Annotated in this window: 96 protein-coding genes, 2 tRNA genes and 1 pseudogene (2 of these 99 running past the window's edge); 31 read left to right on the top strand and 68 right to left on the bottom strand. The window is 63.8% G+C overall.

The window, feature by feature from the left end:
* The 10 genes from MYCSP_RS19105 to MYCSP_RS19150 form a co-directional block, all read right to left on the bottom strand.
* Positions 1-791: the 5' portion of a flavin-containing monooxygenase gene (locus MYCSP_RS19105; protein ID WP_088414740.1), read on the bottom strand. Its footprint begins 757 nt before the window's first position; 791 of the gene's 1,548 nt are visible here — the first part of the coding sequence; its start codon is at positions 789-791; its stop codon lies off the left edge, out of view.
* The gene (locus MYCSP_RS19110) at positions 788-1,729 is read right to left on the bottom strand and encodes a reductase (protein ID WP_070909201.1); all 942 of its coding nucleotides are present in this window, start codon (positions 1,727-1,729) and stop codon (positions 788-790) included. Before MYCSP_RS19110 ends, MYCSP_RS19105 begins: the two co-directional genes overlap by 4 nt.
* Before the next feature lie 12 nt (positions 1,730-1,741).
* Complete coding sequence (locus tag MYCSP_RS19115) at positions 1,742-3,763, bottom strand: alpha/beta hydrolase fold domain-containing protein (RefSeq protein ID WP_088414742.1); 2,022 nt, start codon at positions 3,761-3,763, stop codon at positions 1,742-1,744.
* On the bottom strand, positions 3,760-4,644 hold the full coding sequence (locus tag MYCSP_RS19120; RefSeq protein ID WP_088414744.1) for an SDR family NAD(P)-dependent oxidoreductase: 885 nt from the start codon (positions 4,642-4,644) through the stop codon (positions 3,760-3,762). The genes MYCSP_RS19115 and MYCSP_RS19120 overlap by 4 nt, the downstream gene beginning before the upstream one ends.
* A gap of 147 nt (positions 4,645-4,791) precedes the next feature.
* On the bottom strand, positions 4,792-5,346 hold the full coding sequence (locus MYCSP_RS19125) for a pyridoxamine 5'-phosphate oxidase family protein (RefSeq protein WP_070909198.1): 555 nt from the start codon (positions 5,344-5,346) through the stop codon (positions 4,792-4,794).
* A gap of 51 nt (positions 5,347-5,397) precedes the next feature.
* Entirely contained in the window at positions 5,398-6,972 is a 1,575-nt protein-coding gene (locus tag MYCSP_RS19130) for an AMP-binding protein (RefSeq protein ID WP_083014957.1), read from the bottom strand.
* Positions 6,973-7,028: 56 nt separating this feature from the next.
* The gene (locus MYCSP_RS19135; RefSeq protein WP_088414746.1) at positions 7,029-7,532 is read right to left on the bottom strand and encodes a type III secretion system chaperone family protein; all 504 of its coding nucleotides are present in this window, start codon (positions 7,530-7,532) and stop codon (positions 7,029-7,031) included.
* Entirely contained in the window at positions 7,529-8,860 is a 1,332-nt protein-coding gene (mshA, locus tag MYCSP_RS19140; RefSeq protein ID WP_088414748.1) for a D-inositol-3-phosphate glycosyltransferase, read from the bottom strand. Before mshA ends, MYCSP_RS19135 begins: the two co-directional genes overlap by 4 nt.
* 64 nt (positions 8,861-8,924) lie before the next feature.
* Positions 8,925-9,386 (bottom strand): SRPBCC family protein, encoded by a 462-nt coding sequence (locus MYCSP_RS19145; RefSeq protein ID WP_070909194.1) that lies wholly within the window; start codon positions 9,384-9,386, stop codon positions 8,925-8,927.
* A 99-nt stretch (positions 9,387-9,485) separates the two neighbouring features.
* Positions 9,486-10,724 (bottom strand): ROK family transcriptional regulator, encoded by a 1,239-nt coding sequence (locus tag MYCSP_RS19150; protein WP_070909193.1) that lies wholly within the window; start codon positions 10,722-10,724, stop codon positions 9,486-9,488.
* A 301-nt stretch (positions 10,725-11,025) separates the two neighbouring features.
* Here MYCSP_RS19150 and MYCSP_RS19155 point away from each other — a divergent pair, with 301 nt between their 5' ends.
* Positions 11,026-11,775 (top strand): SDR family NAD(P)-dependent oxidoreductase, encoded by a 750-nt coding sequence (locus tag MYCSP_RS19155; RefSeq protein ID WP_070909987.1) that lies wholly within the window; start codon positions 11,026-11,028, stop codon positions 11,773-11,775.
* Positions 11,776-11,851: 76 nt separating this feature from the next.
* Here MYCSP_RS19155 and MYCSP_RS19165 read toward each other — a convergent pair.
* Both MYCSP_RS19165 and MYCSP_RS19170 read right to left on the bottom strand, forming a co-directional pair.
* Positions 11,852-11,922 (bottom strand) — tRNA-His (locus MYCSP_RS19165).
* Positions 11,923-11,946: 24 nt separating this feature from the next.
* Positions 11,947-12,018 (bottom strand) — tRNA-Gln (locus MYCSP_RS19170).
* A gap of 43 nt (positions 12,019-12,061) precedes the next feature.
* On the opposite strand from MYCSP_RS19170, the pseudogene MYCSP_RS19175 reads away from it, so the two are divergent.
* Positions 12,062-12,379: pseudogene (locus MYCSP_RS19175) on the top strand (hypothetical protein); the annotation flags it as partial.
* On the top strand, positions 12,376-12,828 hold the full coding sequence (locus tag MYCSP_RS19180) for a hypothetical protein (RefSeq protein ID WP_235629495.1): 453 nt from the start codon (positions 12,376-12,378) through the stop codon (positions 12,826-12,828). The pseudogene MYCSP_RS19175 and the gene MYCSP_RS19180, both read left to right, overlap by 4 nt.
* A gap of 33 nt (positions 12,829-12,861) precedes the next feature.
* Here MYCSP_RS19180 and MYCSP_RS19185 read toward each other — a convergent pair whose 3' ends face one another.
* The 3 genes from MYCSP_RS19185 to MYCSP_RS19195 all read right to left on the bottom strand — a co-directional run bounded on the left by MYCSP_RS19185 (position 12,862) and on the right by MYCSP_RS19195 (position 15,304).
* Positions 12,862-14,220, bottom strand: a complete 1,359-nt coding sequence (locus MYCSP_RS19185) for a L,D-transpeptidase (protein ID WP_088414750.1) — start codon at positions 14,218-14,220, stop codon at positions 12,862-12,864.
* A 98-nt stretch (positions 14,221-14,318) separates the two neighbouring features.
* The gene (locus MYCSP_RS19190) at positions 14,319-14,762 is read right to left on the bottom strand and encodes a hypothetical protein (RefSeq protein WP_083014946.1); all 444 of its coding nucleotides are present in this window, start codon (positions 14,760-14,762) and stop codon (positions 14,319-14,321) included.
* Positions 14,763-14,854: 92 nt separating this feature from the next.
* On the bottom strand, positions 14,855-15,304 hold the full coding sequence (locus MYCSP_RS19195) for a winged helix-turn-helix transcriptional regulator (RefSeq protein ID WP_088414752.1): 450 nt from the start codon (positions 15,302-15,304) through the stop codon (positions 14,855-14,857).
* Between the two features lie 87 nt (positions 15,305-15,391).
* On the opposite strand from MYCSP_RS19195, the gene MYCSP_RS19200 reads away from it, so the two are divergent.
* Complete coding sequence (locus MYCSP_RS19200; RefSeq protein WP_157886203.1) at positions 15,392-16,636, top strand: MFS transporter; 1,245 nt, start codon at positions 15,392-15,394, stop codon at positions 16,634-16,636.
* On the opposite strand, the gene MYCSP_RS19205 is transcribed toward MYCSP_RS19200, so the two are convergent.
* The 5 genes from MYCSP_RS19205 to MYCSP_RS19225 are packed head-to-tail and all read right to left on the bottom strand — an operon-like array spanning position 16,519 to position 20,793.
* Positions 16,519-18,072: a radical SAM protein gene (locus MYCSP_RS19205; protein WP_088415676.1), complete on the bottom strand. Its 1,554-nt coding sequence runs from the start codon at positions 18,070-18,072 to the stop codon at positions 16,519-16,521. The two genes, MYCSP_RS19200 and MYCSP_RS19205, sit on opposite strands and share 118 nt — an antisense overlap.
* 11 nt (positions 18,073-18,083) lie before the next feature.
* Positions 18,084-18,536: a hypothetical protein gene (locus MYCSP_RS23185; protein WP_157886204.1), complete on the bottom strand. Its 453-nt coding sequence runs from the start codon at positions 18,534-18,536 to the stop codon at positions 18,084-18,086.
* A gap of 1 nt (position 18,537) precedes the next feature.
* Entirely contained in the window at positions 18,538-18,879 is a 342-nt protein-coding gene (locus tag MYCSP_RS19215) for a hypothetical protein (RefSeq protein ID WP_088414754.1), read from the bottom strand.
* The gene (locus MYCSP_RS19220) at positions 18,876-19,652 is read right to left on the bottom strand and encodes a prolipoprotein diacylglyceryl transferase (protein WP_088414756.1); all 777 of its coding nucleotides are present in this window, start codon (positions 19,650-19,652) and stop codon (positions 18,876-18,878) included. The genes MYCSP_RS19215 and MYCSP_RS19220 overlap by 4 nt, the downstream gene beginning before the upstream one ends.
* Positions 19,653-19,701: 49 nt before the next feature.
* Entirely contained in the window at positions 19,702-20,793 is a 1,092-nt protein-coding gene (locus MYCSP_RS19225; RefSeq protein WP_088414758.1) for a UDP-N-acetylmuramate dehydrogenase, read from the bottom strand.
* Positions 20,794-20,819: 26 nt separating this feature from the next.
* Here MYCSP_RS19225 and MYCSP_RS19230 point away from each other — a divergent pair, with 26 nt between their 5' ends.
* Together MYCSP_RS19230 and MYCSP_RS19235 are read left to right on the top strand one after the other, a co-directional pair.
* On the top strand, positions 20,820-21,323 hold the full coding sequence (locus MYCSP_RS19230) for a DUF2505 domain-containing protein (protein ID WP_083014922.1): 504 nt from the start codon (positions 20,820-20,822) through the stop codon (positions 21,321-21,323).
* Between the two features lie 10 nt (positions 21,324-21,333).
* Positions 21,334-21,849: a DUF2505 domain-containing protein gene (locus MYCSP_RS19235; RefSeq protein ID WP_083014920.1), complete on the top strand. Its 516-nt coding sequence runs from the start codon at positions 21,334-21,336 to the stop codon at positions 21,847-21,849.
* 27 nt (positions 21,850-21,876) lie between these two features.
* Here MYCSP_RS19235 and MYCSP_RS19240 read toward each other — a convergent pair whose 3' ends face one another.
* On the bottom strand, positions 21,877-22,956 hold the full coding sequence (locus MYCSP_RS19240; protein ID WP_088414760.1) for a hypothetical protein: 1,080 nt from the start codon (positions 22,954-22,956) through the stop codon (positions 21,877-21,879).
* Positions 22,953-24,281 carry a hypothetical protein gene (locus MYCSP_RS19245; RefSeq protein WP_088414762.1) on the bottom strand — a complete coding sequence of 443 codons (1,329 nt, stop codon included), beginning with the start codon at positions 24,279-24,281 and terminating at the stop codon, positions 22,953-22,955. Before MYCSP_RS19245 ends, MYCSP_RS19240 begins: the two co-directional genes overlap by 4 nt.
* A 68-nt stretch (positions 24,282-24,349) precedes the next feature.
* Between MYCSP_RS19245 and MYCSP_RS19250 the strand changes: the two genes are divergently transcribed.
* A complete protein-coding gene (locus tag MYCSP_RS19250; protein WP_083015021.1) occupies positions 24,350-24,787 on the top strand; it encodes a hypothetical protein in 438 nt (145 codons plus the stop codon).
* A gap of 1 nt (position 24,788) precedes the next feature.
* Here MYCSP_RS19250 and MYCSP_RS19255 read toward each other — a convergent pair whose 3' ends face one another.
* From MYCSP_RS19255 to MYCSP_RS19265, 3 genes are read right to left on the bottom strand one after another with little or no spacing between them, the layout of a single operon-like run.
* Positions 24,789-25,994, bottom strand: a complete 1,206-nt coding sequence (locus tag MYCSP_RS19255; RefSeq protein WP_083014912.1) for a CHAT domain-containing protein — start codon at positions 25,992-25,994, stop codon at positions 24,789-24,791.
* Entirely contained in the window at positions 25,976-27,661 is a 1,686-nt protein-coding gene (locus MYCSP_RS19260) for a hypothetical protein (protein WP_083015018.1), read from the bottom strand. Before MYCSP_RS19260 ends, MYCSP_RS19255 begins: the two co-directional genes overlap by 19 nt.
* A gap of 55 nt (positions 27,662-27,716) precedes the next feature.
* Positions 27,717-28,178 (bottom strand): lipoprotein LpqH, encoded by a 462-nt coding sequence (locus MYCSP_RS19265; RefSeq protein WP_070909983.1) that lies wholly within the window; start codon positions 28,176-28,178, stop codon positions 27,717-27,719.
* 120 nt (positions 28,179-28,298) lie between these two features.
* On the opposite strand from MYCSP_RS19265, the gene MYCSP_RS19270 reads away from it, so the two are divergent.
* Genes MYCSP_RS19270 through MYCSP_RS19280 form a run of 3 tightly spaced genes read left to right on the top strand, consistent with a single transcriptional unit; the run spans position 28,299 to position 30,857 of the window.
* Positions 28,299-29,102, top strand: coding sequence for an SAM-dependent methyltransferase (locus MYCSP_RS19270; RefSeq protein WP_083014909.1), 804 nt, complete (start codon positions 28,299-28,301; stop codon positions 29,100-29,102).
* A 9-nt stretch (positions 29,103-29,111) separates the two neighbouring features.
* Complete coding sequence (locus tag MYCSP_RS19275; protein ID WP_088414768.1) at positions 29,112-29,900, top strand: carbon-nitrogen hydrolase family protein; 789 nt, start codon at positions 29,112-29,114, stop codon at positions 29,898-29,900.
* Between the two features lie 15 nt (positions 29,901-29,915).
* On the top strand, positions 29,916-30,857 hold the full coding sequence (locus MYCSP_RS19280; protein WP_088414770.1) for an LmeA family phospholipid-binding protein: 942 nt from the start codon (positions 29,916-29,918) through the stop codon (positions 30,855-30,857).
* Here the strand turns inward: MYCSP_RS19280 and deoC are convergent.
* Entirely contained in the window at positions 30,854-31,570 is a 717-nt protein-coding gene (gene deoC / locus MYCSP_RS19285) for a deoxyribose-phosphate aldolase (protein WP_083014900.1), read from the bottom strand. The two genes, MYCSP_RS19280 and deoC, sit on opposite strands and share 4 nt — an antisense overlap.
* Before the next feature lie 19 nt (positions 31,571-31,589).
* Here deoC and MYCSP_RS19290 point away from each other — a divergent pair, with 19 nt between their 5' ends.
* Together MYCSP_RS19290 and MYCSP_RS19295 are read left to right on the top strand one after the other, a co-directional pair.
* Entirely contained in the window at positions 31,590-32,408 is an 819-nt protein-coding gene (locus MYCSP_RS19290) for an isocitrate lyase/PEP mutase family protein (protein ID WP_088414774.1), read from the top strand.
* Positions 32,409-32,474: 66 nt separating this feature from the next.
* On the top strand, positions 32,475-33,089 hold the full coding sequence (locus tag MYCSP_RS19295; protein WP_070909172.1) for a GNAT family N-acetyltransferase: 615 nt from the start codon (positions 32,475-32,477) through the stop codon (positions 33,087-33,089).
* Here MYCSP_RS19295 and MYCSP_RS19300 read toward each other — a convergent pair.
* The 9 genes from MYCSP_RS19300 to MYCSP_RS19340 form a co-directional block, all read right to left on the bottom strand.
* On the bottom strand, positions 33,086-34,261 hold the full coding sequence (locus MYCSP_RS19300) for an acyl-CoA dehydrogenase family protein (RefSeq protein ID WP_083014895.1): 1,176 nt from the start codon (positions 34,259-34,261) through the stop codon (positions 33,086-33,088). The two genes, MYCSP_RS19295 and MYCSP_RS19300, sit on opposite strands and share 4 nt — an antisense overlap.
* A complete protein-coding gene (mbtM, locus tag MYCSP_RS19305) occupies positions 34,258-35,907 on the bottom strand; it encodes a long-chain-fatty acid--ACP ligase MbtM (RefSeq protein ID WP_083014891.1) in 1,650 nt (549 codons plus the stop codon). Before mbtM ends, MYCSP_RS19300 begins: the two co-directional genes overlap by 4 nt.
* Positions 35,908-35,938: 31 nt before the next feature.
* A complete protein-coding gene (locus tag MYCSP_RS19310) occupies positions 35,939-36,220 on the bottom strand; it encodes an acyl carrier protein (protein ID WP_070909169.1) in 282 nt (93 codons plus the stop codon).
* A gap of 263 nt (positions 36,221-36,483) precedes the next feature.
* Positions 36,484-36,948 (bottom strand): transglycosylase family protein, encoded by a 465-nt coding sequence (locus tag MYCSP_RS19315; protein WP_070909168.1) that lies wholly within the window; start codon positions 36,946-36,948, stop codon positions 36,484-36,486.
* Positions 36,949-37,293: 345 nt separating this feature from the next.
* Positions 37,294-37,656 carry a DUF2599 domain-containing protein gene (locus MYCSP_RS19320; protein ID WP_070909167.1) on the bottom strand — a complete coding sequence of 121 codons (363 nt, stop codon included), beginning with the start codon at positions 37,654-37,656 and terminating at the stop codon, positions 37,294-37,296.
* 81 nt (positions 37,657-37,737) lie between these two features.
* Complete coding sequence (locus MYCSP_RS19325; protein WP_083014888.1) at positions 37,738-38,016, bottom strand: DUF2516 family protein; 279 nt, start codon at positions 38,014-38,016, stop codon at positions 37,738-37,740.
* Between the two features lie 48 nt (positions 38,017-38,064).
* Positions 38,065-38,715, bottom strand: a complete 651-nt coding sequence (locus tag MYCSP_RS19330; RefSeq protein ID WP_070909165.1) for a heparin-binding hemagglutinin — start codon at positions 38,713-38,715, stop codon at positions 38,065-38,067.
* A gap of 32 nt (positions 38,716-38,747) precedes the next feature.
* Positions 38,748-39,164 (bottom strand): helix-turn-helix domain-containing protein, encoded by a 417-nt coding sequence (locus MYCSP_RS19335; protein WP_070909164.1) that lies wholly within the window; start codon positions 39,162-39,164, stop codon positions 38,748-38,750.
* Positions 39,165-39,263: 99 nt separating this feature from the next.
* The gene (locus MYCSP_RS19340) at positions 39,264-40,607 is read right to left on the bottom strand and encodes a DUF445 domain-containing protein (RefSeq protein WP_088414776.1); all 1,344 of its coding nucleotides are present in this window, start codon (positions 40,605-40,607) and stop codon (positions 39,264-39,266) included.
* A gap of 67 nt (positions 40,608-40,674) precedes the next feature.
* On the opposite strand from MYCSP_RS19340, the gene MYCSP_RS19345 reads away from it, so the two are divergent.
* Together MYCSP_RS19345 and MYCSP_RS19350 are read left to right on the top strand one after the other, a co-directional pair.
* Positions 40,675-41,394: a TetR/AcrR family transcriptional regulator gene (locus tag MYCSP_RS19345; protein WP_070909162.1), complete on the top strand. Its 720-nt coding sequence runs from the start codon at positions 40,675-40,677 to the stop codon at positions 41,392-41,394.
* Positions 41,395-41,419: 25 nt separating this feature from the next.
* The gene (locus MYCSP_RS19350; protein ID WP_088414778.1) at positions 41,420-42,259 is read left to right on the top strand and encodes a polyphosphate kinase 2 family protein; all 840 of its coding nucleotides are present in this window, start codon (positions 41,420-41,422) and stop codon (positions 42,257-42,259) included.
* Positions 42,260-42,284: 25 nt separating this feature from the next.
* Here the strand turns inward: MYCSP_RS19350 and MYCSP_RS19355 are convergent, their stop codons facing one another.
* Positions 42,285-43,154, bottom strand: a complete 870-nt coding sequence (locus tag MYCSP_RS19355) for a cyclopropane mycolic acid synthase family methyltransferase (protein ID WP_083014881.1) — start codon at positions 43,152-43,154, stop codon at positions 42,285-42,287.
* Between the two features lie 73 nt (positions 43,155-43,227).
* Complete coding sequence (locus MYCSP_RS19360; protein WP_088414780.1) at positions 43,228-43,887, bottom strand: TetR/AcrR family transcriptional regulator; 660 nt, start codon at positions 43,885-43,887, stop codon at positions 43,228-43,230.
* 261 nt (positions 43,888-44,148) lie between these two features.
* On the opposite strand from MYCSP_RS19360, the gene MYCSP_RS19365 reads away from it, so the two are divergent.
* Genes MYCSP_RS19365 through MYCSP_RS19380 form a run of 4 tightly spaced genes read left to right on the top strand, consistent with a single transcriptional unit; the run spans position 44,149 to position 49,125 of the window.
* Complete coding sequence (locus tag MYCSP_RS19365; RefSeq protein ID WP_088414782.1) at positions 44,149-45,702, top strand: amino acid permease; 1,554 nt, start codon at positions 44,149-44,151, stop codon at positions 45,700-45,702.
* Positions 45,699-46,532, top strand: coding sequence for an urea amidolyase associated protein UAAP1 (locus tag MYCSP_RS19370; protein ID WP_070909157.1), 834 nt, complete (start codon positions 45,699-45,701; stop codon positions 46,530-46,532). The genes MYCSP_RS19365 and MYCSP_RS19370 overlap by 4 nt, the downstream gene beginning before the upstream one ends.
* Positions 46,529-47,137, top strand: a complete 609-nt coding sequence (locus tag MYCSP_RS19375) for an urea amidolyase associated protein UAAP2 (protein WP_207565764.1) — start codon at positions 46,529-46,531, stop codon at positions 47,135-47,137. The genes MYCSP_RS19370 and MYCSP_RS19375 overlap by 4 nt, the downstream gene beginning before the upstream one ends.
* A 5-nt stretch (positions 47,138-47,142) precedes the next feature.
* Complete coding sequence (locus MYCSP_RS19380; RefSeq protein ID WP_162266384.1) at positions 47,143-49,125, top strand: 5-oxoprolinase/urea amidolyase family protein; 1,983 nt, start codon at positions 47,143-47,145, stop codon at positions 49,123-49,125.
* 212 nt (positions 49,126-49,337) lie between these two features.
* Here the strand turns inward: MYCSP_RS19380 and MYCSP_RS19385 are convergent, their stop codons facing one another.
* The 4 genes from MYCSP_RS19385 to MYCSP_RS19400 form a co-directional block, all read right to left on the bottom strand.
* Positions 49,338-50,207: a 3-hydroxybutyryl-CoA dehydrogenase gene (locus tag MYCSP_RS19385; protein WP_030096387.1), complete on the bottom strand. Its 870-nt coding sequence runs from the start codon at positions 50,205-50,207 to the stop codon at positions 49,338-49,340.
* Between the two features lie 228 nt (positions 50,208-50,435).
* Positions 50,436-51,728: an isocitrate lyase gene (gene aceA / locus MYCSP_RS19390; RefSeq protein WP_030096386.1), complete on the bottom strand. Its 1,293-nt coding sequence runs from the start codon at positions 51,726-51,728 to the stop codon at positions 50,436-50,438.
* 283 nt (positions 51,729-52,011) lie between these two features.
* Positions 52,012-52,776 (bottom strand): acyl-[acyl-carrier-protein] thioesterase, encoded by a 765-nt coding sequence (locus tag MYCSP_RS19395; RefSeq protein WP_162266385.1) that lies wholly within the window; start codon positions 52,774-52,776, stop codon positions 52,012-52,014.
* A 193-nt stretch (positions 52,777-52,969) separates the two neighbouring features.
* On the bottom strand, positions 52,970-54,349 hold the full coding sequence (locus MYCSP_RS19400; protein WP_088414786.1) for an MFS transporter: 1,380 nt from the start codon (positions 54,347-54,349) through the stop codon (positions 52,970-52,972).
* A 28-nt stretch (positions 54,350-54,377) separates the two neighbouring features.
* Between MYCSP_RS19400 and MYCSP_RS19405 the strand changes: the two genes are divergently transcribed.
* Positions 54,378-55,325 (top strand): GlxA family transcriptional regulator, encoded by a 948-nt coding sequence (locus MYCSP_RS19405; protein ID WP_088414788.1) that lies wholly within the window; start codon positions 54,378-54,380, stop codon positions 55,323-55,325.
* An 8-nt stretch (positions 55,326-55,333) separates the two neighbouring features.
* On the opposite strand, the gene MYCSP_RS19410 is transcribed toward MYCSP_RS19405, so the two are convergent.
* From MYCSP_RS19410 to mtf2, 6 genes are all read right to left on the bottom strand, one after another.
* Complete coding sequence (locus MYCSP_RS19410) at positions 55,334-56,131, bottom strand: GAP family protein (protein ID WP_070909154.1); 798 nt, start codon at positions 56,129-56,131, stop codon at positions 55,334-55,336.
* Between the two features lie 165 nt (positions 56,132-56,296).
* Positions 56,297-64,024, bottom strand: a complete 7,728-nt coding sequence (locus tag MYCSP_RS19415; protein ID WP_088414790.1) for a non-ribosomal peptide synthetase — start codon at positions 64,022-64,024, stop codon at positions 56,297-56,299.
* The gene (locus tag MYCSP_RS19420) at positions 64,021-74,325 is read right to left on the bottom strand and encodes an amino acid adenylation domain-containing protein (protein ID WP_407661711.1); all 10,305 of its coding nucleotides are present in this window, start codon (positions 74,323-74,325) and stop codon (positions 64,021-64,023) included. The genes MYCSP_RS19415 and MYCSP_RS19420 overlap by 4 nt, the downstream gene beginning before the upstream one ends.
* Positions 74,326-74,399: 74 nt before the next feature.
* Complete coding sequence (locus tag MYCSP_RS19425) at positions 74,400-74,630, bottom strand: MbtH family protein (protein WP_005062145.1); 231 nt, start codon at positions 74,628-74,630, stop codon at positions 74,400-74,402.
* Between the two features lie 928 nt (positions 74,631-75,558).
* Complete coding sequence (locus MYCSP_RS19435; protein ID WP_070909152.1) at positions 75,559-75,804, bottom strand: hypothetical protein; 246 nt, start codon at positions 75,802-75,804, stop codon at positions 75,559-75,561.
* Between the two features lie 71 nt (positions 75,805-75,875).
* The gene (gene mtf2, locus MYCSP_RS19440; protein WP_083014847.1) at positions 75,876-76,655 is read right to left on the bottom strand and encodes a fatty-acid O-methyltransferase Mtf2; all 780 of its coding nucleotides are present in this window, start codon (positions 76,653-76,655) and stop codon (positions 75,876-75,878) included.
* A 178-nt stretch (positions 76,656-76,833) separates the two neighbouring features.
* Here mtf2 and MYCSP_RS19445 point away from each other — a divergent pair, with 178 nt between their 5' ends.
* Entirely contained in the window at positions 76,834-78,087 is a 1,254-nt protein-coding gene (locus MYCSP_RS19445; RefSeq protein WP_083014844.1) for a glycosyltransferase, read from the top strand.
* An 11-nt stretch (positions 78,088-78,098) separates the two neighbouring features.
* Here MYCSP_RS19445 and MYCSP_RS19450 read toward each other — a convergent pair whose 3' ends face one another.
* From MYCSP_RS19450 to MYCSP_RS19485, 8 genes are all read right to left on the bottom strand, one after another.
* Complete coding sequence (locus tag MYCSP_RS19450; protein WP_083015007.1) at positions 78,099-78,887, bottom strand: TylF/MycF/NovP-related O-methyltransferase; 789 nt, start codon at positions 78,885-78,887, stop codon at positions 78,099-78,101.
* Positions 78,888-79,001: 114 nt separating this feature from the next.
* Positions 79,002-80,126, bottom strand: coding sequence for an acyltransferase family protein (locus MYCSP_RS19455; RefSeq protein ID WP_083014841.1), 1,125 nt, complete (start codon positions 80,124-80,126; stop codon positions 79,002-79,004).
* Entirely contained in the window at positions 80,123-81,391 is a 1,269-nt protein-coding gene (locus MYCSP_RS19460) for a glycosyltransferase (RefSeq protein WP_088414794.1), read from the bottom strand. Before MYCSP_RS19460 ends, MYCSP_RS19455 begins: the two co-directional genes overlap by 4 nt.
* Positions 81,392-81,440: 49 nt before the next feature.
* Positions 81,441-82,241, bottom strand: a complete 801-nt coding sequence (locus MYCSP_RS19465) for a TylF/MycF family methyltransferase (protein WP_070909147.1) — start codon at positions 82,239-82,241, stop codon at positions 81,441-81,443.
* A gap of 217 nt (positions 82,242-82,458) precedes the next feature.
* Positions 82,459-83,193 carry a class I SAM-dependent methyltransferase gene (locus tag MYCSP_RS19470; RefSeq protein ID WP_070909146.1) on the bottom strand — a complete coding sequence of 245 codons (735 nt, stop codon included), beginning with the start codon at positions 83,191-83,193 and terminating at the stop codon, positions 82,459-82,461.
* A gap of 190 nt (positions 83,194-83,383) precedes the next feature.
* Positions 83,384-84,514, bottom strand: coding sequence for an acyltransferase family protein (locus tag MYCSP_RS19475; RefSeq protein WP_088414796.1), 1,131 nt, complete (start codon positions 84,512-84,514; stop codon positions 83,384-83,386).
* 164 nt (positions 84,515-84,678) lie between these two features.
* Positions 84,679-85,740, bottom strand: coding sequence for an NAD-dependent epimerase/dehydratase family protein (locus MYCSP_RS19480; protein ID WP_083014827.1), 1,062 nt, complete (start codon positions 85,738-85,740; stop codon positions 84,679-84,681).
* A 152-nt stretch (positions 85,741-85,892) separates the two neighbouring features.
* Positions 85,893-87,152: a glycosyltransferase gene (locus MYCSP_RS19485; protein WP_083014824.1), complete on the bottom strand. Its 1,260-nt coding sequence runs from the start codon at positions 87,150-87,152 to the stop codon at positions 85,893-85,895.
* A gap of 484 nt (positions 87,153-87,636) precedes the next feature.
* On the opposite strand from MYCSP_RS19485, the gene rfbA reads away from it, so the two are divergent.
* Positions 87,637-88,503: a glucose-1-phosphate thymidylyltransferase RfbA gene (rfbA, locus tag MYCSP_RS19490; RefSeq protein WP_070909142.1), complete on the top strand. Its 867-nt coding sequence runs from the start codon at positions 87,637-87,639 to the stop codon at positions 88,501-88,503.
* 135 nt (positions 88,504-88,638) lie between these two features.
* Positions 88,639-88,977, top strand: a complete 339-nt coding sequence (locus tag MYCSP_RS19495) for a hemophore-related protein (protein WP_070909141.1) — start codon at positions 88,639-88,641, stop codon at positions 88,975-88,977.
* Between the two features lie 107 nt (positions 88,978-89,084).
* Here MYCSP_RS19495 and MYCSP_RS19500 read toward each other — a convergent pair whose 3' ends face one another.
* From MYCSP_RS19500 to MYCSP_RS19510, 3 genes are read right to left on the bottom strand one after another with little or no spacing between them, the layout of a single operon-like run.
* Entirely contained in the window at positions 89,085-92,030 is a 2,946-nt protein-coding gene (locus MYCSP_RS19500; protein ID WP_209435417.1) for an MMPL/RND family transporter, read from the bottom strand.
* Positions 92,031-92,041: 11 nt separating this feature from the next.
* Positions 92,042-94,921: an MMPL/RND family transporter gene (locus tag MYCSP_RS19505; RefSeq protein ID WP_070909140.1), complete on the bottom strand. Its 2,880-nt coding sequence runs from the start codon at positions 94,919-94,921 to the stop codon at positions 92,042-92,044.
* On the bottom strand, positions 94,918-95,334 hold the full coding sequence (locus tag MYCSP_RS19510; RefSeq protein ID WP_083335648.1) for an MmpS family protein: 417 nt from the start codon (positions 95,332-95,334) through the stop codon (positions 94,918-94,920). The genes MYCSP_RS19505 and MYCSP_RS19510 overlap by 4 nt, the downstream gene beginning before the upstream one ends.
* 536 nt (positions 95,335-95,870) lie before the next feature.
* Between MYCSP_RS19510 and ramB the strand changes: the two genes are divergently transcribed.
* Both ramB and MYCSP_RS19520 read left to right on the top strand, forming a co-directional pair.
* Positions 95,871-97,301 carry an acetate metabolism transcriptional regulator RamB gene (gene ramB / locus MYCSP_RS19515; protein ID WP_070909138.1) on the top strand — a complete coding sequence of 477 codons (1,431 nt, stop codon included), beginning with the start codon at positions 95,871-95,873 and terminating at the stop codon, positions 97,299-97,301.
* Positions 97,298-97,831, top strand: a complete 534-nt coding sequence (locus tag MYCSP_RS19520) for a carboxymuconolactone decarboxylase family protein (protein ID WP_088414798.1) — start codon at positions 97,298-97,300, stop codon at positions 97,829-97,831. Before ramB ends, MYCSP_RS19520 begins: the two co-directional genes overlap by 4 nt.
* Positions 97,832-97,849: 18 nt before the next feature.
* Here the strand turns inward: MYCSP_RS19520 and MYCSP_RS19525 are convergent, their stop codons facing one another.
* Entirely contained in the window at positions 97,850-98,839 is a 990-nt protein-coding gene (locus tag MYCSP_RS19525; protein WP_088414800.1) for an aldo/keto reductase, read from the bottom strand.
* Position 98,840: 1 nt separating this feature from the next.
* Entirely contained in the window at positions 98,841-99,260 is a 420-nt protein-coding gene (locus tag MYCSP_RS19530) for a MerR family transcriptional regulator (protein WP_070909135.1), read from the bottom strand.
* A 228-nt stretch (positions 99,261-99,488) separates the two neighbouring features.
* Between MYCSP_RS19530 and MYCSP_RS19535 the strand changes: the two genes are divergently transcribed.
* From MYCSP_RS19535 to MYCSP_RS19550, 4 genes are read left to right on the top strand one after another with little or no spacing between them, the layout of a single operon-like run.
* Positions 99,489-101,024 carry an APC family permease gene (locus MYCSP_RS19535; protein WP_083014813.1) on the top strand — a complete coding sequence of 512 codons (1,536 nt, stop codon included), beginning with the start codon at positions 99,489-99,491 and terminating at the stop codon, positions 101,022-101,024.
* Positions 101,021-102,289 (top strand): acyl-CoA dehydrogenase family protein, encoded by a 1,269-nt coding sequence (locus MYCSP_RS19540; protein ID WP_088414802.1) that lies wholly within the window; start codon positions 101,021-101,023, stop codon positions 102,287-102,289. The genes MYCSP_RS19535 and MYCSP_RS19540 overlap by 4 nt, the downstream gene beginning before the upstream one ends.
* Entirely contained in the window at positions 102,286-103,467 is a 1,182-nt protein-coding gene (locus MYCSP_RS19545) for a GNAT family N-acetyltransferase (protein ID WP_162266269.1), read from the top strand. The genes MYCSP_RS19540 and MYCSP_RS19545 overlap by 4 nt, the downstream gene beginning before the upstream one ends.
* A gap of 10 nt (positions 103,468-103,477) precedes the next feature.
* Positions 103,478-104,806, top strand: a complete 1,329-nt coding sequence (locus MYCSP_RS19550; RefSeq protein WP_088414806.1) for an NtaA/DmoA family FMN-dependent monooxygenase — start codon at positions 103,478-103,480, stop codon at positions 104,804-104,806.
* A 12-nt stretch (positions 104,807-104,818) separates the two neighbouring features.
* Here MYCSP_RS19550 and MYCSP_RS19555 read toward each other — a convergent pair whose 3' ends face one another.
* From MYCSP_RS19555 to MYCSP_RS19575, 5 genes are read right to left on the bottom strand one after another with little or no spacing between them, the layout of a single operon-like run.
* Entirely contained in the window at positions 104,819-105,310 is a 492-nt protein-coding gene (locus MYCSP_RS19555; RefSeq protein ID WP_088414808.1) for a beta-class carbonic anhydrase, read from the bottom strand.
* Positions 105,311-105,341: 31 nt separating this feature from the next.
* Positions 105,342-106,481 (bottom strand): SMI1/KNR4 family protein, encoded by a 1,140-nt coding sequence (locus MYCSP_RS19560; RefSeq protein ID WP_088414810.1) that lies wholly within the window; start codon positions 106,479-106,481, stop codon positions 105,342-105,344.
* Positions 106,482-106,502: 21 nt separating this feature from the next.
* Entirely contained in the window at positions 106,503-107,900 is a 1,398-nt protein-coding gene (gene lpdA, locus MYCSP_RS19565) for a dihydrolipoyl dehydrogenase (protein ID WP_070909977.1), read from the bottom strand.
* A 38-nt stretch (positions 107,901-107,938) separates the two neighbouring features.
* Positions 107,939-108,721 (bottom strand): hypothetical protein, encoded by a 783-nt coding sequence (locus MYCSP_RS19570; protein WP_070909128.1) that lies wholly within the window; start codon positions 108,719-108,721, stop codon positions 107,939-107,941.
* Positions 108,714-108,992: a putative holin gene (locus MYCSP_RS19575; protein WP_088414812.1), complete on the bottom strand. Its 279-nt coding sequence runs from the start codon at positions 108,990-108,992 to the stop codon at positions 108,714-108,716. Before MYCSP_RS19575 ends, MYCSP_RS19570 begins: the two co-directional genes overlap by 8 nt.
* A gap of 78 nt (positions 108,993-109,070) precedes the next feature.
* Between MYCSP_RS19575 and MYCSP_RS19580 the strand changes: the two genes are divergently transcribed.
* The 3 genes from MYCSP_RS19580 (at position 109,071) to MYCSP_RS19590 (ending at position 112,234) form a co-directional block, all read left to right on the top strand.
* A complete protein-coding gene (locus MYCSP_RS19580) occupies positions 109,071-111,098 on the top strand; it encodes a prolyl oligopeptidase family serine peptidase (RefSeq protein WP_088414814.1) in 2,028 nt (675 codons plus the stop codon).
* Positions 111,099-111,157: 59 nt separating this feature from the next.
* Positions 111,158-111,595, top strand: a complete 438-nt coding sequence (locus MYCSP_RS19585; protein ID WP_088414816.1) for a nitroreductase/quinone reductase family protein — start codon at positions 111,158-111,160, stop codon at positions 111,593-111,595.
* Between the two features lie 447 nt (positions 111,596-112,042).
* A complete protein-coding gene (locus tag MYCSP_RS19590; protein WP_070909124.1) occupies positions 112,043-112,234 on the top strand; it encodes a hypothetical protein in 192 nt (63 codons plus the stop codon).
* Here MYCSP_RS19590 and MYCSP_RS19595 read toward each other — a convergent pair.
* The 3 genes in view from MYCSP_RS19595 to MYCSP_RS19605 are tightly spaced (at most 58 nt apart) and all read right to left on the bottom strand, a layout consistent with a single transcriptional unit that may run on beyond the window.
* Positions 112,231-113,067 carry a hypothetical protein gene (locus tag MYCSP_RS19595; RefSeq protein ID WP_083014780.1) on the bottom strand — a complete coding sequence of 279 codons (837 nt, stop codon included), beginning with the start codon at positions 113,065-113,067 and terminating at the stop codon, positions 112,231-112,233. The genes MYCSP_RS19590 and MYCSP_RS19595 overlap by 4 nt on opposite strands.
* A gap of 10 nt (positions 113,068-113,077) precedes the next feature.
* Positions 113,078-113,944, bottom strand: a complete 867-nt coding sequence (gene ppk2 / locus MYCSP_RS19600) for a polyphosphate kinase 2 (RefSeq protein WP_070909122.1) — start codon at positions 113,942-113,944, stop codon at positions 113,078-113,080.
* A 58-nt stretch (positions 113,945-114,002) separates the two neighbouring features.
* Positions 114,003-115,343 carry the 3' portion of an aldehyde dehydrogenase family protein gene (locus tag MYCSP_RS19605; RefSeq protein ID WP_070909121.1) on the bottom strand. It continues 189 nt past the right edge of the window, so 1,341 of the gene's 1,530 nt are visible here — the last part of the coding sequence; its start codon lies beyond the right edge, outside the window — the gene reads right to left on this strand; its stop codon occupies positions 114,003-114,005.

Genomic DNA, 115,343 nt, shown 5'->3' on the forward strand with positions numbered 1-115,343 from the left:
ACCTTGACGTTCGCGTAGTACATGACGCCGTACACCAGCACCCCGGCGTAGACGAGTTCCAACCCTTCCTGCAGGAGCCGCTGCGCGAAGGGCACTCGCCGGAAGAAGGTCTTGACCGCGCCCGGTGTAGTGGGGTCGAACTTGGGAAATATCCAGATCGGGGTGCGCTGGTAAACATCGAGATGGCCTACTTCACCGGCGATCTCGGGAATGATCTGAACCGCGCTGGCCCCGGTCCCGATGATCGCGACACGCTTACCCGACAGGTCGGCGCTCTGATCCCAGGACGCCGATTTCAAGACGGTGCCCGTGAAATCGGCGAGCCCCGGCAGCTCGGCCGGCTTGGGTTCGGGAAACGGTCCGGCCGCCACCACGACAAACCGTGCCGTCACGTCCCTGCCGTTCACCTTCATGCGCCAGAGGTCGGCAGAGTCGTCCCAATGCCTTTCCCCCACTTCGCTGTTGAAACGAATGAGCCCCCGCACACCGAAATCGTCGGCCAGTCGCTCGACGTACGCCAGCACCTCGGGCCCCTTGGCGTAGAACCGGGACCAGTCGGGATTGCACGCATCTCTGAACTGATAGGCCTGGGCCGGAACATCCACCCCGATGCCGGGGTACACATTGTCGCGCCAGGTTCCCCCGACACCCGCGGCCCGTTCGAAGATGGTGATATCGGTGACCCCGGCCCGCAGCAGATCCCGGGCCACACCGATACCGGACAAGCCTGCCCCGATGATCACCACCTGGTGATCGGGTCCCCGCGTGGGCTTGCGCCGTCGCGCGCTCATGCCGTTGCCTCGTAGGTGAGTTCCTTGGCCCAGGACGGCTGCGTGGCCAGCCGCTTGCGCGGGTAGTAATCCGACAGCCGCACCATGGAATTGGCCAACACATGGTAGGGCCGATGGAATCGGTTCTCCGGGTTGGTGATCAATTTGGCCCCACCCTTGAGCACCTGATACACCAACAGCCGCTTGCCGTCGCCGCGGTCACCGACGGTGATGAATCGCTGCATCGCGTCGTACAGGCGCTGTTCCCGCAGACCCATGCCGATCAGATTGCCCTTGATCCGATTGATGAGCGGGATGCCGGTACCCAACCCCAGCAGCAGACCGAGCAAGAGCGACGGGTTGACCACCGTCGCCACGTTCTCGATGACAACCCGGCGCAGATTGCCGTGACCCATCATGTCCAGGACGTGGAAATCGACCGCCAGATGCCGTGATTCGTCGGAGTTGATATGCCGGAACGCTTGGTGACACACCGGGTCCTCGACCTCTTCCAGCAGGAACTTCAGCAGCGCTCCGTCCAGGGCCACCTCCAGCAGCGGAATCACGGTACCCAGCACCGTCAATGAGAGGCCATCGGAGTATTTGTCCAACCACTCGATGGCCAACCGCACGTTGATGTTCGGTTCGGGGATCTCGTCCTTTTCCAGCATGCCCCACCGGCGCATCAGCGCCAGCTCGGCATTGGCGTGCTTTTGTTCCTCAGCATGGAAGTACCGATAGATCTCGGCGAGTGTGGGGTCCGGGGCCTTCTTGGCCAGGGCGGCGAACCCGCGCGCACCGATGTTCTCGATCCACACCAGGTCGGCCATGAAGCTCTTGAGCTTGGGCCACAGCTCCGGGGATATCGTCTCGGCGCCGGGGGCATCCCAGTCGACATCGGCCAGCGCCCACTGCTTGTCCTTGATGGTCTGCAGGGTGTCTTCCAGTACGAGGGCCATTGTTCTTCCTCCTTATGCGGACTGCGCCGCGGTGAGCTCTGCTTGCGTGGCGAATGTCGACGTGATGAAGCGGGCGGCCTCGTCCACCGCGGCAGTGGCCTCGGGGCTGAATCTCGGGAGTGCCTGGAACACGTGGATCTGCCCGGGCCACACCTGCAATGCGCAACTGCCGCCGGCGCGCGTGATCATCAGCTCGAGGTGCTCGGCGTCGGCGACCATCATCTCCCGTCCACCCACCTGAATCAGTGTGGGCGGCACCGCGGTTCCCGGCGCCAGCGAGACACGTAATCGCGGATCGTCCTCCGGCAGTCCCTCCGTGTACTTGTCCACCAGCCGCCGGGCCGCCGCGGCGGAGATGATCGGATCCGGGGCATCTCGTTCGCGTTCGGCAGACAACCCCAGCGTCAGGTCGGCAAGCGGCGAGAACAGCACCATGGCACCGGGCTGTGGCACACCCAGCCGATGGTTCTCGGCGATGAGATCGATCGCGAGATGCCCGCCCGCCGAATCACCGGCGATGACAATATCTTTGGCTACATGCCCCTGGTCCAGAAGCCATTGGTACGCGACACGGACATCGTCGGCAGCCGCGGGGAAGGGGTGCTCCGGCGCGAGTCGATAGTCGAGGCTGAAGGCGGGCATCCCGGTGGCGTCGGACAGCCTGGCCACCAGCCTGCGATGTGTCCGTGGTGAACACACCACGTATCCGCTGCCATGGATATAGAAGAGAATGGGGCCGCCGGAACCACTGTTGGGGGTGTACACCCACTCGCCGCGTAGACCCGGCGCGCTCACCTGGGTGGTGCGCACGTCCGAGGGCATCGGGCTTCCGAGCGCCATCGTCCCGGCGACCACGCGACGCGCCAGGCGGACACCAAACGTGTTGAGACGCACACGGTTGAACACCGGTCGCAAACCCATGGCAGTGAGTGCGGCGGCAAGGTGGGCACGCCGGGAGGCGGGTCGCACGCTCGCGGAAATACCGGGACGCACCACACCTGCGACCCGTGCCGCGACTCGGTTCACCCGGCTGCCCACCTGCCGCACCGCCTCCCGCCCGGGCTGCTGGGCAGGCGGGTCGGCCAGGAACAGGTTGGGGAAGCCCGCGACCGAGACATCGGAGGACGCCGGCAGCAGGCGGCCATCGACTCCGGTCACCGGAATCTGTGACGCTCCCGCGTCATCGGGCGCCGCCGCGAAAACGATGACATCGCAATGGTGTTCGATACCCTCGGCGCTGCGGATGCCCTGGGGGCTGAAACGTGCGATGGGCCAGGTGATGAGTTTGCAGTTCGGAGCCTGCAGCGCGGTGTAAAACTGTTCGGCGATCACCACGTTGGGGCGCCCCGTCAACGGCAGCGGGGTGAGCTGACGGCGCGTCCACGGGTCCTCCACGTGCTGACGCAGATTGTTGCGTGCCAGCAGTTCCAAGATGCCGCCGCGTTGCGGCCTGCGCCCTGCGAACCAGGCCTGCCGGGTCGCATCGCGAACAACCGGCACGCTCTCCAACAGCCGCCCGATTCTCCCGCTGCGGCGCGCCAGCACCCAATCGGGCGAACTCTGAAAGAGCTTGACGGAAGCGGCTTCCAGCACGATATCGGGAAGCAGGGTAGCTGCGGCGGCGCCGTTGCCGACCACAGCTACCCGCTTACCGGCCAGGTCAACGTCCCTGAACTCCTGGCCACGCACGACAGTCCCGGTATAGGCCTCGATACCGGGAACCGTCGGATCTGCTTCTGCCCCAGAGCCGGTGGCCAGCACCACCGATCTGACCGACAAATCCTCTCCCCCCGCGACGGTGATCTCCCACCGCTGCTCGACATCATCGAATGTCAGAGCCGCAGCCTCGTGCCCGAAGCGCAGGTGCTTGGCGAGGCCGAACAACCGGATGGTGTCGTCTCGCCAGGTCCCGGCCGCCGCGGGTGCACGGTCGAGCACCACGAAGTTGTGCACACCGGACTGTTTGAGCGCGGCGGCAACACTCAGCCCGGTGAAACCCGCCCCGACGATCGCGACATCCGTGTGCGTCGTCACCGCACGTCCGCTCCGAGAAGTTCCCTGGCATCGACCGGGGCGGGCATCAGCCGACCGATCAGGCCGGCACCCCATCGATAGGGATTTGGAGTGTGCCGTTTGAGATGCCACACCAGCTTGGCATCGAGCTGCGGGACGACATAGAACCGGCCGCGGTCATGGGCATCGAGGGTGCCTCGCGCGATCCGCTCCGGCGAGACGCCGGTGTACTTCATCACCGAGGCAGCCAGGCCGCTGGCCGAACCGCTGATGCGGCCGTCGTTGACGATGTTGGTCTTGACGAACGTCGGGCACAGCACCGTGACCTTCACGCCCGTGCCGCTCAACTCGGCGGCCAGCGTTTCCGATAGCGCCAGCACGCCAGCCTTGCTGACGTTGTACGCCGCCATGAAGGGGGCGGCGGCAAAACTCGCCGCCGAGGCGACGTTGATGATCCCGCCGAAACGTTGTTCACGCAGCCGTGGAGTGAAGACCTGGCAGCCGTAGATGACACCCCACAAGTTGATGGCCAGGGTGCTCTCCCAATCGGACATCGACATCGCGCCGACCGGCAGCCCACCAGTGCCGATCCCGGCATTGTTGATCACCAGGTCCGCGGGCTGGCGCAGCCAGCTCTCGGAGACCTCGGCGAGCTCGCTGACCTGCTCGTACGAAGTCACGTCGCAGGTCACGGCGCGGGCCTTGCCGCCTCCGATGATGTCGACGGTCTCCTGCGCCCGGGCCAGATCGATGTCAGCGCACACGACTCGACCGCCGCGAGCGGCCAGCGTCTGGGCGAAGGCCCGGCCGATGCCGCTGCCCGCACCGGTCACCACCGCACTCGCCCCGAGACTGATCTTCGGACGTCGGCGCGGGTAGGCTCCCGCGTCGGGTGCCGTCATTGGCATCACCCTTCGCTTGTCGCTTACGCATGACACGCAAACGTAAACCAAGGGTGTGACACGCCTGAGCGCTTTGTCAAGGGTGTGGCGAGATCAATGTCGGGTTAGTCGTCCCACACGACGGCCTCGTCCCGCGCGGCCCCGGGGCTATCGGATCGCGGGAAGACCGTCGATCGACGTGCCGTTCTTCTCCAGCGCGTTCTCGAAGGTGAGTTTTTCCGGCGGGGCCTTCTCCACGTGCTTTTCGTACACATCGCGATGCCCCACGAAGTCCATCAACGGGACCGAATACCCACACGAGTCGGCCACCCGTGTGACATCGACCAAAATGATTGAACGAGTGCCCTTTTCCAGGGTCTTGGAAAAGTTGTTCCGCAATTTCGGATACTCGGCTTCGTTGAACTGCACGACGCGTGCCCGGCCGTGCAGCCGGATGATGCGGCAGCGTTTGTCGAATGAGCAAAACATCAGCACGATGCGCCCGTTGTCGCGCACGTGCGCGATCGTTTCCGCGCCACTACCGAAGTAATCCAGGTAGCCCACCTGCTTCGGCCCCAGCACTGCGAACGTTCCGGCCATACCCTTCGGAGAGACGTTGACGTGCCCGTCCGGGCCGCTCGGTGCGGTACCCACGAAGAACACCGGCTGCTCGGTCAGCCAGTGAGCAAGCTTGTCGTCGATCTCCTCGTACACATGCCCCATGCGATCCAGCGTGCCACTACGGTACGACAAGCCGCCACCGATTTCCGGGTGTCAGATACGTGCGCGCAGGTCCTTGCGCAGAATCTTGCCCGCCGCACTCTTGGGAATCGCGTCGATGAACTCCACCTGTCGAATTCGCTTGTGCGGCGCCACCTTCTGTTCGACAAAGGTCATCACCGCCTCGTCGGTGAGGTCCTGATCGGTGCGCACCACGAAGGCCTTGGGGATCTCGCCACTGGACGGGTCGGGCACCCCGATGACGGCGACGTCGCCGATGCCGGGGTGGGTCAGCAGCAGCGCCTCCAACTCGGCGGGCGGCACCTGGTAGCCCTTGTACTTGATGAGCTCCTTGAGCCGGTCGACGATCGTCACCACCCCGTCGGCACGCACCACCGCGATGTCGCCGGTGTGCAGGAAACCGTCGGGCTCGATCGTCGCGGCGGTGGCCTCTTCGTTGCCGAGGTACCCGGCCATCACATTGGGTCCGCGCACCAGCAGCTCCCCGGGCGCACTCTCGCCCTCGGCAGGAATCTCGATCTCCACACCCGTCTCGGTGTCGATGATCTTGTTCTCGGAGTTAGGGACCGGGATACCCACCGAGTTCAGCGGGATATCCGGACGGCCCGGCGGGATGAGATGACTGACGGGACTCAGCTCGGTCATGCCATACCCCTGGCTGACACGGCAATTGAGGCGTTCGGCAACCGCGTTACCCAGCTGCTCGTCGAGCGGGGCGGCGCCCGAGAACACCGACCGCAGGCAGGAGACGTCGTACTTGTCGACATCGGGGTGCTTGGCCAGCACCACAGCCACCGGAGGGGCCACGAAGACGTGGTCCACCCGGTAGTTGGCGATGGAACCCAGGAAGGTGTCGAGTTCGAACCGCGGCAGGATCACCAACTCGGCGCCCAGCTTGAGCTGGACGTTCAGCAGCACGACCAGCCCGTAGATATGGAAGAACGGGAGAACGGCCAGCACCCGGTCGCCGCGTTCAACGCCATAGAGATGCTTGGCCTGAGCGATGTTGGCGACCAGGTTGTGATGGGTGAGCATGACCCCCTTGGCCTTGCCGGTGGTTCCCGAGGAATACGGAAGTACCGCCAAATGCGTTGCCGGGTCAAAGGTTACCGCAGGCGGCGCAAGGTCGGACCGGACAATATCGGCCAGCGACAGCCGTCCTTCCACGGGGTCGATGGTGATCACGTTGGCAGCATCGAGCCCGGCGATCTCGGCGGCCTCCAGGGCACGCGACAGCAGCGGCGAGACCGTGAAGACGAGCTGCGCCTTGGAGTCGATGAGCTGCTTGGCGAGTTCCTCGGCGGTGTACAGCACGTTGACTGTGCTCGCTGTGCCTCCCGCCCGCAGAATGCCGTGCAGCACAACTGCGAAGGTCGAGCAGTTGGGCAGGAATACCGCCGCGACGTCACCCAGGCCGAATCCGCGCTCGGCCAGGCCCGCCGCCGTCGCGTCGACCTGAGCGCGCAGCTCGCCGAATGTGGTCTGCGCGCCGGAGAGCCCGTCGATCAGCGCGAGGCGACTGTCGTCTCCGCCGGTATCACCGAACACGTACTCATAGACAGAGCACTCGGGAATGGACACATCGGGAAGCGGGCTTCGAAACGTCACGACCGACAGTCTTGCACGCCGCGTCTAATCCCCAACCGAGTTCCCCGGCAGGCCGGTCACTCCTCGATGAGGTGCTCGAATGCCTCCAGATTCTTCAGCGACTCTCCCCGCGAGGTTCGCCAGGCCCATTCCTTCTGGATAGACGTCTTGAATCCCAACTCCAACAGGACATTGAAGTCGTTGTCGACGGCCTCCAGCACCTGTCCGAGCAACCTGTCGACCTCATCGGGAGTGATCGCGGGCAGCGGCAGGCGACCCACCAGGTAGATGTCGCCCATGTTGTCGATCGTGTACGCGACCGCATACAACCGGCGATTGCGCTTGAGCAGGTACCGGTAGACGCCCTCGGTGTTCTCATCGGGCCGGCGACACACGAACACCTCGACGCGCACGGCGTGCTCACCCGGACTGAGCATCGTGGTGATCTTCTGTTTACGCTCGCCGGGGAGCTCCACGATCAGCGCAGGCTTGCCGTCGGGCCCGTGATGCTCGCTGAAGACGATCTCTCGCTCCACGAGCGTCCTCACGATGACGGCGTAGGCCCGCTCGGCGGTCGTCATCGACGCAGCCCCGAGAGCCTACGCGGCCGGAATCGCGAACGGGGCGCCCGCTGCGCCGAAGGGCGTTGCGGTGCACGGTAATCGGAAATAGCTCGGCTATAGCTCGCTAGCAACGAGTCGGCGGTGCTGGACCACGAGAATCCCTCGGCATGTTCGACGGCGGCACCGCTGAGATCAGACCCCGTGCGCGCCAACAAATTCCCGATGGCGCCTGCCCAGTCCTCGGTGCGATGCGACGGAACCAGCAAGCCGGTGCGCTGATCGGCCACCGCGACGGGCAGACCACCCACCGCAGCCGCCACCACGGGGGTACCGCAGGCCTGCGCCTCGATGGCCACTAACCCGAAAGACTCCGAATGACTAGGTACCGCAACGATATCGGCCGCCCGATATACCTGCGCCAGCCTTTGTCGTGACTGTGGCGGCAGGAAGGTGACCCGATCGGCGATCCCCAGCTCCACCGCAAGATCCTGCAGCGCCGTCGGCTCGTCGAGACCGCTGCCGGACGGCCCGCCCACGATCAGCACGCGAACCCCGGGCAGCCGCTCGGCGGCGCGGACCAACAGATCGGGCGCCTTCAGCGGCTGGATACGTCCCACGAATGCGACCACCTGCTCATCGACGCGCAGGCCGAATTCGGCACGGGCAGCGGCCTTGTCGCCCGGCGTGAACACATCCAGATCCACGCCGGGATGCACGATATCGATACGCGCGGGGTCGGCATTGTGTATCGAAACCAACTGCTCGGCTTCGTCTTTGGTGTTGACAATGAGCCGGTCCGCCTCGTCCACCACCTGCTGTTCACCCACGGCGCGCAGCGCAGGCTCCGGGCGATCCCCCGCGGCAAGGGTCTGGTTCTTGACCGCGGCCAGGGTGTGCGCGGTGTGCACCAGCGGCACGCCCCAGCGGTCGCGGGCCAACCAGCCCGCCTGACCGGAAAGCCAGTAGTGCGAGTGAACCAGGTTGTAGTAGCCGGGCTCGTGGACCGCCTCGGCGCGCAGCACTCCCGCGGTGAATGCGCACAACTGCGTCGGCAGGTCGTATTTGTCCAGACCCTCGAATGGGCCGGCGACGATGTTGCGCACCGTCACCCCGTCGGCGACGGCCACCACCGGCTCATCCGACGAGGAGGTAGCACGGGTGAAGATGTCCACGGCGACGCCCCGGCGGGCCAGCTGAAGGGCTGTTTGCAGCACGTAGACATTCATGCCGCCGGCGTCCCCGGTACCCGGCTGGGCCAGCGGCGAGGTGTGTACGGATAGGACGGCGATGCGGCGCGGCTTCAGCGCCGCAACCGCCCGGCGCGCGAACTCATCGCCACTAAGCACACAGCCATCTTGTCACTTGCACACAGACTGTCGACCGGCAGCACCGCTACCAGCGGTTTGGGCGTCAGCGTGAGGCGACTTTCTGGCGGTATCCCTCCTCGAGGATCTTGCGCAGCTTCTCGTCCGAATGGGTGATGGCCAGGGAGATGAACGGCGAGATGACCTTGCCCAGCGCGCGGCCGGCAAGCCCGCCGGGCAGCCGGTAGTCGATGTTGATCTCCAGCTGGGTCTCGTCATCGGAAATGGGCCGGAAACGACATTCGATCTGGTTGTCGATCCCTGAGCGCGACTCGGTGGTGAACAGGACGTCGGGATCCCATCCGGTCACCTCGATCGTCGACCGGAGTGTGGCGCCGAGGTTGATCGCGATGTCGTACTTGGCACCCAACCCCCGCGACACGTCATTGACGAAATGGACGTGCTCGATCCCGAACATCCAGTCGGCCAAATGGTGCGCATCACTGATGTAGTCGAAGGCATATGCCATGGGCACCTTCGCGGAGGACACGTGATGGATGTGCGTCATATGCACATCCCTATCACTTCCGCGTTCGCCGAGTGTGAAACCACTGCGAGAAAATCGGCGAAACCCCGCAATGGATTCACGCTCGACGCACCGGGAACCCTAGGCCAGGGCGGAAGCCTCATTACGCCGGGCGGACGCCCGCCGCATGGCACCCAAGGGATCGGCAAACAGCCCACCCAGCGAGACCACACCCGCACCGGCCTCCTGTACACGGTTGCCGAATGCCGTCACCCGGATATCGCGCTTGGACAACGTCGACCGGTCCAGGAACGCGGTCTCGACATCGTTCATCACCTCGGGGTACTCGGTGAAGGCCTGCCCACCGACGATCACCTCGTCGGGGTTGAGGATGTCCCGCAGCAGCGCCACCGACTGGCCCAGCACCCGACCGCGTTCGGAAAGCAGTTGGCGTGCCGACTCATTGCCACCGCGCGCGGCCTTGTACACCGCGCTCACCGAAACGCCGTCCCCGGCAGGAACAATGCGCAGCTTGCGCGCCGCGGCCAGCACCGCCTCATCGCTGACGGTTGTCTCCAACTTGCCGGTGCCGCCGAGCAATTCGGAATCGACTGGCAGCGCCGCAATGGTTCCCGGGCCACTGGAGGGGCTGTGCACCCGTCCGTCGATAGCGAGAGCGAAACCGACTGTTTCACGGGCATATACGTACAGGCTCGTCAGGGATCGAGCCGCGAAGCGGCGCAGACCCAGCAGCAGCTCGGCACCCGCCATCGCGTCCACGTGCGAGGCCACCGATACCGGCAGGCCGAGGGTATCGGCGAAGACCCGGCCCACCGGAGCCTCGGTCCACCCCAGACGCGGGTGATCGACCGTCCCGGCCGGGCCGTCGACCACACCACCGGTGGCAACTCCGACCCACAAGGGACGACGACGGTGCCACCGGGCGAGATAGCGCTGGGCGCTCCCGGCGAGCGAAGCCAGAGCGGCCCCCTGCGGGCCGTTTGGCGTGGGGGTTTCCACCACATCGAGGGTGCGGCCGAACAGGTCGGTCGCCACGATGCTGGTGGCGCGGGCACCGATGTGGATGCCCAGGGTCAGGAAGGGCTCGTGGTTGAGCTCCACCGGCACTCGCGGGCGGCCGATGGCGCCCGAGACGGCCAGATCGGCTCGTTCACGCAGCAGTCCCGCGTCCAACAGGGCCGTCACCTGTCGGTTAACGGTGGCAATAGAAAGGCCTGTGACCTGGGCAATCGCATCGCGAGCCACGGGTCCGCGCACACGTGCGGCGCGAAATACCGAAGAGGCGGCGCTATCGCCGATGTACAGGGCGGGGGGATGAATCTGGTGGCGAGAAACAGGTCGGCGAACCGGAGCAGTCATGAGATGGGTCCTTTGGCGGAGGTACAGCCTCAGAATAGGGCTGAAACGAGGGCTTTTGGTGTTGTGAACTGGGGCGATACCACGCCCGATACGTCAGGAAGACGTGCAGAAATTAGGCGCAGCGACAGACGCAGCGACAACACAGCTCGCGAGCCAGCGGCAGCCGAGAACCAATACCCGCGATCACGAAAGTGACCCGGGGTTCGGCGGCACGCTTGTTGGACACAGGCGAAATTTAGCATCCCTACGAGGCAATGTCCTAGCAGCGGCCTAATGCCGCTGCCTGACTACAGTGGCGACCATGACCAATCCCTCGTTCGACGGCCGGGTCGCGGTTGTTACCGGCGCCAGCTCTGGAATCGGTGCAGCCACCGCTAAATCCCTTGCAGCCCTTGGGTTTCATGTGGTGGTTGCGGCACGGCGCGAAGACCGCGTCAGGGCCCTGGCCGACGAAATCGGGGGCACCCCGGTTGTGCTCGATGTCACCGACGCCGATTCGGTTGCGGCCCTTGCGCAGAGCCTGGATCGGGTGGATGTGCTGATCAACAACGCCGGCGGGGCCTGGGGCCTGGAGCCGGTGTTGGAGGCGGATCTGGAGCACTGGCGCTGGATGTGGGAGACCAACGTGGTGGGCACCCTGCAGGTGACCCGCGCGCTGCTGCCCAAGCTGATTGCTTCGGGCGACGGGCTCATCGTCACCGTCACCTCCATCGCCGCCCTCGACGTGTACGACGGCGGCAGCGGATACACCTCCGCCAAGCACGCCCAGGCGGCATTGCACCGCACCCTGCGCGGTGAGCTTCTCGGTAAGCCCGTGCGGCTCACCGAGGTCGCGCCCGGTGCGGTGGAGACCGAGTTCTCGGTGGTTCGTTTTGACGGCGACCAAGATCGCGCGGATGCCGTGTACCGCGGCATCACACCGCTGATCGCCGAGGACGTCGCCGAGATCATCGCGTTTGTCGCCTCGCGGCCCGCCCACGTCAACTTGGACCAGATCGTCGTCAAACCGCGAGATCAGGCATCGTCCACCCGCCGGGCGACGCGGGATTGAGCCTCCGGCAGGAATCGAACCGGCACCGCGGTAGGTAGTAACTCGCCGCTCTGTCCGTTGAGCTACAAGGGCTTTGGGCGACCGAAGGGAGTTGAACCCTTGACTGCGGAGTCACAGACCGCCGTGTTTCCACTACACCACGGTCGCCATGGCCGAGTCGGCGGTCTTCCGCTGCCCCGCCAGGACTCGAACCTGAACTCCCGGATTCAAAGTCCGGTGGGCTACCGATTACCCCACAAGGCACTGTTGGCGCGCACGCTCCCCGAGCAGGATTCGAACCTGCAGTCCGGTCGCATTCCAGAGCGACTACACCAGTCTGAAGGCAGACGGCACGCCAGCGCGCCCGGACAAATTCAAGAATCCCGACTGGTGGGCTGCGGTAGGTACTTTCAGCTATCAGACCAGCGGAGTAGCCACCCCGAACGGGAACGGAACCTACAGCGTGAACTCTCAAACCAGCATCTACGACTATTACAACTTCGAAACCACGGACGAACATCCGTGGCCCCAGGCATCTGATCTGAACAAGATGCACCGCGCAGGCTGGGCGCAGAACTTCGATACCACCGGCACCTCCGGCTTCCACACGAGTACCTGGCCATGACCACACGGCTCAATACCCGCACCCAGTTACTGGCCGCGGTAACCGCGCTCGCAGTCCTGTCTGGCTGCACACCAGGAGGGGGCCAGACCGACAGTGACCCCGGCATCGTCGGCGATCTCAAAATCGAGATCCCCAAATCCGCCACAAACATCGTCGGACATACCGATAGCGGCGTTGATTTCCTCATACCCAACGACCAGTGGCGTGACTACGCAACGAAATACTATCCCGGAAAGACACTTTCAGAGCGCCCCTCAAAGGAAGTAGACGGCAGCGTGCCTGCGATGTGCATTCCCGCATTCCGCGCAGGAACCAAACTGTCACACTGGATCGCCGGTGAAAATATCCAATCCCGCGACAACAGGCTCGAGTACCGCTTTATCAGCGTGACGCCAGACTGCGAACCTGGCAAAGCATTCGTGCAATGGCGCCTCTCCGATCCCGAATGAGGCCGTTCGGCAGCTACATTAGATCGCGCCAAGCTATCGACGCGTGGTGGTCGGGGTAGCCGAGGCCGAAGGCACGCTCACGCTGGTCGACGGGGCTGACGTCGGCGTCCCCGAGAGTGTCGGTGCCCCCGACGGGGTCAGCGGAACCGTCGTCGGGATCGACGATGTCATCGACGTGACGGTCCGTTCCTTCGGATTCGGCGGAAGTGCGGACATCGACTGCCAGGTCGGCCAGTCCACCACCCAGTCCCACAGATCGCCGTCGGCATACGACAACTCGATCGAGGTGCCGGTCACCTCGACGGGATCGCCGTAGATGGCGGTACGGAAGTAGGACTCGGCATCACCCAGCGACAAGTTGATGCATCCATTGGTGACATTGGTATTTCCTTGCTGCCCAATGGTGTTCGGATTGGCGTGGATGAATTCGCCGTTGTTCGAGATCCGGACTGCGAAGCGCTCGTGGACGTTGGAGTACCCGGCCGCCGGGTTGGACATCCAGAAATCCTCATACTTCTCGGTCACCACGTGAATCCCGCTGCGGGTGACGTTGCGCGGCAGGTCACCCTCGCCGTAACTGCACGGCAGGTCCAAGATGGTGCCCTCGTCGGTGGTCACCCGAATCCGGTGGCTCTGCGCATCGGCATAGACAATCTGCCTGCGACCCACGGTGAAGTCCAGAGACATGTCCTCATTGCCGAAGGCCCCATCCCCGAAGGGAATGCCATAGAGGTTGGCCTTCACATCGACTTTCGTGCCGGCCTTGAAGTACTCGCGTGAACGCCAATGCACCCGGGAACCCTGTTGCTCGTCGGGCAGCCATGCCCAGCCGCCTTCGGTGGGCGGATCGCACGTGATGCTCAACGACCGCTCCACCGCGGCCTTATCGGCGATATGCGCGTCGAACTGGATGATGACCGGAGCCGCGATACCCACCGTCTGCCCATCGGCGAGTTGGAACTGGCCGTTGACCTTCGCTGTCGGCACCAACGTGGTGAATGCACCGGACACCGCGACGGCCTTACCGTCCAGGCCGACCGCCGAACCCTTCCAGGTGTAGGTCACATCGAACCCCAGTGGCTCGGTGGTGCGGAACCTCGTCTGGTCACGACTGAGGGCTCCCGCGACCACCTTGCCGTCGGCATTGACCAGCTTCACGTCCTGGAACCACCCATTGGCCACGGTCACACTGACCGGTGCTGTCGGGTTGACGTCCTTGGCCTTGTCGTCGGGCAAGTACGTGAGCGAGGCCCCCGGCGACGGAGCCTCTTCGGGCTCATTCGAGCCCACGGTCGTGCAGGCCGCAGCAACGGCGGGCACCGTCAGACCCAATATCGTGAGCGCGCGTCGCCGCGTCAGCGCATCACCGAGATCTGGTCTGGGGTACTTCACGACACCCCACGATACGGCCCGCTGCGGACAGCTTCGCCCAGCCAGACCAGGATCACACCCTGGATCGGGCCGGACGTGCGGTTTTGCCCTGCGATCGGCTAATAGACCGGGATATCGAAGATCGCGGCGGGGGCGCCGTACTGAGCGCTCCAGCCGGCCCACGCGACATCACTCGGGCCCAGGCGCTTATCGACGAGGGCCCAGCCCTGCTCGTCCTGGTGCAGCAGGGCTACGTATTTCTTCGACAGGACGCCGTTGGCCGAGGCTTCGGCAAAGGGAGTTCCGGCGTAGTCGATAGGTTCACCGCCGGGCTCCTTCATGGCCGACCAGAGAAAGGCCCAGCCATCGGCCGCCTTGAGGCTGCGCACATCCAAGCGGACCGGCTTGCCGAGCTGAGCGGTCGCATCCGCGAGCGCGGGCGCCACGAGGACGGCACCGTCCGGGGAGGAGGGGTCCACCGGCGTCGCGACCGGGTCGGCCGCCGCGGCCGGCGCCAGCAGCAGTCCAACCCACATCACAAGCGCCAGGAATCCGATCCGCATGGGTGCTCCTTCGTTGGGCGACCCTCGCACGGTAGACGACCAACATCCGGGATTGCGGGAAGACGAGCCCGAGGATTCTGGCTGGACCAGAACTAGACGCCGTTCTCCCCCGCGCCGATAACGGTCGTATCTTCCGGCCCCAGTACGCGGCCGTCCGCCGCACGGAGCTCGAACTGCCGCAGCGGACGCGATGTCTCGCGATCTACCAGTGAGGCGCGCGGTTCCCCGGAGTGGAAGCAGAACTCGTCGCCCCACTGCCGAAGGGCAACCAAGACCGGAAACAGCCCGTGCCCCTTGGCCGTCAACTGGTATTCGTGCCGCGCTCCGACCGGGACAATCTCCAGGATTCCGTTGTCCACCAACGCCGACAACCGCGACGCCAGGATGTTCTTCGCCAGTCCAAGGCGCTTTTGGAACTCCCCGAATCTGCGCAACCCGTCGAATGCGTCGCGAACGATCAGCAACGACCAACCGTCGCCGATCTCGCCCAGCGGCCTGGCCAGCGTGCAACTGGATTCCGCGTGACCGGCACGTCCCACCATCGACAAACTCCCTTGGTTGCAATATGCAACCATTCATGCCACGCTCAGATGGTTGCGAATTGAAACCAACTCTACCGAGGAGTCGGCGTGCTGACCAGGCCCATCATCGTGTTGTTCTCGTTCGCCTGCGGACTCGCGGTGGCAACCATCTACTTCTCGCAGCCATTGCTCGACACCATCGGCGCGCAATTCTCCATCCCCACAGCACAGGTCGGCATCGTGCTGACCCTCACCCAGATCGGCTACGCCATAGGCCTACTGCTGATCGTGCCCCTCGGCGATATCGTCCAAAGCCGCAGGCTCATCGTCGGGCAGACCGTGGCGCTCGCGGTGGCACTGCTCGCCACCGCCGTTTCCCCCAACGCGTGGACGTTCCTGACAAGCATCACCGCGCTCGGCGGGCTGGCCGTGGTCACCCAGGTGATGGTCACCTATACCGCGGTGCACGCCGCGCCCGCGCGGCAGGGATGGGCCATCGGCGTGGTGACCGGTGGGATCATCAGCGGAATCCTCCTGTCGCGCACAGTATCCGGTGTGCTATCTGATCTGCTCGGTTGGCGATCGGTATACCTGATAGCGGCCGCCGCTGCGACGGCAACAGCCGGGATCCTGATGCGCGTCCTGCCGCGAGCCACGCGCTCACGCACCGGGCTGCACTACGGTCAACTACTGACCTCAACGCTCCGGCTCCTACGCGATGAACCGGTACTGCGCTCACGGTCCGTCATCGCGATGCTGATCTTCGCCGCCATCACGGTCTTGCTCACACCGATGGTGCTCCCGCTCACCGCTGCCCCATATCACCTGTCGCACACGGAAGTCGGACTGTTCGGCCTGGCCGGGGCTGCTGGCGCACTCGGGGCGTTCAAGGCCGGATCGTGGTGCGACAACGGCCTGGCCAGCCGGGTCACCGGAATCGGTCTGTGGTTGATGTCGGCGGCGTGGCTATTGGCGGCCACCCTGCGCTGGTCCCTGATTGGGCTCGCCATCGCAGTCGTGATCATCGACTTCGGACTGCAGTCGGTGCACGTGGCCAACCAGAGCCTCATCTACCGCCTGGACGCCGACCTCCACGGGCGTCTCACTGCCGCCTACATGACGTTCTATTCCATCGGCAGTGCGGCGGGCGCCATCGCGTCCACCTGGGCGTACTCGACTCACGGATGGACCGGTGTCTGCCTGCTCGGTGCGTCGATCAGCCTTGGTACGCTTACCTATTGGATCGGCAACAGCAGCAATTCAGGCACGGAGGCAGCCGCCGACATCGACAGCCGCTGCCGCGACAACGCGGGCCACGCCTGCACCGCGCAGAACGGTGCACACTGGTCCTGATCGGCGTGCGTTCCCACGTGCACACAGCACTGCGTCAGCCGCTCCTCGATCATCGTCGACATGTCCATGAACGGCTTGACGGTGATCCGCACTATCCGCTCTCCCAGCATCCGGCGCAGCTTGGCTCGCCGACCCGGCAGCGCGGATACGGCGAGCGTCATCAGGGTCGAGATTCCCAAATCGCAGCTGTCGCAGATAATCTTCCACACATCGCCGATCGTCGGATGCGACAGTGAGGACTGCTCGGAGAGCAAACCCAGTAGGGACTCCTTGACCGCCATCCTCAGCTGCTGCGGAACCTCCTGATCGGCGATCCGGTTGGATACCAGCCCCAGGTTCTCCTTGAGACGGTCATGTCCGATGAGGGCGGTGAGCGATCGCCATACTCCCGCGTCGTCGCGCAGCATGTACCCCACCGAGCAGCAGTGTGGATGCGAACACGGCAGGGCCGTCAAGTCCCGCCAGGTCACGACGTCATCGGTCTGCGGTCCAAGACGTTTCAACACACCCGTGTGGGTCAGCCTCCTCATCGGATCGATCGCTCCCGCCCGGCCAGATCCGAACTGTGGCTGGATCGACACACCGCCCACATACGGAGTATCGAGGGCGAGCTTGACGACCGCACCGATATCCGCGTCGTTGACATCGAGCGCCGTGGTCATGACCAACGTCGTGAAGATCTCTTTGTCGGAAAGACGTTGCACAGCAGCGGCTTTGATTCTCCTCAGATCGCCGCCGCGGTGATGGCGGGAAGCGTCGGCCGACGGTCCGTCGTACTGAAGGTAGACCTCCACCCGCTCACGGTGACGTGCCAGCAGCTCCAGCAGCGCATCGTCCCGCGCGATGAGTACGCCATTGGTGTTGATGAGGATTCGGGTGATCGGCCGGGTCATCAACTGATCGAGCAGCCGGTCGAGCTCCGGGTGAACGGTCGGTTCACCACCACTGAGCATCAGCACATCCAGTCGGCCGCTCTCGCGAGCCAGGCGCTGATCGACGTTGGCGAGCACGGCCTGTACCGGCACCACACCGCGCAGATCGGGTGACGACTCGGCGAAGCAGGTCGGGCAGCGCAGATTGCACGCCTCGGTGATATCGGCCAGCAGAATGCAGGTGTGCTGGGTCTGCATCTCGGGAAGTCCACGTAGATAGGCCATCGGTATGGGATCGAAATTGCCCGGTACATCCGGCATATGGGCCTTGGTCGGCGCTGTCCACTCCTCGAGATACTCAAGGATCTCGGCATCCTCGTCGTACAGCGTGCGCACCAGTCCATGTGTGCGGCAGGCCCGTTCCAGCCACACCTTGTCGTCACGATGCGCGAGCCAGCCCGAGAGCCGGCGCACCTCGGCCAGCGGGGTCTCGGGCCCCTCCTCGTGGCATAACGGACAGAACGCGTTGACGTACCGCATGATCCGGTCCCCACGCAGCCCCATACCCGCCACGTCTACTCCAATCCTTCCAGCATCGAAAAGCAACCCACCACCAACCCCGTCAAGATCGCCACCGTCGCCCAGCCGATCATGAGACCGATTCCCAGCCCCCGAACCCAGTCTCGGCCCCAAATGGTCAGTGCCAGACCACCTGCCAGCCCAACGACAGACATCACGATGGCCAGGACGGTGGCCCGGGTATCTGCCGTGAATCCGGCGCTCATCGCGCTCTCCAGCGTCAGAAACATCCCGAATGTCGTCACCCAGAACACGAAAATGCCCACGAACGTCATCCCGACCATCGCCCCGCCGCCCGATCGCCGCGGCGGCGGGGCATACGGGTAGTACCCTGGCGGGTATTGGGGATGCCCCGTCGGTGGATATCCCTGTGGGCCATGGGGATAAGGACCGTAGGGGTACTGCGGCGGTGACTCATCCCCGGGCGGTGGCTGCGGCGGCGTGGTCATTTCACAGACCCGGGATCCAACCGAGGAAAGCGCCCGCCCCCGTGCAGACCCCACCGGTGAGCAGGGTCACCAGCGCCCAACCGATCATCAATCCCAGGCCCAGCCCACGCTTGTCCCGATCGCCCGTCCTCATCAGTGCGGCACCGCCACCGAACGCCGCCAGCAGGCTCACCACCGCGAACGCGATGAAGACCGCATCACCGGAGTTGCTGCTCTTGTCCGAGACGCTCAGGGCGACCACGAATGCCACCACCGCGACGACCGCGTTCACCACCGCGAAGAGGAATGCGCCAAGCACCGCATGTCCACCGCTGACACCAGGTCCCGGCTCCGGTTGACTCATGCCGCCACCACTTCGGGGACACGCCTTCGGAAAAGTCCTTCGTAATATCCGGCACGATAGCCGCGCCACAGCCGCCACGCCGCTAGCGTCATTCCCGGCAGCAGAACCCATTGCGGTCGTGTCAGATTCAGCCACACTGTCTCGTTCGCACGGGTGAATTCGACCAAGAATCGAAACACTGCGTACGCGGACACATAGAGCACGAAGAGCTCGCCTGGCCGCGTCACACGGGGACGCAGCCACCACCACAGCACCGCGAAAGCCGCCAGCTGGAAAGCGATCTCATACAGAAAGGAAGGATGCATCGCCACTCCGGCCAGGCATCCTGGACAGTCCGGTCGCGAGGCCGGGGCGTGGATACCCCACGGCAACGAGGTCGGCCTACCGGGAGCCTCCGTCAGGTGACATCCGATCCGGCCCACCGCCATGCCCAGGGCCACCGCGGGTGCAAACAGATCCCCCGTCTTGGCGTGGTACCCGATGAGCCGTTTGGCCACCAGCACACCGGCATATGCCCCCAACAGCCCACCGATGATGCTGCGCGACCCGAACATCCAGGCCTCGGTCAGGCTCGGATTGAGCGCCGGATTGAGGTGCTCGATCCAGCCCGACAGCCGCATGCCGATCGCACCGCCGACCAGAGCACCCGCCACCGCGATCAACGATTGCTCAGCAGGAGCACCGCGCCGGCGCGCTTCGCAGGCGAAGACGATGGCGGCGACCAGTACACCGAGCCCTACGAAGAGCCCGTGTACACCGATTCCCAGCCCCATCGGCCCACTGTACGAGCCTGCCCCGCAGGTACGCAGGCCAACCGCGTGATTACAGTGAGCAGCCCACCAGCACCGGCTCAGGCGCCAGGCGCACACCGAAGGCCGCCCACACCCCGTCACGAACGGTGCGGGCAAGCGCCAGCAGCTCACCGGTGCTACCTCCGCCGCGATGCGTCAGTGCCAGTGAGTGTTTCGTGGAGACCCGGACCGCCGACTGTTCCCCGGGATAGCCCTTGACGAAGCCGGCCCGCTCCACCAGCCAGGCTGCCGACAGCTTCACCCCGTCCTGGGCCGGATACTGCGGCATCGCGATATCGGGCCCCAAACGTTCGCGCACGCGCGACTGGACGCCATCCAGATCGTCCTCGGTGACAACAGGGTTTGTGAAGAACGAACCGACACTCCAGGTGTCGTGATCGGCCTCGTCGAGCACCATGCCCTTGCTCCGGCGCAGGCCCAGTACCGCTTCCCGTACGGCCAGCGCATCAGTGCGCTCCCCCTGCCCCACCCCGAGTTCCTTGGCCAGCTCCGGGTACCGGATCGGCGAGCTCAGACCATCCGTCGACAAGCCGAACTCGACCTCCAACACCACGCGTACGTCGGTGCCCTTCAGAATGCTGGTGCGGTAACCGAATCCCAGCTCATCGGGCTCGTACCAGCGCACCTGTCCCGTCCCACGGTCCAGCACCCGCACACGTCGCAGCAGCGAGGCCACCTCGACGCCGTAGGCACCCACGTTCTGCACCGGGGTGGCGCCGGCGGTACCCGGAATTCCCGAGAGACATTCCAGCCCACCAAGACCGGCCTGCAGGGACAGCTCCACAACCTCGTCCCAGTTGGTTCCCGCGGCCGCACGCAGCAGCGACCCATCCACCTCGACACCGGCCGCGGCGATATGCACCACGGTGAGGTCCGGAAGATCGTCGGCAAGAACAACGTTCGATCCGCCCGCGAGCAACAGAGTGCGGTAGCCGTCGAGCGCGGCCAGCGCGCCGGTCACCTGTGTGCTGCTCTCGCACCGAACGAGCGTGGACGCCACCGGCCCCAACCGCAATGTCGTCAGCGCGCCGAGCGGAGCATCCTCGGTCACAACGGCGCCGAGATCCTCGATCCGCGCGCGCGTTGTCGATGCCAGCCTCACGGGCCGTAACGGTAGCCTTGCGACCCATGGCACGCTCATTTGACCTGTCGGTGGAATACTCGGCAACCGTCGAGCAGGTCCACGCGGCCTTCGCCGACGAGGCCTACTGGAATGAACGGCTGGCCGGTTCCGGTGCCGATACCGCAACCCTGGACTCCCTGAAATCCGAGCACGGTGCACTCGAGATTGTCACCACCCAGGTGCTGCGCAGCGACCGGCTACCCGGCATTGTGGCTCAGTTTCACCGGGGTGACCTGCAAATTGTCCGTACGGAGGAGTGGAGCGCCGTCGACGGCGGCGCATCCGAGGGCACCGTGGAAGGCTCGATACCGGGTGCACCCGTCACGTTGTCCGGGACCGCTCGGCTACACCCCGGCGCCAGGGGCTCCCGGCTGGACCTAAAGGTCGGCGTCGAGGTCAAGATCCCCCTGGTAGGCGGCAAGATCGAGGGCTTCGTCGGCGGCAAGCTGATGGACTTGTTATCTGCCGAACAGCGATTTACCTCGGAGTGGATCGCCACCCACGGCTAACCTCGGTCAAATGTCCAGGCGCTCGGTGTTCACGGTGAACTTCCCGGCTCCGGCAGAGAAGATCTATCAGGACTTCGCCAGCCGGGACTACTGGGAGACCCTGATGTCGGCCTACGGATGGCTCACGCCGATCTCCGAGATTCACACCTTCAGCGTGACCGAATCCGGCATCGATGTGGTGCTCAAGCAGAATCTGCCCCGCATCTACCTGCCGCCCATCGCACAAAAGGTGATGCTCGCCGACATGATCATCACCCGGGTACAGCATTTCGGGCCGTTTGATCAGCGCAAGGGGTCTGCGATGGGCAATTACGGCGCCTCGGTGCTGGCCGGGCCGGGCTCCTTCACCGGCGTGTGCAAGCTGTCCGATACCGATCAGGGTTCTCAGCTCAGGCTCTCCAGCACGTGCAAGGTGTACATCCCGTTCCTCGGAGGCAAGCTCGAGGACCTGATCCTGTATCACCTCAACGACCTCTTCCGCGTGGAGGAGGGCTTCATCGCCGACTGGATCTCGAAGCACCACTGACCGTTGAGGACCCGAGGGGCGTAAGGATCAGTAGTCCGACTCGGCGGCCAACAACTCCGCGAGGAACGCGTCGGCGGCGGGAGCAGCCAATCGGGCGCGCGCGAAGGCCCGGATCCGAGCCCGCAGCTCGATCGATTCGGCAGCACCCCCGGTACCCGCGCTCACTTCCGCCACCGACCAGTCGATGTTCCACGCCTGCGCCTCCCCGGCGGGAAGGCCATCGGCGTCGAGCACCGGTAGCACCGCGGCACCCACGGCATCCAATACGCCCGTCGCGTGAAACTCACCGCAGCGCAACGAGGCCGGAATGCCTGCCGCCGAATCGGGACCCGATACCGCCGACCGCAGCCGAGCGGTAACCATCCCGTCCTCGCCGACGACGGCCCAGGCGAGATTGCGTTCCGCGGCGTCGAAGATCCCCGGCGGTACTCCTGACCACGCGATGGTCGCATCTCCCGCGGCGATCACGCCCGACGGCCGAGGTGGTTCCGCGGGACCGGCGGCCAACGCGTAATCCGCCTGCCGCGGGGCCCCGACGGCCGGCGCATGCCAATCGAGTCCAACCTCGTCCGCCAGATCTCGGCAACGCTCAACCAGCACGTCCACTCTCGGGTCGCGATAGGTACCCAGGGCCGCACTGTGAGGCGCCAGGAGCCCGGCCACATCAGAATCCAGGGTGTCGTCGGTGAAGTATTCCTCGGCGGCCGCGGTCAGCACCGCGAGTTCGGCGTCGAGCAGCGCGCGATCCAGCGCGGTGATGCCGTCCCGGCCGCTGGCCGGCCACCATCGTCGTAGCCAATGGCCTAGCGCCAACCGCCGCAAGGAATCTGCCGCTCCTGGCGGGACGGACACCGCCGGCAGCTCGATTACCGTGGATGGATCTGCGCCATTCAGCGCCTCGACGACGGCGACGTGTCCGGGCTCGCCGAGAACCCGCCACATCCAGTCGGCCCGGGCCACATCGGTGAAGCTGATAACCGGCTGCTCCGACGGATCGTCGACCTGCCAGGACAGCACCGCACCGCTCACTTCCAAGAGCGCCACCGCCGGAAGCGGTGCTGGAGCGATGCCCGTTGTCCATGAACCGGATTCGTTGACAAGCTTCATCCCGCGACCTGCAATTCCAGCATGGCCTTGATCCGCTGCCGGTGGTCCAGGCTCACCGAGCGTGCCGCCCCTTCCAACAACGACCGCAGATCATCGACATCACCACAGGACTCTTGCCAGACATCGCGGCCGTGCAGCCTGGCCCACAAGCGGCCCAGGTAGGGCCGCGCGAAGACAGCCAGGTCCTCGACAACCTGTCGCTGCCGTGGGTGCAGAGGCTCTCCAGCGGTGAGATAGCGCCGGGCATGCATCACGTAGGCCTCCTTCGCCAGTCGAGCCTGAACCCGCCCGGACAGTTCATAGCGTGTCGTCACCGAATCACCCAGTGGCCGTAAATCTGTCGCCACCTCTATGCCTGCCACCAGAGCCGCCTGTTTGTCCTCGCTCAGCAGCCCCCAGGGAGCGCAGGCCCGGTCGACCTCCTCGGCACATAGCAGCGGAACATCGGGGAGCTCGTCTCGATCCAGTGCCCGGCGCAGTGTCGCCCGCACCCGATCGACGACACTACGATCCATCGGGCGGTCACCTTCCGGTTCTCCGTCGATAGCCGGAGGCCCTTGCGGTTCAACCGAACTCAACCCGATCTCGACAATCGACCACGGCACGGTGGCAACGGTTTCGTGAACGCTTGCACCGAGGTTGAACGGTGTCGCGTCGGCGACAAGCGCCGCCCAAACCCTTTGACGCGCCGTCATCTCACGGTGGCCACTGGCCGCGCCGAGAACTGTCGCCAGGCCCGTGAAAAATGGGCCGGTGATCGAGTCGTCGGGCCGCACATCACGCCAGCTGCGATCCCGCAGCCTGGTGAGCCTGGCGACCACGGCGGGGTCCTGGACATGCCGGTTGAGAACCTCGATCGCGGTCCGGTCCCGACCACGATGCAGATCCTGAAGAACTTCTATCGCCGTGCGCTGATCCGCCAGCTGCGGAACGCCTTTAGTGATAGCCAGCTCGAAACACACTGGAAAATAGAGTTCTTGGGCGTTGCCAGTGGTGATGCGCTGCTTGCGCCGCTCGGCCTTGAGTACCACGAACCAGTCTGCGGTGGCCCGCAATTGCGAGGCGTGCCCCACGATCAAGGCATGCACGGCGTCCGCGACGTCGGGAGCCAGCACCGGAGCCGAGAAGGAGGTATTGCTGCGCAGCCGCAGCACCAAAGGGTCGAGAATCCGTTTCACGGTCCTGCGCAACGGCCCACCGTCGTCGGCACTGAGCACCTCGACGCCGGAGCCGATGGCACGCCAGGCGCGATCGATCACGGCGCGGCGAGGTACCGCCGACCCCACCGCGACAGCGCCCTCGGATGTTGCCGACCCGATGCTCACCGTGACCAGGGTAATCGTTGTCGACCAGCCAAAAGTTGGGTTCGGTAGCAGCAGGCCGGGTCGAGGCTATCGGCATGACCACAGGACTATTTCCCGCCATTGCCAAAGCCCTGAGCGGATACGTAGCTTCACTGTCAGCCCGCCGGAATACATCCGCCCCTCCCGACGAAGAGTCCGAGGAGCGTCTGGTCACCATCGAAGAATTCACCGCCGAGTTCGATCACCTGCTGATCCGTAGACGGCTATTGACCGGGGCGCAGCGTGCCGTCATCGGCGGAGGCACCCGCTCCCACGGGATCGTCACCGGGGTGAACGCCACCGGCTCGGGGCGCGAGGTGCAATTGGACCTCATGGTGACCCGTCCGGACGGCAGCCAGTTCCCGACGCGCGAAACCGCGGTGATACCGGAGTCCACGCTGCCGAAGATGACACCAGGCAGCGTGATCGACGCGTACTACCGACCCCGAGATCACAGCATCATCGCGGTACGGGTGCACGCCAGCTGAATCAGCGGGCGCCGTCGACGGCGAAACTCACCACGGCAGCCCAGTGCAATGGACTTGCCGCCAGATCACCCTCGTGCCAGCGCCGCAACCGAGCCCGCTGCCAACGATTCACGGCGCGGCCCGCATCCTCTTCGCAGTGCGCACGGTCAACCTCGGCGACCGTATCGGCCATGGGGTCGGTTGTATGCGAGCAGAATTGGTTGTACGCGGCGGCAGTCGGCAACGACCACAGGGTGGCCGTCACCAACTCCGCGCCACCCAAGATCATCGAAGCCGCCAGCCCCGTCGCCTCGTCGAATCGGTAGTCGCCTCCCGACGAGCAGGCCAACAGCGCCACCCGCGGCGGAATCGGAAGCCGCGTGGCCATCATGTCCGCCGCGGTCAGCGGGCGGTCTTCGGCCAGATGCAGGGCGGCCCGTTCGGCGTGGCCAACGGCACCCTCCGCAGCACTGGCATGACCGACGTAGAGCAGTCGGGACGGATCTTGCGCACACGCCCCGGCGAGCCAGTGACGATCGATATCGCTGCGGCGGAACAGTTCTACCGGCGCACCGACCGCGGGAAGAACCCGGTGGCCGTCCACCAACTCGCCGAAATGACGGGTCAGCACCGCGTCCGGATCGGGCCGGCCCAACACCGAACCCAAGGCAGAATCCGGCCGCTGCCCGGGAATCCGCGGATCCAGCAGCAGCACCGCCGGGCCGTCCCGGCGCTCACGCCATCGCGCCGGGCGGCGCGGTGCGTGCACGATGTTAGGCGGCACGGCCATCAAGACGTCGACAAGTTCCATCAAGCGGAAGCCGTCCTGCCCGGGCATCGCCAGCTGCCCCCAGGGCACCCGCGCCAATGTGGGGCTGGGGGTCACGAACAGCACTGCCCGCGGCGAAGACGCGCACTCGGACAGCAGCTTCCAACCTTCGGGCGCCACCAACTTCGACCCCAGCGCGCGGGCCAGATCGAGTTCGGAGTCCGGGTGTGCGAACGCCCCCGTGGTCAACGACCGTTCGATGGCCATGAGTGCGGTCTCGGCCTCCGAAGGATCCGGTAACGCGGAATGGAGTGCATCGCAGGCCGATTCCAGCGACTGCTGCTCGATGACCCAGGTAACTGTTCGTGGCGGCTCCCCCACCACCCGCAGACTGGCGTACGTGGCGATGCCGACGTCGGCGAATCGCAGAACCAGAGTTGTCACGGCCACGTTGACCATTCCTCGTCGACGGCGGTGACCTCACGGCCATAACGCCGCCGGGCCAACTCCCGGTAGCCGCTCATGATCTGGTCTCCGGCTGGATCCATCCGCAACGGCGGCAACGGCCCGAGGCGGGTGAGCCCACCGTCCGCCTGCACCGGCGGTGCCGCGGCGACGAGCGCCAGCTCTCCCTCGACAGGAACCGCCGCGGTTGCGGTGGACGCCCACGCGCCGGTGGACAGAACCGACTGCCGATCGCTTACATCGGTGGTGAAAGCACCTCGTGCGCTGTGGTATTCAATCAACTCACTAACCAAAGCGGCGTTCTCCCATTCCTTGGCCACCGCGAAGGCGCCCGCCAACAGCGGTGCCGAGACACATCTGGCCCAGCGCATCCTGGCTCCCGCATCGGAGATGGCATAGCGCACCGCGTCAACCGCCAACGCCGCAGGCACCTTGAGGTCCGCCGCCTGTTGGAGCTTGGACATGGCGCTGCGATACGCGGGGCTGTCCCGGTCACAGGACACCGTGCCGGTAGCGGGATCTAGCCCCATGTCGGCAAGCGCATCCGCACGCCAGATGTTGCCCAGCTGATCATCAAGACGTGCGTACTGCAGCCAGCTGTGCCGCGGATAGGAATCCAACAACTCCCGGGCCTGCGCCACCTTCTCTGCCGCCACCGCGAAGTCGCCACGAAGAATTGCGATCCAACTGCGCTGCAAAAGAATTCGATGAATGTGCAGCGGCTTCTCGATCTCCCGCCAGTGCCGCTCGGAATGCCCCCAGCATTCGTCTGCCTCGTCAAGGGCTCCCATCCGGAACCGGATGAGACCGAAATACAACCAGCTGCGGGACACATCGTGCGCCCGAACATGCTCGGCGATTGCCGGGTAGGCCTGGTGGACGAGTGCCTGCGTTTCGGCGATATCGCCGTCAGCCCATCGGGCCGCGGCACGTTCCAACTGCGCCCGGGCGGCGGCCAACGGCCAGTCCCGGGCCCCGGCGCGGGACTCGGCACGCCGCAGCCACGGCTGCGCTTCCTCGAGTCTCCCGGTCTCCACGCAGAACCGGCCGTAGGACAGAGCACCGTTCACGAACAGATGGTCGGACTCGGGGTCCCCCTCGCGCGCGTACTCCTCGAGCAGGTCCAGGATCTCGGCCCACACGGGAACCGAATCCGCATACATGTCGTCGTCGCACAACCCTCTGGCAATCAGAATCCTGGCGTAACAGACGAGTCTGCGGTGCTCGGCGGTCAAATCCTCGAAATCCCCATCGGTTTCGACGAGCGCGTGCAGGCTCGCCGAGGCTCCGGTGTGATCACCGTTGGCAGCGGCCAGTCCGGTCGCGAGAAATTCGGCACGCCGCGTGTACCGGCAGATCAGGTGATCAACCTCGCTGTCGGACATGGTGATCTGCGCCGCAAGATCGGGACGCTGCCCCGATCGAATCTCCCGATAGACGCTCAGGCACTCGCGGATACGTCGGACGCCTTCGACCACACCGTCGTACGCGGTCCGCACCAGGTAGATCTCGGCGAGCTGGGCCAGCACCTCGCACGCCAGATCGTCGCGGTCGGACTCCTCGGCCCGAGTCAACAGCGAGAGCAGGATCTCCTTGGCGCCCTCCTCCTGGGCCGCCAACGCCAGGTGGCGGGCGCGCTCCAGATCGCCGATGATCGTCACCTCCGAATAGTAAAAAGCGGCGGGCGCACTGTGCACGCCCGCCGCCGTCGGGATGTCAGCCGCAGCTCACCTTGATGGTGAATGGTTTGGTGATCATCCCGGCCATCGGGTTCTTGACGTCGGCACCCGAGGCCTCCCCGGTGATGGTGTAGGTCTTACCGTCGACCTTCACGTCGGCAGAGCCGACGCTGGCTCCCATCCCGCTGCTGACCGCCAGCGCGGCGCCGTCGTACACCAGCCCCAGTGACTGCACCTTCGGGGTTGCCTCGTCGGTCATGACGACGCCCAGGCCCTGCTGGCCGTTGATGGCGGCGCTGCCCACGTTGATGTTGCCACCCTGCTTGACGCAGGTCACCGACTTCAGATCCAGGCCCGCCAGGTCCTTGCCGTCGACCTTCACCTCGGCGTTGCTGCCGGAGCTCACCTGCGAACCCCCGCCCGGCTTGTCGGTCGAGCAGCCGACCACCACCGCACCGGCGGCAAGAAGTCCCATGGCGCCCACGATTACTCGATTCATCATTCGTCCCTTCGTTGTCCGTCGCCCCGATGGCTCCGTGATGGCTCAAGTGAAGGCGGAGCGGTCGGCTACCGATCCCAAGAAATCCCGATTACCGCAGGCAGCGGCCTTCCAGGCACCATGGATACCGTGGCTCCCTCCCCACGCCCACAGGGCACCATCACCCGCGGCACCACGGGGATCAATCGGCTGCGCCGCAGCGACCGTTGGCTGGTTCATCACCCCGAGGTACGCGCGGCCCTGGCAGGCGCCGCCGATCCCCTGGTCGTGGACGTGGGATACGGGGCCATGCCCAACACCACGCTGGAACTGGCCGCCCGGTTGCGGACAGTGCGATCTGACGTACGGGTGACGGGATTGGAAATCGATCCCCAGCGGGTGGTACCGGCGCGTGACGGAGTCCACTTCGGTCTTGGTGGATTCGAGTTGGCCGGCCTCACACCGATTCTGGTGCGCGCCTTCAACGTGCTGCGCCAGTATCCGGAGCCGGAGGTTACCCAGGCGTGGGCGGCGATGCGGGCCGGGCTGGCCCCCGGCGGGCTGATCATCGAGGGCACCTGTGACGAACTGGGCCGCCGTTGCGCTTGGCTACTACTCGACGCATCCGGCCCCCGCACCCTCACCCTGGCTTGCGATCCCTTCGACATCGAGAAGCCGTCCGATCTGGCCGAGAGGCTGCCGAAAGCCCTTATCCACCATAATGTTCCGGGTCAGCCCATTCATGACCTGTTAAGCACAGCCGATCGATGCTGGGCAGCAGCGGCCCCACACGGCGTCTTCGGCCCCCGGGTCCGCTGGCGCATGATGTTGAAAGCACTGCGCGACAACGGATTTCCTGTTGAGCAGCAGAGGCGTCAAGTTCGTGACTGCATCTTGACGACTCCATGGTCATCAGTGGCCCCGGTGACCGACCTGCCGCGCTAGGCTGACCCTATGCGGATTGTGTTGGCGCAGATCACCAGCGGTACCGACCCCACCGAGAACCTGGCCACGGTGGCGGCCACGGTTCGAGACGCTGCGGTGCAAGGCGCCGGCCTGGTGGTGTTCCCGGAGGCCACCATGTGCCGGTTCGGTGTACCGCTGGGCCCGGTCGCACAGCCGGTGGACGGGCGATGGGCCGACAGCGTCCGCGCGATCGCACAGGAGGCAGGCCTGACCGTCGTCGTCGGCATGTTCACCCCGGCTGCCGACGGACGCGTCCACAACACCCTGCTGGCCACCGGCCCGGGTGTCGATACGCATTACAACAAGATTCACCTGTACGACGCATTCGGCTTCCGCGAATCGGCGACCGTCGCACCCGGTCACGAACCCGTGCTCATCTCGGTCGACGGTGTGGCCGTGGGGCTGACCACCTGCTACGACATCCGCTTTCCGGCCCTCTACACCGATCTGGCACGGCGCGGCGCTCAGGTGATCACGGTCAGCGCCTCATGGGCCGCCGGCACCGGCAAATGGGATCAGTGGACACTGCTGGCGCGCGCCCGGGCGGCCGACTCGACATGCTTCGTGGCGGCCGCCGACCAGGCCCTACCCGCATTGGAGGCACCGGCCCACGGTTCGCCCACGGGAATCGGCGGCAGCCTGCTGGCCTCGCCGACGGGCGAACTCATCGCCCAGGCCGGTCCCGACCCGGAGCTCATCGTGGCGGATCTGCATCTGGACGCGGTGGAGCAGACCCGCAAGATCTTGCCGGTCCTTAACCCGTCCTCAGCCGAGTAAGGCACAATCGCGCGGGTGACGACACCGCCTCAGCCGCCGCTCGGCCCACCCGGATCGACACCTCCTGAGCCTTCGCCATGGCAACCACCGGCGCAGCAGGTTCCGCCGACGGTGCCGGAACAGCAGCCGCCCACCCTGCAGAGTCCGGTGACACCGCCTCCGGACGAGCCGTCGGCCACCACCACTGCCGGCGAGCCCGCGGAGCCTGCCGCGCCCAAGAAGAGCCGCGACTACAAGTCCCTGGTGCTCATCGGCGTCATCGTCGTCGCCGTGTTCCTGGCTGCCGTGCTCGGCATCGAGCTGTACGCGCGCCAGCGCACCAGCACCGAGGTCAACGCGGCCACATCGTGCCTGGTTCAGGATGGCGCGACCGCATCCTTCGGCCCGACGCCGCTGGTGCTTCAGTACCTCGGTGATCACATCGACAAGCTGACGATCAGGACCGCGGGCAATCAGATCGCGCAGGCCAAGAAGATGGCCGTCGCCATCACGGTGCGTGACGTCTCCCTGAAGAAGACCGCCGATTCGCTCGGCACGATCGGCCGCCTCGACGTCGAGGTGTCCTGGCCGACCGCCGGCATCACCGAAAGTGCCCGCGAGCTGGTGCCGGGAATGCTCGGTTCATTGGTCGGCGACGCGACCACCAACGAGTCGACCGGCGAGGTGACCCTCACCGCCGCCGGCGGACTGGCCCAGATCACCACCAAACCCGTCATCAAGGACGGCATGGTGACCCTGCAGTCCGAGAACGTGTCGGCGTTCATCGGTCTGCCCCGCGAAATCATCCAGCCGGCACTGGACACCTTCTCCAAGGGACTCGTCGGCGGCGAATACCCGATGGGACTCAAGGCCCAAGAGGTGAAGGTCACCAACGACGGCATCACGGTGAAACTGTCGAGCACCAACCAGCCGATGAAGCCGGTCGAGAATCCCTGCTTGCAGAACCTGAGTTTTTAAACCGGAAACCCGTCCAGGACGGCCCGGCTACTCGAGAGGCCCAGACGCGTGGCACCGGCATCGAGCATGGCCGCGGCGTCGTGTGCCGTGCGGATTCCGCCGCTCGCCTTGACCTGAAGCCGATCGCCTACGGTCTCTGCCATGATTCGCACGGCCTCGACCGTCGCTCCCCCGGATGGGTGAAATCCGGTGGAGGTCTTCACGAAATCGGCTCCGGCGGCCTCACTGACCCGACATGCCTGACGGACCGCCTCGGCACCGGAGCGTTCCAACAGTACCGCCGATTCGATGATGACCTTCAAGGTCGCCGACGGGGCCGCGCGCCGCACGGCCTCGATATCGGCCTGCACGGACGCGAAGTCTCCGGCCACCGCAGCACCCACGTCGATCACCATGTCGATCTCGGTCGCTCCTGCCGCGACGGCGAGAGCGGCCTCATGCGCTTTGATGGACGAAAGATGTTTCCCCGACGGGAATCCCACCACCGCCGCGACGATCAGGCCTGCACCTCCTTCGGGCAGGTCCACCGGCAGCATCGACGGAGACACGCACACCGCCAACACCCCGAGGTCGGCAGCCTCCGCGATCAGCGACCGTACGTCCTCGGGAGTTGCCTCGGGCTTGAGCAACGTGTGGTCGATGAGCGCGGCTACCTCACCGCGGGCGGGCCAAACCGCCGGTCTGCCTGCCGATTCCGTCATGGGCTCAGTCATAGGGGCTAGCGTCGCATACATGACCTCACAGCATGAGCGTGCGGTAGCGTTCGCGGCTCTTCATCAGTCCGGTGCGTTCGTGGTCCCCAACCCGTGGGATGCCGGGAGTGCCCGCATCCTGACCGGCTTCGGCTTCTCTGCCCTGGCCACCACCAGCGCCGGATTGGCCTTCGCGCTGGGACGTCGCGACGGTGCCAATCTGGTCAGCCACGCGGAGACGCTGGCCAATGCCTCCGATATCGCGGCGGCAACCCATCTCCCGGTTTCGGCAGATCTGGAAAACGGTGGGCCCACCATCGGAGACATCGCCATGACCATCCGGGAGGCGGCGGCCTCCGGGCTTGTCGGCGGATCCATCGAGGACACCACCGGGGATCCCCATGCACCGATCTTCCCGGTCGCCGAGGCGGTGGACCGAATCACTGCCGCGGTACACACGGTGCGTGATTTGCCCTTCCCTTTCACGCTGACGGCGCGCGCCGAGAACTTCCTGTACGGCAGAACGGATCTGGCGGACACCATCGCCCGGCTGACCGCGTATGCCGAGGCGGGAGCCGACGTGGTGTACGCACCGGGTCTGCCCGATGCCGACGCCGTCCGTGCGGTCTGCACCGCAGTGGACCGCCCGGTGAACCTGCTCGCCGCGGGGTTTGTGCTGAATCACTCGGTCCAGGAGATCGCGCAGTGGGGTGTGCGCCGGATCAGCCTCGGATCCGCCATGGCGCGGGCGGCGCTAGGGGCTTTCGTGGAGGGCACACGGGAGATCGCCCAGCACGGCACGTTCGGATTCGCGTCACGCGCCATCGGATACGCGGATGCCAACGCTCTGTTCCCCTAGACCGTCGGGGGCGCAACCTGCGTGGAGCACACAGGTTGCGCAGTTGGATAGCCTATCCTTATATGCATGGAACGCCCCTGGCCAGTGCTCTACCGTCATGTCGCCCCCGACCCCTCGGTGCCTGCACCTCCCGCGGCCACGCTCCCCAGCCCGTTCGGTTTGAGGCTGGTCGATCCGGACAGCGACGACACGGCGCTCATCGCCCGGTGGATGCGTCAGCCGGCATTGGTCAACGGCTGGGAACAGGACTGGCCGGACGCACGCTGGTACGACCAGCTCAAGGCCCAGGTTGAGAGCACCTATTCGCATCCTTACCTGGTGCTGTTTCGCGATGAGCCCGTCGGCTACTTGGAGTTCTATCGCGCGGCCCAGGATTCAATCGGCTCCACGTACGACGCGGACCCCTACGACCTCGGAATACACGGCGCGATCGCCAACCAGGCCATGGCCAGCAAGGGCTTCATGGTGATGATCCTGCCCAAGATCATCAAGAGCTTCTTCGAGCTGGAGCCGCAATGTAAGCGGGTCATGTTCGACCCCGAATACCAGAATTTCGAAACCCGCCGAGTGTTCGAACACATCGGTTGCGTGTTTCTCGGAGAGCACCAGATGCCCAACCGCAGGATGGCGTTGTACACCACCCCGCGGACCCCGGCCGATGTACCCGGGCAGCCGGCCTAGCCGCCCAAGGAGCGGTAGCCCTCCATATCGGGCTTCAGCGCGGCGGCGACGAACTCCCAGAGGGTCTCGTCGGTTCCGCCACCCACCCGGGCCAGTTTCATATCGCGCCACCAGCGCCCGACCGGGGTCTCGTCGGTCAGGTATCCCGAGCCGCCGAAGATATGAAGGCATTCGGAGAGCACCTCTTCGCCAAGCCGGGCAGCCGTCACCTTCGCCGCGGCCGCCGTGCGCAGATTCATCTCGCCCGTCGCGGCGATACCTTCGAGCGAGTAGCGCATCATGTCGACGCGGGACTGCAGATCGGCGACGCGCAGCCGCAATGCCTGGTGCCCCAGGAGTGTGCTGCCGAACTGCACCCGCTCCGTCATGCGGGCGATCGTGATCCCGAGAGCCTTTTCGCAGAGCGCCACCACCTGAGCCGCGATGCCGAGCCGCTCGTGGGACAGGCCCCAGCTGATGGCGGCAAGTCCCGCGCCCGGGCGGGCGATCAGCGCGTCGGCGGGAACCCACGTGTCGATGTCGATCGGCGCGGTATCCAGCGGTCCCGCGCTCAGCTTGCGGTAGCGCTCGTGCACCACCACCTGAGCGGTCGGCACCAACAACAGCATCACGTTGCCGTGCTTGCCCGCGGCATCACCGTCGGCACTGCGAGCGACGACGACGATGTGATCGGAGATCGGGCCGAGCGACACGAATTTCTTGCTGCCCCGCACGTGGTAGCCGCCGTCGACGCCGTGGACCAGGGTCTCCGAAATCTGGAGATCAGAACCGCCTGCCTCCTCGGATGCCCCGATACACAGCACCGCCTGGCCACGGATGGCCTGCTCGGTGATCGCACGTAGGTAGTCGGTGCGACCAAACCGGCGCAGGATGGAAATCGCGGAATCGTGCAGGCTCGCGCCGATGCTGATCCCGATCGAACCGAGATCGCCCAGCGCGAATCCCAACGACACGAGCTTCGCCACATCGGGCAGCGGACCCGAGGCCCATTTGTCGGCGAGTACACCGCCACGGCCGAAGCGCTCGATGAGGGCGCGGGGGAAGCGCTCGGTCTCCTCGGCCTCCGCCACCCACGACCTCACCTCGTCGTCGATGACCGAGTCGAGCAGCGCGCGAAAACCTTCGGCAGACAACGCAGCCACGGTCTGAGGCTCCTGGTCGGCCAGGGTCATCGCAGGCCTCCGCCCGTCTCGATGAGACGCTTGACTTCAAGACGCCGCAGCTTGCCCGACGTCGTGATGGGCAGGTCGCCGGGAGTCACGAAAACGACCTCGGAGGGCACCACCCCGCAGTCGGCGGTCACCCGCTGAACCACCTGTCGGCGCGCGGCGTCGAAGTCGGTGCCCTTGTACTCGACGGCCAACGCCAGCCTGGGGCGAACGCCACCTTCGTCGAGTCCCACCGCGGCGACTCTTCCGGCCCGCACGCCCTCGACCGAGGCCGCCGCCCGCTCGACGTCGATGGGGTACACATTGCGGCCGGCAAGAACGATGAGTTCCTTGAACCGGCCGACGATGACCAGATCGCCGTCGTGAAAATAGCCCAGATCGCCGGTGTTGAACCATTCGTCTTTGTCGATCGGCGGGCTACCCAGATAACCATTCATCATGCAGGCGCCCTTGATCTCGACCCGCCCCACATCCCGGCCGCTGATCGCCGGTACCTCGCGCTCGGCAGGCACCACCCGGACCTCCATGCCGTCGAACGCGGAGCCGACCAGTGCGTACCTACGGGGGGCCTGACCACCATCGGGGGTAGCGACGAGAACGTCATCGGATCTGGCGCCGACACCGGGATGGGTCATCGTCACGACGCACGTGCCCTCGGCCAGGCCCCAGGCCGCCACGGCCGCACCCGGTGAGAAGCCATGCGGAGTCGCCGCCGTCAGGAAGCGCTCGAAACCGTCACAGTTGATCAGCTCGGCCGCGCTGACGGCCGCACGCAACTTGCCCAGGTCGACGCCGCGATCGATCTTGCCGGCGTACCGGCCGATGATGTCGTAGGCGAAGTTCGGGGCCATCAGATATGTCGCGCCGCTTTCACTGAGCCAGTCCAGCCACCTGATGGGCGAGGCCGCAAAAGCGCTGTTCGGCGCCAACCAGAGTGGCATTCCCGTCCACAGCGAAGCCAGCAATGTAATCAGGCCCATGTCGTGGTACAGCGGCAGCCAGCTACAGGTCAGGTCTTCTCCGCTCAGGCGCGCACGGCTGACCATCGCGCTGACGTTGCTCATCACGGCACCGCGGGAAAGCACAGCGGTCTTCGGGCTGCCCGTGGAACCGGACGAGTTCTGCAGCACCGCCGCAGTGGTCTCATCCCCGTTCTGTACGGGTGTGAACGACTGCGGCCGCGGTTTCGCACCGATATCCGCGACATCCTCGAGCCGGATGCTCGTCGGCACGGCCCGCAGCTGTTCCAGCTCCCGGCCGTGGCTGTAGATCGTGCGGACACCGATGGCCGCGCAGCGCTCCAGGGTCGTGTGCGCCCACCGATCCAGATCGGCTCCGCGCACCAGACCCGGGAAGAAGGACACACTCGTGCCCGCCAGCCAGGCTCCCTGGACACTGGCCACCAGGTCGACGGTGGGATTGCCGATCAGACCCAGCGCGCCCACGGGCCCGTTCGCGGCATTTTCGAGCAGGTCGACGGCCACGGTCTCTGCCCGGGCGTGCACCTCGGCCCATGGATACCGAGTCCATTCCCGAGTCGCGCCGTCCATGATCACCAGATCGGCGGACGAGGACAGCAGCGCCTGGGAAACCTTCGCCGCCAATGCATTGCCTTGCACCGCATCAACATTCGTTGTGATAGTTGTCATGAGACTCTCCCGCCTTCTGGTCCGCAAGCTTCTATTCGGCAACCGGAAGCGCGCTGGCCGCTTCCGGCGCCTCCTTGGCCTGCCCGGCCGAGACGATGTCGACGAGGTCTCCGAAGGAGTCGCACACCAGCAGCTGGTCCTCGGTGAGCGTGACGCCGAACTGTTCTTCGATGAGCACGAGGCCGAGCGCGAATCCCACCGAGTCCAGTCCGAGATCGTCGATCAAGAGCTTGTCCCGGGTGATCTCGTTCGCGCTGACCGCGAGCTCCCCGCGCAGGATCTTCTCTAGCTTCTCGGCGACATCGGTCGACATGGTGAGTGGTCTCCTTGTGGCTCGATACAGGTGGGCGTGAGGGCACCGGTGCCCCGCGCAACCGACTATACAATCGACATTAGGTAAGCCAAACCTACGCTTCTGTGCGGGTAATTGGGCCTCTACCATCTCGGGCACACACACCACGGCAGTCATCACCGCGAGGGCGTATGGCGCCGCAATCGATCTGGAATCCGGCCGCAACCGACCGCAGGATCTTGAACGGCTAGCAGTGAGATACCGCGCGACGGAGCACCGTCGGACTAGCCGGCAGGGGGAATCAGTCCGACGACTCCGCTACACATTTGACGGAAGTTCACGATCCCGAAGATGCTGCCGCCGGGAACGAACTGACATCCCGATCGACCGCCGGTCAACGGGCCGGAGCCACCGCCACCACATTCCGGCCACGCGCCCAGGCCCTGCGTCTGCAGGACATTCTCGGCGACCGCGATCTGTTGTTCTCGTGAGGCTTCCGCGGGATTGCCGACTCCACCATGGGAAGCCCACGTGGACGGCTTGAATTGCAGACCGCCGTAGAAACCGTTTCCGGTATTTGCGGACCAGTTTCCACCGGATTCGCATTCGGCGATCGCATCCCAATTCACAGAATCGGCCGATGCGACGCTCGCGGTCATGGACAACGACATCACGAACAGCACATTGACGATCAGACACACCGCACGCCTGTCGCGCACCCATCGTGCCCGGTCCATGACGACCTTCATGCCACTGCACCCCGATCCCTCTATCCCCGGTGAGATCAGGCGATACCTGCCAAACCACCTGCCACGCCGGCCGTGATCAGATTGTGATCACTGTTGTAATCGTTACTCACGAGGTGTGCGTTACGCAAGCGGAGAATGGTAAGAAAAGTTGCCACTGGGCTGTCTGAGGCTTTAGTGATTTCTTACTTCCGCCAATAACATCGAGATAAATCATGGGTCTCGGCCGAATTACATGAATGTAATTCCACTGCGCAATTGATTCATGTCACAACGCAATTTGCCCGCACCAGTGGGATACGCCGTAGACCGCCCCTCCAGCCGGCGTATCTGCCGGCGGATAGGTGCCTAGATCTCGGGGCCACCCGGATTACATTGCGACACCGTCATCAGCGCCTCGTCCACCGCTGGGCGCCAGGGCTCCAGATTCCAGCTCGGCTTGTTCGGGATGAACACCCGTCCGTACCAATGGCAATCGAACTGCATCCGCATGCCCGGTGTCTGCGCATCAGGGGCCAGCGTGACGATCTCGGCCCAGGCCAGGTCCGCGCCATCGGGAGCCTCATAGGTACGACCGAGCGGCGTCGGGTAAACACGCAATGTGCGCCCCAAAGATGTTGCACCCCAGGACACATGGTCAATGAGCACGGGCTCCACAGCGGCCGCGGACACCGCGTTCCCCGCCAATAGCGCGGTCGTTACCGCCATCATTGCCACGGCCCTGCGCAGGAGCATCAACGCTCTTCACGCAAGACGCTCATCGGCATCAACGCTCTTCGCGCAAGACGCTCATCACCGCGACTTGCCCTGCACCTCAAGCACCCGGGGACGGACATCGACGAAATACACCCCCGCCGCCACCGCGGCGACACCTGCCGTCAACAGCTCCAGTCCCGGTATCAGGGAAAACACGGCCACCGCGGCGAGGATGACGATCCAGGTGGTCTTGGTCTGCTTCTCGGCCGCCACGAACGCGTCCGCGGGCTGCAGCGCGGCATGAATCAACGCGACGATCGCCGCGATCAGGGCAACGAGCGAGATCAGCGAGAAGACGGAATAAGAAAAAGCCACCCGACCAGCCTACGTGGCTGATCGGGTGGCCGTCAGAGCTGGAACTGCCTACTTCTGGGTGACCGTGCGGGTCGCGGTCTTCTTGGCAGGAGCCTTCTTGGCCGGAGCGGCCTTCTTGGCAGCAGCCTTGGCAGGAGCGGCCGCCTTCTTGGCGGGCGCGGCCTTCTTGGCCGGTGCCTTCTTGGCAGGAGCCTTCTTGGCCGGGGCGGCCTTGCTCGACAGATCGATGCCGACCAGCTTGGCGGCGCGCTCGCCGACGGCACGGGTCTGGCTCGCCACGGTGCCCAGTGCCTGCTCGGTCAGCTCGGCGTAGTTGCCGACCAGACCCTCGGCACGGGTCACGTTCTCCTCGATGCCGGGGGTGCTGCGGAGGCGCTCGATGGCCTCTTCACCGCGCTCGGCCAGGTTGTTGTAGATGTCGGTCGCCACCTGCAGGTAGGCCTCGGCCACCTTGCGCAGCTCCTCGGGGGTGAACCGGTCGCGCAGCTCGTTGACGTCGGTGGGCAGCTCGGCCGACAACTCGCGCAGCCGGTCGCGGGTCTCGTCCACGCGGGCGCCCGCCTCGGAGGCGGCTTCCTCGGCACGCTCACGCAGCTTCACGACGACATCGGCGACCGCGGCCAGAGCCAGGTCGCCCGCGCCCACGGCCACGTAGAACGGGGTTTTAAGGTCGTCGAACGAGGTGTTCTTCTTCGTCATGCCAGATTCCTTTCGGGGATGGGGAAAGTTATTCAGTTGTCGCCAGGAGAGTCGGGGTCGGATTCAGCTGGATCCGACTGGGCTTCCGCGTTTTGCTGAACGAATGAGCTGTAGACGTCCAACAACACCTGCTTCTGCCGCTCGGTGATGAAGGTATCGGCAATGATGGCGTCCCGTACCGGGCTGGCATCACTACGATCCAAAATGCCCGCACGCACGTACAACACCTCCGCCGAAACCCTTAGCGCCTTTGCGATTTGATTGAGCACCTCGGCCGACGGACGGCGCAGTCCGCGTTCGATCTGACTGAGGTACGGGTTACTTACTCCGGCCTTCTCGGCCAGCTGGCGCACGGAAACCTGAGCGGCCTCGCGCTGGGCCCGGATAAAACCGCCGATATCAGAGGCGGCGTTGCTCACCGCTGCGGCAAGATCAGATTCCTGTGGCATAAGAACCACGGTAAGCGGCAGTGCTAGCTATTGCAAGCACTTCTGTTAGCGATGTGCGCCAAGTCACTTCTGTGCGGGAATACCCGGGTCAGGGCCTTTTTAGAAGAGCAGCTGCGCCACGGTGTAGATCACCAATCCTGCCAGCGAACCCACGACGGTGCCATTGATGCGAATGAACTGCAGGTCACGACCGACATGCAGTTCGATCCGGCGACTGGCCTCCTCGGCGTCCCAACGCTCGATGGTTTCGGTGATGACGGCCGTGATCTCTGCCCCGTACTGGTCAACGAGATGGCGCGCGGCGCGCTCGATCCAACCGTCCACCTTGTCCCGCACCGCAGAGTCGTCACGCAGCGTCTCCCCGATGCGCACCACGGTGTCGGCGATCCGCGTGCGTAACTCGCTGGACGGATCGTCCACGGATTCGGTGATCATCTTCTTGGCCGCCGACCACGCGGTGGCGGCCGCATTCTGAACTTCCTCGCGCGCCATCAGTCTGGCCTTGATCGCCTCGGCCTTGGCGATGGTCAGGTCATCGTGCTGCAGGTCGTCGGCGAACTCATACAGCAGTCTGTTCACCGATTGACGCAGATCATGATCGGGATTGCGGCGCACCTTGTCGGTGAAGTCCACCAGCTCGCGGTAGATGCGGTCGCCCACGAAATGGTCGACGAACTTGGGCGTCCAGCTGGGAGAGTCGCGCAGCACCACCCGGTCGATGGTGTCGCTGGCGCCCAGCGCCCATTCGAAGGCCCGATCGCAGAGCAGCTGAATCACCGGCGCGTGCCGGTCCTCCTTGAGCACGGTCGACAGCACCCTGCCCACCGGCGGGCCCCATTTGGGTTCGGCAATCCTGCGCACGATCACGCTGTCGATGGTCTGTTGCACGTCCTCGTCGCGCAGCATCTGCGCACCGACCCGCAGCACCGTGGAAGCCTCGGCGGCGACCCGCTCGGCATGCGACCGGTCGCCCAGCCACTTGCCCAGGCGGCCCGCGATCTGCGCGTCTCGCACCTTGGCGGTGATGACGGCGGGCGACATGAAGTTCTCGCGCACGAAGTTGCCGAGTCCCTCGCCCAGCTGATCCTTCTTGCGCTTGATGATCGCGGTATGCGGGATCTTTAGCCCAAGTGGATGCCGGAACAACGCGGTTACAGCAAACCAGTCCGCAAGCGCGCCGACCATGCCGGCCTCAGCGGCCGCTCCGACATAACCCACCCATCCCGGCGCAACCATGGACTGCCACCACCGGCAGGCCAGAAACAACACGGTGGCCCCGACCAGGAACCCGGTGGCCACGGCTTTCATTCGGCGAAGCTGCTTGCGGCGCTCCTCGTCGACGGCCGAATTGGCCATCGCGAAGACACCACCGGGCGCTTTCCGCGTGCGCGGCTGATCGCTGTGCTTGCCTGCCACCACTCCATCATCCGGCATGGGGCGCATCACGCACCCTCAAGGGCCTCGTCCAGTAGTATCGGTTACAGATAACTATGGGAATGTGGCGATAACCGTGGCAAGTAAAACGCAGCCTGCGGCTATCAAGACTGATGGTCGCAAGCGCCGCTGGCACAAGCACAAGGTGGAACGGCGTACCGAACTCGTGGACGGCACGCTCGATGCCATCAGGCATCGGGGACGCGATATCAGCATGGATGAGATCGCGTCCGATATCGGAGTCTCCAAGACCGTGCTCTACCGGTACTTCGTCGACAAGAACGATCTGACCACCGCCGTCATGACTCGGTTCGCACAGACCACCCTCATCCCCAAGATGGCCGCGGCTCTCTCGGCTCGCCTCGATGGTTACGACCTCACCCGATCACTCATCAAGGCGTATGTGGAGACGGTCGCCGCCGAACCGGAGATCTATCCCTTCGTCATGGCCAACAGCTCCGCGAGCCGCAGCAAGGCCATCGCCGATTCCGAACGGATCATTGCCCGCATGCTCGCGCTGATGTTCCGTCGTCGCAGCCATGAGGCGGGAATGGACACGCACGGGGTAGAACCCTGGGCGTACATGATCGTCGGCGGCGTTCAGCTGGCCACGCACTCGTGGATGTCCCATCCCCGCATCAGCGCCGATGAGCTCATCGACTACCTGACGATGATCGCGTGGAACGCTCTGCTCGGCATCGTGGACGTGGGTGGCTCCCGGGAGAAGTTCGTCGACATGCCGCACCCCTCGCCCATTCTGCCCCCGCCACAACCGCACCAAATCCACTCGGCGTAAGCCGAACTCGCTAGGGTCACTGGGCATGACCCTCAGGATCGACACATCCGCGCTGCGCTATCGACCGGGCCTGAAGTTCGCCGAGGTCGATTCCCGATCCACCCCCGGATTCGACGGGTCACGCGAGGACGGCGAGGCGCTGCAGGCCGAGTTGTCCGAGCGCCTGGGACTGCTGCAGGAAATGCTGTACGCCAACGGGCGCAGCGGCGACCAGCGCTCGGTGCTGCTGGTACTGCAGGGCATGGACACCTCAGGCAAGGGCGGCATCGTCAAACATGTTGTGGGACAAGTTGATCCACAGGGCATCGAACACGCGAGCTTCGGTGTACCCAGCGAGGAGGAGCGCAAACACCACTACCTGTGGCGAATCCGCAATGCGCTGCCCTCGGGTGGACAGCTCGGCGTCTTCGACCGATCGCACTATGAGGACGTCCTGGTGGTGCGGGTACACAACCTGGTGCCGCAGGAGGTCTGGGGCACCCGCTACGAGGAGATCAACGCCTTCGAGAAGGAACTGACAGAGTCCGGGATGACGATCCTCAAGGTGGCCCTGGTGGTATCGCTCGATGAGCAGAAGCAGCGTCTCGCCGAGCGGCTGGACCGCCCCGACAAGTACTGGAAGTTCAATCCCAACGACATCGACGAGCGCGCGTTCTGGCCCGCCTACCAGGAGGCGTACCAGGCGGTATTGGAGGAGACCAGCACCGAGTACGCGCCCTGGCATGTCATCCCGTGCGATCGCAAGTGGTACAGCAGGCTCGCGGTCACCGCGCTTCTCGATGAAACACTGGACGGTTTAGATCTCTCGTGGCCGCCGGCTGATTTCGATATCGAGGAACAGAAACGCCGCCTCGCGCAAGCGTGAGACGGCGTTGACCTGTTAAGTCTCGCTATTTGACGAGGGTGAACTGCCCAACGTTCGTGATACCGCGACGGAAGAAGTCCGCGCAACCGGTCAGGTACTTCATGAAGCGGTCGTAGACCTCTTGCGATTGAATGCTGATCGCTTCCTCGCGGCGCTGCTCAAGATTCTTGGCCCAGATGTCCAGGGTCTTCGCATAGTGCGGCTGCAGCAAATGCACCCGCTCCAGGTTGAACCCGGATTCAGCAGCAAGTTTCTCAATATCCTCGACTGCGGGCAACTGTCCACCGGGGAAGATTTCCTCGCCGATGAATTTCATGAATTTCAGATCGCTGATCGTGACGGCAATTCCATTTTCACGGAAGAACTGCTGCGTGTGCGCGAGAATGGTGTGAAGCAACATCCGACCGTCATTGGGAAGAATGTCATAGGCCCGTTCGAAAAAGATCGGGTACCGCTCCTGCTTGAATGCCTCGAATGCACCGATCGTGACAATTCTGTCGACTTTATCGTTGAATTCTTCCCAGCCCTGCATGCGGATTTCCGCGGTGCGACCGGTCTCCTCGGCCACCTTCTCCAAACGCGTGCGGCTGTACTCGCTCTGGTTCTTGCTGAGGGTGATACCGACGACGTTGACGTCGAACTTCCGCATGGCGCGCTCAAGGCAGGCTCCCCAGCCACAGCCGATGTCCAGCAGAGTCATCCCGGGCTCGAGGTTGAGCTTGCCGAGCGCGAGATCGAACTTGGCGAGCTGGGCTTCGGCGAGCGTCAGATCGTCGCGCTCAAAGTACGCGCACGTGTAGCCCATCGTTTCCTCGTCGAGGAAAAGACCGTAGAATTCGTCCGAAATGTCATAGATGGACTGAGATTCCTCGTAGTACGGCTTCAGATCGGACATTTATTGGAGCACCTAATTCCCATCAACATCGGCTTTCTTGCACTGGACGGCACCCTAGCACGGCGTGCTGTGCCTACCTCTTAGGAACGGCCACCGGCCAGTCCAGCTGCCTTAACAACGCTCTAGCCGCCCCCTCGACCTCTCCAGCATCCCCGCTGACCCCCACGACGCGCAAGGTCGCGTCGGCCAATGCCTCCGGGGCGATCGAATCCCCGTCCGCACGCAGCATGATCACCGACTCCACGAGCCGGAAGGGCAGCCGTTCCACCCCGTCGCGGACCATGTCCGCGACGCACGCGGCCGCCGCAAGGTCCTGATAGTGGGTACGCAGCTGATCGCGCTTGCGCCGGAACGCGACAAACCGGTCCGCACGCAGATCGGGTAATAGATAGAGAGCGCCCAGGTTCCACCGGCTCGCGGCCAGCTGCGCGGCATCGGCAAGCGCCAGCGCATAGAGGCGCACGACCGCGGGCTCAGAGCGGTCCGCGATCAGTGCCGCATAGTGCAATGGCTGGTCGATCGTCATCGCCAGCAGCGCATCGAGGATGTCGTCCTTGGTCTTGAAGTGGTAGTACAGGGAGGCCTGCTGGACGCCCACCGACTCGGCGATGCGCCGCGTCGTGGTTGCCGCGAACCCGTCGGTGGTGAACAACTCGGCCGAGGCGTCGAGAATCTCGTCACGAGTGGTTTTTCCCTCGCGAATAGGACTGGTACGCCGCGGTCGCCCTGACATTGTGCCGACCCTTCCACGTCCATCTCGGCAACGTCCCGATACCACTGCCTGGTGAGCGTTTCGTCATCGCTCCGACATCTGCGCAACGACAATGTTACACCGCGCACCTGTTCTGAAACGGTGCCGTCACCCACACGTCCCGGGTGCCGGTCAAACTTACTTACCTATCGCTTGACAGATATTTCCTCCCACATAGAAGTGGGTTTTGACGACCACATAGGGCACGAAATACGTTGCCCGAGGACCGACCCGGGAGTGCCCATGAACGCCCCTACGGCCACCGAAACCGCGGCGCGGTCCGCGGCGATCATCGCCGGCTCCGACTCCGACGATCTTGCCGCCTTCGGCTACAAGCCTCAGCTGCATCGAAGTCTCGGCAAATTCGCGTCCTTCGCCGCAGGCTTCTCATTCGTCTCGATCCTGACGACGATCTTCCAGCTGTTCGCCTTCGGATTCAGCTTCGGCGGTCCGGCGTTCTTCTGGACCTGGCCCATAGTCTTCGCCGGGCAGTACATGGTGGCCCTGAACTTCGCGGAGCTCGCCGCGCGCTACCCGATCTCGGGTGCGATCTACCAGTGGGCCCGCCGCCTCGGTGGCGCCGTGGTGGGCTGGTTCGCCGGCTGGTTCATGATCATCGCCCAGATCGTCACCGCGTCCGCGGCCGCCATCGCACTGCAGGTGGTCCTGCCGACGGTGTGGAGTGGATTCCAGCTCATCGGCACCGACTCCTCGTTGACCAGTGTCAGTGGCGCATCCAACGCCGTGCTGTTGGGATCGCTGCTCCTGGTCGCGACCACCGCCATCAACGCCGTGGGCGTCAACTGGATGTCCCGGATCAACTCGATCGGCGTCACCTGCGAGATCGTCGGCGTGGTCGCCGTCGTCGGCATGCTCTTCTGGAATGCCGAACGTGGCCCCAGCGTCGTGCTGCACGCCGGTGAGGCGGGCAGCGGGTATCCGTGGGCATTCATGGCGGCCGGTCTCATGGCCGCCTATGTGCTCGTCGGATTCGGATCGGCCAGTGAGCTCGCCGAGGAGACCCGTAACCCGAGACGGGTGGCGCCGCGCACCATCCTGTCCGCGATCGTGGTGTCGGCGATCGGCGGGGCGTTGATGATCCTGGGCGCACTGATGGCGGCGCCCAGCCTGACGGACGGCCAACTCGCCACCGGCGGCCTTCCTTATGTATTGGACAGCAAGCTCGCCTCCCCGTTCGGCACACTGCTGCTCGTCGACGTCGCGATCGCGGTCTTCGTCTGCACCCTTGCCATCCAGACCGCCGCCTCGCGTCTGATGTTCTCGATGGCCCGCGACGGCAAGCTTCCGTTCTCCACCGTTCTCTCTCACGTGAACCCGCGCACCGGCACGCCGATCGCCCCTGCTGTCGTCGTCGGCGTCTGCTGTGTGCTGATCCTGGTGGTCAACTTCGGCAACGCCGCGTTGTTCACCAGCCTGTGCAGCGTCTGCATTGCGCTGATCTATCTGGCCTATCTGATGGTGACCACACCGTTGTTGTTGCGCCGCTTGGGTATCGGCGGGAGCAAGTGGGACGGGAACAAGGGCCAGACCGATGCCGACGGGCGAAAACTCTTCTCACTCGGCAGGTTCGGACTCCCGGTCAACATCCTGGCCGTCGGCTACGGCGCATTCATGGTTCTCAACCTGTCATGGCCGCGCGCAGCGGTCTTCGATCCCACCGGGGCACACCCCTACCTGGTGTGGATGGCCCCAATCTGTATCGCCGCGGTGCTGGTCGCCGGGGTCCTTGCCTACCCGCGGCGCGCCGCGGCAACCATGGAGGAGATCACCCAATGACGACGGCTACCACCAAGGGAGCCCGGGATCACGCCCGCGCGCAGGCCGGCCAGATCACCGACACGATGCCGGTGCTGCCGGCGTCACACTGGCCCTGGACTCCGGAGGACATCGATCCGCTGACACTCACCTGGGCCGAAACCATCCCCGGCGGCCGGTACGCCACCAAGGTGCTCGGTCGCGGCACTCGACTGCGGATCACCGATGTCACCGGGACCGCATGCGTCAGCGTTGTCCTGCTGCGTGCTGACGCCCCGTGGGAGCGCCTCAACGTCGCCGACACCGTCAAGGTGCCGTGGCAGGCCTATCTCGGCACCGGACATCCGCTGCTCTCAGACCAGGGTCGGGTACTGGCCACCATGGTCGCCGACAGCTCCGGGCATCACGACACCTTCTGCGGAACCACCACACTGTCTGCCAACACCGCCAAGTACGGTGCCGGCGAACTCTATTCGGCGAGCCCAGCAGGACGTGAGCTGTTCACGCTGGCCGCCGCCAAGCACGGACTGGCACCGCGCGATATCGGACCGTCGGTGTCCTTCTTCCACGGAGTCCGCGCAGAGGCCGATGGTGCACTACACAGCACCGGCACCGCGGGCCCGGGTGCGGCGGTGGATCTGTTGATCCACCTACCGGTGATCGCCCTGCTGATCAACACCGCGCACCCCCTCGATCCGTCGGACACCTTCGACACCGGACCGGTGCAGGTGTTGGCCTGGTCCGCGCTCGACGAGCTGGTCGACCTGCCGAACTCAGATCCGGAATATCTACGCGCCGTGCTCAACACCGAAGACGCGTGGGCCGCGGCACAGAACGGAGAAACACTGTGACAAACACCGTCCTCGATGAGGTTGTCGCCGCCCGCGCCCCGTGGAGCACGGTGGTGGCTGCCGGTGACGTGCTCACCATCATCGATCTGAAGGGCAACCAGGCCGTCGACACCCTGCTGTACTCGGCGGCCGATACCGCCGTGCGTTACTCGGCGCAAGCGACCGTCGCCGCCCAGTCAAACCTCTTCCTGCGCACCGGAACCGTGCTGCGCGCCGAGGACGGCAGCGCACTGATGACCATCGTCGAGGACGAGGTGGGCAATCACGACACCATCGGCGGGGCCTGCTCACAGGAATCCAACACCTTGCGTTACGGGCACCACACCAAGCATCAGCACGCGTGTGTGGAGAACTTTCTACTGGAAGGCGCCAAGTGGGGACTGGGTAAGCGAGACCTGGTGTCCAACATCAATTTCTACATGAATGTCCCGGTGGACGCGGACGGCACGCTCGGCATCGTCGACGGTCTCTCGGCGCCGGGAAAGAAGATCAAGCTGCGTGCCGAGGTCGACACCCTGGTACTGGTATCGAACTGCCCGCAGATCAACAACCCGTGCAACGGATTTGACCCGACCCCCGTGCGGATGACGGTGGAGAGCGCATGAGCAGCATGACCGTCACCGCGCCGGGCATGCTGACCACGGTCCAGGACTGGCCGGGACGCACGGGGTACTGGCAAGTGGGCGTGCCGCCCTCGGGCCCGATGGACGATCTGTCGTTCCGCCTGGGCAATCGCGCCGTCGGAAACCCTGAGGGCGCCGCGGGACTGGAGGCGACTCTCGGCGGTCCCACACTGCGTTTCACCGACGAGACGCTCGTCTGCGTCACCGGCGCACCGGCGCTGGTCACCGTGAACAGCCGCCCGGTCCCCCAATGGCGTGCCGTCCTCGTTCCCGCCGATGGAACACTGACCGTGGGTGCCGCCGCAGATACCGGGATGCGGATGTATGTGCTGATCGCCGGTGGCATCGAGGTCCCCCAATTCCTGGGCAGTGCATCCACTTTCACCCTGGGAGGATTCGGCGGTCCCGCGGGCCGCGCCTTGGCTGCCGGGGATGTCCTTGCCCTGGGCCAGTTCGACGACACTGAGCCGCAATGCATTCCCGGAGCCGCGCAACCGGCGATCGGCCACCACTGGGAGCTCGCGGTCACCGAGGGACCGCACGGCGCACCGGACTTCTTCACCCGCAGCGATATCGACGAGCTGCTGTCGACGGACTATGAGGTGCACTTCAACTCCGATCGCACTGGAGTGCGCCTCATCGGCCCCAAACCTCATTGGGCGCGTACCGATGGCGGCGAGGCCGGGTTGCACCCGTCGAACATCCACGACAACGCGTATTCGATCGGCGCACTGGACTTCACCGGCGATACCCCGATTCTGCTGGGCCCCGACGGTCCCAGCCTGGGTGGCTTCGTCTGTCCCGTCACGGTGGTGTCGGCCGATCGCTGGAAGCTGGGGCAATTGCGTGCCGGCGATACCCTGCGTTTCGTACGAATCGAAGCCGCCCGCAGTGCGTCGCTGCGCTCTATCGGTATCGACCGGCGCGGGCATTGGCCCTCGGTCTTCTCCACCCGGGGCGACGGAGACGACGGCGTGCTGGCCTACCGGCCCGCCCGTGACGACGCACCCGATATGACATACCGCCGCAGCGGAGACGACAACATTCTGGTCGAGTACGGCGATCTCACATTGGATTTGGCGTTACGCGCACGCGTGCACGCGTTGCACCAACGACTCGAAGACACCCACACCAGCGGGATCGTCGATCTGACTCCGGGTATTCGATCGCTGCAGGTGCACTTCGATCCCGACAAGCTGCCGATGGGCAAGGTACTGGGGCTGCTCGACGACATCGACGAGCATCTGCCCGCCTCCGATGAGCTGGTCGTCCCGAGCCGTAGGGTGGCCATGCCCCTTTCCTGGGACGACCCATCTGCCCGCGAGGCCATGGAGCGCTACCGCCTGGGTGTGCGAGCGGACGCACCGTGGATGCCGTGGAACATCGAATTCATCAGGCGTATCAACGGTTTGGACTCCGTCGATGATGTGCATCGCACGGTGTACGACGCCTCGTATCTGGTGCTCGGCCTGGGCGACGTCTATCTGGGCGCGCCCGTCGCGACTCCGGTCGATCCCCGGCACCGGCTGGTCACCACCAAATACAACCCGGCCCGCACCTGGACACCGGAGAATGCCGTCGGCATCGGCGGGGCGTACCTGTGCATCTACGGCATGGAAGGGCCCGGCGGATACCAATTGGTGGGCCGCACCGTGCAGGTCTGGAATCACCGGCACCCTGACAACGCGGGCGCGTTCGAAGCCGGGACACCGTGGCTGCTGCGATTCTTCGACCAAATCAGCTGGTACCCGGTGAGCCCCGAGGAACTCCTCGAGTTGCGCGACGAGTTGGCCACCGGACGCGGCACCGGCGGTGTCACGATCACCGAGGGTGAGTTCTCCATGGCGCAGTACTCGGCGTTCCTTGCCCAAAACGCGACGTCAATTGGCGAGTTTCGCGACCACCAGAGGTCGGCATACAACGCCGAACGTGAAGCATGGAGCACTGCGGGGGAATTCGCCCGGGTCTAGCAAGTGAACGCCCCGAACCCCTCGTGCACGAATCCCGGGGCGTGTCACTTTGCTATCCGAACCAACCCACCTGAACTAACCACCCCGGGTGATCTTGGTCAATAGAAATGGGTATTTCTAGCCCAGGCACCCCCGAATACGGCGAGGGCACACCGCTCGCATCCAATCGGGCTGGGATTGTGCGTGCGGCATGCCCTCGCGCGGTGGGGTGGCTACTTGGCCTTGTACTCGTAGAACCCGACGCCGCTCTTCTTGCCAAGGCGCCCGGCCTCGACCATGCGCAGTAGCAATGGCGGAGCCGCGTACAGGGGCTCCTTGTACTCGTCGTACATCGAGTCGGCGATGAGCTTCAGCGTGTCGAGGCCGACAAGGTCCGAGAGCCGCAGCGGGCCCATCGGGTGCGAGAGACCCGCCACGACTGCCTTGTCGATGTCTTCGACTGTGGCAAAACCAGATTCGGCCATCCGGATGGCGGCCAACAGGTACGGAACAAGCAGGAAGTTGACCACGAAGCCGGAGCGGTCGGCGGCGCGCACAACCTGCTTGCCCAACACCTCGCTCGCGAAGGCCTCCGTGCGGGCAGCGGCCCCGGGCGTGGTCACCAACGTCGAGATCAGCTCGACGAGCGGCAGCACCGGCACCGGGTTGAAGAAGTGCAGACCCAGCACGCGCCCCGGATTCTTGGTCGCGGCAGCGATCTTCATGATCGGGATGCTGGAGGTGTTCGACGCGAGAACCGCGTCGGGATCGGTGATCACCTCGTCCAACTTGGCAAAGATCGAGGACTTGATGGACTCGTCTTCGATGACAGCCTCGATGACGAGCTGGCGATCGGAGAAGTCGGCCAGGTCGGTGGTGAACTTCAGGTTGGCGACGGCGGCATCGCGCTCACGCTCGGTGATCTTCCCGGCGGAGACGCCACGGTCGAGTGACTTCGTGATCCGGTCGCGCCCGGCGGTCGTGAGTGCCTCGGTGGTCTCGAACACCAGCACGTCGACACCGGCGCGTGCCGACACCTCGGCGATACCCGCACCCATCTGCCCCGCGCCGATAACTCCTACGCGCGTGATTCCGTCCGTCATCTTCGTACTACTCCCTGAACATCGTTGTTAGTTTTGGCTTTACCTGATGGTCTTCGCCCGAGTGGCTCGTCCATCCAGCACACAGGCCCCGCCCAACGGGATACGTGGGCGGGGCCTGTGCTGTCAACTCAGTGGGTCACACCGAGAGTCATTTCCTTCGACGAGCAGTCGCGAAAGCGCGTGTCTTCCCGATGTGTCGGGTGCCTTTGCGTCTGCTCGGCTGGGGGCTTAGTGGAACTGGCCCTCTTCGGTCGAGCCCTTGAGCGCCGCGGTCGAGGTGTTCGGGTCCACGGTGGTGGCGATCCGGTCGAAGTAACCGGCGCCGACCTCACGCTGGTGCTTGGTGGCGGTGTAGCCACGAGCCTCGGCCGCGAACTCGCGCTCCTGCAGATCGACGTAGGCGGTCATGCCCTCGCGGGCGTAGCCGTAAGCCAGGTCGAACATCGAGTAGTTCAGGGCGTGGAAGCCGGCCAGGGTGATGAACTGGAACTTGAAGCCCATGGCACCCAGTTCCTTCTGGAACTTGGCGATGGTCGAGTCGTCCAGCGCCTGCTTCCAGTTGAAGGACGGGCTGCAGTTGTAGGACAGCAGCTGGTCCGGGAAGTCGGCCTTGACGGCCTCGGCGAACTTGCGGGCGACCTCGAGGTCCGGCACACCGGTCTCCATCCAGATGAGGTCGGCGTAGGGAGCGTAGGCCTTGGCACGCGCGATACAGGGCTCGATGCCCTTCTGCACGTTGTAGAAGCCCTCGGAAGTGCGCTCACCGGTGACGAACGGCTTGTCGCGGTCGTCCACATCGGAGGTGATGAGGGTGGCGGCCTCGGCGTCGGTACGGGCGATGACGACGGTCGGGGTGTTGGCGACGTCAGCGGCCAGGCGGGCGGAGGTGAGGGTGCGGATGTGCTGCTGAGTGGGGATCAGCACCTTGCCACCGAGGTGGCCGCACTTCTTCTCCGAGGCCAGCTGGTCCTCCCAGTGGGTACCGGCGGCACCCGCGGCGATCATGGCCTTCTGCAGTTCGTAGACGTTCAGGGCGCCACCGAAACCGGCTTCACCGTCGGCGACGATCGGCACCAGCCAGTTGTCGACGCTGGTGTCGCCCTCGACGCGGGCGATCTCGTCGGCACGCAGCAGGGCGTTGTTGATGCGGCGAACCACCGCCGGCACCGAGTTGGCCGGGTACAGGCTCTGGTCGGGGTAGGTGTGGCCGGAGAGGTTGGCGTCACCGGCGACCTGCCAACCCGACAGGTAGATGGCCTTGAGACCGGCACGGACCTGCTGCACGGCCATGTTGCCGGTCAGCGCGCCCAGCGCGTTGATGTACGAGTCGTCGTCCTTCGTGACGGCGTCCCACAGGATTTCCGCGCCACGGCGGGCCAGGGTGTTCTCCTCGACGACGCTGCCCTGCAGCTCTTCGACCTGGGCGGCGGTGTAGTCGCGGGTGATGCCCTTCCAGCGGGGGTTGGTGTCCCAGTCCTGCTGGATTTCGGCCGCGGTGCGCGGCTTGCCGACATTCGACATTGGTGCTCCTCTGTTACTTGCCCTGACGTTTGGCTGTCCGATTTTCTGCCACGGACAGATTGTTAACGCTCAGGCACGTTCACTGCGTTGACTGTTACGACGATGTCACAGACCATATGCGCAGGTCCACCCGCTCTCGATGCCAATTTTCGCTAGGTATTAACAGCCTTTTGCTAATCTTGCGAAGCGGCTAATCGTACGCCCGTACTGTTGCTACCGGCCGGTAACCAACAATCCCCTGTTCAGAACGCTCGTACTGTTAAACGACCGACACGGCGTCTAGTTATCGAGCGAATATCGAGGCGAGAGCCTTCACCTCGTTGCCAACGACATATGTGAGCGTTGTAACACCGCGACCGGGGACACCGAGCTCGGTTCCGTCCGCATAGACGTTGGTGATGATCTCGAGCTTGTCTCCCAGCGAAACTGCGGAGTCATGCTCGAGGCTTACCCGATAGGGACCGGATAGCAGCTCCGGGTGCCGCGAGAGGTGATCCTCGACGATGCTCCAGTACACGGAGTTATTCATGTGGTCGAACAGGTCCATGTCGGTGAAGCGCACCGGGAAGTCTCGGATATCCGTCGCGGTCTCCCGGTTGCCCGGTTTGTTGTAGGGCTTCCACCGCAGCCGATCGACGTCAGTGGTGGAGGCGACGGTGGCAAGGAAGTCGTCCTCGATGCGGGCCGGCCCCTGTGTTTCACGGCTGACGTGAATCCAGAACGCCTCCGATTCGATGAGGCCGCCGTCGCGCCCGTCGAGCCGCACCCGCATCTGGCACCACCGATTGGAGGTGGCCGAGCACCACCGGCGCAACCACAGGGCCTCGTTGAAATCGATGGGTTTGATGACGTCGATCATGGTGCGACGGACGATCCACAATGGGTGGGTCTCCTCGGCCCCCACCCCGCGCAAGTGGTCCCACCCGATGTCCTGGATGTGCCGGGCGGCCCCGTCCAACCGCAGACGTTGGTTCTTGTCGACGTCGGCCATGCGAACCGGCCACCGACTCTCGAAGACGTGCGGATGCGCATGGGGCACCGGCATCATGTCTTTGTCGAGGCCGGTGCTCGGTTCGGTGCTCACGCCCCGATCATCACACACCCTTACACCGCGGCACCGGACAGTTCATGCCGATGCGCGATCGCATTGCTCCCAACCTATTTGAGTTATCGGCGGTGCAGGCGCCGGTCTCACGACGATCGTGGCGGTGCAGGGAACCTTCGGAGTGATGCAGGGCTACCTATGGCGCAGGTACTGAAACATCTGGGCTCCGATCGCCGTTAACGTCGCCTATCTCGACATGCTGATCACCTGACTGCCGATCCCGCACCGACAGGCACATCACCGCCGCGATGACGCAGAGCCCGGCGGCCAACCGGAACGCGGTGTCGTAACTGCCATGCTGATCGCGCAGCCACCCCGCACCGGCCGCCGCGACCGCCGCCCCGAGCTGATGCGAAGCGAACACCCATCCGAACACCACGGGCGTGTGCTCGCCAAAGTACTTGCGGCACAGCGCGATGGTCGGCGGCACGGTGGCCACCCAGTCCAGTCCGTAGAAGATGATGAATACCCATGTGGATGGTTCCGCTCGTGGAGACAGCAAGGCGGGCAACAACATCAGTGAGATCCCGCGCCCGAAGTAGTAGATGCCCAGCAGCAGGCGGGCATCTATCCGGTCGGTGAGCCACCCGGAGAACACCGTCCCGGCGACATCGAAGACTCCGATGAGCGCGAGCAGGCTCGCCGCCATGGTGGCGGGCATCCCGTGGTCGTGCGCCGCCGGAATGAAATGGGTGCCGATCAGTCCGTTGGTGGTCATACCGCAGATCGCGAAACTTCCCGCCAACAACCAGAAGACGGGCTGCCGCGAACCCATCACCAACCCGTCGAAGGCCGCCCGGAACCCACCCCGAACCACTGGAGCGCTCCCCGGTTCGTCGACGCCGGCACCGTAGGGACCAACTCCCTTATCCGCCGGCCGATTTCGCATGAAAAGCACCACCAGGGGAACCACTGCAAGCGCTGACGCCGCCACGATCACCGATGCCCATCGCCACCCGCAGGCTCCGGTGACCACGGCCACCAAGGGCAGGAAGATCAGTTGGCCGGTGGCGCTGGCAGCAGTCAAGACACCCGTGACCAGTCCGCGGCGGGCGACGAACCACCTGGTCGCGACCGTGGCCACGAATCCCATGGAGATCGAACCGGTACCGACGCCCACCAGCACACCCCACAGCAGCAGCAGCTGCCAGGACGCGGTCATGAAGGCGCTCAGGAACGTGCCCGTGGCGATCAGCGTCAACGCCGCCGCCAGCACGGGCCGCACGCCGAACTTGTCCATCGACGCGGCCGCGAACGGCGCAGTGAGCCCGAACAACGTCATGTTGATCGACATCGCCAGTCCGATGGTGCCGTGCGACCAGCCGAACTCGGCATGTAGCGGATCCATCAGAACGCCGGGAACCGAGCGGAAAGCGGCCGCGGCCAATACCGCCACAAAGGCCACCGCCGCGACGATCCAACCGGGATGCGGTCCGCGGCGGGCGGGCGTTTCGGGCACCACATGCTGGGTCACCCGCCAAGGTTGACCGACGACGCCGACTCGCACAATTGGCATAAATGCCAATAGGTGTAAAGATCGTGCCATGGCACACACCGTGGCCGTACTGATGCTGGAGCCGCTGATCGGTTTCGACGCGACCATCCCGTCACTGGCATTCGGCCAGGCCGGTGCCGACCGCTATCGGGTCATCACCTGCGGATTGGCACACGCCCCGGTTCAGACCACCTCGGGATACACAATCACCCCGCAGGAGGGACCCGGCGCGCTGGCCCGAGCGGACACCGTCATCATTCCTGGCACCCGCTACCCGCCCGCGCGGATGCGGGGTGAGCTGGCAGAGGATCTGCGCTCCGCTCTCGACACCATCCGACCGGGCACCCGCATCGTGTCCATCTGCACCGGCGCCTTCGTGCTGGGCGCCGCGGGCCTGCTCGACGGCCGTCGAGCCACCACTCATTGGCACATGGCCGACAGCTTTCGCACGCTGTACCCGCGGGTCCTACTGGACGAGACCGTGCTGTTCGTCGACGACGGCGACATCCTGACCTCTGCGGGACTGGCTTCAGGAATCGACTTGTGCCTGCACATCATTCGGCAAGATCATGGCACCGTGCTGGCCAACGACGTGGCCCGGTATTGCGTGGTGCCGCCCTGGCGGGAAGGCGGCCAAGCCCAGTTCATCGACCGTCCGCTTCCCGAATGTACCGGGGATTCAACGGCATCCGCCCGCCACTGGGCGATGGCGAACCTTACCGAACCGCTGACCGTGCAGCAGCTCGCCGAACGCTGCCGAATGAGCATGCGCACCTTCAACCGGCGCTTCCGCGACGAAACCGGCCTCTCCCCCGGTGACTGGGTTCGGCAGCAGCGTGTCGAATGCGCCAGGGCGCTTTTGGAATCACATGACCTCGCGGTGGACGAGGTGGCGCGACGATCCGGCCTCGGCTCGGCCGCCAATCTGCGACACCACCTGCGGCGTGGGCTTGGCATGAGCCCCACCCATTACCGGAAGACATTCCGGGGCAGCTAGATCGGCGATCAGACGATGCCAACCCCGGTAAGTACCTGCCATATCCCGACCACAGCGAAGAGAACCAGCAATACCAGCTGCCGATGGGCGAGAGCCCAGTTATGGATCGGTTCAAGCACCGCCTGGGTTCTCCCTGGGGCAATCACATAACTGATCAACGCGATCTCGAAAACGGCGAGCATGGCGAAGACGAACACCACGGTGGCAATCACCTGTGTGCCGATCGCGGCCCCCGAACCCACGATGATGGTGTCCACCAGCAAGACCAGTGGCGGCGGCGGCATGTATCCGATTCCGAGCACCAGCGCCACCCACAAGGCGCCGTTCTCCCATGCGCCTTTGCCTCGGTGCAGAACACGCCGAAATACCGATGCGATAGCGGAAACGGCACCCTTGACTCGCCCCGCAGGACGGGCTTCGGCGGCCGGGGCCTCGGGATCCAGCACCAAGACCGAGGAATCACCACTGGCCCCCGCCGCCACGGGCTCGCGCTGACGCGACCGAAGCCGCACCGCAATCCAGACCGCCACCACCACGCAGAGCACGCCGGTGCCCAGTTGAAGAGGCTTGACCGATGAGCCCGGGTCGGCGGTCGCAAGATTCTTGGCGAAGGACGCGAAACTCGGCACCATATGCAAGGCGAAAAGCGCAACCACAAAGGACGGCACATTCACCATCAGCGCACCAACCCAGAACGCCAGCAAGTTCTGCACGGGCCGGGGCCGGGAAATCACCACCAGGATCAAACCGAGCAGCACCGGATTCAGTGACATCAGAAATGCCAACCCCAACAGTTCGCGCCACATAACCCCAACCCTACCCCGTTTGCTCGTGAATGGCATCTCCTGCCGAATTCACCCGAATTGCACTGGGCGCGTTAGATAGACAGATATCCATTCCGACAGGACATGACCCAATCGAATTAACCGTCACGGAACTACTTCGTCGGAGTTTCCGCTATTTTCTGCGCGCTAAAGCAATCCCTGCAATTGCAAGTCGCTCGCATACTTCGCGATGATCGGGGCCGATACTTGCGGAATGTCGTTTTCAGATCCAATCTTCGCGCGGCGAACGGCCGCCTGGAAACGATCCGCCGGCGCCATCGGTCCACGCGAGGGTTCCGGCGGCTGACCATCCCAACCGTGATCCTGCAGGATCTTCAGCATCTGCAACACCGAACCCTGGCGCTGATGGTCCGGCAAGGCGTGCAGTCGGGACTCGAACTGCTCCACCCACTCGTCGAAGTCCTCGATGCGCTCAATCGGGTGACCTGCATCGATCAACCAGTCGACGTACTCGTCGATTCCGATGCCATCGTCATGCGGATTCATCACGTGATAGGTCTCGAAACCGGCCGAGCCCTCTCGTGACTCGGCGGCCTGACCTCCCAGCGTGGCGATCGCCTCGGCGACGAATTCCACGGGCAGCCCGTCGAAATGCGCACGCTGCCGATTGCCGTCCTCGCCGAGCCGATAGACCGAATGCGGCGCGACACCCGTCGCAACAATGCTGAGCACCATGCGGGCAACGGTGTCCGAAGCGTTCACCTGCCCCGCGTAACTGGTGTCGACCATGATCATGCCCGAGCGAAACACCTTGACCGGCAAGCCGAGGTGCTCGTGGGCCTCTCGCAGGAGCACCTCTCCCGCCCATTTGCTGTTGCCGTAACCGTTGGCGTAGCTGCCATCGGCGGGGCGGGTGGCACTGATGACGCGGATGTCGGCGTCCTCGAGGAATATCGACTTCTCGATCTCACGCCCGACATCAGCCGTCGAAATGTAGGTGTAGGGCTTGACCTTTGACGTCACCGCGAATCGGATCAGCTCGGCCGTACCCACCACATTGGGCCCGAACAACTCGCTGTATGGCAACACGCTGTTGACCAAGGCCGCCGAGTCGACGATCAGGTCGACGGTATCGGCCAGCCGCTGCCAGGTCTCCTGCTCCAGCCCCAGGGCGGGTTCGGCCTTGTCCCCGGCGATCACCTGCAACCGGTCGGTGGCCAACGCCTCGTACACCCGAATAAGCTCCGGGTCTCCGCTGTCGAAGGTCTTGTCGAGACGGCGCCGCGCCTCTTCGTCGGACTTGGCCCGCACCAGGCAGATCAGCGTGCCGTCGACCTTTTCCAGTTCCTTGAGCCATTGCAGCACCAAGTAGCGGCCCAAGAATCCGGTCGCCCCGGTCAGCAGCACTGTCCGCACACCCTCATCGGCGCGCGGCAGCGTCGGGGCTGCCTTCAGCGTTTCCTCGTCGATGAACTTCTCCAAGGTGAGGTCGCTTGCCCGCACCACGGAAGCACCGCGGCCATGCACGGACGCGTAGGTGGGCCCGGCCGTCGCAGAGCCGTCCGCGCCGTCCAAATACACGCTCAGGCTTCGCACCGACGGTGCCTCGAACAGCGTTCTGACTGCCAGCTGAGCGTCGAAAGACGTGTTGATCGCCGCGACCACGCGCATCGCGGAGATCGAATCCCCGCCGAGGTCGAAGAACGAATCATCGGTGCCGACACGCTCAACGCCCAGCACCTGCGCATAGATGCCGGCCACCGTCTCCTCGACGGCGTTGGCGGGCGCACGGTAGCGGGCCGCATCGTCATACTCCGGTGCGGGAAGCGAACGCTTGTCGAGCTTGCCGTTGACCGTGAGCGGCAAGGCCTCCAGCCGCACCACCGCGGCCGGGACCATGTAGGGCGGCAGCCTCTTTGCCAGTGCGCTGCGCAGCTCGGCCACCTCACCGGTCCCGATGAAATACCCGACTAGACGCTTGTCACCGGGGCGATCCTCGCGGGCGATCACCGCCGCCTGCTCCACCCCGTCAAGTTCGGCAAGAGCCGCCTGGATCTCCCCGAGCTCGATACGGAAGCCGCGAATCTTCACCTGCTCGTCGGCGCGGCCCAGATACTCCAGCTGACCGTTGGCACCCCAGCGCACCAGATCCCCGGTGCGATACATCCGCGTCCCGGGCTCACCGAAGGGGCACGCGACGAACCGTGACGCGGTCAGTGCCTGGCGCTTCACATAGCCGAGGCCGACACCGAGTCCAGCCACATACAGCTCGCCGACAACACCCGGTGGCACCGGCCGCATCCACCGGTCCAACACGAACAACGCGGCATCGGGCACCGGAACACCGATCGGCACCACACCCGAACCGGCGATCAACTCACCGAACGTGGCATAGATCGTCGTCTCCGTCGGACCATAACCGTTGATCATCACGCGTCCGGGCGCCCACTTGTCCACCACTTCGGTGGGGCACGCTTCACCGGCGACGATCAGCGTCATGTTGTCCAGGCCCTCCGGCGACAACATGCCTACCGCCGACGGGGTTTGGAACAAGACGGTGACCTTTTCACGGATCAGCAACTCGCGGAAATCGTCGGGCGAGCGCACGACCGAATCCGGAATGATCACCAATCGGCCACCATGCAGCAGTGCACCGAAGATCTCCCACACCGTGATGTCGAAGACCAGGGACCCTGCCTGCGTCCACACCTCGCCCGGCCCCGTGGGCATGTGCGTGAGCGGGAACTTGAGCGCTTGGGTCACGTTGCTGTGCGCGATGGCCACACCCTTGGGCACACCGGTCGTTCCCGACGTGTAAATCGTGTAGGCGACGTCGTCGGGCGCCGGAGTGAGCAATGGCGTATGACCGTAGATGGCGCCGGTCGGGTCGTCGTCGGCGTCGTCGAACTGGACAACCGCCACCCCGGAGCCTTCGAATCGTGCACGCAGCTCGGCCGTCGTGACCGCCGCGATCGGCACGGCATCGGACAGCATGAACTCCAGCCGCGTGTCCGGTACCGAGGGGTCGATCGGCAGATAGGAGGCACCGGTCTTGAGAATCGCGAGAATCGCCACGATCGCTTCGTCGGAGCGTGGCATCAACAGTGCCACCGACTCACCCGGAGCCGCGCCGTAGACCGACAGCAGGTTCGCCAACCGATTGGCGGCCTCGTCGAGCTCGCCATACGTCGTCGAGCGACCGTCAAATGTCAGCGCGACCGCTTCGGGGGCTCTGTTCACCTGTTCGGCGAAAGCCTCCGGAATGGACAACACCGGCTCCGCGTCCCGGGCCAAGACCTTGCGGTTACCCCAGCCGTCGAGCTGTTTGTGCTCAGCGGCCTCCAGGACATCAAGCGACGAAAGTCGTTGTCCGGCATCGGCAACCATGGAGACCAGTACCCGCTGGAACCGCTCGAACACGGCCTCGATGCCCTCCACATCGAACTTGTCGGTGTCGTATTCGATCCGGATGCCCAGCTCATGCCCCGGTAGCGCCATCACCGACAGCGGATAGTGGTTGTACTCGCGGGTGACGAACTCGGTGACGGCCAGTTCCTGTGCGCCCATGAACGCGCTGGTGTCAATCGGGTAGCTCTCGTACAGGAAGAGGGTGTCGAACAGCTGCTCGTGGCCCGCGATGTGGTGAATCTCGTTGAGGGCCAGGTGTTCATGCTCGATAGTGTCGTTGTGAGCACTCTGCAACTGCCCCAAGAGCTCGGACACCGTGGTGGCCGCGGTGGCACGCGCACGCACCGGCACCGTGTTGATGAGCAATCCCACGATCGAGTCCGATCCGGCAAGCTCTGCGGGCCGGCCCGACACCGCCGTCCCGAACGCGACGTCGTCCTGCCCGGTCACCACCATGAGCAGCTGCGCCCACGCCGCCTGCAGCACTGTGCTGATCGTGGTGTGCTGAGACCGCGCCAGGTCGGCAAGAGCCTGTGTGGTCTCGACCGAAACCCGATAGGATTCAACACCTCTGGCCCCTGGAGGTGCCGGCGGAGCGACGAGAGTGGGCGTGTCGAAACCGTCCAACACCTTGCCCCAGGCCGCACGTGCCGCATCAAGATCTTGGTTGACCAGCCAGCTGACGAAACTGCGATACGACGACGGCGCCGGGAGCCGGTGGCCGAAGTAGCTTGCGAAGATCTCCTGCAACAGGATCGGCAATGACCAGCCGTCGATCACCACGTGATGGAACGTCAGGACGAACCGGTGCTTGTTCCCCTCCGTGCGGATCAACGCCGCGCGCAGCGTGGGCCGATCGGCGAGGTCGCAGACCGCCGCCCGCTCGGCAGCGCAGAGATGCTGAATCTCCTCGTCGGGAGTCAGATCGTCACCCCGGAGGTCGAGGTATCGCCACGCGATCACGGGGTCGGCCAGAATCACCTGTACCGGGTCACCGAACTGCGTGCAGAAGCGGGCCGCGAGGTTGGGATGCCGCCGGACCACGGAGTGAACCGCGTCGCGGAGTCGCAGCTGGTCGACAAGACCTGTCACCGTGATGTCGAGCTGCACCGCGTAGAAGTCGACTCCCTCCGAGTCACCGTCCAGCGCCCCCGCGGCGCGCGCGAAGGTGGTGTGGAAAAGCAGGCCTTCTTGGATGGGCGTCAGCGGCAGTACGTCGACGATCTTGTGCTGCTCGTGCAGCTCGTCGATCTGCTGCTGGCTCAGCCGCGCAGGTGCGATATCGGACGGGGTCAAACCGCCACCACCGCCGCGCACATACGCGCAGATCCCGGCGAGCGCCTCGAACCACAGCTGGCTCAGCCGCTGCACCTGGGGCTCGGTGACCGACGACGGCGCCCACGTCCAGCCGGCACGCAGATGTGCGCCGGACTCCTCGCCGAGACCGCCCTCCACGATGCCGGCGTTGAGATCCACCGTGTACATCAGCGGCATGGACACCGCCGAAGCGACACCCGCCGAGGACAGGCTGTCCTCGTTGATCCGCCACAGGTCGTCGCTCAGAGCCGCGGCACCAGCGCCAAGGCGTCCCAGATAGTTGAATCCGATGGTCGGTTCCGGGCCGGACAGATCCACGTCCGAGTTCAGGTAACGCAGTAGGCCGTAGGTCAAGGGATCCGGGAGGGTGCGCAGTTGTTCCTTGGCTCCCTTGATGATCGGCCCCAGAGCCGCGGCCCCGCCGACGACCTCCTTCCAGGAGAGCCCTCCGACGCTCAGCGCCACCGGATACTTGGTGGTAAACCAGCCGACGGTGCGCGACAGGTCGACGTCGTCGGCCAGTTCCTCGTGACGTCCGTGACCTTCGACGCCGATGGCGATCGACGCGGCGGTGGAGTCCAGGAATTCGTTCCAGGCCAATCCGAACGCGATCAACAGAATGTCTTGCACCCCAGCGTGAAACGCCGCCGGGACCTCTCCCAGGAGTTCTCGGGTGGTCTCCGCGTCGAGTGACACCGACATCGTTCTGGCCGTGGCGTAGGTGTCCAGCTCGGGCAGGACCGCCGGTAACGCCGCGGGAACCGCCGCCACCTCCCGCCAGGCGTCGGCTGTGGCCACCACGTCCGCCGAGCGCGCGTGCTCGTCGAGCAGCGTGGCCCAACGGGCGAACGAGGTGCCACCTACCGGCAGCTCTACCGGCTGCCCGCCGTGGTGTTGCGCCCAGGCGATATTCAGGTCTTCCAACAGAATTCGCCACGAGACACCGTCGACAGCCAGGTGATGGATCATCAGCGCAAGCTGTCGGGTGTCGGGGACCCACACCGCGCTCAGCTCGGCCCCCACCGCCGGGTTCAAACGAGAGCGGGCAGCCACCAGCTCCGCGTCGGACAAACTCTCGGCGACGCGCAGGCATTCACGCGCATCCACCGTGCCCGCCTCTGGCACCAGAAGCGACCACACTCCCGTATCGGAGGCGCCGTCCTTCTCGGCACGCAACCGCAGCGTGGCATGGCGGTCCAGCAGTGCCTGCAGCACGATGACGACATCGTCTTCGGTCACGCCCGCTGGAGCCTGCAGGACGATCGTCTGGTTGAACTGGTCGACAGGGCCCTGCACACCATGGAGCCAGTGGATGATCGGGGTGGCCAATACAGGGCCAACGCCCTCGTCGACGACACCGGCCTGACCGTCCGAGAGAGTGGCCACCGCGGCCACTCCGCTTACGGTTTGCTCGACGAAGATGTCACGCGGTCGGCACAGCACCCCGGCCGCCCGCGCACGCGACACCACCTGCATCGACAGGATGCTGTCGCCACCGAGATCGAAGAACGACTCGTCGACGCCCACCCTGTCTACCCCGAGGACCTGAGCATAGATATCGGCCAGGATCATCTCGACCTGTCCGGACGGTGCGCGGTACTCGGCACCGACACTGCGGTACTCGGGTGCGGGAAGAGACTTCTTGTCCAGCTTGCCGTTCACCGTCAACGGCAGCGTCTCCAGGACCACCACCGCCGCGGGAACCATGTATGCCGGAAGCCTCTCGGCCAGCGCGGTGCGCGCCTCGACCGGATCGGCGGTTCCCACGATGTATCCGACGAGGCGCTTGTCGCCGGGGCGGTCCTCGCGGGCGATCACCACCGCCTGCTCCACGCCCTCTAGGCGCGCCAGTGCCGCCTGGATCTCGCCGAGCTCGATGCGATATCCACGGATCTTCACCTGCTCGTCGGCTCGGCCCAGGTACTGCAGCTGCCCGTCCTCACCCCACTGCACCAGATCGCCGGTGCGGTACATGCGTGACCCCGGGCCCCCGAATGGGCAGGCCAGGAAGCGCGATGCCGTCAAACCGGATCGGTGCGCGTAGCCGGGAGCCACGCCGTTGCCTGCCACGTACAGCTCACCGACCACGCCCTCGGGTGCCGGCCGCAGCCACTTGTCCAACACGAACAGCGCCGCTCCGGGCACAGGCGAACCGATGGGCGCCACATCCGAACCCGGCGTCAAAGGCCCACTCATCGCCGCATAGATGGTGGCTTCGGTCGGCCCGTAGGCGTTGATCATCGTGCGCCCGCTCGCGGCCCATCGGTCCACGAGTTCTGTCGGGCAGGCTTCGCCGGCAACGATGAGGGTCGTCGACTCCAGCCGTTCCGGCGACAACATCCCTGCCGCCGAAGGGGTTTGGCACAGGACGCTGACCTTCTCGTTGATCAACAACTCGTGGAGATCATCCGGTGAAGACGCCACCGATTCGGGGACCACCACCAAGCGACCGCCGTGCAGCAGTGCGCCCCAGATCTCCCACACCGATACGTCGAAGACCAACGAATGCCACTGCGACCAGACCTCGCCCGGTCCGGCGGGTAGATCGGCACGTACCGCGTCCACCAGCTGGGTGACATTGTGGTGAGTAACCGCAACCGCTTTGGGAACACCGGTGGTGCCCGAGGTATAGGTCATGTACGCGAGATCATCGGGCTGTGGCACGGGCAGCGCAGAACTGGGCTGGCCGTCGATGAGGGGATCGTCGATTTCGGTCACCCGCACATCAAGCCCATCGAATCGCGAGCCCAAATCTGCCGTGGTCAGTACCGCCACCGGTTCCGCATCCGACACCATGAACCTGATGCGCTCGTCGGGGTGTGCCGGGTCGATGGGCAGATACGCGGCCCCCGTCTTGAGTACCGCCAAGAGTCCGATGATCGCCTCACCCGATCGCGGAACTAGCAGCCCCACAACCTCTCCCGGGCCCGCACCGTTGCCCGCCAACAGATGTGCGATGCGGTTGGTGACCTGGTCCAGCTCGCGATAGGTCCAGGACCTGTCCCTGCACACCAGCGCAACGGTCTCGGGCGCGCGCTCCACCTGGACTTCGAACAGCACCGGAATCGAGACGGGCTCGGCGGTGGGCTCGGTGAGCACCGCACGGTTACCCCATTCGTCGAGCCGGTCGTGATCGTCGTCGTCGAGAAGATCCATCGACAACAAAGTCCGGGTGGGATCGGCGCTCATGTTGGCTCCTTCTTCTTCCCTTTGACATCGGACGTCATGGCCTCCAGCACGCGCTGGAACCTCTTGACCAACTTTCCAATTCGGACGGCGTTGAAGACATCGGTGTCAAATTCAACACGAAGTCCCAACTCGTGACCCGGCGTGGCCTGAACCGCCAGCGGGTAATGGTTGTACTCGCGATTGCTGAACCCGGTGATGGACAACTCGTGCACGCGCGACAGTGCGGCCGTGTCAATGGGGTAGTTCTCGTACACGAACATCGTGTCGAACAGCTGGTCATGCCCAACGGCATGGTGAATCTCATTGAGCGCCAAGTGCTGGTGCTCCAGCGTGTCTCCGTAAGCACCCTGCAACTGGTTCAGCAGGTCGGCAATCGTGGTGGCTGAGGTGATGGTCGCGCGGACCGGCACCGTGTTGATCAAGAGACCCACCATCGATTCCGCCCCGACGAGATCGGTCGGCCTGCCCGATACCGCGGTACCGAACGCGACATCGGTTTGACCCGTTAGCCACATCAACAGCTGAGCCCATGCGGCCTGCAACACGGTGCTGACCGTGGTGCGGCAGGAGCGCGCCAACTCGCCGAGGGCCGAAGTGGTCTCGGCTGACACCACGAACGACTCAACACCTCTGCGGCCCAGCACCATTCGTCCAGGCGGTGCCACCAGGGTCGGGGTTTCAAAACCGTCGAACACCTTGCTCCAGGCCGATCGGGCGGTGCTGTTGTCCTGCCCTGACAGCCAGGTGACAAACCTGCGGTAGCCCACCGGAGCGGGCAGGCGTTCGCCGAAGTAGCTCGCGAAGATCTCCTGCAGCAGGATCGGCTTTGACCATCCGTCGAGCACGATGTGGTGATTGGTCAGCAGGAATCGGTATTGGTCTGCGCCGGTCCGGGCCAGCGCCGCGCGGAAGGCCGGTTGACCGGCGAGATCACAGACCGCTGCCCGCTCCGCCGCCGCCAGCCGCTCGACCTGCCCCTCGACATCTCCGTCCAGTTCTAGGAATTGCCATGCCAACTCAGGATCGGCCGGGATGAGCTGCAGCGGTTGACCGAAGTCTTCGTAGAACGTGGCCACCACATTGGGACGACGCTTGATCGCGGTGCGCACGGCCTCTTGCAGCCGCTTCGGATCGAGCGGGCCGCTGAGCGCCACGTCCAACTGCACCGCGTACAAGTCGTCACTGCCGTCCATGGCCTCGGGCGCCAGATTCGAGTGGAACAGCAACCCTTGCTGCAGCGGTGTCAGTGGCAGAACATCCGCGATCTCATACTGCTCGTGTAGTTGATCGATCTGCTGCTGACTCAGCTGTGCCGGAAGGACATCGGAAGGAGTGAGTCCACCGCCGCCGGCACGGACATGCGCGCAGACGCCGGCCAGCGAGTCGAACCAGAGTCGACTGATCCTGTCGATCTGGTCGTGACTCAATGCCGACAGCGCCCACGTCCACGTCGCGTGCAACCGCGGGCCCGTGTCCGCGTCTTCCATCACACCGGCGTTGAGTTCGACGGTGTGCCCCAACGGTGTTGGGACCGATGTCGCAGCGGCGGTGATGGACACCCCGTCCTGGTCGATCCGCCACAGATCGTCGGATAGATCGGCGCCACCTGCCCCGAGCCGGCCCAGGTAGTTGAAGCCGATCGACGGATCCGGTCCCGCCACGGCAGCATCCGGGTTCAGATACCGCAACAGGCCGTAGGTCAGCCCAGCCGGCAGGGCACGCAGTTGTTCCTTGGCGTCCTTGATGATTGGCGCCAACGCGGAGTCACCGGCCACCACTTGCGCCCAGGACAGCTCGCCCACCGCCAACGACACCGGGTACTTGCTGGTGAACCAGCCGACGGTACGGGAGAGATCCGCATCGCCCGCGAATTCCTCGTTGCGTCCGTGGCCTTCGACGTCGATGCCGATCGGAGCGCCGGCCGAACCGAGGAACTCGTTCCACGCCAGCGCGAATGCGATCAGCAGGATGTCCTGGACTCCGGCGTGATACGCGGTGGGCACGTCACCCAAGAGCTCCCGGGTGAGGTCGGCGTCCAGCGATACCGACAACTGCCCCGCACTGGCATAGGTATCCATCGTGGGGTGCACCGCCGGCAATGCGGCCGGAGTCTCCTCCACCTGACGCCAGGTATCTGCCAATGCCACCACGTCGGCCGCATGCGCGTGCTGGTCGAGCAATGTCGCCCAGCGCGCGAATGACGTGCCGCCCGAAGGCAGCTCCACCGGCCGCCCACCGTGATGCTGAGCCCAGGCGATATTCAAGTCTTCCAACAGAATTCGCCACGACACCGCATCCACAGCCAGGTGGTGGATGATCAGCACCAGTCGGCTGTTATCGCTCTCCCACAGCGCACTGACCATCGAGCCGGCCGCGGGGTCCAACCGCGATCGGGCCTGGCGCAAAGCCTCATCGGTGAGGGTCTGCACCGCGAGTAGGCATTCGCGGGCGTCTACCGTTCCCGCCTCCGGTATCTGAAGCGACCACTGACCGCCGTCGTCTTCCGCGCGCAACCGCAGGGTGGCGTGCCGATCCAGCAGCGCCTGCAGCACCGTCACCACGTCGTCTTCGGTGACGCCATCCGGAGCCTGCAACACCACAGTCTGGTTGAATTCGTCGACCTTGCCACCAAGCCCCTGAAGCCAGCGGATGATCGGGGTGGCGACCACTGCTCCGATACCCGCATCTACGACCGTGTTTTCGGCGTCGGCGAACGCGGCGACCTGGGCCAGCCGCGCCACGGTCTGCTCTACGAAGATGTCACGCGGCCGCACCAGCAGACCGGCGGCCCGAGCACGGGCCACCACCTGCATAGACGAAATACTGTCTCCGCCAAGGTCGAAGAACGAGTCGTCCACACCAATCTGCTCGACGCCGAGCACCTGGGCGTAGATGCCGGCCAGGATCTCCTCGATCGCGTCCGCGGGCGCCCGATAATGATCGGCATCCTGATACTCCGGTGCCGGCAAGGCACGGGTATCCAGCTTGCCGTTGACCGTCAACGGCATCGACCCCAAGACCACCACGGCGGCGGGGACCATATAGGCAGGCAGGCGTTCGGACAGTGTCGTGCGCACCACGGTGGGGTCCAATGTGCCGGCGGTCGATTCGGTGATGTAGCCAACCAGACGCTTGTCACCGGGGCGGTCCTCACGCGCGATCACCGCCGCTTGGTCCACACCTTCCACACGGGCCAGCGCCGCGTGAACCTCACCGAGTTCGATGCGGTACCCACGAATCTTCACCTGCTTGTCGGCGCGTCCGACGTACCGCAGTTGCCCGTCTTCACCCCACTGCACCAGGTCTCCGGTGCGGTACATCCGAGACCCGGGCGCGCCGAACGGGCATGCGACGAAACGAGTTGTCGTCAGATCCGAACGTCCGAGATATCCGCTGGCCTGGCCGGAGCCGGCCACATACAACTCACCGACAACGCCGACCGGCACCTGACGGAGCCAGCCGTCCAATACGAAGAAGGCGAGATGCTCCAACGGCACGCCGATCGGGCTGCTGTTGCTGTCCACATCCCCATCACCGATTTCCCGGAACGAGGCGTGCACCGTGGTCTCGGTAATGCCGTACATGTTGATCATGCGCGGCAATCCCGGGTGGCTGTCGAACCATGGCGAAAGACGCTGTGGCTCAAGAGCCTCTCCACCAAACACCACAGTCTGCAATTTGAGCTGCTGGCCCACCTCGGGCTGCAGCGCATCCGCGGTCTGCAACGCATAGAAGGCCGAGGGCGTCTGGCTCAACACGCTGACCTGTTCGCTGACAAGCAAGGCGTGCAGGTCTTCTGGAGACCGGACAACCGCGTCCGGCACAATGAGCAACCGGCCGCCGTACAACAGGGCGCCCCAGATCTCCCACACCGAATAGTCAAAGGCCAGCGAGTGGCACTGCGTCCACACCTGACCCAAATTCAGTTCCGCGTCCAGAGATTCCAGCAACTGGGCGACGTTGCGGTGGGTTACCGCCACACCCTTGGGAGCGCCGGTCGTTCCCGAGGTGTAGATGATGTAGGCGATGTCATCCACCGCCGGAACGGGCAGTGCGGCATCGGTCTGCTGGCCCACGGCCGGATCGTCGATGTCGATGACGGGCACACCGGATGCGGCGAGCCGCGGCAGCAGCTCCGCGGTGGTGACCGCGGCGATCGGCGCCGCATCGCCCACGACGAACTCCACACGCGAATCCGGGTGCGCCGGGTCGATCGGTAGATACGCCGCCCCGGTCTTGAGAACGGCCAGGATCGCCGCGATTGCCTCACCGGTGCGGGGCAGCAGCAGCGCCACGCGCTCACCGGGGCGGGCGCCACGGGTCACCAGGTGATTCGCCAACCGGTTCGCCGTCGCATCCAATTCACCGTAGCTCCAAGAGCGTTCACCGCACGTGATCGCTATCGCCTCCGGAGCACGAGCGACCTGCGCGGCGAAGAGTTCCGGGATCGAAGTCAATGCCGGCTCTGGCCGGGTCAGCACCGCGCGGTTACCCCACTGATCCAGCCGATCATGTTCACCGGCGTCGAGCAGATCGATGGAGGACAGCCGGGTGGCCGGATCGGCAACCATGGCCGCCAGCACCTGACGCAACTTGTCGACAACGGTCTCGACTTCGGGCAGCTCGAAGACATCGGTATCGAATTCGACGCGCAAGCCCAGTTCTTCGCCCGGCATTGCCACAACCGACAGCGGGTAATGGTTGTACTCGCGGCTGGTGAAATCGGTGATGCCCAACTCGTGCGCGCCCAACAGCGCGCCGGCGTCGATCGGATAGTTCTCGTACACAAACAGCGTGTCGAAGAGCCGATCCAGACCGATTGCGCGATGAATCTCGTTGAGCGCCAGGTGCTCGTGCTCAACGGTGTCATTGTGCATGCGCTGCAACTGGTCCAGCAGATCGGCGACGGTGGTGGCCGCGGTGATGTTCGCGCGCACCGGCACCGTGTTGATCAACAGACCGACCATCGAGTCCGCCCCGGCCAGGTCGACGGATCGACCCGAGACCGCGGTGCCGAACGCGACATCGTGGTGACCGGTCAACCAGGTCAGCACTTGCGCCCACGCGGCCTGCAGAACCGTGTTGACCGTGGTGCGCTGCGCACGGGCCAGCTCCGACAGAGACCGGGTGATGTCTTCGGAAATCCGGTACGACGCGACTCCCCGGCGACCCGCGGTAGCGAGGGAACCCACCAGCGTCGGCGTCTCGAATCCGTCGAGAGCCTTCCCCCATACCGACTGCGCTGCAACGCGATCCTGTCCCGCCAACCAAGTGACGAAATTGCGGTAGGGCGCCGGCGAAGGCAGTCGCCGCCCGTAGTAGGCGCCGAAGATCTCCTGCAGCAAAATTGGCAACGACCATCCGTCGATCACGATGTGATGGGCGGTCAGCACCAGGCGCTGCTTGCTTTCCCCAGCATCGCCGAGCCCGGAGATGAGCGTGGCCCGGAATACCGGCTCGGTGAAGAGCCTGCAGACCGCGGCACGTTCGGCCGCACACAATTGCTCTACTTGCTCATCGGCGTCGTCGTTGTTCAATTCGGCGTGTTGCCAAGCGATCACGGGCTCCACCGGAATGACCTGTATCGGCTCCCCGTATTCCTCACTGAAGCGTGCGGCCAAGTTCGGGTGGCGTTTGACCACCGAATGCACTGCATCGTGCAGGCGATTCGCATCCAGGGCGCCCGTGACCGTGAGCGCCAACTGCACCGCGTAGACGTCGTCCTCGGTGGAATCCCCTGTGGCCTCTGCGAATCCGGCTTGGAAAAGCAGCCCTTGCTGCAGCGGCGTCAGCGGGAGCACATCCGCGATCTCGTACTGCTGCACCAGGGCATCGATCTGCTGCTGGGTAAGGTGGGCCGGCGCCAGGTCAGATGGCGTCAATCCGCCACCGCCGGAACGCACGTGGGCGCAGATGCCCACCAGCGCCTCGAACCACAACTGGCTCAAGCGATCGGCCTGCGCACCGTCCATCGCCGAGGGAGCCCACGTCCAGTTGGCTCGTAGCTCGGGTCCGCTGCCGAGGTCCGAATTTGTCTCAAGGATGCCGGCGTTGAGCTCCACCGCGTGCGCCAACGGCATCGAAATCGCCGCAGCCACATCGGTCATCGACAAGCTGTCTTGGCTTATCCGCCAGAAGTCCTCAGACAGGTCCGTTGCTCCCGCACCCAAGCGCCCGAGGTAGTTGAACCCGATTGTCGGTTCGGGTCCGGTCACGTCGACATCGGAGTTCAGGTAGCGCAACAGTCCGTAGGTCAGTCCATCGGGCAGCGCACGCAGCTGTTCCTTGGCAGCCTTGATCACCGGGCCGAGGGCGGCCTCGCCCGCGACCACTTGCGCCCAGGACAGCTCCCCCAGCTCCAGCGAAGCCGGGTACTTGGTGGTGAACCAGCCGACCGTGCGCGACAGATCGACTCTGCGGTGGACGGCCTCGCCGATTTCCTCCTGGCGGCCGTGGCCTTCGACGTCGAACGCGATGGGCGCGCCCCGGGTCCCGAGGAATTCATTCCAGGCCAGGCCGAAGGCGATCAACAGGATGTCTTGCACCCCAGCATGAAAAGCCCCGGGCACATCACCCAATAGGTGCCGCGTCGTCTCGGCGTCCAATGACACCGACAGTCGCCCGGCATTGGCATAGGTATCGCGCTCGGGTTGCGCAGCGGGGACCCTGGCCGGGGTGGTCAACACCTGTCGCCAGGCGCCGGCATGCGCCACCACATCGGCGGACTGCGCATACTCGGCCAGCAGCTCGGACCAGCGCGCGAACGACATCCCGCCGGCCGGCAGCTCTACCTCAGCGCTACCGTGATGCTGCGCCCACGCGATATTCAAGTCTTCCAGCAGGATTCGCCATGACACCCCGTCGACAGACAGGTGATGAATCACCAATGCCAATTGCGCTGTCCCGGGCGCCCACACCGCGCTGAGCATCGACCCGGTGGCCGGATTCAATCGAGACCGCGCGGCCACCAACGACTCTTCTGACAACGCGTCGACTACATGAAGGCAATCGCGGGCGTCCACCGCTCCGATATCCGGGATCAGAGGAGACCACTGTCCGTCGTCGCCTTCGGCACGCAACCGCAGGGTTGGGTGTCGATCCAGCAATGCCTGCAACACGACGATCACATCGTCTTCGGTCACACCGGATGGTGCCTGGACCACGAGTGTCTGGTTGAACTGGTCGATCGGACCGTCGACGTCCCGCAGCCAATGCATGATCGGTGTGACCGATACGGGACCAAGGCCCTCATCGATGACATCGGCTTCACCACCGGAGATTTCGGCCACGACGGCCAACCGCGCCACGGTCTGCTCGATGAAGACATCGCGCGGTCGGCACAGCACTCCGGCCGCCCGGGCACGGGAGACCACCTGCATCGACAGAATGCTGTCGCCGCCCAGATCAAAGAAGGAGTCGTCGACGCCGACGCGCTCGACACCGAGCACCTGCGCATAGACCTCGGCGAGGATCTCTTCCACCGCGGTACCGGGAGCCCGGTATTCCGCAGCGAGGCTGCCGTACTCGGGGGCCGGCAAAGCTCGGATGTCAAGTTTGTTGTTGGACGTCAGCGGCAGCGCCTCAAGCACTACCACTGCGGCCGGAACCATGTAGGGCGGAAGGCGTTTGGAAAGAATGCTACGGATTTCGGCTGGATCGGCGCTACCGGTGATGTAGCCGACCAGGCGCTTGTCACCGGGGCGGTCCTCGCGCACGATCGCGACCGCCAGATCAACCCCGTCGAGTGCGCTCAACGCGGCTTGCACTTCGCCGAGCTCGATGCGGTAGCCGCGGATCTTGACCTGCTCATCGGCGCGACCAAGGTACTGCAGCTGGCCGTCGTCGCCCCACAGCACCAGATCCCCGGTGCGATACATCCGCGTACCCGGTTCTCCGAACGGGCATGCGACAAACCGGGAGGCGGTCAGGTCGGGGCGCCCGATATACCCGCACGCGACGCCGTCACCGGCCACATACAGTTCGCCGACAACGCCCGCCGGCACTGGTTGCATCCAGGTGTCCAACACAAACAACGCGGCTCCGGGCACCGGCGAACCGATGGGAACAACGGCGTCTGGAGACCCTGCTTTGAGAGGCGCGCTGATCGCCACGCACATGGTGGTCTCGGTCGGACCGTACGCGTTGATCATCAATCGGCCGGGTGCCCAGCGGTCGACGACCGCAGCCGGGCACGCCTCACCCACCACCGCGAGCGCGGTGGATTCCAGACCTTCGGGCGAGAGCATCGCCACGGCCGACGGAGTTTGGGTTAGGACGGTGACCTGCTCGGCCACCAAGACGTCATGGAAGTCCGTGGGTGAGGCGGTGATCGATTCCGGCACCACGACCAACCGGCCACCACGCAGCAATGCGCCCCAGATCTCCCACACCGAAACATCGAATGCCAGCGAGTGGCACAGCGGCCACACACCGGGATTGGGCAGACCAGCGTCCACCGACGACATCAACCGGGTGACACTGTGGTGGGTAACGGCAACACCCTTGGGAGCTCCCGTGGTGCCCGAGGTGTAGATGATGTAGGCGATGTCATCTGGCGTGGGGCCCGACGGCGCCACCCCGGATTGGACGTCGTCCGCAGGGGAACCCAGGTCGATGACGGTGAGGTCGAAACCGTCCAGGCGCGCTCTGAGATCGGACGTCGTGAGCGCGGCGATCGGCGCTGCATCACCGATGATGAATTCCAGCCGCGTTGCAGGCACCGCCGGATCGACCGGCAGATACGCCGCCCCCGTCTTCAACACGGCCAGTATTCCGATGACCGCCTCGGCCGACCGCTCCGACAGCAAGACCACCCGCTCGCCGGGGCCCACGCCCTGAGCCGCGAGCCGATTCGCCAGGCGATCAGTGGCCTCGTCGAGCTCGCGGTACGTCAGGGTGCGATCCGAGAAGGTCAGCGCCGCAGCATCGGGATCGGCGACCACCCGCGTGGCGAACAGTTCGGGAATCGATACGCGCGTGGCGACCGACCCCGCCAGAACCGCCCTGTTACCGACTTCAGCCAGACTCTCGAGCTCGTCGTCGACCAGAGAATTCAGTGAAGAAAGCCGTCGATCGGGGTCAGCCGCCATCTCCGATAAGAGCCGCTGCAACCGCTCCGCCAGGTTAGGCACTCCGAATTTCGAGAACGGCAGTCCGTCGCCCGATGTGCTCAGGAGTAGTTGGTCACTGGCTCCGATGAAGAAGAGTCCGAAATGCCCCATGGGACCGTGGTTGGTGTAACTCGCCGTGGCGGGCACACCGGCGAGGTCCAAGGTGAGTCTCATGGGAATGAAGTTGATGGCGACGCGATTTCCCGCTTGCCGAGGGCCCCGGAGACCGAACTCGCCGCCATCGAGAATGTGCGCGGGGAACCGTTGATGCTTCAGCAGCTCGCGAATGCGCACATCAACGTGTCGGCAGAATTCGGCGACCGTGGATTCCGGCGGAGCACTGAGCACCAGTGGCACCACGCCGGCCAGCATGCCCGGGAGCATCTTCGACTCGGGGCGAACACGGCGGCTGACCGGAAAATCAAGCGCCACCTCCGACCCACTCGTGGACCAGCCGCGCACCAACAGCGCACAGGCCGCCGTGATAACCGAGTACCGGCGAACACGCAAAACCTTTGTCAAGTCTTTGATTTGATCCACGACGGCGTCATCGACCTGAACCGTCGCGGAGGGGGTGTAGCCCTCATGGCCCTCATGAGCATGCGGCGGCCGAGGATCGAGCCCGCTGTCCGGTGGAAGGTTGTGGCTCCAGTACTCCCGGTCCTCTGCGTAATCGCTGGACGCTTCGTATTCCGCCTCCAGATCGACCAAATCCTGCAGGGTGCCGAAGTATGCCTCGGGAATCGGTTCCCCCGTGACCAGCGCGGAGTAGATCGACGCTATCCGGCGGCTCACGATCGCCATGCCCAGGCCGTCCAGGTTGATGTGATGGCACAACCCGAACATGTGGTATTCGTCGTCCGCAGTCCGGATCAACGCGAATTTCAGCAGTTGATCGGACAAAGGCATCAGCGTGCGTTGGATCGACGAGGCGATCTGGCGCGCGTGCTCGACAGGATCTTCCGAATCTCGTACGTCGTGGAAGGCCAATACGAGCTCCGAATGGTCAATCGCCTTCTGAACGATCTCACCATTGACCTCAAAGAAGGCGGCCCGCGCAGGCTCGGCTTCACAGATCGCCTGACGGACGGCCCGCTCAAGTAGAACTCGTTCTACTCTTCCTTCGATCCTAACTAAAAGCCCAAGCTGCCACTCCGCACCAACCAGACCGCTTTCCTGTGAAAGCCAGATATCCAATTGTCCGCGCGAAAGCGGTAACGCCCCGTCTTCAGACTCCAACACTCGCCTACCCCCTCTCCGAAGGTTCAGCGCCCAAGACCCCCACCCTGCGCCAATCTCTCGCGCAGGCTCTTCGGCCGGATATCGGTCCAGTTTTGTTCGATGTACTCCAGACAGGCAGCGCGGTCAGCTTCACCGAATACCACACGCCAGCCATCAGGCACATCGGCGAAAGCCGGCCACAGGCTGTGCTGCTCCTCGTCGTTGACCAAGACGAAAAAGCTTCCCTTGTCATCATCAAACGGATTGATGCTCACGCTTTCTCCAGGTTGCTTCGGTGGACATCGCAAACATACGGCTGAATTTAGAGCGTTGTACGGGGTTTCACAAAGTTCTAATCTTCGCAACTTTGACACATTCCCGTTCGCTGCCGCAACTAATTAGCCAAGTTGTCTACATTGACATGTTTACGCAGGTAAAATATGGTTACATAGATATCAAACTGTTGCGACGAACGCACACATGAGTATACCAAGTCCGCACGCGCCGCGTAGGCCGAGCATCTGGCGCCGACTGAGAGCAACCAATTTTCCCTAGGCATCGATGAGTAATAGCAACTTATTCTGCTAGAACTGGAGACGCTCGTTACCTAATGTTCAGACTTGCCACGATTCTTAATCAAGTAGCTTGAAGAAGTAGCCGAGAAGGCGATCTGCAGGGGTTTCCCAAGTTCAAAGATGTGACGTGGATCTATCAATTAATTGCGCGACGCACCGTACGTGTTACGGCCAGGTGCGTGCTGAATGAACTCACGGCGACCTGAATAAAGATTCAGGCTCAAAACTGCACCCTCCAGGCTGGGCTAGCAACAGAATGAGATAGAAGTGAGACATCTGGAAGTAAATGTGGTGACAAACCGCTACGAATTAGATTCTCGTCTATAAGAAATACGGCCGATATCCACAGTCGTTTGACCACCCCAGCGCCTACCACCGGCGCGACAACGAATTACGCGAAAAACATCGTTATGGGCCGCACGCCCATAACGCACCGGGCACCGCGGAAGCGCCCATAATCCGGCGCACAGCGAGCTCACAGCACGCCCATTGTCGCGCATCCGTCAAAGTGTGCCGAAACGCTCCGAAAGGCCCCACCGGGGTACCGTTAGGCCTCTTTCGGTGACCGCATATTCGACTGGAGACCAAGGTACACGCGCAATACGTGGCGCGCCGTTACGAAAACGAGCTAGTTGTCCGGCTGCTCAGCGCGTGCATGAGTCCCATCAATGGGAGAAGACCCCGCCGGCATCAACATCACGAAGACCGGGAGTCGCACCGTGGCACCTGACAGGATCGGCAGCCGGATTGCGACGGACACGACTTCCAGCTCCAAACGTCTCCCCCGCCGCGTCTCCATCTCAAGACGCCCGGGTAAATGTCGGGGCGTCGCCAGCCAGTCCAGACCGCGTTCTATCGACTCGACGACGTTCATTACTCAACTATACCCATCTGCAGGTGCGCGACCATGAAATTCCTTGCCGCAAGACGAATCTGCGGCATCACCTAGGCCTTGACGAAGCGGTACATGCGGTATTCCACCGACCCTCCGCTGCGCAGATCGTCGTAGGCGCGCTGCGCGGGCGCAAATCTGCGGACTACACCACGAAGAAGGGCTGGGGTGGCACGGTCGATGACGTATCGCCACCGTGCCAGGTTTTTCTCCATCCCCCGTCGCACCTCCGCATTGATTCCGCGCTCCGACACCATGCGCAAGGGCGCATTCGCGAGCGCGACCTTCCAACCGGCGACGTCCTGAACGCTGCGCGCATCTGTGTAGAGAAAATCTCCACCGGGGCGCAGCACTCGCGCCACTTCGGTGAGGAAGACCGGGAAATGGGGGTAGAGATGCGAGGACTCGACATTGATCACCACATCAAAAGACTGATCGGGAAATGGCAGGCTCTCCGCGTCTCCCTGTACGAACTCCAGGCCCGGCAGATCGTGCCGCCTACGACAGAAGTCGATGCCGTCCGGGTTCAGATCCAGGCCGGTATAAGAAGCCGGATTCAGGGCCCGTTTCAGGTACGAGGCGCCGCCCCCATGGCCGCACCCGACCTCTAACACTCGTCGACCGTCGAGATCCGACTGAATAGCCGTGCTGTGGTACAGCTGAATGGAATAGCGATCGGGCTCATCGGAAGCCGACAACTGGACACCCATCGCCGGATCCTCTTCGTATCCGTAATTGAGGAATACGACATCCTCGGTTTCGAGCTTACGGGTGGCATGCCGATAGATGAATTTCTGAACCCGCTGCGTGAACACCGCGTTCAACTTGAACATGACCCAGTCTCGCGACCTCGCAGCGGCATGACTCCGTACCATCGACGAAGTATGTCAGAGGTTTGGACTCAGGACCGGCTTATCAACTCTGAACTGCCTTGCGACAGTTGAAGAACCGGAGATAATGACAAGCATTCGGGTCTACCGACGCAACGACCAGTGAAGGACCAGGAACAGTATGAAGTTTGCGCTGGCGTGCTACGGAACCCGAGGCGATGTCGAGCCGTCCGTCAGCGTTGGATGCGAACTGATGCGCCGCGGACACGAGGTGCGCGTTGCTGTTCCACCCGACCTCATCGCCTTCGCGGAATCCACGGGTCTTGCCACCGTGCCCTATGGGCCGAAACTGCAGGACTTCCTGCACGAGGAGTTCCTCCGGAATTTCTGGGCGCAATTGGTACGCAACCCCGTCGGTTCGCTGCGTGAACTTTGGGCCCCGATCGCTCGATACTGGGCAGACACCAATGCCACGCTGCTCTCGCTGGCGCGAGGCGCGGACTTGTTGTCTACGGGGCTGAATTTCGAGCAATCCGCCGGCAACGTAGCCGAGTACTACGAGATTCCACTGATCATGCTGCACCACTTCCCGATGCGTCCCAACGGCCAACTACTGCCGATGCTGCCTGCGCCGCTTGTCCGATCCGGCGGAGTACTTTCCGAATGGCTGCTGTGGCGCGCCACGAAAGACGCTGAAGACGCACAGCGAAGCGCCCTCGGCCTGCCCCGGGCGACCGGCCCTTCGGCACCTCGCACCGCGCGTCGGGGAGCAGTGGAAGTCCAGGCCTACGACGCGGTTTCCGTTCCCGGACTGGCCGCGGAATGGGCGAAATGGAACGGCAGACGACCGTTCGTCGGGGCGCTCACGATGGGACTAGCCACCGACGCTGACCAGGACGTGGCCTCCTGGCTCGCCGCGGGGACACCGCCGATTTGCTTTGCGACCGGCAGTATTCCTCTCGAATCTCCAGCCGAGACAATCGAAATGATCAGCTCTGCCTGTGCGGAACTGGGTGAGCGCGCCCTGGTCTGCGCCGGAGGTACCGATTTCGGCGATATCGCCGTTCCCGACCACGTCAAGGTCGTCGGAGCGGTCAACTACGCGGCGGTCTTCGCCGCCAGTCGTGCCATAGTTCACCACGGCGGCTCGGGCACCACGGCAGCAAGCCTACGGGCCGGCGTCCCCACCCTGGTCCTGTGGAGCTCCGCGGACCAGCCATACTGGGGAAACCAGCTCGGCAGATTGAAAGTCGGTGCCGCCCGACGCTTCTCGGCAACCAATCGGAAAACACTGGTGGCAGATCTACGACGGATCCTTGCCCCGGAGTACGCAGTCGAGGCCCGTGCACTGGCCACACAGATGACCAGTCCCGAGGAAAGCGTCGTCAAGGCCGCCGACCTTTTCGAAAGCACTGCCCGCCGCGCAGCGGGGTGAAGGCCGCTGCGCTACTGAGGCGGCTTGATGATGAGTCCCTGCCCCGTCGGCAAGGCGACCACGTGCACACCCAATTCGCGCGCCACCTCGTCCATGGCAATGCGCTGCTCATCGCGACCACGGTTTGCGTAGTCGTCCAGGAGCACGAACGCCCCCGGTGACAATCGCGGCCAAAAGTATCGCAACGTCTCTACTTCAGGTGGAGCGCAATTCATATCGATATGAAGGAACGCAACCGCCTCGGCGTCCACTTCCGCAAGCGTCTCCGGCACCGCCCCGACGATGACGCGCTGATTCCTCCACTGCGCGAAGTTCGCCTTGACGCTGTCCACGGAACTCACATACATGCCGTTTTTCACCAGCTTGTCGCTTTTTTCAAGCGCCCCCGCACTGCGCTCACCCGCGCTGACGAACCGCGGATCGAGACCCGCGAACGTGTCGAGCAAGTAGAAGGTCTTGCCCAACCGATCCCAGTCGAGGTACTCCATGATGGCGCTGCTCAAGAATCCGTAGCTGACGCCGCACTCGACGAAATCACCCTTCACCTTGTTGGCGCTCGCGGCCGCCCAGAGCCCGACATGCACCCGCCAGTGCCACTGGTACCAGTCCGTGCCACCTAGCGCGCGAACGCCGCGCTCATAGGCACGTTGAAAGTCCGGATCATCAAGGAACGCATGGCTGTTGAAACAAACCAGCGCGTCGTTCGAATAGACCTTGGGGAGAAGGGTGCGCGCAAGCCAATACTCCTTGCGAACCGCCCACAGCTGGATACGGGTACGGAGCGATAGCTCATCTGCCACAGCGGAAACGATAGCATCCGCCATCAGTATGGAGACGAGAAAAGCGCGCAGCGAATAGATTCAATCGGACCGAATCGCTATGGCTCACAAGCTGATCAATGGTAATTGTCACTGTCAAACCGCGTCACGGTCAACAGGTATAGGCGGTGCCTCGTCGACTGCCGATACCTTCTTCCGCGTAAGCCGAGACTTCAGCGCGATCGCGTGCTTTTCCACCACAAACCAGCTGAAGGCCGCCAACGGTACGGTCGCGGCCGTCGCAATGGCGAAGAACAACAGCAGATTCAGGCTGCCCAGCCCCAAAATCACCAACAGTTGCTGGATGGGATATGCATAGATGTACGTGCCGTAGGACAGGTCGTTTCGCAGATTCAATCGTGGGTTGTGGATGAGTGCGCCAGAGACTATGACCGCGTAGGCCAACGGCAGTGCCGCAATATCCCGGTAGTTCTCGAGCAGCCCGGACGCCAGCACGATGACAACGCTGAGCGCGACAAGGGACCAACGCGCGGGAATGCGGTCCTTGTACTGGTTCAGCAGGGCCCCGGCCGCGAACATGACGGCGAATCGCGCCACCATCTGCGGAATCGATGTCGCCGCGAAGACCGGATACGAAAGATATGCCGTGGCGCACAGAAAGAACACGAATGCCGCGGGAACAACCCATCGCCGCTTCAGTAGGCCCGCCACTCCCAGCACGGCAACCGCTATATAGCAGATCATCTCGAAGACGAGCGTCCAGATCGACCCGTTCCAAACCCCCGGCCACGGGACGCCCCGTGGAGTGCCGTCCACCCCGGCGTAGTACACGTTGAGCAGGCCGTTGTTGAGTACGTACTCGATCGGTTTGTGCGACGCGAACAACGCCGAGACCGAGCCGCCCTGGATGAGAACGCTGATCGGAGCGATCACGAACGCGATGATCAGTAGACATACCCAGAGTCCGGGAAAGATGCGTAGCCCGCGGGCGATGGCGAAGTCTCGAAGCTTGGGCTTGCGCAGCCAGCTCGCGGTGATGAGAAATCCCGAGACCGCGAAGAAGCCATCCACGCCCACCTGCTCGATCAGCTGCTCGAACGGGCGGTACGGAATCGTTCGGCCGGTCAGCGGCCATGAATGCCAGTAGATGACACTCACCGCCAGTACCAGACGCCACGCATTCAGCGCGTTGTTTCGCGGGTCGAACACCTGACCCAGCGTCAGCCCCCTGACCGATCGCTCCCCACCGGCTTCAGTCATGCCGAACACCGTGCCCGCGCGAACCGCTCCATGGCGTCGGCGGCGGCGACAGCACTCTCACCGGGTTTGGTCATACCGATCGCGAGCTCACGCGCCCGATCGAGGTAGTCCGGCGCCAGAATTCGCCGCAGGTCGGCGACCAGCGACTCGCGGGTGGTGGTCGAAAAGCGTCGTGTGGTACCGACCTTCAGCTTCTTGATCTGACCGCCCCACAGCGTTTGATTGGCGTCCATCGACAAGATCAACGTGGGAACGCCGGCGCGCAGGCTGGCTGCGGTGGTGCCCGAACCCCCGTGATGTACGACGGCCCGGCACGCCGGAAAGACCGTCGCATAATTCACCGCGCCCACGACCTTCACATGCTCGGGCAACCGAGCGTCGCCAAAGTCGCTCCACCCGGCACCGATGAGCGCCCGCTCGCCCAGTTCGGCGCACGCCGAACCGATCATGTCGAGGGCGGCAGCGGGGGACTCAACCGGCATGCTGCCGAATCCGAAGAAGATCGGCGGCGTTCCCGCAGCGATCCACGAGGCGACCTCCTCGTCGGCCTCCACGGTCATCGCCATGGTCAGTGAGCCGACGAACGGCCGCAAGCCCTCCCACTGCGCCCATTCGTCCGCCAGACCGGGGAAGCACGCCTCGTCGTAGCCCTGAATCTCCAACGAACCGCGCTGCGCGATCCGCTGCGGAGACGGGCTCGACGCCTTCGGCAACCCCAGCTCACGCCGCTGCGTGTCCTCCACCTTCTTATTCAGGCGCCAGGCCAACCAATCGAAGACTGTCATTGCGGCACGCCCTAGCCGCGAGGGCAGGATGGTGACCAGCTGACCGTTGGGCCGCATCGGGATGTGATGAAGCGTGACCAATGGAATGTCATGGTACTCAGCCACATTGGCGGCCGGCTCCTGATAGCTCTGCCCCGCGAACAACACGTCGGCACCCTCGGCTGCGGACATCAGCGTGGTGTTCATCTGCGCCCAGCACTCATCGCTGAGCTCCCACATCTGACGCCACATGGTCCGGATCTCCCGCACCCTCCAGAAGGTATGGAAGAAGAACGTCCAGAAATTGCGATACACATCAAGCCAGGTCTTGGTGTCCAACCCGTAGGAAACGGTCTCCAGCCCTGCCGATTCCGTGAAGCTCATCAAGTCGGGAGGCACGGCCATGACCACGTCGTGCCCCCGGCGCTGTAGTTCACGAGCCACGACAAGAGAGGGTTCGATATCGCCCCGCGTTCCGTAGCTCGCCAGCACAAACTTCATCGCCTCTTACGCCTTTCGGGTATCGCGTTTCACGGGAGTCAGGACGCCGTCATTCCTTACGCCAAAACACACCGGTCCCGTCAATTTCCACGATCTCCGCGGTTATCCCATGCTTCGCCCGATAATCCGTGACGGCTTGTTTGCACGAGTCAAGCGCGTGGTAATCATCGATGATGCAAAAACCCCCGGGAGACAAACGCGCGTAGAGCCCGTCGAGCGCCTGGATTGTGGATTCGTAGAGGTCGCCGTCCAGCCGCAATACCGCGATTTGTTCGATCGGAGCATCATGCAGCGTGTCTTTGAACCAGCCGGGAACAAAACGAACCTGCTCGTCCAACAGCCCGTAGCGTTGGAAATTCGCCCTGACATTCTTTTCCGTCACCGCCAGGATGGGCGCCGCAAGGTGCAGCCTGTCTCCCTTGTCCGCCTTGTAGTGCGCGGTGTCGGGGGGAGGCACGCCCTCGAACGAATCGCAAAGCCATACGTTGCGCGTCGTGTCCCCATACGCGGCCAGTACCGCACGCATCAAGATGGACGCGCCGCCACGCCATACGCCGCATTCGACGAGGTCTCCGGGCACGTCATCGGCGAGAGCTGTCTCAACGCACTGCTGCAGACTCTTGAGGCGCTGCATGCCGATCATCGTCAGCGCATCGGCCGGCCAGTCCAGACCCAGGTCCCGCTTGTGCGCGTCGAACGGACGCTTGCGCACGAGCACGTAGTCGCCAAATTTCACAAAGGGACGGTGCAGCCAGTTCCAACCCACTGGCACAAGTTCGTCAACTCCGTATCTGGTGAGGTCCTGCCGAAGCAGATCCAGATATGCGGATCGAGTGTCGTAATCGGTCACGGTCAAGAACTGCCCCTATCTCGAAATGCCGGTGTCCCGTCCCAGCGCTAAGAATAGCCGCCCTCACGACTCCGTCGACGCGTTTCGCGCCTGGCTACTCCCTTGCGAGGACTGCATTTTCAGCGGAATCTGTCAAAAATTCTTATGAACGAATGTCGCCAAATATATGAGGCTCACTAAGGCCGCAGATCTCGCGTCGCATCATTGATATTCGGCTTCATCGGAACACCGCACGAGGGAGCGTCTTGGGTTCGTGGGCCCTGTGAATCACGACCACGGAGTCGAACACCTCGATCCGGTCGATGATAGTGGCAGCAAGGGGCACCTCGACCTCCCCGAGCCGCCGGGGATGACCCTCCATGATCTGGTAAACCGACTTCATCTGCAGATAGTGGGCATGCATCGCATCCATCAGCCACTTCGTGAAGTCGATGAATGATTCACGCTGATCGCGATAGATCGTCCAGTAGTTGGCGCACACATCCTCCACGATGTACACCCCACCGGGACGCAGGCGCGGAAACAGGTACCTGAACGACCCGATGATCTGCTTCGGGGTGTGCCCGCCATCGTCGAGCACGGTGTCGAATGGCCCCAACTCGTCGACCACGGCGCCAAGAAATTGGGTATCGGTCTGATCACCGATCCGCACGTGAATTCCGCGCTCGGGATCGTCGTGCTGCGCGGACTCGGGATTGATGTCCAGGCCCACGATCGTCGCCTCTGGCAGGTGTTTCCGCCACATCTGCAGGGACCCGCCCCGGTCTACCCCGATCTCGAGCATCCGCGCGGTCCGAGTGAGGGCCTCCTGGTAGATCGGCAGATAATGACGCAACTTGTGAACCTTGTCGGCATCCTCGAATATCCGACCGATCGGGATATCCGCGGGTGTCGTGTCATCGGCGAGCATCGAAACTGTCCGGGCCAAATCCGGGCCCAGAGCGTCGAGCATCCGGCGACGGCCTCCGTACGGATAACGTCGCGCTATGAACGGCGGTTTGCGCTGCAGAGCCAGGCGAAAGAGCGGCATGGTCACGGAATCCTTTGCTGTTCTTTGATGTTCGAAGAACACAGCCCGTTCTCAGAATTCCCAGATGCCATACAAATCAGCCTACCGACAAGTTTCCGGCAACATCGCCATGCTAACCGTCTTCCTGTGGCGACAGCGCGCATTCACGCGGCACCGAGACATCCGCGGACGCCGACGCACTGGGGCTCGCGGTGGGGATGCCAGCACGCTTCCGTTTGAGCCGCGACTTCAGCGCCAATGCGCGCTTCTCGATCAGGAACCAGCTGAATGCCGCGGGTACCAACGTTGCTGCCGTCGAAATACCAAAGAAAACAAAAGGATTCAAGCTGTACAACCCCGCGACAGCCAATAGCTGCTGCGTGGGAGAGGCATATATGTAGACGCCGTAGGACAAGTCTGTGTGGATGTTCATGCGCCTGTTCTTGATCAGCACGCCCGACACCACCACGGCGTACGCGAGCGGGAGCGCACCGATCACCCGATAATCGGGCAGCATGCCCGAAGCCAGCACGATCACCACGCTCACCGCCACAAGTGACCAGCGGGCCGGTATCACGTCTCGCCACTGATACAAGAGCGCACCAGCGGAAAACATGATGGCGCTCCGCACCGCAAGCTGCGGGATGGTCCATACCCCGGGGAAGGTCAGCGGCGGCAACAAGATCGCCGCAATCGTCGCCAGGATCAGTATCGCGGGCGCGGTCCATCGACGGCTCGCGAGCCCCAGCAGACCGAGTCCAGCCACGGCGATGTAGCACATCACCTCGAAAACGAGCGACCACAAAGACGCGTTCCAGATTCCCGCGTAGGGGATATCGCGCGGTGTCCCGCCCACGTCGAACTGGAGCTGCACCAGCGCACTGTTCTTCAACACGTACTCGATCGGCGCACCGGAGAAGAGCAGCCTCGCCGCCGAGCCGCCCTGGATCGCCACGCTCAGCGGCGCGATGACAAACGCCGTCACCGCGAGAACGACGTAATAGCCCGGCAGGATTCGGAGAGCCCGCGCCACGAAGTAATCACGCGCGTTGGGGTCGCGGAGCCAACTTGCGGTGATCAGAAAGCCTGAAAGCGCGAAGAATCCGTCAACTCCCACCGAGAACAGCAGTTGAAGTATTGCGTGTGATTCCACCACACGCCCCGTGAGTGGGAACGAGTGGAAAAGGATCACCTCGGTCGCCAGCGCGAGCCGACATGCGTTCAGCGCGTTGTTTCGTGGATCGAATACAGAACCGAGCTTCATGCGCCTCCGCCACTTTTCGCTGGGAGCGTCATCGTATCGCCATCCCAGTCCCTAAACACGCTTTCCGGAATTTCCACACCAGGTTGGAAAAACATTGTCACAACTGATAATTCATGAGTACCGCGGATGGCCTGTCGCCAATCCACGATCAGCTGCCGGCCTGCTCAAAAACGATTCGGGCAGTCTTTGTCGATCCATTCGAGAAGTGCCTGCAGACCATCCTCCAGCGACCACTTCGGGCTCCAGGCGAGACGTTCGGTTGCCGGGTCGATATCGCAGCTTGCCGCGCGCACATCCCCGTCCCGAAACTTGCCGACGACAACGGGCTCGGGCGCCGCACAGATATCGGCGACCTTGCGGGCCAAGTCGTGAATGGTTGTCGCAGTGCCAGACCCGATATCAAGGGTGCGGCGCTCGACGGCAGGTGTGTGCACCGCCGCGAAGAGCGCATCGACAACATCGTCGATGAACACGAAATCACGGACTATCCGTCCGTCCTCGTACACCTCCAACGATTGTTTCTCGCGTGCCAACCGTGCGAAAAGCGTGACGATTCCGGTGTACGAATTGGTGAGCGATTGACCGGGCCCGTAGACGTTCTGCAGACGCAGGACGCTCAGATTCGTGTCGTGAGCTGCGGCCCACGCTGCCAGCAAGTGTTCCTGGGCCAGCTTGGTGCCCGCATAGACATTGGTCGGGCGGGGCTCCGTACGACCCGCGCAGCTGGGCAGAGACGTCGCAGATTCACCGGCAGGCCCCCTCGGATCCCACTCGCCGGCAAGTAGCTGTGCGTGGCTACGCGGCCGCGGATAGAACACCTGTGCCCCGGACTGCCAGGCGCCTTCGCCATACACCGCACGCGACGACGCGAGCACCAACTGGTCCGGCACCAGCCCCGAACGGCTCAGGGCATCAAGGAGCTGGGTGGTGCCGACCACGTTGACCGAGCCATGGCGCGTTGCCTCCGAAAGCGACTGCGCCGTACCCGTCTCCGCGGCCAGGTGGACGATCTGAGAGGGCTCGAACAGACGCAGTACCGCATCCCAGTCGGGCGCGTGGGTGACGTCTCCGGTGAACAAGCGCACCGAGGACGGCAGGTCGATCTCACGTCCCCTGGCGTGTACCTGTGGGTGTAGGACGTCCATCACCGCGACGTCGTATCCCGCCTGCACGAGGCGGGACGACAGCGTGGATCCGATGAATCCTGCACCACCGGAAATGAGCACGGATTTCGACAAGGCCGACGCCTCCCGTTCTTTTCAGAGCAGCTAGGTGACCGGCACGCACCGGTAATGCGTTCCGGGTCAATGATATCGATGATGGCGGTTCCGTCGCACGAAGATCATCCGCTACAGGCAGCGGCCGGCGAGCAACCGACCTATGCACGGGAGGCTCTCGTCTCCAGCAGATCGGCTGCTCTCCTGACACTCTCGTGCGGTTTGGACATGTGGGGGGCGATCGCGCGCGCCCGAGTGGCGCATTCCGGAGTGAGGATCTCGCGCAGATCCGAGACCAGGGAATCTCGGGTCGTGGTCGAAAAGCGTCGGGATGTACCCACTCTCATACGCTTGAGCTGATTCCCCCAGAACGGCTGATCACCGACGGTCCACAGGATCAAGGTGGGTACGCCCGCACGCAAGCTGGCCGCTGTGGTGCCCGAACCTCCGTGATGAACGATCGCTCGACTGACCGGAAAGACCGCGGCGTAGTTCACCACCCCGACAACTTTGACGTGATCGGAGATTCGCACGCCGCTGAAGTCAGTTGCACCGGCGCACACCAGCGCGCGCTCCCCCAGTTCCGCGCATGCCGAACTAATCATCTCGACGGTCTCGGCCGGAGATTCGACCGGAATGCTGCCCGAGGCAAAGCAGATGGGTGCCGGACCCGCGGCTATCCACGACATGACCTCGTCATCGGCCTCTGTCGTCAACTCCATGGTGAGAGCACCCACGAAGGGCCGCCGCTCACCGTATTTCGCCCATTCGTCGGCCAGTCCCTGGAAGCAGATGTCGTCATAGGCTTGAACTTCCAGCGAGTCACGCTCACCTATCCGCTGCGGAGAAGGGCTCGTCGCCTTGGGCAAGCCGAGCTCTCGCCGTTGCGCATCTTCCGCTCTCTTGGTCACACGCCAGGTCAGCCAGTCATAGGCGGTCATCGCCGTACGGGTCAGCGGCGCAGGTAAGGCCGGAAAAAGCTGACCATTAGGACGCCAGGGCATTGTGTGCAGGGCCACCAGCGGAATCCCGTAGAACTCGGCAACATTGGCCGCCGGCTCTTCATAGCCCACGCTGGTGGACAGCAGATCCGCTCCCTCTGCCACCGACACAAGGGTCCTGCCCATTTCCGACCACTGCTCAGTCACCAGTTTCAATGCCTGACGACACAAGGCAGTCAGATCCTGGACCCGCCAAAAGTGACGGGTCCACGACGTCCACAAGTCACGGTACTCATCGAGCTGCGGCCCCACATGAATTCCGTAAGGCACCGCAGAAAGCCCGACCGATTCCGTGAAGCCGATCAAATCGGGCGGGACGGCCATGCGCACTTCATGGCCACGGCGTTGCAGCTCTCGACCAACAGCAACGGCAGGTTCGATATCGCCACGCGTGCCATAACTTGCCATGGCAAATTTCATGACGTTCTCGACCTCCCCGAAATATGTGCGTGCGTACTCGCAGAATGGCCGTCAGTGCTGCCGGTCATTATTACCGATCTGACGCGCTACGGATAGCCTCAACATAATGGGCGTACGCACGTCTCCAAATTCCACGACAAGCACGCAGCTATGGCCGAATGAATTCAATTTCACAGATTGCCACAGGTAAAACAACTACCCCGATTGGCAGCGGCAATGCGATAGCAGCGAGCCTCCGGCACTGCGAGTCTCGCGCTATCCCATCGCAAAACACACCCGCGCCGTACACTCCTGACGGACTTGTCCAGGTCCAGCGTTGCGCGACGTACTCGCACCGCCGCCACCACCAACATTTGGTTCCACCGGCATCTGGCCTACATACGCGATAGGGTGGCCCATGTTGCGCCTAAGACAATGTAGAAAAGTCCCCGCCGCAACGTAACTCAACGAATCCTTCGTATTTGTCGTCGAGTAGGAGCGGACATTGCGCGGCATCATTCTCGCAGGCGGCTCGGGCACTCGTCTGCACCCGATAACGATGGGTGTGAGTAAGCAGCTGCTGCCGGTCTACGACAAACCGCTGGTCTACTACCCGTTGTCAACACTGATCATGGCCGGCGTCCGCGACATCCTGGTGATCACCACGCCCGCTGATGCTCCGGCATTCGAGCGCCTTCTCGGCGACGGCTCGGCATTCGGTATCAACCTGAGCTACGCCGTACAGCCCGAACCCGAGGGGCTGGCACAGGCATTCGTCATCGGGGCCGAGCACATCGGCACCGACACGGCCATGCTCGCGCTGGGTGACAACGTCTTCTACGGACCCGGCCTGGGTACGAGTCTGCGCAGGTTCGAGAACATCGACGGTGGCGCGATTTTCGCGTACTGGGTAGCCAATCCATCGGCTTACGGTGTGGTCGAGTTCGACGCCGCCGGGGTTCCCCTGTCCCTGGAAGAAAAGCCCGCGTCCCCGAAGTCTCATTACGCGGTTCCTGGGTTGTACTTCTACGACAACGACGTCATCGAGATCGCGCGCTCGCTTCAGAAGTCCGCGCGTGGCGAATACGAGATAACGGAGATCAACCAGATCTACCTCGATCAGGGCCGACTCTCCGTCGAAGTCCTTCCGCGCGGAACGGCCTGGTTGGACACCGGTACCTTCGATTCGCTGCTGGATGCCAGCGATTACGTCCGCACCATCGAACGCCGTCAGGGTCTGAAAATTGGCGTGCCGGAAGAAATTGCATGGCGCGCCGGTTTCATCAATGACGATCAACTTGCCGCCCGTGCCCAAAAGCTACTCAAATCTGGGTATGGAAGTTACCTACTTCAGCTCTTGCAGCGGAAATAGGCCGATGTTCTCGCTGGCGGTAACACAACGGATCGTGGGACGTATAAATAGGTATGGGCCTGGGAACACCTCAGGCCTTGAGCGTGGCTGAATACGTAAAGTTGATGTGGTCGGTACGAGGAGGCACTTGAGAACATGAACAAACTGTCACTGACGAAAACCATTGCAGCCGTCGGCGGTATCACCATGGCGCTGAGCGCCGGGGCGGGTCTGGCTTCCGCAGACCCCGTTACCGACGAGATGGTGAACAGCACCTGTACGTACGATCAAGCGAACGCGGCACTGCACGCGGAGAACCCGATGGCCGCGGAGTACTTCGACGCGTCGCCACCCAACCAGCAGTTCATGCGAGAGTTCCTCGGTGCACCGAAAGACAAGCGCGTGAGCATGATCAACCAAGTCAGAGGCAACCAGGGCATCGAATACGTCATCCCCGTGTTCCAGCAGATGGTGCGCAGCTGCCACAAGTACTGAGTCTTCCCAGACAAAGGCCGGGCCGAGGAGAACTCGCGTCCGGCCTTTATCTATTCAGTATCTATTCAGGGGCCCTCATGTACTGAACCGGTTGAACTACAACGTACTTAGTTGTCGAGCCGCGGTAGCTCCGTGGTCGGATCATCGTCATCCGGGCGGGCCGAAGACGGAGCCGCGACCGCAGCACCCACGGGCTGACGAAGCGCGCTCGGCGGACGTGGTCGCACGCGCTGTGGCCACCAGAACCAACGGCCGAGGAGCGCCGCGATCGACGGGGTCATGAACGAGCGCACAATCAGAGTGTCGAACAGCAGCCCCAGGCCGATGGTGGTACCGATCTGACCGATGATCTGCAGGTCACTGACAACCATCGAGGCCATCGTCGCCGCGAACACCAATCCCGCTGAGGTGACCACCTTTCCGGTGCCGCCCATCGCGCGAATGATGCCCGTGTTCAGGCCCGCGCCCAACTCCTCCTTCATTCGGGAGACCAGCAGCAGGTTGTAATCGGATCCGACGGCCAAGAGGATGATCACCGACATCGCCAGCACCATCCAGTGCAGATTGATCCCCAAGATGTATTGCCACAGAAGCACAGACATGCCGAACGACGCACCCAGGGACAGCGCCACCGTACCCACGATCACCAAGGCGGCGATGAAACTTCGGGTGGTGATGAGCATGATGATGAACACCAGACAGATTGCCGCTATGCCCGCGATCAGCAGGTCGTAGGTGGAACCGTCTTTCCAGTCCTTGGCGGTCGACGCGGCCCCGGCGATGTAGACCTTGCCGCCCACCAGCGGTGTTCCCTTGAGCGCCTCTTCGGCCGCGTTCCGAACCTGCTCGATCCGCGTTATCCCCTCCGGCGACATGGGGTCACCGTTATGGGAAATGATGAACCGCACCGTCTTTCCGTCCGGCGACAGGAAGGAGCTCATGGCACGTTTGAAGTCGGGGTTGCTGAACACCTCGGGGGGCAGGAAGAAGGAATCGTCGTTCTTCGAGGCGTCAAAAGCCTGTCCCATGGCCATCACGTCGTCGGTGGTCTCGTCCATCTGAGCGAACTGACCCGACATGGTGGCATACATGGTGAGCACCGAGGTCCGCATGCTCTGCATGACCTCGATCATCTGAGGGAACTGAACAAGCAGCTGCGGCATGATCGCGTCCAGCTGGTCCATGTCCTTGACCAGTCTGACCAACCCGTCGTCCAGCGCATCCGCCCCATCCAGCGCATCGAAGATCGATCTGATCGACCAGCAGATGGGGATGTCGAAACAGTGCTTCTCCCAATAGAAGTAGTTGCGAATCGGCCGGAGGAAGTCGTCGAAGAGGGCGATACTGCCCCGCAAGTCGTCGGTGAGTTCCTGCACCTCGTGCGTGTCTGCCGTCATCCGGTGCGTGGTCTCGGACATCTTCTTCATGACGCCGTACGTGCGTTGCATCGTCGAGATCATCTTGGCCATATCGTCGGCCTGCTTTTGCATGTCGGCGATGCGCTTCTTCTGAAATCGAGTCGCCTGCACTTGGCCGGCACTCTGCAAGCTGAGCAAGAAGGGCACCGATGTGTTGGCGATCGGCGTGCCCTCCGGGCGGGTTATCCCCTGGACCCGCGAGACCCCACGCACCTTGAAAATGGCCTTGGCCACCTTGTTCAACACCAGGAAATCCGCGGGGTTTCGAAGATCCCGGTCGGTCTCGATCAGCAATACGTCTGGGGTAAGCCGCGACTCGGAGAAATGGCGTTGAGCGGCGGCGAATCCCTGGTTGGCCGGAATGTCGCTGGAGATGTAGAGCCGATCGTTATAGCTCGTCTTGTAGCCCGGAAGGGTGGACAGTCCGACCAGTGCCACCGCCAGCGAGGCGACCAGGATGGGTGCAGGCCAGCGGACGATTGCCGTGCCGACTCCGCGCCACCGCTGAACACGCAACATGCGCTTGGGTTCGAGCAGCCCGAATCGGCTTGCCACCGCAATACCGGCGGGAACCAGGGTCACCGCCACCGCGACCGCGGCCAGCATGCCGATGGCACAGGGGATACCCATGGTTTGGAAGTACGGCAACCGGGTGAAATGCAGACACAGGATGGCTCCGGCGATGGTCAGACCTGAGGCCAAGACCACGGGAGCCACACTGCGATACGTTGTGTAATAAGCGGTTTCGCGGTCCTCGCCCGCCTGACGCGCCTCCTGATATCGACCGAAGAAGAAGATTCCGTAGTCGGTACCGGCCGCGATGCTCAGGAAGACCAGCATGTTGACGGCGAACGTGGAGAGCACGAAAACGTCGTGGTGTCCGAGATACGCGACGATGCCACGAGCGGCTGCCAGCTCAACGCCCACCATGATCAGCAGCAGGATCACCGTGATGACTGACCGATAGAGGATCAGCAACAGCGTGAAGATGATGACAACGGTGACCGCGGTGATCTTCAGGATCGATTTGTTGCCCGCGTGCTGCATATCCGACGCCAATGGCGCAGCACCGGCCACATAGGTTTCGACATCCTTCGGAGCCGACGGGGACGTCCGTTTGACGATCTCCCGGACCGCGGCCACGGACTCGTCGCCCTGCGCGGTGCCTTGGTTTCCCACGAGATTCAGCTGCACATACGCGGCCTTCTCGTCGGGACTCTGCACACTCGATGAGGTCAACCGGTCGCCCCACAGATCCTGCACGTGCTCGACGTGTTTGGGATCGTTCCGCAGCTCGCGAACCAGTTCGGCGTAGTACCGATGTGCGTCCTCGCCGAGCGGATTCTTCCCCTCGAGGACGATCATCGCGGAACTGTCGGAGTTCGACTCCTCGAAGTCCTTGCCCATCCGCATGATGGCCTTGACGGCCGGTGCGTCCTGCGGCATGAGTGATACCGAACGCTCGTCCCCCACGGTTTCCAGCGCGGGAATCGCCTTGCTCCAGTCCCAATTGACCGATGCCAGTGTCGTATACAGAATCAACACCAGCCACCCCAAAATGATCAGAGGCGACAGCGTTCGTATTGTCCGCGCGATGAACGGCCGCGAGTGCGCTGAGTCTGTCTCAGCACTCATTCCCGGTCTCATCAGTTCCTCTGCAGCACCGAGCGGACCAGGCGAGGTCCCCTCCATCCGTGCACCGCACCGCGCGGCCGGGGCGACACCTGCAGCGGCCACCAGAACCATCGGCCCAGAAGGGCGGCGATCGAGGGCGTCATGAACGCGCGCACGATCAAGGTGTCGAACAACAGCCCCATGCCGATCGTGGTTCCCACCTGCCCGAGGGTGAGCAGGTCGCTGACGATCATGGATCCCATGGTGGCTGCGAAGACCAGGCCGGCGGCCGTCACCACCTTGCCGGTGCCGCCCATCGCCCGGATGATGCCGGTATTGAGTCCCGCACCGAGTTCTTCCTTCATGCGCGAGACCAGCAACAGGTTGTAGTCAGATCCCACCGCGAGCAGCACGATGACGGACATGGCCAGCACCACCCAGTTGATCTGGATTCCGAAAATGTGTTGCCACACAAGGACGGACAGGCCGAAGGAGGCACCCAGCGACAGCGCGACCGTGCCGACGATCACCAAGGCCGCGACCAGGCTCCGGGTCATCAACAGCATGATGATGAAAATGAGGCACAGTGCCGCGACGCCTGCGATCAACAGATCGTATTTGGAACCCTCCACCAGCTCGCTGACACCGGCCGCCGTACCCGCCAGCGAGAGCTTGGCGTGCTCCAGCGGAGTTCCCTTGAGCGCTTCTTCCGCCGCGGTCTTGATCGGCTCCACCCGTGAAATGCCTTCGGGCGTCGCCGGGTCTCCCCGCTGGGATATCAGCATGCGTGAGGACTTGCCATCGGGCGACATGAAGATCTTCATGACGCGCTGGAAGTCCTTGTTCTTCAGGACATCCGGAGGCAGATAGAAAGAGTCGTCGTTCTTCGAGGCGTCGAAGGCCTTGCCCATGGCCGTCGAGTTCTCGGTGGACTCATCCATTTGGGCGAAGATGCCCGACATCGTGCTGTGCATCGTCAGCATCGACTCGCGCGTGCTCTTCATGGTCTCGATCATGATCGGGAACTGTTCGAGCAGCTGCGGCATCAATCTGTCTAGCTCGTCGAGGTCGCCGACCAGCGTCTGCATCTTGTCGGTCACCTGGTCGACGCCGTCAAGCGCATCGAAGATCGAACGGATCGACCAGCAGATCGGGATGTCGAAGCAGTGCTTCTCCCAATAGAAGTAGTTGCGGATCGGCCGCCAGAAGTCTTCGAAATCCTCGATGTGGTCCCGGAGCGTCCGCATGTCCTGCTGGAGGTCCTTGGTGGTGCCGACCATACGGTGCGTGGTGTCCACCATCTGACTCATCAGTTCGGACATGCGCTGCATGAGGGCGATGGTCTTCGACATGTCGTCGGCCTGCTTGAGCATGTCGTCCATCCGCGCGCGCTGGAACGGCAAGCTCAAACGCTGGCTCGCGTTCGACATGCTCAGCATGAAGGGCACCGAGGAGTGTTCGATCTGTGTGCCCTCGGGCCGGGTGATGGACTGGACATTGGCGATGCCCGGCACCGCGAAGACAGCCTTGGCCAGCCTGTTCAACACCAGGAGGTCGGCCGAATTACGCATGTCGTGATTGGCCTCGATCAACAAGATGTCCGGCGTAGACATCTTCGATTCCGGGAAATGCCGCGAGGCGGCGGTAAGCCCCTGAACCGCGGGAATGTCTTGCGGGATGTACTTCGCATCGGTGTAGCTGGGGTTGTACCCGGGCAGCGTCAACAGTCCGATCAGCGCGATCGCCACGGTCGCGGCGAAGATCGGACCGGGCCACCGCACGATCGCAGTACCGATGCGCCGCCATCTGCGGGTCGTCACCTGACGTTTGGGATCGAAGATCCCGAAGCGGCTGCCGACTGCGATGCACGCGGGCACCAGGGTGAGCGCGACCGCCACCGCGACCAGGATGCCGACCGCGCCTGGGATACCCAGCGGCTTGAAGTACGGCAGGCGGGTGAAGTGCAGGCACGCGATCGCGCCGGCAATGGTCAGGCCCGATGCCAAGACCACCTTCGCCACACCCTTGTAGGTGGTGTAGTAAGCGGATTCGCGATCCTCGCCTGCTTGACGCGCTTCCTGATAGCGCCCCGCGAAGAAGATGCCGTAGTCGGTTCCCGCAGCGATACCCACGGATACCAGCAGATTGACGACGAACGTCGTCAGGCCGACGATCCCGTGCATGCCCAGGAACGCGACAAGTCCTCGCGCGACCTGCAGCTCGATGCCGACCGTGAACAGCAAGATGATGACGGTGATGAACGATCGGTAGAGCAGGAGCAGCATCAGGAAGATCACGCCGACGCTCACCAGGGTGATGAGAATGACCGTCCGGTTTCCACTCTCGGCCATGTCGGAGACAACGGCCGCCGGTCCCGTGACGTATGCCTTGACCCCCGGTGGCAGCCCCGGGGTTTCCTTCACGACCTTCTGAACGGCTTCCACCGATTCATTCGCGTCGGCCTGGCCAAAGCGGCCGGTGAGATTCAATTGCACATAAGCGGCTTTTCCGTCGGCACTCTGCGCAGCACCGGAGGTCAGCGGATCACCCCAGAAATCCTGGACATGCTGCACATGCTTCGGATCGTCTTTCAACTGACGGATGACGGCGTCGTAATACTTGTGCGCATCGTCGCCGAGGGTGTTCTCCCCCTCGAGCACGATCACCGCGACACTCTCGGAATTGGACTCCTGGAAAACCTTGCCCATCTGCGTCATCGCCTTGACGGACGGCGCATCCGGAGGGCTGAGTGAGACCGAATGCTCTCGCTCGACAATCTCCAGGGGCGGCACCTTCACGGTCAGCAAGACCGTGATCGCCAGCCAGCCCAGAATAATGAACACCGCGCCGCGGCGGATAATGGTTGCCATTACCGGCCGGTGCGATTGACCTTTGCCGTCGTCCGCGCTCATGCGGCCTTCAGGAGGCACGAGGTAAACGCGTTGGTCTGGTTTGTCACCTTCTCGGATTTGACCTCATCGTCCACGATGATGCGGCACCCGATACTGCGGCCGTCGCCCTGCGCCATGATGCTTCCCACCGCGGTGGTCTTGCCGATCTCGAATTTCACCGACCACGGAAGTGGCACTTTTTGAATGAACAGCGGATCGCCATTGACGTCGAAATAACTGATATCGGCAACGTTCCCCGGTGACCCGAAAACCTCATAAGACATCTTCTTGGGGTCAAACGATTTAGAGTCACTGACATTTGTATCTGCGTAAGAAGGGCGCTTTTCCGAACCGAAAACGCCGTGGAGCCGCGACACGGTAAATCCGCCGGCAGCAATTACCGCAAGCACCAGCAGTGGAATCCACAGACGCATCAAAAGCCGAAGAATCGGAACCCTCCTCGTCTATCTCCGCATCCGGCACCATGCTCGGACATCCGCACCCAAATTGCAAAACGCGGAACACCTCAACGGTGCTCCCCGGCCGTTAAAGATTAGACCATGCATGAGAGCCGCGTATGTGCCCGTTGCACACCCGATATGGAATGAGTAGCACGCTATTTGGGATACAGGCGTGTACAGATTTACTGCACGGAAACACAGGCAACGATCGCGGGCGGTTATCCCAATTAGTACGAATGGGTGAACAGATGGCCAATCAGCAGCTGAGACCCCTACCCCTATGACCCCAGGGCCGAATGACCGGCCTCAGTGACGCCGGTCATAGCGAGAGGCAACTCCGCGGAGCATGTTCGCCGGTGAGCCTCGGTCGGGCGGGCCCAGAAAGCAAACCAGCTTGATCGCTCGGTGCCCTCCGGATCATCGGCGGCCCAGGCGACGATGATCCGGCCGGACCGAAACCTTGCCAAGACTGCGAAGGCGGCGTTCGCAAGGCGAGTACGCTGGTCAACGTGTCCAAAACGTACGTTGGAGGGCGCCTTCGTCAACTCCGCAGCGAACGCGGCTTCAGCCAAGCCGCGCTCGCCCAGATGCTGGAGATCTCCCCGAGCTACCTCAACCAGATCGAGCATGATGTCCGGCCGCTGACTGTTGCGGTCCTACTGCGCATCACCGAGGTGTTCGGTGTCGACGCGACGTTCTTCTCCTCCCAGGACGACAGCCGTCTGATCGCCGAACTGCGCGAGGTGGTGCAGGACAAGGACCTGGACATCGACGTCGACCCCGCGGAGATCGCCGACGTGGTCGCCGGGCACCCCGCATTGGCCCGCGCCATGGTCAATCTGCACCGGCGCTATCGGATCACGACGACGCAATTGGCGGCGGCGACCGAGGACCGCTACACCGACGGCAGCGGCAGCGGCTCCATCACCATGCCGCACGAGGAAGTACGCGACTACTTCTATCAGCGGCACAACTATCTGCATGAGCTCGACACCGCGGCCGAAGACCTGACGGTTCGTACGCGGATGCATCGGGCAGACCTGGCCCGCGAGATCGCCGACCGCCTCACCGAGGTGCACGGGGTGCAGATCGCCCGACGAATCGACCTGGGCGACAGCGTCTTACACAAGTACGACCCGGGAACCAAAACGCTGGAGATCAGCAACCACCTCTCCGGTGGCCAACAGGTGTTCAAGCTGGCCGCCGAGTTGGCCTACCTGGAGTACGGCGATCTCATCGACACCATGGTCGACGACGGCAAGTTCACCTCCGAAGAATCACGCAAGCTGGCGCGGCTGGGCCTGGCCAACTACTTCGCCGCCGCCACCGTCCTTCCCTACCGCCAATTCCACGGGGTGGCCGAAGACTTCCAATATGACATCGAACGGCTCTCGGCCTTCTACTCGGTGAGCTACGAAACCATCTGTCACCGGCTGTCCACCCTGCAGCGTCCGTCGATGCGGGGAGTGCCGTTCTCCTTCGTGCGCGTGGATCGGGCCGGAAACATGTCCAAACGTCAGTCGGCCACCGGGTTCCATTTCTCCTCCAGCGGCGGCACCTGTCCGCTGTGGAACGTATACGAAACCTTCGGCAACCCGGGCAAGATCCTGGTCCAGGTGGCGCAGATGCCCGACGGGCGCAACTACCTATGGGTGGCCCGCACCGTGGAGCGGCGCGCATCGCGGTACGGCCAGCCCGGTAAGACTTTCGCGATCGGGCTGGGTTGCGAATTGAGACATGCGCACCGGCTGGTCTACTCGCAGGGGCTGGACCTGTCCTCCGAGGGTGCGACCACGCCGATCGGCGTGGGCTGCCGCGTGTGCGAACGCGACAACTGTCCCCAGCGTGCCTTTCCCGCGCTCGGCCGGGCACTCGACCTGGATGAGCATCGCAGTACGGTGTCGCCATACCTCGTTCTGCAGGAAGGAGCTCACCCGTGAGCAGTGGTCGTATCCCAACAGGTGGTCTGCGCGAGCTCGGACCGATCAACTGGGTAATCGCCAAGGGCATGGCGCGCGCCATCAGCGTGCCGGAAATGCATCTGGCGACCACACTCGGGCAGACCGGCGTCCGATTCTGGCCGTGGCTGGCCTACTCCGGAGCCATCCTGCGCGGCACCAAACTCTCCACTCGCGACACCGAGGTGATCATCCTGCGCGTGGCCCACGTACGCGAATGTGAGTACGAACTGCAGCACCACACCCGCATCGCCAAGGCCGCCGGCATCGATCCGGCGTATCAGGAGCGGATCTTCGCCGGAGCCGATGCCGAGGGACTCACCGACAAAGAGCGCGCGCTCATCACCGGTGTCGACGAGATCCTCACCACCAGAACACTTTCCGATGAAGCTTGGAACGGGCTCACCGCGTTCCTGGACCGCCGTCAGCTCATCGGCTTCTGTCTGCTCGTCACCCAGTACGACGGCCTGGCCGCGACCATGTCATCGTTGCGCATCCCGCTGGACCACTAGCAGCCCGACCGGCCGACGCTAGCTCTCCAGACGGGCGAGATGTTCGGCGCTGTACCGATCTCCCGCCGCCGCGGTAAGACTCTCGAGGCGCGTCAGATGCTCTGGTAGCAGTTCGATATCTACCGCGCCGGCGTTCTCGTCGACACGCGAGGCCTTCGTGGTCCCAGGTATCGGCACGATGTCGTCACCACGAGTGAGCAGCCACGCCAACGCTACCTGCGCGCTGGTCGCCCCAATCGAGGACGCCACCGAGCGAACCTCCTCCACCAGGGCCAGGTTCGCATCGAAGTTTTCTGCACTGAACCGCGGCTGTTCCTTACGGAAGTCACCGTCGGCCAGTTGGTCCCGCGAGCTGATGGCACCGGTGAGAAAGCCCCGGCCAAGCGGCGAATAGGCGACCAGGCCAATGCCAAGGGCCCGGACAGTCGGCAAGATCTCATCCTCGATATCGCGGGTCCACAACGAATACTCGTTCTGCAGCGCGGTGATCGGATGAACAGCATGCGCCCGGCGAATCGTCCCGGCAGACGCCTCCGACAACCCGATATACCGAACCTTCCCTTGTTGCACCAGCTCGGCCACCGCCCCGATGGTGTCCTCGATGGGCACATTCGGGTCGACACGATGCTGGTAGTACAGGTCGATGTGGTCGACACCGAGCCGCCGCAACGAACCTTCCACCGCGACAGCGATATTCGCCGGCGAGCTGTCGAGGATCTGTGGTCCACCGTTGCCGTGGGACACCAATCCGAACTTGGTGGCAAGGACGACATCTTCGCGCCGGCCAGCGATGGCCTTACCGACAAGCTCTTCGTTGGCGAAGGGGCCGTAGATCTCTGCGGTATCGATCAGGCTGATGCCCAGATCCAATGCGTGCTGGAGCGTGCGGATCGAGGCCGCTTCGTCCGGCCCGCTTTCGGCACCAATCGCGCGGTAGTAAGCAGACATCGACATGGCGCCCAAGCCGATTCGTGATACCGGCAGACTGCCGATCTGTGTGTATTTCATGTCAACCCTTCGTGTGTCCGGCCGGTTGAGCCGAGGCGCCATTGACCGACTCCGTGTAGTACGCGACCTTGAAGTCGACGACCTTGAGGTCTTCGGTAAGCCGCTCCATCGAGGCCATGATGCGCACGCGCTGAGCAAATAGCAGTTCCAGACGCTCGGCGTGAGTCTCCGCACCGCCTGCCAGCAGCTCGATGAACCGCCGCATGTCCCGTACCGGCATGCCGGTACGGCGCAACCGCAGCATCAGCTGGACGCGTTCGATGTCGTCTTCACTGAAACGTCGCCGACCGCCGCCGTCGCGCGGCACCCGGGGAAAAAGTCCCTCGCGTTCGAACCAGCGCAGCGCATCGATCGACAGCCCCGTCCGCTGGGCGACGTGGGAGATGGGAAACCCGTCATTGTGCGGCTCACGTGTGCTCACAGAGCCACGGTAGAACCTGGAGTCGACTCCAGGTCAAGGGAAAGATTCGGCGCAGGCCGCCACGAAAGTTCTCGCAGGTACCGGCGACGGCTCGATCGACGCCGTTGACACCTTCCTGATGCCGCCTCACCATCGGTTCATGCGCTTGGCCAAGGACTGTAGGTAGGCGCGCAATCTCGTTTGCGCGCTGCCAGTTTCAGCCCACCCGCCAAACGAAGGTATCGCCTCATGTCCACACCCGCCCATCAGCTGACCGTCAACGGCCGATCGCTGCAGGCCGCCGACGCACACGGACTCGAACGCGACGCGGTGGGCTCCTGGGGCGTGTTCGCCCAGGGCCTGGCGGCCGCCGCCCCTAGCGTCGCGGTCGCGACGGTACCGTTCTCCCTGTTCGTGGCGGCCGGTAAGGGCGCCGCCTGGGCGGCGGTGATCGGTCTGGTCGCGGTGGTCCTGATCGCCACCACCATCAGCTTTCAAGCCAAACGGACGGTGTCCTCGGGCTCGCTCGGCACATATGCCGGCAACGGGCTGGGACCTGGGGCCGCGTACGCCGCCGGCTTCAGCCTGCTCATCGGGTACGTCACCTTCGCCACCACGGGGACCCTCGGCGGCGTGCTGTACTTCGAATCCTTCCTCGACGCCATCGGGATCCACTCAGAGGCAACGGGTTTCAAACTCACACTGGTCGCGGTGGTCGTCGCGGTCGCCGTCTACCTTCCCTATCGCGGCGTCTCCATCTCTGCGAAGTACGAGCTCGTCTTCGAAATCATCGCCACTGCATTGATTCTCATCATCGTCGTGGCTTCATATGTCAGCTACGGCTGGCGCATCGACACCGAGCAGTGGTCACTGACGAACCTGGGCAACAGCACCACCTTCATCGCGGCCGTCACCGCGGTCGGCGCGTACGCGGGATTCGAGAGCGTCGCGTCTCTGGGCGCCGAGTCCCGCGACGCGCACCGCACCATCGCGCGGTCGCTGCTGCGTGTCGTCTTGATCATCGGCGTGCTCTACATCCTGGCCACCTACCCACAAATCCTGCAGTTCCGGAACATCGACGGCGACAGCGCGATACTTCCTCAGGTCGCCACCAACTCCGGTGTCGCATGGGCGATCTATCCGATAAGCCTGGCGGTGACCATCGCGTTCATCGTGTTTGTCACCGCAGTCATCAATTCGGCGGCTCGGGGTCTTTTCACCCTCGCCCACGAGGGGGCACTGCCCGCAGCCCTGGCCCGGGTGCACCCGGTCTACAAGACTCCGGTCGCCGGCATCTTCCTGATCGGAATCATCGCGACGGCCTTCTCCGTCACCGCCACACTCAGTTCGGTCGGCAGGCTGGTGTTCGACGTCTACGGAAATTACGTGGCCAACTGGGGCTTTCTGGTCAGCTATCTGCTTGTGGTGGTCGCCACACCCATCTGGCTGTATCGCATCAAGGCACTCACCCCGGCCCGGCTCGTCGTCTCGACCGCCGCGGCCCTGGCCATCGGGTACGTGATCTTCAGCAATTTCTATCCGGTACCCAAGTTCCCCTTCAACATCCTGCCGCTCATCTTCGGTGCGATTCTGCTCGCCGGGCTGCTGCGCTACTGGTATCTGCGCGCCCACCGTCCCGAGGTCGCTGCCCGGATCGGTTCCATCCAAACACTTTCCGAATCCGAAAAGGAACGACTGACAGAGCTCGGCATCCTCGAGGTCCTCCATGAGGAGCCCGAGTCCGAGCCTGCCGATACCAACAGTCCAGGAGTACTCGTCACATGACCACCGCCGCAACGTCATCAGTCCTGGTCTATCAAGGCGTCAGCGACTCCGAGTTCTCCGAATGGAGGCGGACCGCCCAGCGCGTTGCCGACCAGCTGGCCGCCACCGCGCTGGACCGCGACCGAGCCAACCAGAACCCGAGCGGCGAAATCGGACTACTACGCGAGTACGGCCTGTTGTCCTTCGCCACCGCACGCGAATTCGGCGGAGCCGGCGGGAGTTTGACCCAGGCTCTGCAGCTCAGCCGGATCATCGCCGCAGCGGACGGATCAATCGGCCAGCTGCTGCTCTACCACTACTCCAACGGTGTGTGGACGCACATTCTCGGGTCGCCGTCGCAGCGTGAACACATCGCCCGCGGAGTCGGTGAACTCGGTTGGTTTCAGGGCAGTGTCAGTAACCCGCGCGACCCGGGTATCAGAGTCACCCGAACCGACGAGGGCTATCGGGTCGACGGGAAGCGGACGTTCGCCACCGGTGTCGCTCTCGCCGATCTGATCACCGTGCTCCTGTATGAAGACGAACCGATCAACGCGGTCATCCCCCGCGACCGGGAAGGACTGCGATTCAACGACGACTGGGACAACCTCGGGCAGCGGCTTACCGCAAGTGGGAGTGTCGAATTCGACAGTGTCCTATTGCGTCATGACGAGGTGCTCACCGGCCTTGCCGAGCTCTCGGCATCCGATGGATCCCGTGAACGCCGCGACGGCCTGCGGGCACTGTTCAGCCAGCTGATATTCGTCCATCTCTACCTCGGGATCGCCGAGGGGGCACTCGCCGCCGGCGTCACCTACATCAGGGAACAGGGCAGGCCGTGGCCGGAAGCACATTCCACCCAGGTCACCGAGGACCCCTACCACCAACAGCTGCTGGGTCGGCTGTCCGCGGGTATCGCGGCAGGAATCGCCCTCGCCGACACGGTGACACGGGAATTCGAACAGGCCCTGGGGGCCGGTGAAACACCCAACGCGGCCCAATGGGGCGCATTGGCGATTCGGGTAGATCAAGCCAAGTCGATCGCCACCGAGGTGTCCTTGGACGTGACGCACAACATCTACCAGGCCACCGGCGCCAGATCGACAGCCAATTCCGTTGGCTTGGACATCTACTGGCGTAACGCACGTACCCACACCACGCACGATCCGCTGCCGTATCGGCAGCGTGAGATCGGTCGCTACCTGTTGACCGATGAGTGGCCGTTACCGCGCAGCCTCAGCGGACTGGGACGCCACGCAGACACCACGCAGGGCCACCAGCCGTGACGGACATTCGCTTCCTGCAGACCTCCGCAGAACGCGAACGTGCCTTCGCGGTGTTCTGGCGCGCCATGGTCGGGCTACCGCCACTTGGCGAGTATGCCGCCGACGAATTGCTTGAAGAAGGACGCTATCTGGGTGCCTTCGATGACACCGACCTTGTCGGCGGAGCCGATTCGTACACCAGCTGGCTCACCGTTCCCGGCGGCTCGCGGGTTCCGCATGCAGCGGTCACACATATCGGCGTACTACCCACTCATACCCGCCGCGGAATCCTCACCGCCCTGGTTACCCGGCAGCTCACCGATATCGCCGGGCGGGGCGAGATCGTCGCCAGCCTGCGCGCCTCCGAAGCGGTGATCTACGGCCGCTTCGGCTATGGAGTGGCGACCAGCAGCGCCAGTTACCGGATCCAACGGCGGCGGGCGTTGCCGCACAGCCCCATTGACACCGGGGCCATCACCCTGCTCGACGCGTCGGCGTCGTCGGATCGGCTCGCCGCCATCTACGAACGTGCTGCCTGGGCCGGCTCCGTGGCGCGTCCACCGCAGTGGTGGCGGCTGCACGAGCTCTTCGAGGCCGCCGACCCCGTGAAGCACTACGTGGCCACTCACGCGCAAGGGTATGTGCGATACCGACCGCGGGACACCGCCGAATGGTTCGCCAGCAGCGCCCGCACCATATCGGTCGACGACCTTGTCGCGCATAGCGATGAGGCCTACCGCGCATTGGTCGGCCATCTGCTCGATTTGGATTTGGTCGATGTCATCGAGCTCGGCCCACGCCCCATCGACGACCCGCTGCCCCATCTGGTGACCGACCCCAGGTCGGTCACAGTGACCGGCATTCGCGACGAGACCTGGCTGCGGCTGATCGACGTGGAGGCGGCGTTGGCCGCACGCACGTACGCCGATACCGCACCGGTGGTGATCGAGGTGACCGACAATCTGCTGCCACATAACTCGGCGCGGTTCTCGGTCGGTGCCGACAAGGTGCGACGCACTCAGCATACTCCCGACCTGTCGTTGAGCATCTCCGCACTGGGATCGCTCTATCTCGGCGACAACACGTGGACACAGCTGGCGCGTGCCGGGCTGGTGTCCGCGCACACGACGGCGGCGATCAATGCCGCCGACGCCCTGTTCGCCACCGGCGCAAAGCCCTTTGCCGGCACCAATTTCTAGGAGTCACGCCATGGCTGATGTTCTTCGCCAGCTTCACCTGCTTGCCTTCGGCAATGTGCGTGCCGGTGGCGCATGGCGGCTGCCCGGCGTCCAGAACGGCCCGCCCAACCAACTCGACACCCTCGTCGCGACTGCGAAAGCAGCCGAGGCGGCGAAGTTCGACGCCATCTTCTTCGCCGACGGTCTGAACTTCGGCCCGGAGGCCACCTGGGCTCACAAATCCACCGAGGATTTCGAACCGCTGACGGCCACCTCGTACCTCGCCGCGGTCACCGAGCGTTTGGGCCTGGTCGTGACCGGCTCCTCGACCTTCCAACCGCCGTATCACCTGGCGCGCCAGCTGCTGTCGCTTGATCATTTGAGCGCTGGACGCGCCGGATGGAACCTGGTGACGAGCTTCGCGCAGGCCGCGGCCGCCAACTTCGGTGAACGCGGCTTCCTCCCGCATGATGAGCGCTACCGACTGGCCGAGGAAACACTGCAGGTCGTGCAGTCGCTGTGGCATTCCTTTGAGTCCGACACCGTCATCGAGGACCGGACCACAGGAATCTACAGCGATATCAACAGAATTCATGTCACAAATCACGACGGAGAATTTCACAAGGTCAAGGGACCGCTTGGCGTCACTCCGTCGCGCCAAGGGCAACCGGTGATCTTTCAGGCCGGGTCCTCCACCACCGGAAGGGCCTTCGCCGCCAAGCATGCCGAGGTGGTCTTTACCGGGCAGACCGACATCGACCGCGCCAAGAACTTCTATCGCCAACTGCATCTGGAGTCCCGTGCTGCCGGACGCGCCTTCGTCCCTCTGGTCACCCCGTCGCTCGGTGTGGTCGTGGGCTCCACCGAGGCCGAGGCACGTGCCGTGGAAAGCACCGTCTACGAACACTTCATCCCCGAGTACCAGGCGGGTTGGCTGCTCGAGGTGGATGTCGACGTCGTCGGCGCCGACCTGGACGGCCCCGTACCGGAATCCGCGTTTCCGTCCAGCACCGAAACCCATCAGACGGCGCTGGACGGGTACAAACACCTTGCCACCGTAGGTAACCCGACGGTCCGGGAGTTCCTGTACCGCACATTGAATGCCTTCGGCACTCGATTCGTCGGTTCCGCCGAGCAGGTAGCCGATCAGATCGAGCTGTGGTTCACCGAAGGCGCGGCGGACGGCTTCATCGTGAGCACTTCGGGCCTACCCGGCCAGTTTCAGCTGTTCACCGAGCAGGTGGTACCAATCCTGGTGCGTCGGGGCATCTTCCGTGCCGAATATCCCGGCACCACACTGCGCGAGCACCTGGCCTTGCCTTGGCCTGCACCGATACGCACGCCCGCTCTGCTCGGCTGAGCGGCACGCCGGCTACACCACTTCCCTCAATGAACCGTTCGTAACGTCGTAGACGAAACCACGCACGCTACCCTTCCGCGGAACAAATGGGTTGGCCTTGATCCGCGCGACGGATTGACGGACGTCCTCGTCCAGATCGGCGAAGGCCTCAGCCGACCATGAAGGCTTGATCCCGGTCTCGTCCTGGATCGTGCGCTTGAAGGCATCGTCGGTGAAAGTCAGCATGCCGCAATCGGTGTGGTGAATGAGAATGATCTCCTCGGTGCCCAGCAGCCGCTGCGAGATGACGAGCGACCGGATCTCGTCTTCCGTGATCACCCCACCGGCGTTACGGATGACGTGGGCATCGCCTTCCTGAAGACCCAGCAGTCCATAGGGATTCAGCCGAGCATCCATGCATGCCACTACCGCGATCTTGCGTCCCGGCGGCAACGGCAGATCACCCTTGTCGAAGCGCGCGGCGTATGCCTTGGCATTGTCAAGCAGTTCGTCAGTGGTCGACATGGCGCGAAGCTACGCGGGGGCATGCCGACGGTCAACGGTTACGAGCGATCTGATCCCAGATGTGGTCGCACACCTTCAGCAGATACTCCCGGACTCCGCCGAACGGCGGGTACCAGCTGCCGCGAAGCTTGGATTGCGCGTCACGCACCAAACCACGGATTTCACCGTGCGCGTCGATCGCAAGCAGCTCACCGGGCGCGACGGCGAAAGGCACGGCAGCGCTTTCACCCACGATCTGTAGCACCAAGAGCTGCTCACGAGAGCCCGGACCGAACATGGCCACGCTCTTGCTCTCGAGTTCGTCGTGGAACCGTTGTGCACCGAGAATTCCCTGTTGCCAACGTTTCCCGTCGAGAATCTGTTCTACGGAGAGAACCTCACCGATGTATCCGCACATCAATCCGTTGGTGACCGCCAACAGCTCCCGATGTTCGGGGTGCAGTGTCCCACCGAAATGTCCTGCCAGAAGGTCCAACTCGGCCTTGTTGGCTCCCGGGTAGGTCCGCACCGAGTCATCGGCGTCGATAATCGACGCCAACTCGACGAGCTTGGCCACGATATCGGCCATCGACGGAGGCGAGGGGCGGATGTCGCGCTGCCACGTCCGCGCGTGGGGTCCCATCTCCTGTTCGGCCAGGTACATGCCTTGCTCGAGACTCTCGTGATGGAGATACGAGTACAGATCGGGCCACATGGTCCGCGAGTCGATATCCAGCGGGAACACACTGCCCGGTTGCGCTTCGTCGGCCTGCCCGGAGTACAGATAGAGACAGCCGGCGTAGCCGTTGTCGGTATCGGCGATCGGCGCAAACTGGGTCGAATCATTCACGATGCCAAGGTCTTCGGCGATATCGGTCTCGTCAAACCACTGCGCGATGGTGCGAACGGTCTCATCCCAGCGATCTCCGATACCAATATCGCTGGTACCCAATAGATTTGTGCCGAAGTGATAACGCTGCCAGCCATTGGCAAGCCCGAGGAATTCCCGGTACTGCGGATCCAGAGGACGGCCGAGCCGCACCTCGGCAGCGCTCAGCTCTTCCTCGTTGGCACCCGGATTCGGATACGTCATCGGGTACAGCCCGTCGTCCACCAATGCATGACGACGCTTGTTCTCGATCATTGAATCGAGCAGTTCACGCCAGGCTTGTATGCCAACCCGCTCCGCCACGTTCCCCCCTTGCTCGTGGAATTAGAAGTTGATCATGTGGCCCGCGAGCCCGTGGAACGCCTCCTGTAACGCCTCGGACAACGTCGGGTGCGTGTGCACATTCCGTGTCAATTCGTTAACCGTCAGATCCCACTTCTGCGCGAGCGTCAGTTCCGGGAGCAGCTCGGAGACATCGGGGCCGATCAGGTGCCCGCCGATCAGCTCGCCGTACTTGGCGTCGGCGATCAGCTTCACGAACCCGGTCGGGTCGGCCAGACCGTGCGCCTTGCCGTTCGCGGTGAACGGGAACTTGGCCACCTTGACGTCGTATCCCTCGGCGCGGGCCTGCTCCTCGGTGAGCCCGAAGCTGGCCACCTGCGGCTGGCAGAACGTCGCCCGGGGCATCATGCGGTAATCGCCGAGCTCCAAAGTCTCTGCACCGGCGATGGTCTCGGCGGCAACGACGGCCTGCGCCTCGGCGACGTGCGCCAACTGAAGCTTGGAGGTGACGTCACCGATCGCGTAGATATGCGGCACGTTGGTGCGCATCCGCTCGTCGATGGCGATCGCGCCGCGGTCGGTCAGAGCCACCCCTGTCTTATCCAGGCCGAAGCCCTCGACGTTCGGCGCGAATCCGATGGCCTGCAGCACCTTGTCGGCGACGAGCTCGCTCTCCTGACCGTCCTTGCTGACGCGAACTGTGACCGCTGCACCATCGTCCTGGATCGACTCCACCTTGGTGCCGGTGAGGATCTTGACTCCCAGCTTCTTGTACTGCTTCTCGATCTCCTTGGACACCTCGGCGTCCTCGTTGGGCAACGCCCGCGGCAAGAACTCGACGATGGTGACGTCCACGCCGTAGTTCTTCAGCACGTACGCGAACTCCATGCCGATGGCACCGGCACCGGCGATGATGATCGACCCGGGCAGCTCACGCGTGAGGATCTGCTTTTCGTAGGTGACCACGTTCTCCGAGAGTGAGGTCCCCGGCACCAGCCGCACGCTGCTGCCCGTGGCGATGATCACGTTGGCGAAGGTCAATGTCTCGGTCGAGCCGTCCGCCTTCTTGACCGCCAAGGTGTTGGCGTCGGTGAAGGTGCCGACACCTTCGTACTCGGTGATCTTGTTCTTCTTCATCAGGAAGTGCACACCGGCCACACGCCCCTCGGCGACCTTGCGGCTCCGGTCGAACGCGGCACCGAAATCGAACGTGGCCTCACCGCTGATGCCAAAGGTCTTGGCCTCCTTGGTGAAGATGTGGGCCAGCTCCGCGTTGCGCAGTAGCGCCTTGGACGGGATACAACCCACGTTGAGGCATACTCCGCCCCAATACTTCTCCTCGACGATGGCTGTTGTCAGGCCCAACTGGGCTGCGCGAATAGCCGCGACATAACCACCGGGACCGGCTCCGAGAACGACGACGTCATAGTGTGCAGTCACGAGCTCCACACTAGTAGGACGGTGTCAGGCGGGGAGCCTCAAGCCCGGTCTCGGTACTGGATGCCCCAACTGCGCAGCGGTTCCGGGCACAGTGACTGAACCCCGGGCACCGACGGCGCGGTGCAGGCCACATACCCGTACTTGACGCCCGCGGCCGCCACCGAGATGGCCGGCGCCGTCAAGACCGCGAAAGCAAGGGCGACGATGATCGGGCGCGGCTCGACCATGGCCAGCAGCAACGCCACCACCACAGCGGCAAACACCCAGATCAACACGTAGGTGACCGCGATGATGCGGTCGTGCGGCAACAGCGTCGCGAACCAGTTCTGATAAAGCAGCAAGCCGACCGCGCCTGCGGGGATCCAGGTCCCCAATAACACCAGCAGTAGCACCCAACGCTTCAGGAAGGCCGGTTCCCGCTCCGCAGGTACACGTACCGGCTTGGCGGGCTCGTCGCCGACGACGGGAACCGCCCCGGTGTACGGATCGGGAGTCATCGATTCGGCCCTGGACCCGCCCACAAGCGGCACCGCACCGGTGCGATCGCTGCCGACGTCGAACGCCTCGGTCAGAGGCAACGCGTCGGTGTCGATGCGGCCGGTGGGAACCAGATCGTCGTCGTCCTTGAAGGCCGAGAACGCGGTGAAGGTCGCGGTGTCGAGACCGTCCCTGGCCTTGCCGTCATCGATAGGCACAGCCAACGGGTCGGCCAAGTCACCTTCGACGATGCTCGGCTTCTCCGCGCCGTCCACCAGCTCGGGGGCGGCGCCGTCGATATCCGCGCTCTTCTCGACCGTGTTTTCTACGTTTTTGTCAGACACCCTGAATCACCTGTATCGCCGCCAACATCCCGAACCACCCGGGAGAAATCGCCAGGATGAAGGCCGCCGCCGCGGTCATCCACTTACGCGTCGATGCGATCAAGATCAGGAACCCGATCAGGCTGGGGATCGCGACGACGACGCCGATGAAGAGGTCGGGCCGCACCGGTTCGTGCACGATCAAGGTGCTGGACATTCCAGCGACGAGTCCAACTGCTATCCCCAGCAGCATCGCGCTAGCGACAACTTGCGCGCGTGGCAGTGGTATCACGAGAAAACTCCTGCTCGGTGTTCGTGCGCCCCCCGGGCCACCTTCGACCATACTGCGATCACTGGCACACTGGCTCAAATGACGTCGGCGCGCCGCTCCCCGGACCCACATCTCTGGCTCGAAGACATCGGTGGCGACGAGCCCCTGAGCTGGGTACGCGAGCACAATGAGGTAACAACCGGCGAGTTTTCCGGCGCACGCTTTGAGGATATGCGCGCCGAGGCGCTGGCCATTCTCGATACCGATGCGCAGATCCCCTATGTGCGCCGACGGGGCGAATACCTCTACAACTTCTGGCGCGATGCCAACAACTCCCGTGGCCTTTGGCGGCGAACCACTTTGGATCGATACCACCAGGACGATCCCCAGTGGGACGTCATCATCGACGTCGACTCCCTGGCGGCCGAGGAAGACGAAAACTGGGTCTGGGCCGGCGCGACCGCGCTTCGCCCCGAATTCCGCCGAGCCCTGGTCAGTTTGTCGCGCGGCGGGTCCGATGCGGTGGTGGTTCGCGAATTCGATCTGGAAACAAGGCAGTTCGTGACGGACGGATTTGTCCTGCCCGAGGCAAAAACGCAGATCGGGTGGATCGATGCCGATACGGTCTTCGTGGGTACGGACTTCGGGCCCGACAGCCTCACCGACTCGGGATATCCCCGTCTGGTCAAGCGCTGGAAACGCGGGCAATCCATCGACGAGGCCGAGCTGGTGTTCAGCGGCGAAACCTCAGACGTGATGGTGGGTGCGAGCTTTGATGACACCCCCGGCTTCGAGCGCACCCTGATCAGCCGCTCCACCGACTTCTTCAACTCCGAAGTACATGAGCTGACGACCGATGGCGAGTTGCTCCGCATCGACGTACCCACCGATGCCTCGGTGTCGGTGCACCGCGAATGGCTGCTCATCGAGCTGAAGTCGCCATGGCAGGTGGACAGCGCCGAGTACTCGGCCGGAACGCTGTTGGCCGCCCGGTACCAGGAGTACGTAGCGGGCGGGGACACACTCACCCCGGTCTTCGTTCCCGACGAGCACGCCAGCCTGCATCACTATGCGTGGACCAAGGAACGGCTCACCGTCGCGATCCTGCGCGATGTGGCCAGCGAAATCCTGGTTTTCACACCCGGCAGCTGGGATTCAGCACCGTTGCCTGGCGTGCCGGACAACGCAACGACTCAGATTGTGGCAGTTGACGATTTGGGCGACGAGATATTCCTTGACACGTCGGGGTTCACCCAGCCTTCGACACTGCTGCACGGCGAGGTCGGCGCGACCCACGCCTCCGTGTCCCCCATCAAGTCGGCGCCGTCCTTCTTCGACGACTCGTCCTTTGACGTGACCCAATACTTCGCGCGGTCCGACGACGGCACCTCAATCCCCTACTTCGTGGTACGCCCCAAGGGTTTTGATGTGCCAGGTCCCACGCTGCTCGGCGGGTACGGCGGCTTCGAGGTCTCCAGGACTCCCGGGTACGACGGCGTGCTGGGCAAGCTGTGGCTGTCCCGCGGCGGCACGTATGTACTGGCCAACATCCGTGGAGGTGGCGAGTACGGACCGGTGTGGCACACCCAGGCGATGCGCGAGGGCCGCCACCTGGTGTACGAGGACTTCGCCTCCGTCGCAAGAGATCTGGTAGCACGGGGCATCACCACCGCAGCCCAGCTGGGCGCCCAGGGCGGAAGCAACGGCGGCCTGCTGATGGGCGTGATGCTCACGGCGTATCCGCAGCTGTTCGGGGCGCTGGTGTGCCAGGTGCCGCTGCTGGACATGCGGCGCTACCACCTGCTGCTGGCCGGAGCGTCGTGGGTGGCCGAGTACGGCGACCCAGACGATCCCAACGACTGGGAGTTCATCTCGAAATATTCTCCGTACCAGAATATTTCGACGGACCGTCGGTATCCTCCCGTGCTGGTGACCACATCGACCCGCGATGACCGGGTGCACCCGGGGCACGCACGCAAGATGACCGCGGCCCTACAGGAGGCGGGACAACCGGTCTGGTACTACGAGAACATCGAGGGCGGCCACGGCGGCGCGGCCAACAACGACCAGTCCGCATTCAAGGCCGCACTGGCCATCGAGTTCCTCTGGCGCCAGCTCGCACCCTGACCCGAAATCTCAGGGCGATCCCCGATGTCGCTGCTGCTACCGCGGCGGAGAATGAGCCTATGAGCGAATCCAACACCGTTCCACCCTGGGTCAACAAGATGGTCAGGGGCGTGCTGCGCAGCCCGCTGCATCCCGTGCTCAGCAGCAATATCGCGCTGTTCACCTTCACCGGCCGCAAGAGCGGCAAGGAATACAACGTAGCCGCCACCTACGTTCGCGACGGTGACGTGTTGACCGTCTTCACCGACAGAGCATGGGCGAAGAACCTGCGTGACGGCCGGGCCGTCACTGCGTTGGTGCGCGGCAAGCGGCTCGATGGCACCGCCGAGTTGACCACCGGCCCGCAGATCGCCGGGCCACTGGCCGAGCTGCTACAGAAGGTGCCCCGAGATGCCAAGTACCACAACGTGCGTCGCAATGCGGACGGCAGCTTCAACCAATCCGATATCGACCGGGCAGCCGCCAGTGAGAGCATGGTCACGATACGTCTGTCATGACGTACATCACTCCCCAACCGCAGCAGTCTCGCAAATCACGTCGCCAAACCAGCCAATCGCGATGTACCCACATTTCCGCCCACACTCCGTTTGCTCAGTGAACTTTCAGCCCCGCCAGCCAACGTTGCCCCGCCACCGCATAACTGCAGCTCACAGGTGCTAACTCCTGCAAGCAGTATGTGTAACCGCAGATATATTCCCAGCTCAAACACGTACTAGGATCGATCAGCGAGAACCCGCACGGCGGGCTCTGTTACCGAAATCGAGACCTAGCCGTTACCGTCGCGAGTTGTTGCCGCCGAGTGAGCTGAGCTAGCGTGGTAACCAACTGAACTACGGGCCACGGCAAAGCCGCCTGGCCGGCGAAGGTACACCGCCATTTGTGTAAGCGCACTGATGCACTTGCGAATAGCCGGTAGTGAGAGCCAGATTGCCGTGAGGTGCACGATGAGAAACGACCTGTTTGTGGGGTTGAGCGAAAACGGATGGGACCACGCTCCGTGGGACGCCGAACCTGCGTTTTCGCCCTCCGAACTAGATATCCTGCTGGATCGTCGGCTGTCCGTCAGTGACGCAGCCGAGCGCATCGGGTGCGTGGAGCACGATGTGCAGCGCATCCGCGACGCGCACGCGGCCTAACGGCGCAGTAGGCCGCCTACCATCCCTGACACGACGCCGATCACGATCACCAGGCAGCCCGCTGCCATCGTGAGGCTCAGCCAGTGGTGGGCGTTACTCACCGCCTGGGTAACCAAACTGTCGGCTACATCGCGCATGTTGTCGGTGACGCGGTTCAACGGCCGGTCCAGATAGCGCCGACCGACCTCAAGTCCGGCCCAGCCCGCCGCCCCCACAAGCAGTGCCGAAACACCCAACCCGGCAAGGCCCTTGGCGCGACTGCGCACCGCTAGCTGATTCAGACCGGCGAGAATCAGGGTCAAGCCGAAGAATATCCATACCGCGAGCTGTCCGAAACGTGCCACCGGAACCAACCGGCCCGGCGTCAGACCTGCCATGTTGTCATCGGTGACCGATACCTTCAACGTGTCGGGCGCTCTGATGGAAAGTCCTTGCGGCACCAGGCTCTTGATCATCGGGGCCACGTCGACTTGCCAACTTCCCTGCGAATCGCGTTGCGCCGAAGCTGAGTTCGTGAACAGCCATTGATGGGCCATCCGATTCGCGGACGCGAAGTCGGCACGAAACTGCGGCCCAGTGGTGTACGCGGCGGTCATGTCCGCCACGTCGGTCTGGTTCACACGTGAACCCTGTTTCTTGCTCAACGACACGATCTGCGTGGTGAGCTCCTCGGCGATCGCGTGCTGAACCCGCGGGTCGGCCGCCGCCGGCTCCGTCAACGCCACATAGCCGTTCTCGTCTACCAGCCTGGATTGTGTCCAGGCAGCCGTCACGGTCACGGCCAACGCAGCAGTGGTCAGCAGCCACAACAGGACGGCGAACAGGAATCGCATCCCGCCCAGGTTAGTCCGTGAGCGCGCGGCCCAGTATCAGCGGATCGGCCTGACCCACGACGTCGACATCCTTGTCGTCGTAGTCGAACTTGCCCAGCACGTGGCGCATCGCGTTGACGCGAGCCCGCTTCTTGTCGTTGCTCTTCACCACGATCCACGGCGAGTGATCGGTGTCGGTGAGCGAGAACATCTCTTCCTTGGCCTTGGTGTAGGCATCCCACTTGTCCAGCGACGCCAGGTCCATCGGCGACAGCTTCCATTGGCGCACCGGGTCGACCTGCCGGATGGCGAAGCGAGTGCGCTGCTCGGCAGACGACACCGAGAACCACAGCTTGGTCAGACTGATGCCGTCATTCACCAGCATCTGCTCGAAAAGCGGTGCCTGATGGATGAATTCGGAATGCTGCTCATCACTGCAAAAGCCCATGACACGCTCGACGCCGGCGCGGTTGTACCAAGACCGGTCGAAGAACACCATCTCTCCCGCGGCCGGCAGATGCGGGACGTACCGCTGGAAGTACCACTGGGTGCGTTCGCGCTCGGTCGGCTTTTCCAGCGCGACAACGCGGGCACCGCGCGGATTGAGGTGCTCCATGAATCGCTTGATGGTGCCACCCTTACCCGCCGCGTCGCGGCCCTCGAAGAGGATGACGTGCCGGGCACCGGTGCGCTTGCTCCAGTTCTGGAGCTTGAGCAGCTCGATCTGCAGCAGCCGCTTCTCCAGCTCGTACTGGTGACGGCTCATCCGCTCGTCGTACGGGTAGTTCTCCCGCCAGGTGTCTACCGCGACACCATCCGGCGAGATCAGTACCGGATCGTCATCGTCGTCATCGTCGACGGTGTAGCCCTGCGCGGCAGCGGTAATGGTCTCGGTCACCAGCGGAAACTATCCCCAGCAACCGTCGCCGGGGTGGACGGTGGGTAAACGGTCGGTGTCAGCGACGGAAGGGGCGCAGTGCCTTGTTCGAGAGCTTGGTCAGGCTCTTGAGCGCGACCGGCGCGAGCCAGCTCGGCCCGCTGTACCAGAGCGGTTCGCTGGGCAGCGTCACCCGGGTGTCGACAATGGCCTCGGTTCGGCAGTACTTGCGCAGACCGTCCGCTCCGCCGAAACGCGACCCCAGGCCCGACCCCTTCCAACCGCCGTGCGGCGCGGTCAGACAGGACAGGTTCATGATCACGTCGTTGATATTGACGGTGCCGCAATCAAGTTGCAGAGCAACGCGTTCGGCGCGCTTGCGGTCTTTGGACCAGACGCTGGCGGAAAGTCCGTACTCGCTGTCGTTCGCCAGGGCGATGGCCTGACTCTCCTCTGAGTACCGCATGATCGGCAGCGTCGGGCCAAAGGTCTCTTCACGCATGCAGTCCATGGAATGGTCGACGTCGACCAGCACGGTAGGTGCGTAAAAGCTGCCGTGGCCCGGGATGCGCGCACCCCCGGTCAGCGCCCGTGCTCCGGAGGAAACTGCTTGGCGCACATGCCTATCGACGACTTCGAGCTGGTTCTCGTCGATCATGGCGCCGACGCTGTGGTCCAGACCCGCGCCGATCTCCAGGCCGCGCACCTCCTCGACCACCAGATCGACGAATTGCTCGTAGATCGAGTCGTGTACGTACACGCGCTCGACGGACACGCACGTCTGGCCGGCGTTGAACATGCTGCCCCACACCGCGGCATGCGCGGCGCGCTTGACGTCGGCGTCCGGCAGCACCAGCATCGGGTCCTTGCCACCGAGTTCCAGGCTGACCGGGGTGAGTCGGCGCGCGGCGCGTTCCATGATCTTCTTGCCGGTGGCCGTGGATCCGGTGAACTGGATGAAGTCGACATTGTCGACGAGGGCCTCGCCCACCTCGCGGGCACCGTGCACCACCTCGAAGACCGGCGGACCGCCGATCTCCGCCCAGCCGTTGGCGATCAGTTCATCGGAGAGCGGAGTTCGCTCCGAGGGCTTCAGCAGCACCGAGCAGCCCGCCAAGAGCGCCGGGACCACATCCCAATAGCCCAGTGCCACAGGATAGTTCCACGGCGAGACGACACCTACCACCTTGCGGGGTCGCTGGTGGACGGTGATCTTCTTGGTGTTCATGGCGATCGAGGATGCGGGCCGCGACTCGGGCGCCAGGAATTCCGCGGCCCTCGGTGCGTAGTAGGCGATGATCGCGAGGATCGAGGGAATCTCGATACCTCCGTCGATCTTCGACTTACCCGTCTCGGCGATCAGCTGAGCCTCGATGCGCGGGGTGTTGTCAACGAGCCACTGGGCGAATCGGGCCAGGAC

The sequence above is a fragment of the Mycobacteroides saopaulense genome (assembly GCF_001456355.1).
GTDB classification, from domain to species: Bacteria; Actinomycetota; Actinomycetes; order Mycobacteriales; family Mycobacteriaceae; genus Mycobacterium; species Mycobacterium saopaulense.

Bases quoted from the DNA above. Each gene is read 5' to 3' on its own strand.
- MYCSP_RS19110 (WP_070909201.1), bottom strand. From the start codon at position 1,729: ATGGCCCTCGTACTGGAAGACACCCTGCAGACCATCAAGGACAAGCAG.
- MYCSP_RS19120 (WP_088414744.1), bottom strand. From the start codon at position 4,644: ATGACGGCACCCGACGCGGGAGCCTACCCGCGCCGACGTCCGAAGATC.
- MYCSP_RS19125 (WP_070909198.1), bottom strand. From the start codon at position 5,346: ATGGGGCATGTGTACGAGGAGATCGACGACAAGCTTGCTCACTGGCTG.
- MYCSP_RS19135 (WP_088414746.1), bottom strand. From the start codon at position 7,532: ATGACGACCGCCGAGCGGGCCTACGCCGTCATCGTGAGGACGCTCGTG.
- MYCSP_RS19145 (WP_070909194.1), bottom strand. From the start codon at position 9,386: ATGACGCACATCCATCACGTGTCCTCCGCGAAGGTGCCCATGGCATAT.
- MYCSP_RS19150 (WP_070909193.1), bottom strand. From the start codon at position 10,724: ATGACTGCTCCGGTTCGCCGACCTGTTTCTCGCCACCAGATTCATCCC.
- MYCSP_RS19155 (WP_070909987.1), top strand. From the start codon at position 11,026: ATGACCAATCCCTCGTTCGACGGCCGGGTCGCGGTTGTTACCGGCGCC.
- MYCSP_RS19180 (WP_235629495.1), top strand. From the start codon at position 12,376: ATGACCACACGGCTCAATACCCGCACCCAGTTACTGGCCGCGGTAACC.
- MYCSP_RS19190 (WP_083014946.1), bottom strand. From the start codon at position 14,762: ATGCGGATCGGATTCCTGGCGCTTGTGATGTGGGTTGGACTGCTGCTG.
- MYCSP_RS19195 (WP_088414752.1), bottom strand. From the start codon at position 15,304: ATGGTGGGACGTGCCGGTCACGCGGAATCCAGTTGCACGCTGGCCAGG.
- MYCSP_RS19205 (WP_088415676.1), bottom strand. From the start codon at position 18,072: ATGGGGCTGCGTGGGGACCGGATCATGCGGTACGTCAACGCGTTCTGT.
- MYCSP_RS23185 (WP_157886204.1), bottom strand. From the start codon at position 18,536: ATGACCACGCCGCCGCAGCCACCGCCCGGGGATGAGTCACCGCCGCAG.
- MYCSP_RS19215 (WP_088414754.1), bottom strand. From the start codon at position 18,879: ATGAGTCAACCGGAGCCGGGACCTGGTGTCAGCGGTGGACATGCGGTG.
- MYCSP_RS19220 (WP_088414756.1), bottom strand. From the start codon at position 19,652: ATGGGGCTGGGAATCGGTGTACACGGGCTCTTCGTAGGGCTCGGTGTA.
- MYCSP_RS19230 (WP_083014922.1), top strand. From the start codon at position 20,820: ATGGCACGCTCATTTGACCTGTCGGTGGAATACTCGGCAACCGTCGAG.
- MYCSP_RS19235 (WP_083014920.1), top strand. From the start codon at position 21,334: ATGTCCAGGCGCTCGGTGTTCACGGTGAACTTCCCGGCTCCGGCAGAG.
- MYCSP_RS19240 (WP_088414760.1), bottom strand. From the start codon at position 22,956: ATGAAGCTTGTCAACGAATCCGGTTCATGGACAACGGGCATCGCTCCA.
- MYCSP_RS19255 (WP_083014912.1), bottom strand. From the start codon at position 25,994: ATGGTCAACGTGGCCGTGACAACTCTGGTTCTGCGATTCGCCGACGTC.
- MYCSP_RS19265 (WP_070909983.1), bottom strand. From the start codon at position 28,178: ATGAATCGAGTAATCGTGGGCGCCATGGGACTTCTTGCCGCCGGTGCG.
- MYCSP_RS19270 (WP_083014909.1), top strand. From the start codon at position 28,299: ATGGATACCGTGGCTCCCTCCCCACGCCCACAGGGCACCATCACCCGC.
- MYCSP_RS19275 (WP_088414768.1), top strand. From the start codon at position 29,112: ATGCGGATTGTGTTGGCGCAGATCACCAGCGGTACCGACCCCACCGAG.
- deoC (WP_083014900.1), bottom strand. From the start codon at position 31,570: ATGACTGAGCCCATGACGGAATCGGCAGGCAGACCGGCGGTTTGGCCC.
- MYCSP_RS19290 (WP_088414774.1), top strand. From the start codon at position 31,590: ATGACCTCACAGCATGAGCGTGCGGTAGCGTTCGCGGCTCTTCATCAG.
- MYCSP_RS19295 (WP_070909172.1), top strand. From the start codon at position 32,475: ATGGAACGCCCCTGGCCAGTGCTCTACCGTCATGTCGCCCCCGACCCC.
- MYCSP_RS19300 (WP_083014895.1), bottom strand. From the start codon at position 34,261: ATGACCCTGGCCGACCAGGAGCCTCAGACCGTGGCTGCGTTGTCTGCC.
- mbtM (WP_083014891.1), bottom strand. From the start codon at position 35,907: ATGACAACTATCACAACGAATGTTGATGCGGTGCAAGGCAATGCATTG.
- MYCSP_RS19310 (WP_070909169.1), bottom strand. From the start codon at position 36,220: ATGTCGACCGATGTCGCCGAGAAGCTAGAGAAGATCCTGCGCGGGGAG.
- MYCSP_RS19315 (WP_070909168.1), bottom strand. From the start codon at position 36,948: ATGAAGGTCGTCATGGACCGGGCACGATGGGTGCGCGACAGGCGTGCG.
- MYCSP_RS19320 (WP_070909167.1), bottom strand. From the start codon at position 37,656: ATGATGGCGGTAACGACCGCGCTATTGGCGGGGAACGCGGTGTCCGCG.
- MYCSP_RS19330 (WP_070909165.1), bottom strand. From the start codon at position 38,715: ATGACGAAGAAGAACACCTCGTTCGACGACCTTAAAACCCCGTTCTAC.
- MYCSP_RS19335 (WP_070909164.1), bottom strand. From the start codon at position 39,164: ATGCCACAGGAATCTGATCTTGCCGCAGCGGTGAGCAACGCCGCCTCT.
- MYCSP_RS19340 (WP_088414776.1), bottom strand. From the start codon at position 40,607: ATGCGCCCCATGCCGGATGATGGAGTGGTGGCAGGCAAGCACAGCGAT.
- MYCSP_RS19350 (WP_088414778.1), top strand. From the start codon at position 41,420: ATGACCCTCAGGATCGACACATCCGCGCTGCGCTATCGACCGGGCCTG.
- MYCSP_RS19355 (WP_083014881.1), bottom strand. From the start codon at position 43,154: ATGTCCGATCTGAAGCCGTACTACGAGGAATCTCAGTCCATCTATGAC.
- MYCSP_RS19360 (WP_088414780.1), bottom strand. From the start codon at position 43,887: ATGTCAGGGCGACCGCGGCGTACCAGTCCTATTCGCGAGGGAAAAACC.
- MYCSP_RS19365 (WP_088414782.1), top strand. From the start codon at position 44,149: ATGAACGCCCCTACGGCCACCGAAACCGCGGCGCGGTCCGCGGCGATC.
- MYCSP_RS19370 (WP_070909157.1), top strand. From the start codon at position 45,699: ATGACGACGGCTACCACCAAGGGAGCCCGGGATCACGCCCGCGCGCAG.
- MYCSP_RS19380 (WP_162266384.1), top strand. From the start codon at position 47,143: ATGACCGTCACCGCGCCGGGCATGCTGACCACGGTCCAGGACTGGCCG.
- MYCSP_RS19385 (WP_030096387.1), bottom strand. From the start codon at position 50,207: ATGACGGACGGAATCACGCGCGTAGGAGTTATCGGCGCGGGGCAGATG.
- aceA (WP_030096386.1), bottom strand. From the start codon at position 51,728: ATGTCGAATGTCGGCAAGCCGCGCACCGCGGCCGAAATCCAGCAGGAC.
- MYCSP_RS19395 (WP_162266385.1), bottom strand. From the start codon at position 52,776: ATGATGCCGGTGCCCCATGCGCATCCGCACGTCTTCGAGAGTCGGTGG.
- MYCSP_RS19400 (WP_088414786.1), bottom strand. From the start codon at position 54,349: ATGCCAATTGTGCGAGTCGGCGTCGTCGGTCAACCTTGGCGGGTGACC.
- MYCSP_RS19405 (WP_088414788.1), top strand. From the start codon at position 54,378: ATGGCACACACCGTGGCCGTACTGATGCTGGAGCCGCTGATCGGTTTC.
- MYCSP_RS19410 (WP_070909154.1), bottom strand. From the start codon at position 56,131: ATGTGGCGCGAACTGTTGGGGTTGGCATTTCTGATGTCACTGAATCCG.
- MYCSP_RS19415 (WP_088414790.1), bottom strand. From the start codon at position 64,024: ATGAGCGCCGATCCCACCCGGACTTTGTTGTCGATGGATCTTCTCGAC.
- MYCSP_RS19435 (WP_070909152.1), bottom strand. From the start codon at position 75,804: ATGAACGTCGTCGAGTCGATAGAACGCGGTCTGGACTGGCTGGCGACG.
- mtf2 (WP_083014847.1), bottom strand. From the start codon at position 76,655: ATGTTCAAGTTGAACGCGGTGTTCACGCAGCGGGTTCAGAAATTCATC.
- MYCSP_RS19445 (WP_083014844.1), top strand. From the start codon at position 76,834: ATGAAGTTTGCGCTGGCGTGCTACGGAACCCGAGGCGATGTCGAGCCG.
- MYCSP_RS19455 (WP_083014841.1), bottom strand. From the start codon at position 80,126: ATGACTGAAGCCGGTGGGGAGCGATCGGTCAGGGGGCTGACGCTGGGT.
- MYCSP_RS19460 (WP_088414794.1), bottom strand. From the start codon at position 81,391: ATGAAGTTTGTGCTGGCGAGCTACGGAACGCGGGGCGATATCGAACCC.
- MYCSP_RS19470 (WP_070909146.1), bottom strand. From the start codon at position 83,193: ATGCTCGACGCTCTGGGCCCGGATTTGGCCCGGACAGTTTCGATGCTC.
- MYCSP_RS19475 (WP_088414796.1), bottom strand. From the start codon at position 84,514: ATGAAGCTCGGTTCTGTATTCGATCCACGAAACAACGCGCTGAACGCA.
- MYCSP_RS19485 (WP_083014824.1), bottom strand. From the start codon at position 87,152: ATGAAATTTGCCATGGCAAGTTATGGCACGCGTGGCGATATCGAACCT.
- MYCSP_RS19495 (WP_070909141.1), top strand. From the start codon at position 88,639: ATGAACAAACTGTCACTGACGAAAACCATTGCAGCCGTCGGCGGTATC.
- MYCSP_RS19500 (WP_209435417.1), bottom strand. From the start codon at position 92,030: ATGAGTGCTGAGACAGACTCAGCGCACTCGCGGCCGTTCATCGCGCGG.
- MYCSP_RS19505 (WP_070909140.1), bottom strand. From the start codon at position 94,921: ATGAGCGCGGACGACGGCAAAGGTCAATCGCACCGGCCGGTAATGGCA.
- MYCSP_RS19510 (WP_083335648.1), bottom strand. From the start codon at position 95,334: ATGCGTCTGTGGATTCCACTGCTGGTGCTTGCGGTAATTGCTGCCGGC.
- MYCSP_RS19525 (WP_088414800.1), bottom strand. From the start codon at position 98,839: ATGAAATACACACAGATCGGCAGTCTGCCGGTATCACGAATCGGCTTG.
- MYCSP_RS19535 (WP_083014813.1), top strand. From the start codon at position 99,489: ATGTCCACACCCGCCCATCAGCTGACCGTCAACGGCCGATCGCTGCAG.
- MYCSP_RS19540 (WP_088414802.1), top strand. From the start codon at position 101,021: ATGACCACCGCCGCAACGTCATCAGTCCTGGTCTATCAAGGCGTCAGC.
- MYCSP_RS19550 (WP_088414806.1), top strand. From the start codon at position 103,478: ATGGCTGATGTTCTTCGCCAGCTTCACCTGCTTGCCTTCGGCAATGTG.
- MYCSP_RS19555 (WP_088414808.1), bottom strand. From the start codon at position 105,310: ATGTCGACCACTGACGAACTGCTTGACAATGCCAAGGCATACGCCGCG.
- MYCSP_RS19580 (WP_088414814.1), top strand. From the start codon at position 109,071: ATGACGTCGGCGCGCCGCTCCCCGGACCCACATCTCTGGCTCGAAGAC.
- MYCSP_RS19585 (WP_088414816.1), top strand. From the start codon at position 111,158: ATGAGCGAATCCAACACCGTTCCACCCTGGGTCAACAAGATGGTCAGG.
- MYCSP_RS19590 (WP_070909124.1), top strand. From the start codon at position 112,043: ATGAGAAACGACCTGTTTGTGGGGTTGAGCGAAAACGGATGGGACCAC.
- MYCSP_RS19595 (WP_083014780.1), bottom strand. From the start codon at position 113,067: ATGCGATTCCTGTTCGCCGTCCTGTTGTGGCTGCTGACCACTGCTGCG.